The sequence below is a fragment of the Mycobacterium marseillense genome, assembly GCF_010731675.1.
GTDB lineage: Bacteria > Actinomycetota > Actinomycetes > Mycobacteriales > Mycobacteriaceae > Mycobacterium > Mycobacterium marseillense.
The window spans coordinates 286658-401132 of the sequence record NZ_AP022584.1; the positions used below are offsets into that span (position 1 = coordinate 286658).

General features: G+C 67.3%; 106 protein-coding genes and 1 tRNA gene (2 of these 107 cut by a window edge). 55 read left to right on the top strand and 52 right to left on the bottom strand.

Annotated elements, in window-relative coordinates; all coding sequences use genetic code 11:
* The 3 genes from G6N26_RS01215 to G6N26_RS01225 all read right to left on the bottom strand — a co-directional run.
* Window positions 1-1894, bottom strand: partial view of an acyl-CoA dehydrogenase family protein gene (locus G6N26_RS01215; protein WP_067170233.1) — the 5' portion only. It extends 59 nt beyond the left edge of the window; the window shows 1894 of its 1953 coding nt (coding positions 1-1894); its start codon is at window positions 1892-1894; its stop codon lies beyond the left edge, outside the window.
* A gap of 49 nt (window positions 1895-1943) precedes the next feature.
* Window positions 1944-4304 carry an ATP-binding cassette domain-containing protein gene (locus G6N26_RS01220; RefSeq protein ID WP_163648697.1) on the bottom strand — a complete coding sequence of 787 codons (2361 nt, stop codon included), beginning with the start codon at window positions 4302-4304 and terminating at the stop codon, window positions 1944-1946.
* A 114-nt stretch (window positions 4305-4418) separates the two neighbouring features.
* A complete protein-coding gene (locus tag G6N26_RS01225) occupies window positions 4419-4907 on the bottom strand; it encodes a MarR family winged helix-turn-helix transcriptional regulator (RefSeq protein ID WP_067168691.1) in 489 nt (162 codons plus the stop codon).
* A gap of 109 nt (window positions 4908-5016) precedes the next feature.
* Between G6N26_RS01225 and G6N26_RS01230 the strand changes: the two genes are divergently transcribed.
* Genes G6N26_RS01230 through G6N26_RS01250 form a run of 5 tightly spaced genes read left to right on the top strand, consistent with a single transcriptional unit; the run spans window position 5017 to window position 11658 of the window.
* Window positions 5017-7062, top strand: coding sequence for an ABC transporter ATP-binding protein (locus tag G6N26_RS01230; RefSeq protein WP_232067521.1), 2046 nt, complete (start codon window positions 5017-5019; stop codon window positions 7060-7062).
* A complete protein-coding gene (locus tag G6N26_RS01235) occupies window positions 7059-7913 on the top strand; it encodes a CbiQ family ECF transporter T component (protein ID WP_067168695.1) in 855 nt (284 codons plus the stop codon). Before G6N26_RS01230 ends, G6N26_RS01235 begins: the two co-directional genes overlap by 4 nt.
* 36 nt (window positions 7914-7949) lie before the next feature.
* Window positions 7950-8402, top strand: coding sequence for an SRPBCC family protein (locus G6N26_RS01240; protein WP_083017768.1), 453 nt, complete (start codon window positions 7950-7952; stop codon window positions 8400-8402).
* Window positions 8395-10203: a sulfatase-like hydrolase/transferase gene (locus G6N26_RS01245; protein WP_083017766.1), complete on the top strand. Its 1809-nt coding sequence runs from the start codon at window positions 8395-8397 to the stop codon at window positions 10201-10203. The genes G6N26_RS01240 and G6N26_RS01245 overlap by 8 nt, the downstream gene beginning before the upstream one ends.
* Window positions 10204-10263: 60 nt before the next feature.
* Complete coding sequence (locus G6N26_RS01250) at window positions 10264-11658, top strand: amino acid permease (protein ID WP_372509317.1); 1395 nt, start codon at window positions 10264-10266, stop codon at window positions 11656-11658.
* Window positions 11659-11667: 9 nt separating this feature from the next.
* Here the strand turns inward: G6N26_RS01250 and G6N26_RS01255 are convergent, their stop codons facing one another.
* Genes G6N26_RS01255 through G6N26_RS01265 form a run of 3 tightly spaced genes read right to left on the bottom strand, consistent with a single transcriptional unit; the run spans window position 11668 to window position 14700 of the window.
* Entirely contained in the window at window positions 11668-13008 is a 1341-nt protein-coding gene (locus G6N26_RS01255; protein ID WP_067168701.1) for an extracellular solute-binding protein, read from the bottom strand.
* Window positions 13005-13829: a carbohydrate ABC transporter permease gene (locus tag G6N26_RS01260; RefSeq protein ID WP_067168703.1), complete on the bottom strand. Its 825-nt coding sequence runs from the start codon at window positions 13827-13829 to the stop codon at window positions 13005-13007. The genes G6N26_RS01255 and G6N26_RS01260 overlap by 4 nt, the downstream gene beginning before the upstream one ends.
* Window positions 13816-14700, bottom strand: a complete 885-nt coding sequence (locus G6N26_RS01265; RefSeq protein ID WP_083017763.1) for a carbohydrate ABC transporter permease — start codon at window positions 14698-14700, stop codon at window positions 13816-13818. The genes G6N26_RS01260 and G6N26_RS01265 overlap by 14 nt, the downstream gene beginning before the upstream one ends.
* Window positions 14701-14758: 58 nt before the next feature.
* Here G6N26_RS01265 and G6N26_RS01270 point away from each other — a divergent pair, with 58 nt between their 5' ends.
* The 6 genes from G6N26_RS01270 to G6N26_RS01295 all read left to right on the top strand — a co-directional run bounded on the left by G6N26_RS01270 (window position 14759) and on the right by G6N26_RS01295 (window position 20382).
* Window positions 14759-16276, top strand: a complete 1518-nt coding sequence (locus tag G6N26_RS01270) for a TldD/PmbA family protein (protein ID WP_083017801.1) — start codon at window positions 14759-14761, stop codon at window positions 16274-16276.
* Window positions 16277-16328: 52 nt separating this feature from the next.
* Window positions 16329-17702: a TldD/PmbA family protein gene (locus tag G6N26_RS01275; protein WP_083017761.1), complete on the top strand. Its 1374-nt coding sequence runs from the start codon at window positions 16329-16331 to the stop codon at window positions 17700-17702.
* Between the two features lie 41 nt (window positions 17703-17743).
* Complete coding sequence (locus G6N26_RS01280; RefSeq protein ID WP_083017759.1) at window positions 17744-18610, top strand: carboxymuconolactone decarboxylase family protein; 867 nt, start codon at window positions 17744-17746, stop codon at window positions 18608-18610.
* Window positions 18611-19049: 439 nt separating this feature from the next.
* Window positions 19050-19448 carry a hypothetical protein gene (locus G6N26_RS01285; RefSeq protein ID WP_083017757.1) on the top strand — a complete coding sequence of 133 codons (399 nt, stop codon included), beginning with the start codon at window positions 19050-19052 and terminating at the stop codon, window positions 19446-19448.
* 326 nt (window positions 19449-19774) lie between these two features.
* Window positions 19775-20194 (top strand): hypothetical protein, encoded by a 420-nt coding sequence (locus tag G6N26_RS01290; protein WP_083017755.1) that lies wholly within the window; start codon window positions 19775-19777, stop codon window positions 20192-20194.
* 111 nt (window positions 20195-20305) lie between these two features.
* A tRNA-Ile gene (locus G6N26_RS01295) sits at window positions 20306-20382 on the top strand.
* An 18-nt stretch (window positions 20383-20400) separates the two neighbouring features.
* On the opposite strand, the gene G6N26_RS01300 is transcribed toward G6N26_RS01295, so the two are convergent.
* Complete coding sequence (locus G6N26_RS01300) at window positions 20401-21552, bottom strand: alpha/beta fold hydrolase (protein WP_169925520.1); 1152 nt, start codon at window positions 21550-21552, stop codon at window positions 20401-20403.
* A 120-nt stretch (window positions 21553-21672) separates the two neighbouring features.
* On the opposite strand from G6N26_RS01300, the gene G6N26_RS01305 reads away from it, so the two are divergent.
* A complete protein-coding gene (locus tag G6N26_RS01305) occupies window positions 21673-24219 on the top strand; it encodes an excinuclease ABC subunit UvrA (protein WP_083017752.1) in 2547 nt (848 codons plus the stop codon).
* Window positions 24220-24381: 162 nt separating this feature from the next.
* On the opposite strand, the gene G6N26_RS01310 is transcribed toward G6N26_RS01305, so the two are convergent.
* Window positions 24382-24558, bottom strand: a complete 177-nt coding sequence (locus tag G6N26_RS01310; RefSeq protein WP_042911429.1) for a hypothetical protein — start codon at window positions 24556-24558, stop codon at window positions 24382-24384.
* Window positions 24559-24710: 152 nt separating this feature from the next.
* Between G6N26_RS01310 and G6N26_RS01315 the strand changes: the two genes are divergently transcribed.
* The 3 genes from G6N26_RS01315 (at window position 24711) to G6N26_RS01325 (ending at window position 27099) form a co-directional block, all read left to right on the top strand.
* Window positions 24711-26183, top strand: coding sequence for a putative alpha/beta hydrolase (locus tag G6N26_RS01315; RefSeq protein ID WP_067168784.1), 1473 nt, complete (start codon window positions 24711-24713; stop codon window positions 26181-26183).
* A 15-nt stretch (window positions 26184-26198) separates the two neighbouring features.
* Window positions 26199-26738, top strand: coding sequence for a hypothetical protein (locus G6N26_RS01320; protein WP_083017750.1), 540 nt, complete (start codon window positions 26199-26201; stop codon window positions 26736-26738).
* Between the two features lie 73 nt (window positions 26739-26811).
* Window positions 26812-27099, top strand: coding sequence for a hypothetical protein (locus G6N26_RS01325; RefSeq protein ID WP_083017799.1), 288 nt, complete (start codon window positions 26812-26814; stop codon window positions 27097-27099).
* 178 nt (window positions 27100-27277) lie between these two features.
* Here G6N26_RS01325 and G6N26_RS01330 read toward each other — a convergent pair whose 3' ends face one another.
* Window positions 27278-28684: an aldehyde dehydrogenase family protein gene (locus G6N26_RS01330; protein WP_067168718.1), complete on the bottom strand. Its 1407-nt coding sequence runs from the start codon at window positions 28682-28684 to the stop codon at window positions 27278-27280.
* Between the two features lie 215 nt (window positions 28685-28899).
* On the opposite strand from G6N26_RS01330, the gene G6N26_RS01335 reads away from it, so the two are divergent.
* The gene (locus G6N26_RS01335) at window positions 28900-29802 is read left to right on the top strand and encodes a TPM domain-containing protein (protein ID WP_083017748.1); all 903 of its coding nucleotides are present in this window, start codon (window positions 28900-28902) and stop codon (window positions 29800-29802) included.
* On the opposite strand, the gene G6N26_RS01340 is transcribed toward G6N26_RS01335, so the two are convergent.
* Entirely contained in the window at window positions 29793-31394 is a 1602-nt protein-coding gene (locus G6N26_RS01340) for a bifunctional aminoglycoside phosphotransferase/ATP-binding protein (RefSeq protein WP_083017746.1), read from the bottom strand. The genes G6N26_RS01335 and G6N26_RS01340 overlap by 10 nt on opposite strands.
* 37 nt (window positions 31395-31431) lie before the next feature.
* A complete protein-coding gene (locus G6N26_RS01345; protein ID WP_083017744.1) occupies window positions 31432-32169 on the bottom strand; it encodes a Type 1 glutamine amidotransferase-like domain-containing protein in 738 nt (245 codons plus the stop codon).
* A 261-nt stretch (window positions 32170-32430) separates the two neighbouring features.
* On the opposite strand from G6N26_RS01345, the gene G6N26_RS01350 reads away from it, so the two are divergent.
* The 6 genes from G6N26_RS01350 (at window position 32431) to G6N26_RS01375 (ending at window position 37973) form a co-directional block, all read left to right on the top strand.
* Window positions 32431-35001 carry a SpoIIE family protein phosphatase gene (locus tag G6N26_RS01350; RefSeq protein ID WP_083017742.1) on the top strand — a complete coding sequence of 857 codons (2571 nt, stop codon included), beginning with the start codon at window positions 32431-32433 and terminating at the stop codon, window positions 34999-35001.
* On the top strand, window positions 35001-35318 hold the full coding sequence (locus G6N26_RS01355; protein ID WP_067168729.1) for an STAS domain-containing protein: 318 nt from the start codon (window positions 35001-35003) through the stop codon (window positions 35316-35318). The genes G6N26_RS01350 and G6N26_RS01355 overlap by 1 nt, the downstream gene beginning before the upstream one ends.
* Window positions 35319-35408: 90 nt before the next feature.
* Window positions 35409-35840, top strand: a complete 432-nt coding sequence (locus G6N26_RS01360) for a nitroreductase family deazaflavin-dependent oxidoreductase (protein ID WP_083017740.1) — start codon at window positions 35409-35411, stop codon at window positions 35838-35840.
* A gap of 142 nt (window positions 35841-35982) precedes the next feature.
* The gene (locus G6N26_RS26020) at window positions 35983-36273 is read left to right on the top strand and encodes a hypothetical protein (RefSeq protein ID WP_083017738.1); all 291 of its coding nucleotides are present in this window, start codon (window positions 35983-35985) and stop codon (window positions 36271-36273) included.
* A 135-nt stretch (window positions 36274-36408) separates the two neighbouring features.
* Window positions 36409-37341 (top strand): class I SAM-dependent methyltransferase, encoded by a 933-nt coding sequence (locus G6N26_RS01370; RefSeq protein WP_083017736.1) that lies wholly within the window; start codon window positions 36409-36411, stop codon window positions 37339-37341.
* Entirely contained in the window at window positions 37338-37973 is a 636-nt protein-coding gene (locus tag G6N26_RS01375) for a class I SAM-dependent methyltransferase (protein ID WP_067168734.1), read from the top strand. Before G6N26_RS01370 ends, G6N26_RS01375 begins: the two co-directional genes overlap by 4 nt.
* Before the next feature lie 95 nt (window positions 37974-38068).
* On the opposite strand, the gene G6N26_RS01380 is transcribed toward G6N26_RS01375, so the two are convergent.
* A complete protein-coding gene (locus tag G6N26_RS01380) occupies window positions 38069-38719 on the bottom strand; it encodes a chitin-binding protein (RefSeq protein WP_082991372.1) in 651 nt (216 codons plus the stop codon).
* Window positions 38720-38920: 201 nt separating this feature from the next.
* On the opposite strand from G6N26_RS01380, the gene G6N26_RS01385 reads away from it, so the two are divergent.
* From G6N26_RS01385 to G6N26_RS01395, 3 genes are all read left to right on the top strand, one after another.
* Window positions 38921-39634, top strand: coding sequence for a VIT1/CCC1 transporter family protein (locus tag G6N26_RS01385; protein WP_067168736.1), 714 nt, complete (start codon window positions 38921-38923; stop codon window positions 39632-39634).
* A gap of 100 nt (window positions 39635-39734) precedes the next feature.
* Window positions 39735-40577: a thioesterase family protein gene (locus G6N26_RS01390; RefSeq protein WP_083017733.1), complete on the top strand. Its 843-nt coding sequence runs from the start codon at window positions 39735-39737 to the stop codon at window positions 40575-40577.
* Between the two features lie 2 nt (window positions 40578-40579).
* Window positions 40580-42121, top strand: coding sequence for a class I adenylate-forming enzyme family protein (locus tag G6N26_RS01395; RefSeq protein WP_083017798.1), 1542 nt, complete (start codon window positions 40580-40582; stop codon window positions 42119-42121).
* A gap of 90 nt (window positions 42122-42211) precedes the next feature.
* Here the strand turns inward: G6N26_RS01395 and G6N26_RS01400 are convergent, their stop codons facing one another.
* The gene (locus G6N26_RS01400) at window positions 42212-42832 is read right to left on the bottom strand and encodes a TIGR03085 family metal-binding protein (protein ID WP_067168788.1); all 621 of its coding nucleotides are present in this window, start codon (window positions 42830-42832) and stop codon (window positions 42212-42214) included.
* Window positions 42833-42936: 104 nt separating this feature from the next.
* On the opposite strand from G6N26_RS01400, the gene htpG reads away from it, so the two are divergent.
* The 3 genes from htpG (at window position 42937) to G6N26_RS01415 (ending at window position 46217) form a co-directional block, all read left to right on the top strand.
* Complete coding sequence (gene htpG / locus G6N26_RS01405; RefSeq protein ID WP_083017731.1) at window positions 42937-44871, top strand: molecular chaperone HtpG; 1935 nt, start codon at window positions 42937-42939, stop codon at window positions 44869-44871.
* Between the two features lie 68 nt (window positions 44872-44939).
* Window positions 44940-45155, top strand: a complete 216-nt coding sequence (locus G6N26_RS01410; protein ID WP_067168742.1) for a hypothetical protein — start codon at window positions 44940-44942, stop codon at window positions 45153-45155.
* Window positions 45156-45197: 42 nt separating this feature from the next.
* Window positions 45198-46217, top strand: coding sequence for a TIGR03617 family F420-dependent LLM class oxidoreductase (locus G6N26_RS01415; protein WP_067168744.1), 1020 nt, complete (start codon window positions 45198-45200; stop codon window positions 46215-46217).
* A gap of 28 nt (window positions 46218-46245) precedes the next feature.
* On the opposite strand, the gene G6N26_RS01420 is transcribed toward G6N26_RS01415, so the two are convergent.
* Window positions 46246-46995: a sensor domain-containing protein gene (locus G6N26_RS01420; protein WP_083017729.1), complete on the bottom strand. Its 750-nt coding sequence runs from the start codon at window positions 46993-46995 to the stop codon at window positions 46246-46248.
* Window positions 46996-47114: 119 nt separating this feature from the next.
* Between G6N26_RS01420 and G6N26_RS01425 the strand changes: the two genes are divergently transcribed.
* Window positions 47115-47492, top strand: coding sequence for a bleomycin resistance protein (locus G6N26_RS01425; RefSeq protein WP_179960332.1), 378 nt, complete (start codon window positions 47115-47117; stop codon window positions 47490-47492).
* Here the strand turns inward: G6N26_RS01425 and G6N26_RS01430 are convergent.
* The 3 genes from G6N26_RS01430 to G6N26_RS01440 form a co-directional block, all read right to left on the bottom strand.
* Window positions 47475-48371 (bottom strand): DMT family transporter, encoded by an 897-nt coding sequence (locus G6N26_RS01430; RefSeq protein WP_083017726.1) that lies wholly within the window; start codon window positions 48369-48371, stop codon window positions 47475-47477. The two genes, G6N26_RS01425 and G6N26_RS01430, sit on opposite strands and share 18 nt — an antisense overlap.
* A gap of 111 nt (window positions 48372-48482) precedes the next feature.
* Window positions 48483-48875 carry a DoxX family protein gene (locus tag G6N26_RS01435; protein ID WP_067168749.1) on the bottom strand — a complete coding sequence of 131 codons (393 nt, stop codon included), beginning with the start codon at window positions 48873-48875 and terminating at the stop codon, window positions 48483-48485.
* A 29-nt stretch (window positions 48876-48904) separates the two neighbouring features.
* Window positions 48905-50035: an NDMA-dependent alcohol dehydrogenase gene (locus G6N26_RS01440; RefSeq protein WP_067168750.1), complete on the bottom strand. Its 1131-nt coding sequence runs from the start codon at window positions 50033-50035 to the stop codon at window positions 48905-48907.
* 152 nt (window positions 50036-50187) lie between these two features.
* Here G6N26_RS01440 and G6N26_RS01445 point away from each other — a divergent pair, with 152 nt between their 5' ends.
* The gene (locus G6N26_RS01445) at window positions 50188-51363 is read left to right on the top strand and encodes a thiolase family protein (RefSeq protein ID WP_067168792.1); all 1176 of its coding nucleotides are present in this window, start codon (window positions 50188-50190) and stop codon (window positions 51361-51363) included.
* A 173-nt stretch (window positions 51364-51536) separates the two neighbouring features.
* Here G6N26_RS01445 and G6N26_RS01450 read toward each other — a convergent pair whose 3' ends face one another.
* The gene (locus tag G6N26_RS01450; protein ID WP_083017796.1) at window positions 51537-52121 is read right to left on the bottom strand and encodes a hypothetical protein; all 585 of its coding nucleotides are present in this window, start codon (window positions 52119-52121) and stop codon (window positions 51537-51539) included.
* Between the two features lie 149 nt (window positions 52122-52270).
* Here G6N26_RS01450 and G6N26_RS01455 point away from each other — a divergent pair, with 149 nt between their 5' ends.
* Window positions 52271-52999, top strand: a complete 729-nt coding sequence (locus tag G6N26_RS01455) for a 3'(2'),5'-bisphosphate nucleotidase CysQ (protein ID WP_083017794.1) — start codon at window positions 52271-52273, stop codon at window positions 52997-52999.
* Window positions 53000-53107: 108 nt separating this feature from the next.
* The gene (locus G6N26_RS01460) at window positions 53108-54022 is read left to right on the top strand and encodes a metal-dependent hydrolase (RefSeq protein ID WP_083017724.1); all 915 of its coding nucleotides are present in this window, start codon (window positions 53108-53110) and stop codon (window positions 54020-54022) included.
* Between the two features lies 1 nt (window position 54023).
* Here the strand turns inward: G6N26_RS01460 and G6N26_RS01465 are convergent, their stop codons facing one another.
* A complete protein-coding gene (locus tag G6N26_RS01465) occupies window positions 54024-55274 on the bottom strand; it encodes a sulfotransferase family protein (protein ID WP_083017722.1) in 1251 nt (416 codons plus the stop codon).
* A gap of 62 nt (window positions 55275-55336) precedes the next feature.
* Here G6N26_RS01465 and G6N26_RS01470 point away from each other — a divergent pair, with 62 nt between their 5' ends.
* Window positions 55337-56485, top strand: a complete 1149-nt coding sequence (locus G6N26_RS01470; RefSeq protein WP_067168758.1) for a DUF1214 domain-containing protein — start codon at window positions 55337-55339, stop codon at window positions 56483-56485.
* A gap of 25 nt (window positions 56486-56510) precedes the next feature.
* Here G6N26_RS01470 and G6N26_RS01475 read toward each other — a convergent pair whose 3' ends face one another.
* Complete coding sequence (locus tag G6N26_RS01475; RefSeq protein ID WP_083017720.1) at window positions 56511-57158, bottom strand: TetR/AcrR family transcriptional regulator; 648 nt, start codon at window positions 57156-57158, stop codon at window positions 56511-56513.
* A 133-nt stretch (window positions 57159-57291) separates the two neighbouring features.
* Window positions 57292-58197 (bottom strand): haloalkane dehalogenase, encoded by a 906-nt coding sequence (locus G6N26_RS01480; RefSeq protein ID WP_067168773.1) that lies wholly within the window; start codon window positions 58195-58197, stop codon window positions 57292-57294.
* A gap of 111 nt (window positions 58198-58308) precedes the next feature.
* Between G6N26_RS01480 and G6N26_RS01485 the strand changes: the two genes are divergently transcribed.
* A complete protein-coding gene (locus G6N26_RS01485) occupies window positions 58309-59037 on the top strand; it encodes a DUF2652 domain-containing protein (RefSeq protein WP_083017718.1) in 729 nt (242 codons plus the stop codon).
* Between the two features lie 10 nt (window positions 59038-59047).
* Here the strand turns inward: G6N26_RS01485 and G6N26_RS01490 are convergent, their stop codons facing one another.
* Together G6N26_RS01490 and G6N26_RS01495 are read right to left on the bottom strand one after the other, a co-directional pair.
* The gene (locus G6N26_RS01490) at window positions 59048-60196 is read right to left on the bottom strand and encodes a MalY/PatB family protein (protein ID WP_276058404.1); all 1149 of its coding nucleotides are present in this window, start codon (window positions 60194-60196) and stop codon (window positions 59048-59050) included.
* 66 nt (window positions 60197-60262) lie between these two features.
* Window positions 60263-61357 carry an NAD(P)H-dependent amine dehydrogenase family protein gene (locus G6N26_RS01495; protein WP_083017714.1) on the bottom strand — a complete coding sequence of 365 codons (1095 nt, stop codon included), beginning with the start codon at window positions 61355-61357 and terminating at the stop codon, window positions 60263-60265.
* 261 nt (window positions 61358-61618) lie between these two features.
* Between G6N26_RS01495 and G6N26_RS01500 the strand changes: the two genes are divergently transcribed.
* Genes G6N26_RS01500 through G6N26_RS01510 form a run of 3 tightly spaced genes read left to right on the top strand, consistent with a single transcriptional unit; the run spans window position 61619 to window position 64697 of the window.
* Window positions 61619-62584 carry an LLM class flavin-dependent oxidoreductase gene (locus tag G6N26_RS01500; protein ID WP_067168778.1) on the top strand — a complete coding sequence of 322 codons (966 nt, stop codon included), beginning with the start codon at window positions 61619-61621 and terminating at the stop codon, window positions 62582-62584.
* A 13-nt stretch (window positions 62585-62597) separates the two neighbouring features.
* Window positions 62598-63677, top strand: coding sequence for an NAD(P)H-dependent amine dehydrogenase family protein (locus G6N26_RS01505; RefSeq protein ID WP_083017712.1), 1080 nt, complete (start codon window positions 62598-62600; stop codon window positions 63675-63677).
* A gap of 45 nt (window positions 63678-63722) precedes the next feature.
* Entirely contained in the window at window positions 63723-64697 is a 975-nt protein-coding gene (locus G6N26_RS01510) for an LLM class flavin-dependent oxidoreductase (RefSeq protein ID WP_083017711.1), read from the top strand.
* Window positions 64698-64714: 17 nt separating this feature from the next.
* On the opposite strand, the gene G6N26_RS01515 is transcribed toward G6N26_RS01510, so the two are convergent.
* Together G6N26_RS01515 and G6N26_RS01520 are read right to left on the bottom strand one after the other, a co-directional pair.
* Window positions 64715-65827 (bottom strand): ABC transporter substrate-binding protein, encoded by a 1113-nt coding sequence (locus tag G6N26_RS01515; RefSeq protein WP_083017708.1) that lies wholly within the window; start codon window positions 65825-65827, stop codon window positions 64715-64717.
* Between the two features lie 65 nt (window positions 65828-65892).
* Window positions 65893-66681 (bottom strand): spirocyclase AveC family protein, encoded by a 789-nt coding sequence (locus G6N26_RS01520; protein WP_083017706.1) that lies wholly within the window; start codon window positions 66679-66681, stop codon window positions 65893-65895.
* A 196-nt stretch (window positions 66682-66877) separates the two neighbouring features.
* Here G6N26_RS01520 and G6N26_RS01525 point away from each other — a divergent pair, with 196 nt between their 5' ends.
* Together G6N26_RS01525 and G6N26_RS01530 are read left to right on the top strand one after the other, a co-directional pair.
* Window positions 66878-67549: a TetR/AcrR family transcriptional regulator gene (locus G6N26_RS01525; RefSeq protein ID WP_083017704.1), complete on the top strand. Its 672-nt coding sequence runs from the start codon at window positions 66878-66880 to the stop codon at window positions 67547-67549.
* A 37-nt stretch (window positions 67550-67586) separates the two neighbouring features.
* Window positions 67587-68792, top strand: coding sequence for a cytochrome P450 (locus tag G6N26_RS01530; protein ID WP_083017702.1), 1206 nt, complete (start codon window positions 67587-67589; stop codon window positions 68790-68792).
* An 83-nt stretch (window positions 68793-68875) separates the two neighbouring features.
* On the opposite strand, the gene G6N26_RS01535 is transcribed toward G6N26_RS01530, so the two are convergent.
* Both G6N26_RS01535 and G6N26_RS01540 read right to left on the bottom strand, forming a co-directional pair.
* Window positions 68876-69874 (bottom strand): alpha/beta fold hydrolase, encoded by a 999-nt coding sequence (locus tag G6N26_RS01535; protein ID WP_083017700.1) that lies wholly within the window; start codon window positions 69872-69874, stop codon window positions 68876-68878.
* Between the two features lie 44 nt (window positions 69875-69918).
* Window positions 69919-70425 carry a lipoprotein LpqH gene (locus G6N26_RS01540; protein WP_083017698.1) on the bottom strand — a complete coding sequence of 169 codons (507 nt, stop codon included), beginning with the start codon at window positions 70423-70425 and terminating at the stop codon, window positions 69919-69921.
* A 74-nt stretch (window positions 70426-70499) separates the two neighbouring features.
* On the opposite strand from G6N26_RS01540, the gene G6N26_RS01545 reads away from it, so the two are divergent.
* The 3 genes from G6N26_RS01545 to G6N26_RS01555 are packed head-to-tail and all read left to right on the top strand — an operon-like array spanning window position 70500 to window position 72767.
* A complete protein-coding gene (locus tag G6N26_RS01545) occupies window positions 70500-70853 on the top strand; it encodes an ArsR/SmtB family transcription factor (RefSeq protein WP_083017696.1) in 354 nt (117 codons plus the stop codon).
* Window positions 70841-72349 carry an ACR3 family arsenite efflux transporter gene (gene arsB / locus G6N26_RS01550; protein ID WP_372509316.1) on the top strand — a complete coding sequence of 503 codons (1509 nt, stop codon included), beginning with the start codon at window positions 70841-70843 and terminating at the stop codon, window positions 72347-72349. The genes G6N26_RS01545 and arsB overlap by 13 nt, the downstream gene beginning before the upstream one ends.
* A gap of 4 nt (window positions 72350-72353) precedes the next feature.
* Window positions 72354-72767, top strand: a complete 414-nt coding sequence (locus tag G6N26_RS01555; RefSeq protein WP_067176366.1) for an ArsI/CadI family heavy metal resistance metalloenzyme — start codon at window positions 72354-72356, stop codon at window positions 72765-72767.
* A 5-nt stretch (window positions 72768-72772) separates the two neighbouring features.
* Here the strand turns inward: G6N26_RS01555 and G6N26_RS01560 are convergent, their stop codons facing one another.
* From G6N26_RS01560 to G6N26_RS01570, 3 genes are read right to left on the bottom strand one after another with little or no spacing between them, the layout of a single operon-like run.
* Window positions 72773-73501: a hypothetical protein gene (locus G6N26_RS01560; RefSeq protein ID WP_083017694.1), complete on the bottom strand. Its 729-nt coding sequence runs from the start codon at window positions 73499-73501 to the stop codon at window positions 72773-72775.
* Window positions 73501-74376 (bottom strand): LLM class F420-dependent oxidoreductase, encoded by an 876-nt coding sequence (locus G6N26_RS01565; RefSeq protein WP_083017692.1) that lies wholly within the window; start codon window positions 74374-74376, stop codon window positions 73501-73503. The genes G6N26_RS01560 and G6N26_RS01565 overlap by 1 nt, the downstream gene beginning before the upstream one ends.
* A complete protein-coding gene (locus tag G6N26_RS01570; protein ID WP_083017690.1) occupies window positions 74373-75155 on the bottom strand; it encodes an SDR family NAD(P)-dependent oxidoreductase in 783 nt (260 codons plus the stop codon). The genes G6N26_RS01565 and G6N26_RS01570 overlap by 4 nt, the downstream gene beginning before the upstream one ends.
* A gap of 86 nt (window positions 75156-75241) precedes the next feature.
* Here G6N26_RS01570 and G6N26_RS01575 point away from each other — a divergent pair, with 86 nt between their 5' ends.
* Window positions 75242-75814 (top strand): TetR family transcriptional regulator, encoded by a 573-nt coding sequence (locus G6N26_RS01575; RefSeq protein WP_083017688.1) that lies wholly within the window; start codon window positions 75242-75244, stop codon window positions 75812-75814.
* On the top strand, window positions 75811-77067 hold the full coding sequence (locus G6N26_RS01580) for a cytochrome P450 (RefSeq protein WP_083017686.1): 1257 nt from the start codon (window positions 75811-75813) through the stop codon (window positions 77065-77067). The genes G6N26_RS01575 and G6N26_RS01580 overlap by 4 nt, the downstream gene beginning before the upstream one ends.
* Window position 77068: 1 nt before the next feature.
* Here G6N26_RS01580 and G6N26_RS01585 read toward each other — a convergent pair whose 3' ends face one another.
* From G6N26_RS01585 to G6N26_RS01610, 6 genes are all read right to left on the bottom strand, one after another.
* On the bottom strand, window positions 77069-77917 hold the full coding sequence (locus G6N26_RS01585; RefSeq protein ID WP_083017684.1) for a sulfurtransferase: 849 nt from the start codon (window positions 77915-77917) through the stop codon (window positions 77069-77071).
* A gap of 59 nt (window positions 77918-77976) precedes the next feature.
* A complete protein-coding gene (locus G6N26_RS01590) occupies window positions 77977-79116 on the bottom strand; it encodes a glycosyltransferase (protein ID WP_083017682.1) in 1140 nt (379 codons plus the stop codon).
* 89 nt (window positions 79117-79205) lie between these two features.
* Window positions 79206-80735, bottom strand: a complete 1530-nt coding sequence (locus G6N26_RS01595; protein WP_083017680.1) for an FAD-dependent monooxygenase — start codon at window positions 80733-80735, stop codon at window positions 79206-79208.
* Window positions 80728-81360, bottom strand: coding sequence for a TetR/AcrR family transcriptional regulator (locus G6N26_RS01600; RefSeq protein ID WP_067176331.1), 633 nt, complete (start codon window positions 81358-81360; stop codon window positions 80728-80730). The genes G6N26_RS01595 and G6N26_RS01600 overlap by 8 nt, the downstream gene beginning before the upstream one ends.
* A 187-nt stretch (window positions 81361-81547) precedes the next feature.
* The gene (locus G6N26_RS01605) at window positions 81548-82726 is read right to left on the bottom strand and encodes an AAA family ATPase (RefSeq protein ID WP_083017678.1); all 1179 of its coding nucleotides are present in this window, start codon (window positions 82724-82726) and stop codon (window positions 81548-81550) included.
* A gap of 33 nt (window positions 82727-82759) precedes the next feature.
* Entirely contained in the window at window positions 82760-84367 is a 1608-nt protein-coding gene (locus tag G6N26_RS01610; protein ID WP_083017675.1) for a Na+/H+ antiporter, read from the bottom strand.
* 109 nt (window positions 84368-84476) lie between these two features.
* Here G6N26_RS01610 and G6N26_RS01615 point away from each other — a divergent pair, with 109 nt between their 5' ends.
* Window positions 84477-84911, top strand: coding sequence for a protease inhibitor I42 family protein (locus G6N26_RS01615; RefSeq protein WP_083017790.1), 435 nt, complete (start codon window positions 84477-84479; stop codon window positions 84909-84911).
* Between the two features lie 19 nt (window positions 84912-84930).
* Here G6N26_RS01615 and G6N26_RS01620 read toward each other — a convergent pair whose 3' ends face one another.
* On the bottom strand, window positions 84931-86205 hold the full coding sequence (locus G6N26_RS01620; protein ID WP_083017673.1) for an alpha/beta hydrolase: 1275 nt from the start codon (window positions 86203-86205) through the stop codon (window positions 84931-84933).
* Window positions 86206-86416: 211 nt separating this feature from the next.
* On the opposite strand from G6N26_RS01620, the gene G6N26_RS01625 reads away from it, so the two are divergent.
* The gene (locus G6N26_RS01625) at window positions 86417-86773 is read left to right on the top strand and encodes a type II toxin-antitoxin system HicB family antitoxin (protein ID WP_083017671.1); all 357 of its coding nucleotides are present in this window, start codon (window positions 86417-86419) and stop codon (window positions 86771-86773) included.
* 7 nt (window positions 86774-86780) lie between these two features.
* On the opposite strand, the gene fdxA is transcribed toward G6N26_RS01625, so the two are convergent.
* Window positions 86781-87107, bottom strand: coding sequence for a ferredoxin (fdxA, locus tag G6N26_RS01630; protein ID WP_067176317.1), 327 nt, complete (start codon window positions 87105-87107; stop codon window positions 86781-86783).
* 224 nt (window positions 87108-87331) lie between these two features.
* On the opposite strand from fdxA, the gene G6N26_RS01635 reads away from it, so the two are divergent.
* Window positions 87332-88279, top strand: a complete 948-nt coding sequence (locus G6N26_RS01635) for a LysR family transcriptional regulator (protein ID WP_083017670.1) — start codon at window positions 87332-87334, stop codon at window positions 88277-88279.
* Window positions 88280-88351: 72 nt separating this feature from the next.
* Here the strand turns inward: G6N26_RS01635 and G6N26_RS01640 are convergent, their stop codons facing one another.
* Together G6N26_RS01640 and G6N26_RS01645 are read right to left on the bottom strand one after the other, a co-directional pair.
* Complete coding sequence (locus tag G6N26_RS01640; RefSeq protein ID WP_083017668.1) at window positions 88352-89068, bottom strand: sirohydrochlorin chelatase; 717 nt, start codon at window positions 89066-89068, stop codon at window positions 88352-88354.
* On the bottom strand, window positions 89065-90732 hold the full coding sequence (locus G6N26_RS01645) for a nitrite/sulfite reductase (protein ID WP_083017666.1): 1668 nt from the start codon (window positions 90730-90732) through the stop codon (window positions 89065-89067). The genes G6N26_RS01640 and G6N26_RS01645 overlap by 4 nt, the downstream gene beginning before the upstream one ends.
* A gap of 296 nt (window positions 90733-91028) precedes the next feature.
* Between G6N26_RS01645 and trxB the strand changes: the two genes are divergently transcribed.
* Window positions 91029-92021 (top strand): thioredoxin-disulfide reductase, encoded by a 993-nt coding sequence (gene trxB, locus G6N26_RS01650; protein WP_083017664.1) that lies wholly within the window; start codon window positions 91029-91031, stop codon window positions 92019-92021.
* A gap of 5 nt (window positions 92022-92026) precedes the next feature.
* Here trxB and G6N26_RS01655 read toward each other — a convergent pair whose 3' ends face one another.
* Complete coding sequence (locus G6N26_RS01655; RefSeq protein ID WP_169925519.1) at window positions 92027-93340, bottom strand: cytochrome P450; 1314 nt, start codon at window positions 93338-93340, stop codon at window positions 92027-92029.
* 120 nt (window positions 93341-93460) lie between these two features.
* On the opposite strand from G6N26_RS01655, the gene G6N26_RS01660 reads away from it, so the two are divergent.
* Entirely contained in the window at window positions 93461-94126 is a 666-nt protein-coding gene (locus G6N26_RS01660) for a TetR/AcrR family transcriptional regulator (RefSeq protein ID WP_083017660.1), read from the top strand.
* A gap of 43 nt (window positions 94127-94169) precedes the next feature.
* Here G6N26_RS01660 and G6N26_RS01665 read toward each other — a convergent pair whose 3' ends face one another.
* Window positions 94170-94754 carry a TetR/AcrR family transcriptional regulator gene (locus tag G6N26_RS01665; protein ID WP_083017658.1) on the bottom strand — a complete coding sequence of 195 codons (585 nt, stop codon included), beginning with the start codon at window positions 94752-94754 and terminating at the stop codon, window positions 94170-94172.
* Window positions 94755-94839: 85 nt separating this feature from the next.
* On the opposite strand from G6N26_RS01665, the gene G6N26_RS01670 reads away from it, so the two are divergent.
* Window positions 94840-95241: a nitroreductase family deazaflavin-dependent oxidoreductase gene (locus G6N26_RS01670; RefSeq protein WP_083017657.1), complete on the top strand. Its 402-nt coding sequence runs from the start codon at window positions 94840-94842 to the stop codon at window positions 95239-95241.
* Here the strand turns inward: G6N26_RS01670 and G6N26_RS01675 are convergent, their stop codons facing one another.
* Window positions 95242-96627 (bottom strand): FAD-binding oxidoreductase, encoded by a 1386-nt coding sequence (locus G6N26_RS01675; RefSeq protein ID WP_083017655.1) that lies wholly within the window; start codon window positions 96625-96627, stop codon window positions 95242-95244.
* A 183-nt stretch (window positions 96628-96810) separates the two neighbouring features.
* Here G6N26_RS01675 and G6N26_RS01680 point away from each other — a divergent pair, with 183 nt between their 5' ends.
* On the top strand, window positions 96811-98286 hold the full coding sequence (locus G6N26_RS01680; protein ID WP_083017652.1) for a serine/threonine-protein kinase: 1476 nt from the start codon (window positions 96811-96813) through the stop codon (window positions 98284-98286).
* Between the two features lie 135 nt (window positions 98287-98421).
* Here G6N26_RS01680 and G6N26_RS01685 read toward each other — a convergent pair whose 3' ends face one another.
* The gene (locus G6N26_RS01685; protein ID WP_083017650.1) at window positions 98422-98913 is read right to left on the bottom strand and encodes a DUF1707 domain-containing protein; all 492 of its coding nucleotides are present in this window, start codon (window positions 98911-98913) and stop codon (window positions 98422-98424) included.
* A 69-nt stretch (window positions 98914-98982) separates the two neighbouring features.
* On the opposite strand from G6N26_RS01685, the gene G6N26_RS01690 reads away from it, so the two are divergent.
* Window positions 98983-99585: a TetR/AcrR family transcriptional regulator gene (locus tag G6N26_RS01690; RefSeq protein WP_083017788.1), complete on the top strand. Its 603-nt coding sequence runs from the start codon at window positions 98983-98985 to the stop codon at window positions 99583-99585.
* A gap of 4 nt (window positions 99586-99589) precedes the next feature.
* Here G6N26_RS01690 and G6N26_RS01695 read toward each other — a convergent pair whose 3' ends face one another.
* Window positions 99590-100858, bottom strand: coding sequence for a cytochrome P450 (locus G6N26_RS01695; protein ID WP_083017648.1), 1269 nt, complete (start codon window positions 100856-100858; stop codon window positions 99590-99592).
* A gap of 159 nt (window positions 100859-101017) precedes the next feature.
* Between G6N26_RS01695 and G6N26_RS01700 the strand changes: the two genes are divergently transcribed.
* Window positions 101018-101470, top strand: coding sequence for a VOC family protein (locus tag G6N26_RS01700; RefSeq protein WP_083017646.1), 453 nt, complete (start codon window positions 101018-101020; stop codon window positions 101468-101470).
* Between the two features lie 156 nt (window positions 101471-101626).
* Here the strand turns inward: G6N26_RS01700 and G6N26_RS01705 are convergent, their stop codons facing one another.
* Both G6N26_RS01705 and G6N26_RS01710 read right to left on the bottom strand, forming a co-directional pair.
* On the bottom strand, window positions 101627-104341 hold the full coding sequence (locus G6N26_RS01705) for a site-specific DNA-methyltransferase (RefSeq protein ID WP_083017644.1): 2715 nt from the start codon (window positions 104339-104341) through the stop codon (window positions 101627-101629).
* Window positions 104331-107366, bottom strand: coding sequence for a BPTD_3080 family restriction endonuclease (locus tag G6N26_RS01710; RefSeq protein ID WP_083017642.1), 3036 nt, complete (start codon window positions 107364-107366; stop codon window positions 104331-104333). The genes G6N26_RS01705 and G6N26_RS01710 overlap by 11 nt, the downstream gene beginning before the upstream one ends.
* A gap of 180 nt (window positions 107367-107546) precedes the next feature.
* Here G6N26_RS01710 and G6N26_RS01715 point away from each other — a divergent pair, with 180 nt between their 5' ends.
* Both G6N26_RS01715 and G6N26_RS01720 read left to right on the top strand, forming a co-directional pair.
* Window positions 107547-108071: a hypothetical protein gene (locus tag G6N26_RS01715; RefSeq protein WP_139799134.1), complete on the top strand. Its 525-nt coding sequence runs from the start codon at window positions 107547-107549 to the stop codon at window positions 108069-108071.
* Entirely contained in the window at window positions 108068-109015 is a 948-nt protein-coding gene (locus G6N26_RS01720; protein ID WP_139799133.1) for a hypothetical protein, read from the top strand. The genes G6N26_RS01715 and G6N26_RS01720 overlap by 4 nt, the downstream gene beginning before the upstream one ends.
* Window positions 109016-109193: 178 nt before the next feature.
* On the opposite strand, the gene G6N26_RS01725 is transcribed toward G6N26_RS01720, so the two are convergent.
* The 5 genes in view from G6N26_RS01725 to G6N26_RS01745 are tightly spaced (at most 2 nt apart) and all read right to left on the bottom strand, a layout consistent with a single transcriptional unit that may run on beyond the window.
* Window positions 109194-110774, bottom strand: coding sequence for an MCE family protein (locus G6N26_RS01725; RefSeq protein WP_083017786.1), 1581 nt, complete (start codon window positions 110772-110774; stop codon window positions 109194-109196).
* A 2-nt stretch (window positions 110775-110776) separates the two neighbouring features.
* Entirely contained in the window at window positions 110777-111976 is a 1200-nt protein-coding gene (locus tag G6N26_RS01730) for an MCE family protein (RefSeq protein ID WP_083017636.1), read from the bottom strand.
* Window positions 111973-113304, bottom strand: coding sequence for an MCE family protein (locus G6N26_RS01735; protein WP_083017784.1), 1332 nt, complete (start codon window positions 113302-113304; stop codon window positions 111973-111975). The genes G6N26_RS01730 and G6N26_RS01735 overlap by 4 nt, the downstream gene beginning before the upstream one ends.
* Window positions 113301-114365 carry an MCE family protein gene (locus tag G6N26_RS01740; RefSeq protein ID WP_083017781.1) on the bottom strand — a complete coding sequence of 355 codons (1065 nt, stop codon included), beginning with the start codon at window positions 114363-114365 and terminating at the stop codon, window positions 113301-113303. Before G6N26_RS01740 ends, G6N26_RS01735 begins: the two co-directional genes overlap by 4 nt.
* Window positions 114365-114475 carry the 3' portion of an MCE family protein gene (locus G6N26_RS01745; protein WP_083017634.1) on the bottom strand. 915 nt of this gene lie beyond the right edge of the window, so only the last 111 of its 1026 coding nucleotides appear in the window; its start codon lies beyond the right edge, outside the window; its stop codon occupies window positions 114365-114367. Before G6N26_RS01745 ends, G6N26_RS01740 begins: the two co-directional genes overlap by 1 nt.

Genomic DNA, 114475 nt, shown 5'->3' on the forward strand with positions numbered 1-114475 from the left:
GCTCGGGAACCCCGAAACCGTCGACGATCGTCTCGGCATGCGGGCGCAGGGCCCGGCAGCGGTCGTTGATTCCCCGCGTGACGGCCTTGGCGCGCTCCGTGGACAGGTACCGGTGCTCGATGTACCACGCCTTGTCGTCCTCGATCACCGACAACGCGTACAGGTCGCACAGGATCCCCAGCAGTTCACGGGCCTCCTCGTCTTCGCAGGCGTCGATCCCGGCGACGAACGCTTCGAGTACCACTCGGTCGATGTGGGCGCTCGCCGCGTGTAGCACGTGGTCCTGCACCGAGTTGAACGCGTCGAATTCGGACATCTCTTTGGATTTCGCCTGCAGGCGGCGCGCCACCGACGCCAGCAGGTATTCCTCGCGGTCTTCGAACATCTTGATCTGCGTGCCGCGGTTGAACAGGCTGCCCTCTTCCTCGCTGTCCTGGCGGGTGTCCACGATCGTCTGGATAATCGTCTCTGCCGCAGTGCGTTTGATGACGCGTTCACCGACGGTGTTGGCGGCGAAGCGCACCCATTCGACCGGGCTCATGCTCTTGATGTCGTCGGCGTACGCCGTCAGCAGCTCCTTGGCCACCAGCTGTGTCAGCACATGGTTGTCGCCCTCGAACGTGGTGAAGACGTCGGTGTCGCCGCGCAGTCCGATCAACCTGTTCTCGGCCATGTAGCCCGCACCGCCGCACGCCTCGCGGGACTCCTGGATCGCGCGGCTGGCATGCCAGGTGTTGGCGGCCTTCAGGCCGGCCGCACGGGCTTCGAGCTCGCGCTGCTCGTCGGCGTCGGGTGCGTCGGCGCTTTGCACGTCATGGCATTTGCTGACCAGCTCGTTCTGCGCGAACTGCAGGGCGTAGGACTTCGCGATCAACGGGAACAGCCGCCGCTGGTGCACCAGGTAGTCCATGATCAACACCTCGGAGCTGTCGTCGGGTGCGTTGAATTGCCTGCGCTGCAACGCATATCGGGTCGCGATGTCCAGCGCCACCCGGCCGGCGGCGCCGGCGCTGCCGCCCACGGTGATCCGGCCGCGCACCAAAGTGCCCAGCATGGTGAAGAACCGGCGGTTCGGGTTCTCGATCGGCGAGCTGTAGGTGCCGTCGGGGGCGACGTCACCGTACTTGTTCAGCAGGTTGACCCGCGGGACGCGAACATGGTCGAACACGATGCGGCCGTTGTCCACCCCGGGCAACCCGCCCTTGTATTCGCAATCCGACGTGGTGATTCCGGGCAGGTCGTTGCCGTCCTCGTCGCGGATCGGGACCAGCACGCAGTGCACACCGTGATTGACCGGCTTGCCGTCCTCGGTGGTGATCAGTTGCGCGAAAACCGCCGCCATGGTTGCGGTTTCGGCCGCACCCCCGATGTAGTCCTTGCGCGCCGACGGGGTGGGGGAGTTGATGACGAACTCCTGCGTGTCGGCGTCGTAGGTCGCGGTGGTCTCCAGCGACTGCACGTCGCTGCCGTGCCCGGTCTCGGTCATGGCGAAACAGCCGCGCAACTCCAGGCTGATGATCTTGGGCACGTAGGTCTCGTGGTGGCGCTCCGTGCCCAGGTTCTCCACGGCACCGCCGAACAGCCCCCACTGCACCCCGGCCTTCACCATCAGCGACAGGTCCGACATCGCCAGCATCTCGATCATCGTGATCGCCGCGCCGACGTCGCCGGTGCCGCCGTGTTCTTTGCGGAAGCTGTCGGCGGCCGCGCCGAACGCCGCCATGATCCTCATCTGCTCCGCCACCTTGGTGCGGGCGATCACCGTGTTGGGGGTGTAGTGCGGGCGGAACAGGTCCTCGGTCAGCGTCGTCCGCATCCGGTTTCTGACATCACGCCACCGCCCGTCCAGCGCGTTGCGGAGATGTTCTGCGGTGCTTGTCTTTTCTGGCGCCATAAGCCGACAGTAATGCGCGGCTCGGGCCGCGGGGAACAAGAACGACGGTTCAGGTGGTCCGGGCCGGAGGGTTCTGCGCGCCGGGGAGCGGCGAGCGCAGCCGGTAGAGCGTGAACCCGGCCGCGACGGCACCGAACAGGCCGAGCATCACCATGTCGAAGACCCACCACCCGCTGTAGTGGGTCCACGTCAAGACGTTGACGGCCAGGTCGTCGATCCTGCGCAGGTTCACCGTGGACGCCGAGGCCGCGAAACCCCACTGGGCCGGGACGAACCAGCTGATCTGCTGCAACCCCCACAGGTTGACCAGCTGCACCAGGCTCCCGTTGAAGAGCGCGGATGCCAGAATCACCGGGACCACCAGCGGCAGGACTTCCCGGAGGGCCGTGCCCAGCGCCGAGAGGGTGAGGCCGATCACCGCGGACACGATCGCGGTGGCCGCCGCGGTGACGTAGAGCTCGATCGTGGCGTTGTGCAGCAACACGGCGCCGCCCGCCGGTCCGCCTTTGACGGCGACGACGATCGCGAACATGACGGCCGTCCATAGGGCCGCGGCCAGCCCGTACACCGTGAGCTTGGCGGTCAGGTAGGCCGGCGCGGACAGTCCCACCTGCTGTTCGCGGCGGAAGATGCCGTGCTCGAGCACCAGGGCGCGGATGGTCAGGGCCGTGCCCAGGATCACCGCGCCGATGTTGAGGGCGGCGAGGATCTCGATGGCTTCGTGCCCGTTGGCGCTGCCGGGCTCCGGCCGCGCCAGGCCCGTGTCGCCCGGTATTAGCAGCGTCAGCCCTGCCAGCGCGAACGGCAGGATCGCCAGGAACGCGAAGTAGAGGCGATGGGCCAGGAGCAGCCGGACCTCGCGTCGGGCCAGCACCCGGATCTGGCGGTGCCGGGGCAGCCCGGCCGGTGGCGCCCACGGCGCCGCGACCTCGGGCGGGGCGGTCAACGGTTGGGGCCGGCCGCGGAAGGCGCGGTGGGTTCCGTCGGGATCGGCGCTCACCCGGGCGAGGACCTGCGACCAGTCGGCGGTCCCCAAAGTGGATTCGGCCTGCTGGGGTGAGCCGAGGTAGGCGGCCTTGCCGGTCCCGGTGAGCACCAGCACCTGGTCGCACGTGTTGACGTCGGTGAGCGACGCGCGCGCCGAGATCGCGGCCACGACGACGCAGCCGATATTGGCCTGGCGGCGCAGGACCGCCATGACGTGGCGTTGCTGCGCCGGATCCAGCCCGGCGGTGGGCTCGTCGACCACGAGCAGGCTCGGCCGGGTGATCAGTTCGATCGCCAAGGCGACGCACCGGCGCAGCTCGGGTGCGAGCTTGCGGATCCGGGTGGCGCGGTGCGGGGTCAGGTCGAGCTCGTCGAGCACTTGGTCGACGATCCGCTCGCGCTGCTCGGGCGTGGCCTCCGGCGGCAGCCGCAGTTCGGCGGCGTACCGCACGGCCTGTTCGACGGTGAGCTGCCGGTGCAGCTGGTCGTCACGCGCGACGACCCCGATCCGGCTGCGCATCGCTTGTGGTTCGGCGTGCACGTCGTGTCCGTCGACGGTGGTGCGCCCGGAGCTCGGTGTCCGGGCGCCGGCAAATACGGCCAGCAGCGCGGAATTGCGCGCGGCGGACGGTCCGATGACGGCGGTCATGGTGCCGGGACGCGCCGTGAACGAGATGTCCGACAGGATCTGCTGCCCGTCGACGGCGAGGCCCAGCCGGTAGGCCGTCACCCCGGTGGTGCGCGCCGCCGTGCGCAGCGGCAGGCGGAACGTGGAGTTGGTCTCGTCGGTGCGCGCGGCGGGGCGCTGGGCGCGCAGCTTCGAGGTGATCATCCGCTCGATCAGGCCCGGGCCGTTTGGTGGCTCGGTCGCTGCGACGGGCGGGTGTATCGGGGCGACCGGCGGCGGAATGGGTGGGGGCGCCGCACCCGGGGGCGGCGATGGCGGGGGCGGTGGTCCCGGCGGGGGCGGTGGTCCCGGTGGTCTCGGTGGGGGCGCCACCACGGGCATGCGCTGGGTGGCGCTCTGGGTGGGGATTCGCGGGTCGGGGCCGCCCGGCGGCGGGTGCCCCGGCGGCGCGGCGGTGGGGGCGAGCTGGAAAACCAGGCGCGGACCGTGCTGGGGATCGCCGATGGTGATCGCCAGGCCGTCGCGGATCTCGACCGTCGGCACGCGGAATCCGTCGACGAAGACGCCGCGGTGGCTCAGATCGATGGCCACCCACAGGGCTCCGGTGAACCGCAGCACCACATCCGGGTGGGGCGCGGGTGGCGGCGGCGCGGGGCTCCCGAGGCGCTCCAGCGGGATGTCGCAGCCCGGGCCGTAGCCGACCAGCACGTCACGGCCCGGGGTGAAGACATACCTGCTGGGTCCGGCCCACACGGTCAGTGGGGCGGCCGGAACGGCCGAAGCCTCGGTCGGCATCACCGCCACCTTTCGTCACCGGTCAGCTCGATGTGGTCTCGCCGTCAGGCGCCGGTCGCCCGTTCGGTTACGTGTCTACCGCGCTCGCGGTCCGCTCACCAGTGATCGCGACGTTCACAGGGGGTTACGGCGCCCCGCGAGCGACGTGGCCAGGGAGGCATCGTCGAGCAGTCGGCGCAACACGTCGACCGCTTGCATCAACACCTGACGGTCACCCGCGTCGAGCAGCGCCAACTGGGGTTCGATCGCGTTGGCACGGTCGGCCCGCACCGCGTTGAGCGTGCGCCTGCCGGCGGCCGTGATTCGGATCCGGACGGCGCGCGCGTCTCCCGGGTCGACCGTGCGGGTCACCAGCCCCGCTTCCTCGAGGCGGCGCACCTGCGTGGTCATCGTCGGTTGCGAACAGTGATCGACGGCGGCGAGGTCACCGATGCGGGCTTCGCCGTGAACTTCGATGGTGGCCAGCAGCCGTGCCTGCGCCGCCGGCAGCGGCATCTGGATGCGCTGGGTGGCCAGGCGGTTGAGCCGCGCGACCACGGCGAGCAGATCGGCCCCCAGTCCCTGCGCTCCCTCGAGCTTTGCGGTGTCGACGACGTTGTCCATGTATCCATGGTTGCATAGCTTTGCTAAGCGAGGCCCGAACGCCGACGCGTGCCGCGCGAAAACCCTTCTTCAGCGGACACCCCCTGCCGGGACTGGCAGAATCGCCAAAGTGACCTTGCTGCGTCTTCGGCAACCTGGGGAAGGGTCGCTGCGTCCGAATGAGTTGGCACAGGCCGCTGTCATGGGGGCCCTCTGCGCGGCGATCGAGATCCTCGCCGCGGTAATCCCATTCGCTCAGGGGCTGGGCGTGCTGGGCACCGTGCCCATGGGATTGCTGGCCTACCGCTATCGCCCGCGGGCCTTGATGGCCGCGACGGTAGCTGGCGGCGTGATCGCCTTTTTGATCGCCGGGCTGGGCAGCCTGTTCATGCTCGTCGACTGCGCCTGGGTCGGCGGATTGTGCGGCATCGTCAAACGCAAGGGTCGGGGCATACCGACGGTCGCATTCTTGTCGCTGATCGCTGGGGTGCTGTGGGGCGCCGGATGGGTCGCGGTGCTGGCGGTGCTGACGCGCCTGCGGCAGCTGTTCTTCGACGTGATCACCGCCAATGCCAACGGGGTCGCGGCATTCCTGAATTGGGTACACCTTCAGGGCGTCGGCGACGCCCTGAAGCGATACGTCGCCAACGGGATACACCACTGGCCGCTGTTGATTTTCCCGTACATGGTTTTGTTGGTCGTCGTCGTTTCGTTCATCAGCTGGTCGGCCCTGTCTCGCCTCTTGGAGCGAATGCGCAAGATCCCCGACGTGCACAAGTTGGACGTGTCCGAGGACACGCAGGCCGGCGGCGCTCCGGTCGGGCCGGTCCCGGTGCGGCTGGACAAGGTGTCGTTCCGCTACCCCGGCGCCGACCGGGACGCGCTGCGCGAGGTCAGCCTCGACGTCCAGGCCGGCGAACACATCGCCGTGACGGGGGCCAACGGCTCGGGCAAGACCACGTTGATGCTGATGCTGGCCGGGCGGGAGCCGACGTCGGGAACCGTCGACCGCCCCGGCGCGGTGGGGCTGGGCGAGATGGGGGGCACCGCAATCGTCTTGCAGCACCCCAAGAGTCAAGTCCTGGGCACGCGCGTCGCCGACGACGTGGTGTGGGGCCTGCCCGCGGGCGCGCAGATCGACGTCAGCGAATTGCTGCGTGAAGTCGGGCTCGACGGACTCGCCGAACGCGACACCGGGAGCCTGTCGGGGGGAGAGCTGCAGCGCCTCGCGCTCGCCGCCGCGCTGGCGCGGGATCCGGCCCTGCTCATCGCCGACGAGGTCACCACCATGGTCGACCAGCAGGGGCGAGATGCGTTGCTGGGCGTGCTCTCTGGCCTTTCGAAGCGCCACCAGAGCGCGCTGGTGCACATCACCCACTACGACAACGAGGCCGCGTCCGCCGACCGCATCATCAGGCTCAGCGACTCAGCGGATAACGCCGTCAAGGCCGAAACCCCGACCATCACCCCCGCCCAGACCGCTGCGGTCACGCCCCGCTCGCACACGCCGGTGCTCGAGCTTGTCGACGTCAGCCACGAATACGCCAGCGGCACACCGTGGGCCAAGGTCGCCCTGCGCAATATCAGCTTCGTGGTCGAGCAGGGCGACGGGGTGTTGATCCACGGCGGCAACGGGTCGGGTAAATCGACCTTGGCGTGGATCATGGCCGGGTTGACGACTCCGACCGCGGGCACTTGCCTGATCGACGGCGAGCCCACCCACGAGCACGTCGGGGAGGTCGCGCTGTCGTTCCAGTCGGCCCGGTTGCAGCTGATGCGCGACCATGTCGACGCCGAAGTCGCTTCCGCAGCGGGCTTTTCGCATCTCGACGAAGACCGGGTGGCCGAGGCGCTGATCTCAGTCGGTTTGGACCCGGCGATGGGCAAGCGGCGCATCGACCAACTCAGCGGCGGCCAGATGCGCCGCGTGGTGCTGGCCGGACTGCTGGCCCGCTCCCCGCGGGCGCTGGTCCTCGACGAACCCCTGGCAGGATTGGACGTCGGCAGTCAGCGCGGCCTCCTGCGCCTGCTGGAAAACCTGCGCAGGGAACGAGGTCTGACGGTGGTGGTCATCTCCCACGACATCGTCGGGCTCGAGGAGCTGTGCCCGCGATCCCTGTATCTGCGCAACGGGGCGCTGGAAACGGCGACGACCGCGGCGGAGGGAATGCCATGACCGCGCCCGCGGACGCCAAGGCGGCGACCGGAAAAACTCGCCGTACGCCCCGTCCGGTTGTCCTGCTGGTCCCGGTGCCCGGAACCTCAAAGATCCACGAATTGTGGGCCGGCACCAAACTGCTGGTGGTGCTGGGCGTTTCGATACTGCTGACCTTCTACCCGGGGTGGGCCAGCGTCGGGCTGATGTTGGTGTTGCTGATAACGGCGGCCCGCCTGGCGCACATCCCCCGCGGCGCGCTGCCCTCGCCGCGGCGCTGGATATGGATCATCCTCGCGGTGGGCGGCATCACCGCCGCGCTCGGCGCCGGCGCTCCGGTGGTCTCGATCGCCGGGGTGCACATCGGGCTGGGCGGGACGCTGCATTTCGTGCGGGTCACCGCGCTGTCGATCGTGTTGATCGGGCTGGGGGCGATGCTGTCCTGGACCACCAACGTCGCCGAAATGGGGCCGGCGCTCGCCGCTTTGGGGCGCCCGTTGCGCTGGTTGCGGATCCCGAGCGACGAATGGGCGGTGGCCCTAGCGCTCGCGCTGCGCGCCTTCCCGATGTTGATCGAAGAATTCCAAGTGCTCTACGCCGCCCGCCGGCTGCGTCCCAACCAGACTCCCCGTAACCGCCGGGCCCGCCGACGCCAGCAGGCGCGCGACATGATCGACTTGCTCACGGCAGCAATCGTTGTGACGTTGCGGCGCGCCGACGAGATGGGCGATGCGATCACCGCCCGGGGCGGGATCGGTCAGCTATCGGCCGCTCCCGGGCGCCCGAAGCTCGCGGACTGGGTGACGCTGGCCATCACCGTCACCGCCGGGGCCACCGGCGTGGTCATCGACTCGATCGTCCAGCTTCATTAAGCGATCCGGTGTGGGCCCGTCGCGCGGCGTGAGCAGATGACCGATATCCGGCGCACGCGCACCATCGCGGCCTCCGTCGGGGACGTCTGGGATGTCCTGGCGGACTTCGGTTCCCTCAGTTCGTGGTCCGCCAATGTCGATCACTCCTGTGTGTTGTATGCCGGTCCCGACGGGGGCGGGCTCGGCACCGCCCGACGCGTCCAGGTCAAGCGTGACGCGCTGGTCGAGCGCATCACCGAATTCGCCCCGGGCCGCGCCCTGGCCTACGACATCGACGGCTTGCCCCGCCGCCTGCGCCGCGTGGCCAACCGCTGGACGTTGGCGCCGGCGGGCGACCGATCCGCCCTGGTGGCCCTGACCAGTACAGTCGAAATCGGGCCTCGCGCACGCCACAAGCTGGCCGAACGCGTCGTGTGTCGCGTGCTCGCACGACAGTCCGACGCGCTGCTCGCCGGGCTGGCGAATCGATTGGAGAACGGCCGTGTCTGATCGCCCCGATGTCATCGTCATCATGACGGACGAAGAACGCGCGGTTCCGCCCTACGAGGCGCCCGACGTGGTGGCGTGGCGCGACCGAACGCTGGCCGGGCGCAAGTGGTTCGAGGACCACGGCGTCAGCTTCACCCGCCACTACACCGGCTCGCTGGCGTGCGTGCCCAGTCGCCCAACGATTTTCACCGGGCACTACCCCGACCTGCACGGGGTCACCCAGACCGACGGCATCGGAAAATCCGCCGACGACTCCCGCATGCGCTGGCTGCGACCCGGCGAAGTGCCGACGCTGGGCAACTGGTTCCGCGCGGCCGGATACGACACCCATTACGACGGCAAATGGCACATTTCCCATGCCGACCTCACCGACCCGGCGACCGGGCATCCGTTGGCCACCAACGACGATGACGGGACCGTCGACCCTGCCGCGGTGCGGCGCTATCTGCAAGCCGACCCGCTCGATCCGTTCGGTTTCTCCGGCTGGGTCGGCCCGGAGCCGCACGGGGCGGCGCTGGCCAACGCCGGCGTTCGCCGCGACCCGCTGATCGCCGATCGCGTGGTGGGCTGGCTCACCGACCGCTACGCCCGCCGTCGCGCCGGTGACCCCGCCGCGCAGCGTCCGTTCCTTCTGGTGGCCAGTTTCGTGAATCCCCATGACATCGTGCTCTTTCCGGCATGGTCCCGGCGAGGGCCCGTGCAGCCGTCGCCGCTGGACCCGCCGCCGGTGCCTGCGGCCCCGACCGCGGACGAAGACCTGTCCACCAAGCCGGCCGCCCAAATCGCCTTCCGCGAGGCGTATTACTCCGGGTACGGCCCCGCCCCGGCGATCAACCGGACCTACGACCGCAACGCGCAGCGCTACCGCGACCTGTACTACCGGCTGCACGCCGAGTCGGACGGCCCGATCGACCGGGTGCGGCGCGCCGTCACCGAATCCGGTTCGCAGAACGCGGTGTTGGTGCGCACGGCCGACCACGGCGATCTCCTGGGAGCTCACGGCGGGCTGCATCAAAAATGGTTCAACCTCTATGACGAGGCCACGCGCGTCCCCTTTGTCATCGCGCGCATCGGCGAGTGCGCGACGCGGCGCCGCGCCGTCACGGCGCCGACCTCGCACGTGGACCTGGTGCCCACGCTCCTGGCGGCCGCCGGCGTCGACGTGGCCGCGGCCGCCGCCACGCTGGCGGAGTCGTTCTCCGAAGTGCACGAGCTGCCCGGCCGCGATCTCATGCCGATCGTCGACGGTGGCAACGCCGACGACGACAGGGCCGTCTACCTGATGACCCGCGACAACGTGCTCGAGGGGGACAGCGGCGCCTCGGGCCTGGGACGGCAACTGAAGCAGACGGTCAATCCTCCGGCACCGCTGCGCATTCGGATCCCGGCGCACACCGCATCCAATTTCGAGGGGCTGGTCGTCAGCGTCGACGACGCGGCGGCCGCCGGTGGCTGCGGTCACCTGTGGAAGCTGGTGCGCACCTTCGACGACCCCGGCACCTGGACCGAGCCCGGGGTGCGCCACCTGGCGGCCAACGGGCTCGGGGGAGAGGCCTATCGCACCTCACCCCTCGACGACCAATGGGAGCTCTACGACCTGACCGAGGACCCGATCGAAGCGGTCAACCGTTGGACGGACCCGCACCTGCACGAGCTGCGCCGACACCTGCGCGCCCAACTGAAACACGTCCGGGCCCAGTCGATTCCCGAGCGAAACCACCCGTGGCCGTACGCCCCCCGCCGCTCAGCGCGGACCCGCCCGCGGCCCTCCCGGCTGGCGCGGCTGCTTCGCCGGCGCTGACCGCCGAACCGGTAACAGGAGGCGCAATTGGCAGCGACGTCGGTCGGCCTGAAGAAGCAGATGCTGCGGCGGCGCCCGGTGGTGGGCGCGCATGTCGCAATCGGCGCCGCGGATCACCTCAAGCGCGGCATCGGCACCTTTCAGCTGACCATGTTCGGGGTCGGCTCGACGATCGGCACCGGCATCTTCTTCGTCATGTCCGTGGCCGTGCCCGAAGCCGGGCCCGGAGTCATTGTCTCCTTCCTTCTCGCGGGCCTCGCCGCCGGTCTCGCGGCCATGTGTTACGCCGAATTGGCCTCGGCCGTGCCGGTTTCGGGATCGTCGTACTCCTACGCCTACACCACGCTCGGGGAGGTTGCGGCGGTCGGTGTGGCCGCGTGCCTGCTGCTCGAATACGGGGTGGCCACCGCCGCGGTTGCGGTCAACTGGAGCGGCTATCTCAACAGGTTGCTGAGCAATGTGATGGGATTTCAACTGCCACACGCCTTGTCGGCCGCGCCCTGGGACGCGCAGCCCGGCTATTTGAACGTCCCGGCGATTACGCTGATCGGGATGTGCGCGCTGCTGCTCATCCGCGGCGCCAGCGAATCGGCGAAGGTCAACGCGATCATGGTGATGGTCAAGTTGGGCGTGCTCGTCGTGTTCGTGGTTGTCGCCTTCACTGCGTTCGACGCGCACCATCTGCGGGACTTCGCGCCGTTCGGCGTCGCGGGCATCGGGTCGGCCGCCGGGACCATCTTCTTCTCCTACATCGGTCTCGACGCCGTGTCCACCGCGGGCGACGAGGTGAACAACCCGCAAAAAACCATGCCGCGGGCGTTGATCGCCGCGTTGCTGACCGTCACCGGCGTCTACGTCTTCGTGGCGGTGGCCGCGCTGGGTGCGCAGCCCTGGCAGGCCTTCGCCGGTCAGCAGGAAGCCGGGCTGGCAACGATCCTCGAGAACGTCACGCACGGCAGCTGGGCCAGCTCGATCCTTGCTGCGGGCGCGGTCATTTCGATCTTCAGCGTCACGCTGGTCACCATGTACGGCCTGACGCGCATCCTGTTCGCGATGGGGCGTGACGGGCTGCTGCCCGCGAGGTTCGCCACGGTGAATCCGCGCACCATGACCCCGGTGAACAACACGGTGATCGTCGCACTGGCGGCCTCGACGTTGGCCGCCTTCATCCCGTTGCAAAAGCTCGCGGATATGGTGTCGATCGGCACGCTGACCGCGTTCGTCGTGGTTTCCGTCGGAGTGATCGTCTTACGGGTGCGCGAGCCCGACCTGCCACGGGGTTTCATGGTGCCGGGTTATCCTGTCACGCCGATCCTTTCGGTGGCGGCCTGCGGGTACATCCTCGCCGGCTTGCACTGGTACACCTGGGTCGCGTTCGGCGGCTGGGTCTCGCTGGCGCTGATGTTCTATTTCGTTTGGGGCCGCCATCACAGCGCGCTCAACGACGCGCAGTGATCAGCGCGCTCACTGGCGCGCGGCCGCGGCGTTGGCCGCCGCCTGAGCCCGCCGTAGCGTCGACGCGACATCGCCACGGCCCAAGAACATTTCGTCGAAATAGGACTGCAGGGCATCATTGCCGGCGGCGAACCCCGCGCCCCCGGGGGCCGCGATGCGCGGACCGTTCAGCACGGTGAAGAACGGCGTGACGTCGACGCCCCGGGTGGCCCAGTAGTGGAAGTAGACCGGCTGGGCCGACGACACCGCGGGGATGGCCGCGCCGTAGCGGCCCAGGTATTCGTTGCCCCGCCTGCTGCCCATCCAGGCCAGCACCTGACGCACCGCGTCGGGATGCCGCGAGGCCGCATTGCCCGCCGCGGCAATGCCGTTGGTGACGCTGACCCGGCCTACCGGGCCCGCCGGCATCGGCGCCACACCCCAGCGGAAGCGGGCGTCGCGGGCCACCGGGGCCAGGCTGTAGGTACCCGACTGGAACAGCGCCATCCGCCCGGCCAGGAATTGGTTGCGGGAAAAGTCGCCATTGTCGTTGGTGTCGGCCGCGGGCGGCGCGACGTGGTCGCGGTTGATCAGGTCGACCAGATATTGAAAGGCGGTGACGGCCCCGGGATTGTCGAACGCAAACTCATCGCCGCGCTGAAACACGCCGCCGGCAGACCCGATGTAGTTCAGGTAGATCCCCTGGGGGTCGTTGGCCGCGTTGTATGCCCACTGCCGCACCCGCCCCGCGTCGAATCCCTCGGTATCGCCGCGGTTCCCCTGCGCATCGACGGTCAGCCGGGCGAGCAGGGGCCGTAGCGTGTCACCGCCATCGGGACTCCATCGCAAGGTGCTTAGCCGGGCGGGGTCGATGCCGGCCGCGCCCAGCAGATCGGCGTTGTAGTACAAGGCGATTCCGGCGTCGGTGAGCTGCGGCACGCCCCAGAGCGTGCCGTTGCGGGTGAACTGCTCGACGACCGGTTGCTCCCAGTCCGACGCGGCCGTGGGGCCCAGCGTCGCACCGATGTCCAGCAGCCGGCCGCTGTCGGCGTAGGCCGCGAGGTAGGCGTTGGACAGCCAGAAGATGTCGTCGGCGCTGCCGCCGGCCACATCGGTGCGCAGGGTGTTGAAGTAGGACGAGTACGCCACCAAATTGACGTGCACTTCGATGTCGGGGTGGGCGCGGCTGAATTCCTGGAACGATTGCCGGTAGGCCGCGCCGATCTGATCGCCCCAGATGCGCACGGTCACAATGGTCTTGCCGCCGTGCGGCTGGCCCGAGTAGTCCAGCAGGACCGCCGTCGCCGCCAACAACACCGCGACCAGTCCGACCGCCGCGGCGACCAGTGTGGAGAACCGGGGCCGGGTCACTTCAATCCCGAGACGACGATCGAGGCGACGATGTGGCGCTGGAAGGCCACGAACAGCGCGATGAGCGGGGCGATGGCGATGGTGGTGGCCGCCATCACCAACGTCCATTGGGAGTTGAACCGCGACTGCAGGTCGGCCGTCGCCACGGTGAGCACCCGCCACCTGCGGCCGCTGGTGATCACCAACGGCCACATGAAGTTGTTCCACTGCGAGACCACCGTGATCAGCGCCAGGGCGGCCAGGACCGGCCGGCTGGACGGGATCACCACATGCACGATCTCGTCCAGCGTATTGGCGCCGTCCAGGCGGGCGGCGTTGACCAAGTCGTTCGGGATCATGCGAAAGTGCTCGCGCAGCAAGAAGATCGCGTAGGGCGAGCCGAACATGAACGGCAGCACCAGCGCCCAGAACGTGTTGCGCAGACCGAGCTGCGCCATCATGAGATACATCGGCACGATCGTGACCGTCGCCGGCACCATCAGCGTCGCGATGTACACCCAGAACAACGCGTCGCGCCCGGGAAAGTGCAAGCGCGCGAAGGCGTAGGCGGCCAGCACGGAAAAGGTCAGCTGGCCCACCAGAATCACCGCCGTCATCAACGCGGTGACCGCCGCCGCGCGGCCGAACCCGGCCCCGGCCAGGTTGGTGAAGTTGGCGAGCGTGGGTGGGTCTGGGAGCTGCAGCGGCGTACCCGTGACGAATTGGTGCGCCGAGGTGAATGCGGTCATCAGCCCAAGGATGAACGGCGCCAACGTGATCAACGCGCCCAGGGCAAGTCCGGAATAGATCAGCGCCTTGCTGGCGCGACTAAGTGAGGTCATAGCTGATCCGCCGCCGGAAATAGAGATGCTGAAGCAACGTGACCCCGATCAGGATCACGAACAGCACCACCGCCATGACCGACGCCCGGCCGATGGCTGCCGACCCGAACGCCTCGGCGTAGATGCGGTGGGCCACCAAATCGGTACTGCCCGCCGGGCCGCCGCCGGTCAGGGCATAGACCATGTCGAAAACCTGTGCGGTGCTGACGATCCCGGTCACCAGTACAAAAAAGGTCGTCGGCCGGAGCATGGGAATGGTGATGCGCCAAAACTGCTGCCACGCGTTGGCGCCGTCGGTGCGTGCGGCGGCGTGCACCTCGTCGGGAATGGCCAGCAGCCCCGCCAGGAACGACAGCGAGACGTATCCGACGTTGGTCCACACCACGACGGCCGACACGAGCGGCAGCGCGAAGCTGGGATCGGAAAGCCATTCGATGCTATGTCCCAATACGGTGCTCACGGCGCCGTCCGTGGGAGCCAGGATCCACCGCCACAACACCGCGATCGCCAGCGGCGCGCAAATCCAGGGCAGCACAAACACGGTGCGAAACAGGCCGGTGCCTCGAAGCTGGCGGGCCAGCATCGACGCGGCCAGCAACCCCAATGCCGTCTGCGCCGGCACCACGATCGCCACGAAGATCGTCGTCACGATGAGCGAATTGCCGAAGGCGCCGTCGGTCAGCACCGACCGCCAATTGGACAGGCCCACAAAGCGCAGCGGCCCCAGCAGATCCCACCGACACAGGCTCAGCCAGATCACCACCAGGATGGGCAACAGCAGAAAGGCGAGGACGCCGAACAGGCTCGGCGCCAGCAGCGCATAGCCCAATGCGGTCGATCGAGGACGAGTCCTGCGTTCGGCGCCGGCCATGGGGTAATTAAAGCGGGCGCTGCCCCGGTTTGACATGAGCGGCCGTTACGGTGGAGCCGTGACACCGAACCGGGGGATCGATGCCGACTTCCTCGACCTGCCGCGCCACGAACTGGCCGACGCCGCGCTGTCGGCGGCCACCGCAGCCGGGGCCACGCATGCCGACCTGCGCGTTCACCGCATCACCACCGAGATCGTCCAGCTGCGCGACGGCGCGCTCGAGACCTCGGTGATCAACCGCGAGGTCGGGCTGGCGGTGCGAGTGATCGTCGACGGCACCTGGGGATTCGCCTCGCACGCGGAGTTGGTGCCCTCGGTCGCCGCCGAGACCGCGCGCCACGCGGTGCAGGTCGCCACCACGCTGGCGATGCTGAGCACCGAGCGCGTCGAATTGGCGCCCGAACCCGTCTACACCGACGCGACGTGGGTGTCGAACTACCGCATCGACCCGTTCGACGTCTCCGCCACCGACAAGATCGCTGTGCTCGAGGAGTACTCGGGGCGGCTGCTCAGCGCCGACGGCATCGATCACGTCTCAGCGGTGCTGACCGCCGTCAAGGAGCAGACGTTCTATGCCGACACCTACGGGTCCTCGATCACCCAGCAGCGCGTCCGCATCCAGCCCACCCTGGAGGCGGTGACCGTCGACCCCGCGGCGGGCAGCTTCGACTCCATGCGCACGCTGATCCCGCCGATGGGCCGGGGCTGGGAGGTCCTGGCCGGCGACGACATCTGGAACTGGACCGACGAGCTGGCGCAGCTGCCGGCACTGCTGGCCGAGAAGGTCAAGGCGCCCACCGTCGTTCCAGGACCCACTGACCTGGTGATCGACCCGACCAACCTGTGGCTGACGATCCACGAATCCATCGGGCACGCAACCGAATACGACCGCGCGATCGGCTACGAGGCCGCCTACGCCGGAACGTCGTTCGCCACACCGGACAAGCTGGGCACCATGCGGTACGGGTCGCCCGTGATGAACGTGACCGCGGACCGGACCGACGAATTCGGTTTGGCCACCATCGGTTACGACGACGAGGGAGTGGCCGCGCAGAGTTGGGATCTGGTGCGCGACGGGATCTTCACCGGCTATCAGCTCGACCGGGTGTTCGCCCGCCGCCTGGGCAAGCCCCGCTCCAACGGCTGCTCGTACGCCGACTCGCCGCACCACGTGCCGATCCAGCGCATGGCCAACGTGTCCCTGCAGCCCGCCCCCGAGGACATCACCACCGACGAGTTGATCAGCCGGGTCGAGGAGGGCATCTACATCGTCGGCGACAAATCCTGGTCAATCGACATGCAGCGCTATAACTTTCAGTTCACCGGGCAGCGGTTCTTCCGGATTCGCGACGGCCGCCTCGACGGCCAGTTGCGCGACGTCGCCTATCAGGCCACCACGACCGACTTCTGGAATTCGATGGAGGCCGTGGGCGGCCGGTCCACCTGGCGCCTGGGTGGGGCGTTCAACTGCGGCAAGGCCCAGCCCGGGCAGATCGCGGCGGTCAGCCACGGCTGTCCCTCGGCGCTGTTCCGCGGTGTGAACGTGCTGAACACCCGCACCGAGGGCGGGCGCTGATGATTCGCGCCGGCGGCGATGCAGAGCGCAGCGATGAGGAGGAGCGGCGCCGATGATTACCGCGCAGCACGTCGTCAACATCGTGCTCGACGAGGCGGCAAAGCTCGGCGGCGCCGACGAGACCATGGTGCTGGTCACCGACAAGGTCGAGGCGACCCTGCGCTGGGCGGGCAATTCGATGACCACCAACGGGGTTTCGGTGAGCCGCAGCGTGTCGGTGATCTCCGTGGTGCGTCGGGGCGCCAGCGCGCGCATCGGCACGGTCGTGTCCGCCGAGGCGGATCCGCGGGTGCTCCCCGGTCTGGTGGCGGCCTCGCAGGAGGCCGCCGGTTCGGCGCCGGAGGCCGGCGACGCCGCGCCGCTTCTCGTCGATACCGGCGTGCCCGCCGATTGGGACGCGCCGGTGCCGGGCACCGGACCGCTGGTCTTCGCCGACGTGGCCGACTCCTTGAGCCGCGGCTTCCGCGCTGCGGACCGGCTCTACGGCTTTGCGCACCATAGCGTTTCGACGACGTTCTTGGCCTCGTCGACCGGACTGCGGCGGCGTTTCAGCCAGCCCACCGGGGCGGTGGAGATCAACGCGAAGCGTGGTGACGCCAGCGCGTGGGCGGGCGTCGGGACCCCCGACTTCGTCGATGTGCCAATCGATTCGCTGCTCGAGCAGCTGTCCACCAGGCTGGGCTGGGCGCAGCGCAGCGTCGAGTTGCCGGCGGGGCGCTACCAGACGATCATGCCGCCGTCGACGGTGGCCGACATGATGATCTACATGGCGTGGTCGATGGCCGGCCGCGGTGCGCAGGAGGGCCGGACCGCGTTCTCGGCGCCCGGCGGGGGAACCCGGGTGGGGGAGCGGCTCACCGAGCTGCCGATCACACTGTTCTCCGACCCGATGGCACCCGGCCTTGCCTGCACGCCGTTCGTTGCGGCGAGCAGCTCTTCAGAGACGCTGTCGGTGTTCGACAACGGCATGGAGATCGGCCAGGTGGACTGGATTCGCGACGGGGTGATCAACGCGTTGGCCTATCCGCGCGCCACCGCCGACAAATACGACGCTCCGGTCGCAGTCGCCGCCGACAACCTGGTGATGACCGGGGGGTCGGCCACTCAGGACGACATGATCGCGGCCACCGAGCGTGGCCTGCTTTTGACCACGCTCTGGTACATCCGGGTCGTCGACCCCACCACCCTGTTGTTCACCGGACTCACCCGCGACGGCGTCTACCTCATCGAAGACGGACGCGTGACCGCGGCCGTCAACAATTTCCGGTTCAACGAAAGCCCGCTGGACCTGCTGCGACGCGCCACCGAGGCCGGCGTGAGCGAGAAAACGCTGCCGCGCGAAATGGGGGATTGGGCCACCCGCGCCGCGATGCCCTCGCTGCGGATTCCGGACTTCCACATGTCCTCGGTGAGCCAGGCCCAATAGATTGATTGCCGCCGGGCGGCGCGCGCTCTAGCGTGTGACGAATGGCGGCTCCGGTTTCGGTTCGAGAAGACCAGCTCACGCGCCTGGTGGCGCTGTTTCCCGCGGCGCCCGCCGACGCCCGGATCGCGGCGTTGGTCCGGCGGGTGTGCGCGCAGACGATGTCGCTGCCGCCGCTGCCCGCGGCCGACGAGGTCGGCGAGCCGGAATCGGACGTCGAGGCCGCCGTCGTCGAATTCGCCGAACAATTCAGCGCCGACGTCTCGTCGATCACCGCCGAGCAACGGTCCCGGTTGTTAAAGCACCTCGGGGACCGCACCTTTGGGGTCGTCGTGCAGATGTACATCGCCGACTTCGTCCCCCGCGTGCGGGCCGGGCTCGAAGCGCTCGGCGTCGGCGCGCAGTACCTGGGCTGGGAGGCCGGACCGATCAGCTGGGATCACGCCACCGACCCGTCGGAGCTTGTGTTCAACGACTTTTTAATCGCCGTGGCGCGAATGCGTGCGCTGGACCCGGTCACCTCCGAACTGGTGCGACTGCGCGGCGCGGCACAACACAATTGCCGGCTGTGCAACTCCCTACGCGAGGGCGGCGCGCTCGACGCCGGCGGTTCGGAAACGCTGTACGAGGAGATCGAGCGCTTCGAATCGTCGGGTTTGCTCGACGATCGCGCAAAAGCAGCGCTGCGCTATGCGGATGCGTTGATTTGGGCGCCTGCGCACCTCGCCGCCGACGATGCCGCCGAGGTGCGCTCCCGCTTCTCCGAGGCCGAATCCGTCGAGCTCACCTTCGACATCATGCGCAACGCCAGCAACAAAGTCGCCGTGTCCCTGGGCGCCGACGCGCCGCGCGTCGAGAGCGGCACCGAGCGGTATCTGATCAACGCCGAGGGTCAGACGGTATTTAGCTGACGGTGGCCGGTGCCCATGCGGTAGCGGGTTCGCGTCCGCCACTTAATCCGCTGGTCCCGCAACGTTCGGGGAAGTGGTCCGCACCCTGCTGCACGGCGGCGTGACTGGCGGGTGAGCCGTGAGCCCCTCCGGGGGCGAGGGCACGAAATGTTAACCATTCGTACATCGACGCGCAAGCGTGCGTTTTCGCTGTGTGTGGGGGTCGTTGGATAACTTAAGCCCCGTCGCCGACACTGAAATGACCACTAAGACGTGACGGTAGCGAAATGGCAGTGTGGCCCCCGCCGGGTAGCCATGGGACGTACGTCATTAGCCGCCATGCCCATAGATTTCCCGGTTCGTTGTTCGCAGCATTCGTAGCTTGGGTTTGCGTCGGAGCCGATTGTGTTCCTGCGCAGAGGGAGGTTCGAACATGACAAGCACCCGTACACGCTCGCGCATGCGGGTGTCGTCGGCATGGGCCGCCAGTGTCGCGCTGGGGGCCTCGTTGTTCGGCGGCGCGGTGCTTTCTGCCCCGCTGGCGTCGGCGACATGCCAATTGAGCCCCGCAGATGATCAATACATCAACCTGCTGGCGCAGAACAGCATGGTGCACACCGCCGAGTTCAGCGATTGCCATGAGGCCGCCGAGGGCCGTTGGTTCGCCAATCAGGTGAAGAGCTCACCCAACCCGTTCGGCCGGGCCAAAGAACTCGTCAACATGGTGACCAACACGACGCCGCTGAAGGCCGACAAGGCCGAATGGGAGGTCGAGTCGGCCATCTATGTCTACGCGCCGGAACTGATCCCGACGATCAAGGACCAGGCCGCCAAGCAAAACTGGCCGACCGAGTCCTGAGCCAGGCGTGCGCGGCTCTGCGCGCCGAATATTCAACGGCCGCAACGGCTTTAGCTCTAACCTCGCTGTGTGCGGACGTTGTCAGCTAACTAAACAGCGAGACAATTGAACCGCTGACGACGATGACGGAAGCCGTCGTGCTGGTTGAGGAGCTCGTCGATCCCTGAGCGGGGTGTTCGCTCAAATAGCTTCTCGCGCTGCTGTTTTCAATCGTTTTTGTTCACCCCTTGTTTGCATTGCCGCCTTTTGTCGTGCGCTCTGTCCGTGTACCCATTGGTGTGCGACAGGTGGATCAGCAAATTTTCTACGCGAAGGAGTCTCGAAGGATGACCATCAGACGTACACGCTCGCGCGGGCAGATGCTGGCGTTGGGGGCTGCCGGCGCCGTGGTGGCGACGTCGATGCTGGGCGAAGCGCTGCTGTCAGCGCCGCAGGCAGCGGCCGCCTGCAGCATGACCCCGAAGGACGACCAGTACATCAACCTGCTGGCGCAGAACAAGATGATCCACTCCGCCGAGTTCAACGACTGCAACATGACGGCCGAGGGCCGCTGGTTCGCCGACCAGGTCCGCAGCGCCGACAATCCGTTGGCCGCCGGGAAGCGACTCGTGAACATGGTGACCAACACGACGCCGCTGAAGCCCGATCAGGCTGAGTGGGAGGTCGAGTCCGCGATCTTCGTCTACGCACCGGAAATGATCCCCGCGATCAAGGGACAAGCGGTGCAAGGGCCGTCCGCGGCCTGACGGCAAAGGGTTTGGCGATGGGCGCTGCCAAGAGGCGGCGCCCATCGCGCGTCCCGCCCGACGGACACTGACTTCGGTCTTCGGCTACGGTTTCCTACGGACGACCCCGTCGGGGCGGTAGCTCAGTTGGTTAGAGCCGCGGACTCATAATCCGTTGGTCGCGGGTTCGAGCCCCGCCCGCCCCACCACCCGCTATTCACCCGAAGCTATTCGTAGTGCTCCGGCTCGATCCGGGTACTCTGCCGGATCAGCGATCGCGCCTGATGCAGGTGCTTGGCCGCCCATCGGCGATACGTCCGTCGAGCCCAGGACATCCGTTCCTGCGAACGCTCCGGACGGCGCACCAGCTCGAGGTCGACATGGTCGAGCTCCTCGGGCCCGATTTCTATTCGGTCGCGACCGTGGATGAAATCCAACACCAGCGCATCGGGGTCCAGCAGTTCGCGCTCCCACGCCTCGTGGTCATCGAGGTCGGCGATGCCCATCGTGTCGGCGGCGTCGCGAAGTACCTCGCCCAATTCGCCATCGAGCAGTTGGCGAAACGCATCGGCGCCCTGGCGCGGATTGGCGATCATCCACGAGTGATACGCGTCCGGCACCCTGTACAGCGTCGCGTCGGCCTCGTTGGCGATTTCGCGCGCGTGCGGGAACGGCACGATCATGTCTTTTTCGGCGTGCACCACCATCGTGGGCATCCCCTCGTCGCGCATGGTGTGCAGCATCGGCGTGTAATCACCGGACTCGACGATGGCCCTGATCGTCCGGACGGCTGCGAGTGGATAACGCAGGTTGGGCACCGCCACCGCGGCCAGCACGCGGAAGTATCCGAGTTGCTCGCCGGGGGAGAGCTGCGTGGGGTCGCCCAGTGTGTCGCGAACAGCGGTGTAGGCCGCGCCCAGCGCCTTGGTTGGGGACCTCACCAGTTTGGGGATGGTCGTGTCGAACCGCGCTCCGGCCGCCGGGTCGAACAGCACGGCGGCGAGCACCCGCTCAGGCGCGCGTGCGGCCAGCTGGATGGTCATTCGCCCGCCCATCGAATGGCCGACGAACAACGCCTGCCCGATGCCGAGGGCGTCCAGCGTGCGCAACACCGAATCGGCGCGATCGGTGAAGCCGCACGCGTCGCTGGGCAGTCGCCCGGTATCTCCGTGACCGGCGGCATCGACGGCGACGACCAGAAATCCCATTCCGGCGATCCGGCTGAGCATCCGCAGGTAGGCCCTCCGACTCAGCAGGAGCCCGTGCATGAACAACAACGGCACTCCGCGGCCGCCGACTGAAAGCCCGATCCGCCGCCCGTCATCGAGTTCCACGACGTGATGGCTCAGGCGGATCCGGCTTGGTGATGTTTCCGTCATGGCCACGGCGGAATTCCCGGCCGGCGGGGCGTCAAAACGGATTGCCGACAGGCCCTCGTTGGTCGCTGCCGGGCAGCGCAGGCTTGTGCGGCCGCAACCGGGGGTACTCGGCTGAGCAAGATGACGCAAATCCCGTATCGACGCACCGACGAAATCGATCCTTATGTGCGCGTTTACGGGACGCGGGTGCACAATCTGCGGGGTGTCGACGTCATCGCGCCGCGTGACGCGCTGGTCGCGTTCACCGGAATCTCCGGATCCGGCAAATCGTCGTTGGCCTTCGGGACCATCTATGCCGAGGCCCAGCGCCGCTACTTCGAATCGGTCGCTCCGTACGCCCGTCGCCTGTTATTGCCTACCGGCGCGCCGAAGGTGGATGACATCACCGGGCTACCGCCCGCCGTTGCACTGCAGCAGCGCCGGGGCTCGGCGACGTCGCGGTCGACGGTCGGCACCGTCACCACCCTGTCGAACTTGTTGAGGATGCTGTTTTCCCGCGCTGGGACCTACCCGCGGGGGGTGACGGAACGACTGGACTCCGATGCGTTCTCGCCGAACACCGCGGTGGGGGCGTGCCCCGAATGTCACGGGCTGGGACGAATCCATCGGGTGACCGAAGAGACACTGGTGCCAGACCCCACGTTGTCCATCCGCGAAGGCGCCGTCGCCGCCTGGCCGGGCGCGTGGCAGGGCCAAAACCTCCGCGACATCCTCGTCACGCTGGGCTACGACATCGACAAGCCATGGCGCAAACTTCCTAAGCGGCAACGCAATTGGATTCTGTTCACTGAGGAGCAACCAACCGTCGAAATCGATCCGGGTCAGCACCCCGTGCAGGCCGATTATTACTACAACGGCACGTTTTCCAGCGCCGAACGCCATGTCCGCCACACGTTGGCCAACTCCCATAGCGCGATGATGCGCCGCCGCGTACTGCAATTCGTCGACACCGTCGAATGCCCGGTATGCGACGGCTCTGGGTTGCGGCCGGAGGCGTTGCGGGTGACCTTCGCGGGGCGCACCATCGCCGACTACACGGCCATGCCATTGGGCGACCTCGCGGAAACGTTGCGCCCGACGGCTTCTCGGACCGACGCCGCCGCCGCGTACGAGTCCACGACATCCGGCGAGCTGACGGAAGTGGCGACCATGATCGCCGCCGACCTGGTCGCGCGCCTGCAGGTACTCATTGATCTCGGCCTCGGCTATCTCACGCTCAGTCGGCGGACCCCGACCGTGTCACCCGGCGAACTGCAGCGGTTGCGGCTGGCCACCCAACTGCGCGCCGGCTTGTTCGGCGTGCTCTACGTGTTAGACGAACCGTCGGCCGGCCTGCACCCGGCCGACGCCGAGCCGCTACTCGAGGTGCTCGATCGCCTGCGGCGCGCGGGCAATTCGCTATTCGTGGTCGAGCACGACATGGACGTCGTGCGCCGTGCCGACTGGATCGTCGACGTTGGGCCCGGGGCCGGAGAACTCGGTGGGGGCGTGCTCTACAGCGGGCCGGTGTCCGGCCTCGCCGACATCGAGGGGTCGGTCACTCGTCACTACCTATTCGACGGTGCTCGGCCGCCGCGTCGACAACCACGCACGCCGTCCGGGCAGCTGCGGCTGCGCGGGATCTGCTTCCACAATTTGAAAGACCTCGACGTGGACCTGCCCCTCGGCGTGTACACGGCGGTCACCGGGGTGTCCGGTTCCGGCAAGTCGACACTCGTCGTCAAGGTCCTCGGCGATGTCGTGCACAGCCAGCTCGGCATCGGACGAGCGGCCGAGCCGGCCGAACCCGACGACGACGAAACCGACAGCGGGATGGTCGATCTCGATCATGACGCGAGTGTCGGTGTGACGGCAGAGGGGGCCGAAATGATCAACCGGCTGGTGTCGGTCGACCAGCGTGCGATCGGACGCACGCCGCGTTCGACGCTGGCGACCTATACCGGCTTGTTTGACGCCGTGCGCCGTGAATTCGCTGCGACCCCGGAGGCGCGTCGCCGCGGTTGGACGGCGGGCAGGTTCTCGTTCAACGTGGCCGACGGTCGCTGCCCCACCTGTCAGGGCGAAGGTTTCGTGTCGGTCGAATTGTTGTTCCTGCCAGGCACATACGCCACCTGCCCGGCGTGTCAAGGAGCGCGGTACTCCGACGAGACACTCGAGGTTCGATATCGCGACCGTACGATCGCCGATGTCCTCGCGATGACCGTCGATGAGGCCTCGGAGTTTCTTGCCGACGTCGCCAGCGCGGCGCGCAGCCTGACCACGCTGCAAGAGGTCGGGCTCGGGTATCTCCGTCTCGGACAGCCCGCGACCGAGCTGTCGGGCGGTGAAGCACAGCGGATCAAGCTCGCGGCCGAACTGCAGCGACCCCGGCGCGGGCACACCCTCTACGTCCTCGACGAGCCGACCACCGGGCTGCACCCCGCCGATGTGGATCTGCTCGATCGTCAACTGCACCGCCTGGTCGACGCGGGCAACACCGTGGTGGTGGCCGAGCACTACATGCGGATGGTCGCGGGTGCAGACTGGGTGATCGACTTGGGACCGGGAGCCGGCAGCGACGGCGGCCGCGTCGTCGCGGCGGGGCCACCTGAGCAGGTGGCACGGGCCAAACAGAGCCGCACGGCGCCGTACCTGGCGAAGCGGTTGGCGTCGTCTGGCACTCGGTGACGACGTTTGTCTCACCCCCAGCTCGGGCGCGGCGGCTGATCCGTGACGCCCGCAGCGGGTTGAGCGTGGTATCGGCGGCGTCGCCAACGTCGAATGCCGTCACGAAGGGGATCGCCACTCCGGCAAGGAGTCCGACACGAAGCAGCGGGGCAACATCATCGGCTACCCCCAGTGGGGCGGCACCTCGCTGCCCGGACAGTCCGCGTAGCGGCAGTTGACGTCCCGCACCCGCCTGCCGGTGACTTTGCCGTCGCTGTCGTAGCTGTATTCGACCGTGGCCTCCGCCGAGCGTCGGCAGTGCGGGCAGACTTCCATTTCGGTTTTGAAGCGCGCCATCATGTCCTCCTGGTCGCAATGCTATTGAAGCGCCTCGCTGGGTTGCGTGCCGATCGCAGTGAAGTGAATTGCGGCGCGATCTCGGGTGGAATAGGGGCGGAGGGGAACCAGCGAGGTAGCGTCAGAGCTGGTCGAAAGCATAAATGGGCGGTGCGATGCAGCTGAACTGGTTGAGCGTTGCCGATCTGATCGCCCAGGCCGGCGGCGATCCGTGGGCGGTCAATCGCAGTTTGCAGGCCGGTAACCCCTTTCAGATCTCCCAATTGGCGGAGGCCTTCCATGCCGCGGGCCGGTGCTCCACCGCGGCCCAAGAGGAGTTCGAGCAGGCCCGCAAGCGTTTCGACACGGCCTGGAATCACCAGAACGGTGACCACCCGATCAACGGCTCCGAAGAAGTGCAGCGGCTGACCAAATCGCTTCGCCTGCAGACCGAACAGTTGCCCAAGATCGCCGCTGATCTGGAAAACATCGCCGCCATGCTGGCGGCCGCGCAAAAAGAGGGCTCCGCCGAGATCGCCACGCTGGAACGGCAGCTGCAAGTGCTCGACAAACTGATCGGCGCGGCCACCAAGGATCTGCAAGACCCCACCCTCGACGCGAAGAGCCGCCAGGCGCTCGAGATCTTGATCAAAGACGCCAAAGCCGACGCCGCCGATGACACGCGGGACGCTCTCAAACAGATGAACTCAATCCGCGACACCTACACGAAATCGCTGCGTCAAGCGCAAGCGAACGGCCACCTCACCCCGCAGGATGCTGCCGCGGTCGCCGAGTTCAAGCCCGCGGGCTTCGGGGATGGGCAAGACGCTCCGCCCAGTGACCCCAGGATCACCGGACCGGCCGGTCCGCCCCAGCACGAGCAGAACACCTACGACCTCCAAGACCAGTTCCAAGACGGCCAGGGCCCCACCTTTGGCGGCGACCCGCGAGATGGCTTTCCCCGCAGCCCAGCGTCGGAACTCGCGCAAGGACCGCCGGGCACCCGCCCGCTGCCGACGGGGACCGCGCTGGGGCCCGACGGCCATCGCTACGCGTTTTTCAGCCACCCGGATGGGAGCGTGACCCCCGGGTTCAACGAATTCGCGACGAACGGATCTGTCTGGGACTACACCGATCCCACGCACCCCGTGAAAGTCGGTGAGCTGCCGGGGATTTACCAAGCCAGCGGCGTCTACGATCCCGCCACCAACCAGATGGTGATCGTCGGCAACACCAGCAACCGGGTAGGCGACACCACCCGAGGCATGTGGGTGTCGGGACCCATCGACCCGGCCAAACCCAACAGCTGGATCAACAACTTGCAGCGCGTCGGCACCGTCAGCCTGCCCGGTGATCGTGAAAGCCAACTGGTCTCGCTCAAAGGCGGTGGATTCATGCTCGTCGGCGCGACCAACGGCGGCCCCGTGCAGGGCATCACCGCCGCCACACCGCAAGGCCTGATGGGGGCGACACCCCAAACGCTGGTGGCCCCCAACCAGCTCCCGACCGTCTACGGACCCACCATCACGGGCACGACACTCGATCCGGTGACCGGCCTTGAGACGATTCAGCTTCGAGTGAGCACCTGGCCACCCGGGCCGACCTATGATCCCAACACGTGGACGACAACCTTTGGCGTCCAACACTAGGAAGGGGGACACCACATGCTGAGCAGGGTGGCCCTGGCGGTGATCACCGCGACCGTTGTGGTTCTGGGCCTGGGCTGTTCCCGCAACGCCCCGGGCGTCGCGACGGCCACGCCGCCGCCGAAGTTCCCCGATCTGAACGCATTTCAAGCGGTCGATGCCGCGCCCTACACCGCTGCGTCCCGCGCCGGCGGTGCAGCATATTTTGCGACGCCCGACGGGCTGCAGTGCATCCTGCCCAATCCACCCAAGCCGGGCGATCACGTCAGCGCCAGCTGCGATGGGCCGCTGCCTGGCTTGCCGGACAACGCCCCGGTCGGCAGCGACGGCTGCTCGGTGGTGGCCTCGCCGTCATCGCTTCCGACAGACCTCAACCCGTACAGCTTTCAGAAGGGCACCGGCTGCCCGATCATCACCTCGCCGCTGCTCAACGTCGGCCAAAAGCTCACCAAAATCGACATCACGTGCGTCGTGGGCGCCGACCGCCTGACCGCCTGCATCGATCCAATCCTGAACCGTGGCTTCGTCCTTCAGTCCACCGGCTCGTGGACCTTCTAGCCCGCCGCCGTCCCCCGCATCGACGCGGATGTGCTGGCAGCAAAATCCACGTAAGATTGTCGGCGTGAGTCAGATGCGCGGGTTGACGTTGGCGGCGGTGCTCAGTGCCGCCGCCGTTGTCTTCGCGCCCGCCGCGGGCGCCGACCCCGGGTCGCCCTCATACAACCAAGGCAAACAAGCCATCGATGAGCAGATTCAGCACTATCACGTGCAGTTGAATGCCGACACCGATTGGAACCAGTACTGCCAGAGGGTCCTTCAGAGCGATCTGAAAAGCGGGAAGATCGCCCGAGTGGACTCGGGCCCTGACTTCATCGCCGGGTGCACCGACGAGGGCCGTGCTCTCGTAGCGTCGCACTGAAAGCCCTTGCAGCCCAGGGGCTCCTGGACCCGCCTCTCCTTGACCAAAAGCACCGGGCGTAACGCCACGGCGGAAAATCAGCGCAAATTTCGCCGTGGCGTTACAAGCGCGGCGCTGCAGGGGCATTACAAGCGCGGCGCCGCGTGGCGTTACGAGCGCGGCGCTCACAGGCCGCGCCTCACAGGCCGATGTAGACCGCCTTGGTGTTGAAGTAGGCCTCGATGCCCTTGCGGCCGCGCTCGCCGCCCCAGCCGGACTGCTTGTGGCCGCTGATCGGCATCGACGGGTCGGCCGCGAGTGAGGAGTTCACCCAAACCTGGCCCGCGCGAAGCTCGTTCGCCATCCGGTGGGCGCGGGAGAGGTTTTCGGTCCAGATGGAGCCGGCCAGCCCGTAGTGCGTGTCGTTTGCGGCGGCGATCACCTCGTCCTCGTCGTCGAAGGGGATTACGCAACCCACCGGCCCGAAGATCTCCTCCTTGATGAGCCGCATGTCGGGCGTGGTGTTCGTGACGATCGTCGCCTCGTAGAAGTAGCCCTTGCGATCCATCGGCTTGCCGCCGGTGATGATCTCCGCGCCGCCGGCCACCCCGTCGTTCACGATGCCTTCGACCCGCTTGCGCTGCTTGTCACTGATCAGCGGCCCCAGCACCGAGTCAGGATCCTCGCTGCCGCCCATCGGCAGCATCTGGGCGAACTCGGCCAGCCGCTGCACGACGTCGTCGTAGATGCCGCGCTGGACATAGATGCGCGACGTGCACGAACAGTTCTGCCCCGAACCGGCGAGCAGGCCCATGCCCGCCCCCAAGATCGCCTTGTCGAGGTTGGCGTCGTCGAACATGATCAGCGGCGACTTGCCGCCGAGCTCGAGCGTCAGCCGCTTGAGGTTGCCGGCGGCCGCCTTGACGATCAGCCGTCCGACCTCGGTCGACCCGGTGAACGAGATCTTGTCGACGTCCGGGTGCGCGGTGAGCGCGGCGCCGGTGGTCTCGCCGTAGCCGGTGATGACGTTCAGGACGCCGTCGGGCAGGCCGGCCTCGCGGAAGATCTCCTCGAGCTTGAGCGCGGTCAGCGGCGTCTCCTCGGCGGGCTTGAGGACGGCGCTGCAACCCGCCGCGAGAGCCGGCGCGACCTTGAGCATCGCGACAAAGAACGGCCCGTTCCAGGGGATGATGAGGCCGACGACGCCGACCGGCTCGAGCTGGGTGAAGGTGTGGTAGGTCTCCCAGGTGCCCAGCAGGCCGTCGGACACCAGATTGGCCGACTCGCCGTGGATCTTGCCGACCCAGCCGGCGTAGTACTTCAGCATGTCGACCGACACCGGGATGATGTGCCGCGCGGCCGTCAGGTTCATGCCGTTGTCCTGGCCCTCGAGCGCGGCGAGCTCGTCGGCGCGTTCCTCGATGATGCGTGCCGCGCGGAAGAGCACGTTCGCCCGGTGCGACGCGGGCGCCTTGCGCCACACGCCCGACTCGAAGGTCTCGCGCGCGCGGGCCACCGCGGCGTCGACGGCCGCCTGGTCGGAGTCGGGGACCTCGGTGATCAGCTCCTCGGTGGACGGGTTGAAGACCTCAATGGCGTTACTCACGGTGTTCAGTGGCCTTTCGCTCGCGAGAATGCTGTCGTTGCGCGACAGAGGTTACGCGCGTAACCAGTGGGTGTCCAGTGCGTGGGGGAGTCGCGCCGGGCAGGCGTTCGGGCGGATTCTGCTGGTCGCCGACGTGCGGAAACCTGATCGGCGATCCGTGGATCGCGGTGCGGCGCTCGCCTGCCTCAACGCCGACGGGCGGCTAAGTTACCTGTATGCGGGTTGTTCGCCTTTTCGGTGCCGTCCTGACGATCCTCACCGCGGGGTTGCTGCTGGCAAGCCCCGCCGGCGCGCAGCCGCCCTCGCAGCTCAGGGATCACATCACGGATACCACCGGGGCGCTGACCGATCCCGGCCGGGAGGCGGTCAGTTCGGCGATCGACCGCCTCTACCGCGATCGCCACATCCAACTGTGGGTCGTCTACGTCGACAACTTCTCCCGGTACAAGCCCGACAATTGGGCCGCCGGCACCCGCAGCGCCAGCGGGCTGGGCGGCCAGGATGCGCTGCTGGCCATCGCCACGAACACCAAGGCGTACTCGTTCACCGTGCCACCGCAAGTGCAGGGCCCGACCGCGGCCAGCCTGAACAGTCTGCGGCGCAACCAAATTGAGCCCGTGTTGGGCGCCAAAGACTGGAGCGGTGCCGCGGTCGCCGCGGCCGACGGCTTGGACAAACTGGCGAGCTCGGCCAAGCCGGCGAGCCCGTCGAAGCCGATCTGGCCGCTGGTCGCGATCGGCGTCATCGTCGTCGTGCTGGTGGTACTGCTGTTCGTGCTCTATCGCGCGCGTCGGCGCCGACGCGCTCTTGCCGGTGGACACGTTGAGGGGCACGAGGATTCTTTGGCGCAGGCGCTGTCCACCGCCGATGCCAGGGTGCGCCAAATCTCCGATTACGTCGCCCGGCATCGCGACAGCGTCGGCTCCGAAGCCCAGGCTCGGCTCGACGAGGCCAAGCGGCATGTGGCGGCCGCGCACGGCAAGGAATCCACCAACGACGCCGAAGCGATCGCGCACGCCAACCGCGCATCGACACTGGCCGCTCAGGCGCAGACATTGGCCAATGACAACGTCCTCGGACGGCAGGGCGCGCGACGCGGTCGAAGTCGTCAGCGGTAGGACGCACGCAGCAGCGACAGCGCCTGCTCGACGGTCTCCTCGCTGGTGCGCGTCGCGTCGACCCGCAAAACGGACGGTTGCTCATCGGGCGGCGTGAATGCGGCACGCAACTCGGGCCACAGCTCGATCCGCGCATCCGAGACCACTCCCTTCTCCGTCGCGCGCCGCTCGAGTCGCGCGATCAGGGTGGCGTCGTCGGCGTCGCACAGCACGACGCGGAGGTCGGCCCCGAGGCGGTGCGCCAGCTGCCGCATCTGGGCGCGCTCGCGCGGATTGCCGAACGTCGCGTCGACGGCCACCCCGCGGCCGCGACGTAACCAGCGTGCGGCGTCGCGGCGCAGCGCGGCATAGGTGCTGCGCGTCATCGCCGGATCGTAAAGCCCCGAACCGAATTCGTCGCCGCCGCGCTGGGTGGGCTCGATGCCCGCCATCCGCTTGCGCGCCAGATCCGACGAGAGGTGCACCAGCCCGAGCCGGCCGGCGAGCGCGCGTGCCAGCGTGGTCTTGCCGCTGGCCGGCAGGCCCATGGTGACCACCATCGGCGGCCGGGGCAGCCCACCTGCGTGCGCCCACGCCAGGTCGAAGTACGCCCTCGACTCGGCGATGAGCTGACGCCCTTCCTCACCGGACGACTGGCCGGTCTGTTCCAGGCGCAGGCTGCGGACCTTGCCGCGAACGTAGGCGCGGTAGCAGATATAGAAGTCGAGCAGCTCGAGCAGCCCGTCGTCGCCGCTAGCGCGCACGTAGGAGTCGACGAACCCCCACGCCAGGTCTGCGCGACCGTGATACTCCAAATCCATTGCCAGAAAGGCGACTTCGGACGCCAGGTCGGCGCACCGATAGCGCGGCGCGAACTGCAGGCTGTCGAACAACAGAATTTGGCCGTCCTCGATGCAGATGCTGGCGGCGTGCAGGTCGCCATGACCATCCCGCACGTGCCCGTCGGCCACGCGTCGCTCGAGTAACGGCGCCTGTGTGCGCACGAATTCGTCGACGTAGCTTCGGATCTCGTCGTTGACGTCGCTCGCGATCGTGCGCCCGACGAACGGGCGCATCTGGTCGAAGTTCTCCCGCCAGTTCGCGATCACGCTGGACGGTCCGCCATACGCGTCGATGTCGGGGCCGGTTTCGGCGCTGCCGTGAAGCTTGGCCAGGGTGCGGCCGATTCGTCGCGCGAGACGCAGGTCGACCTCGCCGCGGGCGAGCTTGGCCGGCAGCATGCCGTCCTCCGGCAGGCGCCGCATCCACACGGCCGGTTCGCCCGCGCCGGACGCGCCGCCGATGCGGTAGTGGCCGTCTCGCTCGGTGACTTCGACGACGCCCAGGTACATTTGCGGACTGAACCGCCGATTGAGGCGCAGTTCCTCGTCGCAGTCGGCGCGGCGCTGCTCGATGCTGGTGAAGTCGAGGAAGCCGAGGTTCACCGGCTTCTTGAGCTTGTAGGCGTACGGTCCGGCGAGCAGAACCCACGAGCTGTGCGTCTCGTGAAGACGCACGTCGCGGGCCGGGGGGTCATACGCGTCGGGCCGCAGCAGATCGGCGACGATGCGCGGGCGGCCCTCGGGCCCGATCGGATCGAAAGCGTTTGTCATGGTCTCGCCGAACGATTACAGGTGGCTCGCGTGCCCGTCAAGGCGCGTGCCGATTGCCCCCATCGGCGGGCAACAGTGCGTGCGTGACGACAGTGCCGTCGAAGACGAATGTATGGGCCGGACGGCGCAGTGCCTCGATGGTGGTATTCGGATGCACGACGACTCCGCCGCCAGACGGGATGCCGAGGCCGGTCACCTCTCCGTTCAGCGACTGCATGGTGCGCTGTAGCCGCGACCACTCGGCCCGTTCGTCGTGCACGTCGATCACCATCGGGACGAGATTGAACACGTCGAACACGTCGGCGCCGAGCGATGCCGGCGTCTCGACGATCCCATAGCGTCCAAGCTGAACCGCACCGGCCGAAACACCCATCAGGACGGCACCTTTGGCGTAGCGGTCCAGGATCGCGTCCTTCATGCCGGTTTGCTCAAAGGTGTTCCAGCCCAGACGCACATCGCCGCCGGCGAGGACGATCAACTGGGCGCTGTCCAGATAGGCGCGGTCGGGCCCGTCGAACGACGAGACGATCATGCGACGGTCGGTGATCCCGACGGCATCCATGGCCGCCTCGAAGATTTCGTAGAACTCCGGCTGGTCCCCGTTGGAGGCGCCGATGTAGGCCGCGCTCAACGGTTTGTCTCGATCCAGTCCATCGAGGGCTGCCTCGAGAAGCAGGCGGTCGCGGCGCTGCCAGAACAGCAGTTGACTGTCCGCCAGCAGGTAGAGCGGTTGAAGTTGTTGTGCCACGACGCGTTTCCGATCGGCATCCGGCATGACGTCAGCCTACGGGTTATCGAGCTCGTCGAATCTTGGCGAGCGCGGCGCCGAGGCCGTCGCCGTCGCACAGCTCGCTACGCCGGGCGAGCGTCACTACCATCGCGACGGCTTCCGGCTCTATGCAGGCCGTTGGCGTCGATGTCGGTGAAGAAACGTCACCCTCGCCGATGCTCGGCGGGGCAATTCAATACCCGGTCAAGATTTAGTAAAGCCGCAGCGCACACACGTCGGCAAACTTCACCCGTTACCTTGGTGCCTATGGACAGCGACCGGAGTGACTCCGCCTTCACCTGGCAGGGCCGGCGCGAACTCGTGAGCCGGATGCACGACCAGCTCGACGATCTTGTCGCCGCGCGCGACCAGATGGAACAACTGGTGCGGGTCATCGTCGAGCTTGGCTCCGATCTCGACCTGGACGTGACCCTGCAGCGGGTCCTCAAGGCGGCGATGGAACTGACCGGTGCCCGCTACGCCGCCCTGGGTATCCGGTCATCCGACGGCAGCCTCGTTTCGTTCGTGCATGCCGGGATCGACGCGGACACGGCTCAGTGGCTCGGTGACCTTCCGATCGGCGAAGGTCTTCGCATCGACGACCTGAGCACCCATCCGCCAACCGCAGGGCTGTCCGCCCACGATCCGCCGATGCGCGCACTCCTCGGAATACCGATTACCGTGCGGGCGGCCAACTTCGGCAGCCTTTACCTGGCCGACGACCGGCCCGGCCTGGTCTTCACCGACACGCAGGAGGGCGCCGTCCGCGCGATGGCCACTGCGGCGGCCGCCGCCATCGACAACGCGCGCCTCTTCGAGCGCGAGCGCGAATCGGCCAAATGGACGAAGGCCAGCCGCGAGATCACGACCGCGCTGCTGTCCGGCGACCCCCAGACGGGACCACTACAGCTCATCGTCAACCGGGCGCTGGAGCTGGCCGGCGCCGAACAGGCGATCCTGCTGGTGCCCCGGGAGCCCGAATCGCCCGTCGACGAGGCCGACACCCTGGTGGTGGCCGCCACGGCGGGCCGCTATTCCTCGGAGGTGATCGGCCAGCAGGTCCCGATGGACGGCTCGACCACCGGCGGTGTCGCGCGCCGCGGTCTCCCGCTGATCACCGATTCCTTCCAGTACCCCATCGAGGGGTTCACCGATGTCGGTGAACGCCCGGCGATCGTCATCCCGCTGATCGCGGACGGCGCGGTGCTCGGCGTCATCGCCGTCGCGCGCGACCCGCACCAGCCCCCGTTCGGCAACGACTACCTCGACCTCGTCAGCGACTTCGCCCGCCACGCGGCGATCGCGCTGGCCCTGGCGGCGGGCCGCGAACACGCGCTCAACCAGGAGCTCGCCCAATCCGACACCGTCGAGGACGCGGTCCACGCCGCCGCCGAAGAGTTGCGCCGGCTGTGGCGGGCGCGCCGCGTCCTGGCCGTCACCTTCCCCACCTACAGCTCCGCCGCGGAGACAGCCTTCGGTGCACCGCAGGTGGTGTCGGTCGGCGAGCCCACGCAGTGGGCCGACCTGCCGTCCCACACACAACAGGCGCTCAGCTCGTTGCGCGACGGCGACTTCCTCAGCCCGACCACGACCCAGCCGGGGACGGCGGGCATCGCGCTGCAGCACCCCGAGGGCGTGCTCGTCGTCTGGATCGACCTGACCGAGCAACGCCCGTTCACGCTGGAGGACCAGACCTTGCTCACCGTGCTGGCCGGCCGCCTCGGCCAGGGACTGCAGCGGGTGCACCAAGTCGACCAGCAGCGCGAGACCGCCCTGGCCCTGCAGCACGCGATCCTCGGCCCGGCGGATCTGCCCAACGGGTTCGCGGTGCGCTATCAGGCCGCCACCCGGCCGCTGCAGGTGGGCGGTGACTGGTACGACATCGTCGACCTCGAGGACGGGCGCATCGCGTTAGTTGTCGGCGACTGTGTCGGTCACGGCCTCGCCGCGGCCGCCGTGATGGGACAGGTGCGCAGCGCCTGTCGTGCGCTATTGTTCGAAAACCCAAGCCCCGCTGCGGCCCTCGCGGGAATGGATCGCTTCGCGGCGCGGCTTCCCGGCGCGCAGTGCACCACCGCCGTGTGCGCGGTGCTCACCCCCGACACCGGCGAACTCGTTTACTCCAGCGCCGGGCATCCGCCGCCCATCCTGGTGCACGGCGACGGCAGCATCCAGATACTCGATGACGGTCACACCATCGCATTGGGAATACGGGGCGAGTGGTCACGCCCGGAGGCCCGCGTGACCGTGCCGGCGCGCGCGACCCTGATCCTCTACACCGACGGACTGGTCGAGCGTCGCCGCAGCCCGCTGGATCGGGGTATCTCTCGCGTCGCCGGCGTCGCACAGGACGGCCGAGCGCTGGGACTGGAGGATCTGGCCAACCGGGTCATGACCCGTGTCGCGCCGCGGGGTGGATACCAGGACGACGTCGTGCTGCTGCTTTACCGCCATCCGGCCCCGCTGGAGTTGAACTTCCCCGCCGACGTCAGCCAGCTCGCACCCACCCGCAACGCCCTGCGCAACTGGTTGGCCCGGGTGCGGGTGGGCCCCGAGGAGACCCTGAACGTGCTGGTGGCGGCCGGGGAAGCCGTGGCCAACGCGATCGAGCACGGTCACCGCCACCGACCGGAGGGCCTGATTCGCCTGGGCGCGATCGCGATCGGCGACGAGGTGAAGTTGACGATCACCGACACCGGCACGTGGAAGGCTCCGCAGCCGGCCGCCCATCATCGTCGCGGCCGGGGGATCCCGCTGATGCGAAGCCTGATGCACGACGTCGACATCCGACCGGCCGACGACGGAACCACCGTTCACCTCTCCGCGAGGATCACCTGATGACCAGCCCGCTCACGCTCGACACCGCGCGCGGCAGCGACGGGAAACTCGTGCTGGTCGCGGTGGGGGAGATCGACCTGAGCAACATCGATGCGTTCACCCTCGCGCTGTCCACCGCCGCCACCGGCAGCGACGGGGCCCTGCTTGTCGACCTCAGCGCCGTGGAGTACCTCGACAGCGCCGCCATCAACGCCTTGGCCGTCCACGCCGACCGCATCGAGCTGGTCGCGCACCCGATCCTGATGCCCGTCCTCAAGGTCAGCGGTCTGACCGAGCTGACCGCCATCGTGCCCGCACCGTCTCCCAGGAAGCGGTGACACACCCCTCCCGATACCGAAAGTTCGTGCGGCGCAACGTAAGATCTGTTCTTAGTGGCCCATGGGAGCTGCGCGTGCGACGATGGCGTAATGGCTGACGACGCGCAGAACTCGGAACGGGAATTCAACGAACACAACATCGACGAGTTCCGCCGCAACGGCGGCAAGGTCGGGGGACAGTTCGAGGGCTTCCCGCTGCTGTTGCTGACGTCAGAGGGTGCCCGCAGCGGCGCCCAACGGGTCAACCCGGTCGCCTACTTCGACATCGACGGCAAAATCTATATCGTCGGCTCGGCGGCGGGCCGCGACAAACATCCCGCGTGGGTGCACAACATCCGCGCCATTCCCGACGTGTCCGTCGAGATCGGCTCCGATGCTCCCAGGTCGATGACCGCGCGCGAATTGCCGCGCGAGGAAAGGGATTCGATCTATTCCGTCATCGTCGAGCGCGCGCCCGGCTTCGGCGAATACCAGCAACGCACCGATCGCGTCATCCCGGTCTTCGAATTGATGACCGACTGAAGACCCGCGCTGCCAACAACATTCAAGCCCTCCAATTCGGCACGCTAAGGCGTCGATTCCCGCACAATGATGTGCGCGGGTGCGGCCCGATGCGACGAGACATCACCGCCCGCCGTGCCCGAAGGACAAAGTGAGGTCGGCGATGAGACGGTATCTGCGGCGCCCCATGATCGGCGTGTTCGCCCTCGCGTTGGCCGGGCTGCCGGTGACGGTGCTCGGGACGCCCGCGACCGCCCGCGCCGACGGCGAATGCGCACCGGGCTGGGGCTGGAGCGTCGAGCTGAACGAGTGCGTGTTCTTGCTCCCGGCCGCAAATGGACCGGGGGGACCGGGCGGCCCCGGTGGACCGGGCGGGCCAGGCGGACCGGGCGGGCCGGGTGGACCGGGTGGCCCCGGCGGACCGGGAGCGCCCGGCCACCCCGGAGCGCACTAAAAGTCGCACCTAGCTGCGGTAACCCAACGCCCAGAGCGGCGACATCGCCGGGCGGGCGGCGCGTGGGAACTCCACCCGCCCCTCGGTCGTTACACCGGCTAAGTAACCGGTGATTCCGAGGGGGACAACAGCCGCATGCCACGCACAGACAACGACACCTGGGACCTTGCGACCAGCGTGGGCGCGACCGCCACGATGGTGGCAGCCGCCCGGGCGATCGCGACCAACGCCGACAACCCGCTGATCGAGGACCGATTCGCCGAGCCCCTGGTTCGCGCCGTGGGCGTGGACTTCTTCACGCGCTGGGTCTCCGGCGACCTGGTCGACGCCGATGTCGACGACCACGAATCCGGCTGGAAGCTCGAACACATGCCCGCCGCGATGGCCGCCCGCACCCGTTTCTTCGACTCCTTCTTCCACGCCGCGACGCAGGCCGGGATCCGGCAGGCCGTGATTCTGGCGTCCGGTCTCGACGCGCGCGCCTACCGGTTGGCCTGGCCGGCCGACATGACGGTGTTCGAGATCGACCAGCCGCAGGTGATCGCGTTCAAAGCCGCCACCCTGGCGGAGCTGGGTGCCGCCCCGCAGGCCGAGCTGCGCACGGTCTCCGTCGATCTGCGCAACGACTGGCCAAAAGCCTTGGCGGGCGCGGGCTTCGACAAGAACCGCCCCACCGCATGGATCGCGGAGGGGCTCTTCGGGTATCTGCCGCCCGAAGCGCAAGACCGCCTGCTGGACAACATCACCGCACTCAGCGCCGACGGCAGCCGGCTGGCGTGCGAAGCTATTCCGGACATGTCCGAGGTAGACACCGAGAAGGCTCAGGAAATGATGCGCAGGGCCACCGCGAAATGGCGTGAGCACGGCTTCGACCTGGAATTCGGCGATCTCGGCTACCAGGGCGAGCGCAGCGACGTCGCCGGATACCTCGACAACCTGGGCTGGCGCTCGGACGGCGTCAAGATGAGTCGGCTGCTGGCCGACTTCGGCCTGGACTCGATCCCGCAGACCAACGACTCCGTCTCGGTGGCCGACACCATCTACTACAGCTCGGTGCTGGCCAAGTGACCGCACCGCAGCGCCGCGGGCTCAACGAAGCCGTCACCCGGATGTGGACCTTCCTGGCGCCGGCCTACGACCTGCCGTTCCTGCAACAGTGGGTGTACCGGCCGCCGCACAACGAGGTGATAGCACAGCTGCGCAATCACGGGGCACGAAAGATCGCCGATATCGCTTGCGGCACAGGGATTCTCAGCGACCGGATTCAGCGTGAACTGAATCCCGACGAGATCTACGGCGTCGACATGTCCGACGGCATGCTCAACCAGGCGCGGGCCAGATCGGATTGGGTGCAGTGGTTGCGTGGTCCCGCCGAACAGCTTCCCTTCGACGACGGTGCGCTCGACGCCGTCGTGACGACCTCGGCGTTCCACTTCTTCGACCAGCCCGCGGCGTTGCGCGAATTCCATCGCGTGCTCGCGCCCGGCGGCCTGGTGGCGGTGTCGGCGTTGAGCACGCGGCAACCGCGCCTGCAGTCATCCGCGCAGAGCCGGTGGAAGCCGCAACACAACACGTCGGCGCCCGAGATGCGGAAGTTGTTCGAAGACGCGGGGTTCGTGATCAGCGATCAACACCGCATCCCGCGGCCGGTCTGGACCCGCCTCGTTTCCGACCTGTTAACGGTGGGCACCAAGAGCTGAAACTCGCGTCGCACGCGAAAACCGTTCGACGTCAACGCATGAACGATGATGCCCGCCTCGCCAACCGGCGAGGCGGGCATCGCGTTCAGCGATCTTTACAGCGGAATCCAGACCCCGAAGAAGTCAAATCCCCACTGGTTGAAACGGGGGTTCCAGTACGGCGTTTCCTGGTAGCCCCAGTAGTTGATCGGGCCATAACCCCACTGACCGCCGGGCGGGGGGAGCGGTCGATCCCACGCCGGCCTCGGCGGCGCGCCCGGGCCCCACGGGCCAGGCCCCTCGCCCCACGGGGCGCCGTGGAAGTAGCCGCGCTGGTCGTCGCCGTGCCACGGCCCACCCGGGCCACCGGGCCCTCCCGGTCCACCGGGACCGCCGGGACCACCCGGGTGATCGGGACCCGGGCCGCCGGGCCCACCCGGTCCGCCTGGACCGCCGGGGTGATCGGGACCGGGACCGCCGGGCCCACCCGGGCCGCCGGGCCCGCCGGGATGACCGGGTCCACCCGGGCCGCCGGGCGGACCACCGGGGCCGCCGGGACCGCCAGGACCACCGGGACCGCCTGGGCCCCCGGGATCATTCGGGCCGGTGGGGGCGTGGAAGCCCCCGGGTTGCGGTGCGCCATGACCACCCGGACCAGGCGGCGGACCGCCCGGTGCCGCGTTGGCAAACCCGGCGCCCATTCCCAAGGCCGCGGCGCTCAGTGCGCCGGCGATGGTCACCCCTCCGACAAGTTGCTTCAACTTCACGATGCTTCCCCTATCCACGAGGGACTTCTTCGACTAGGGATGTGTTCAGAACCTCCCCCTGACACAACCCAGACGCTAGATAGCTTTCCTATGGACTAGCTGTGTGTGGCCCATGCAATGCGTGGGCCGGCCCCTCGACCGCCGGTTTGGCAAGGCTAGGTTGGCTAGTCGCCCAGGGTTTTCCTCTATATCGTTGCCGCCGTGTCGAGTACGTCACATCCGGCCGAACCGCACATCGGGTCGGTGTCGTCGAAGTTGAATTGGCTACGCGCGGGCGTGCTGGGCGCTAACGACGGAATCGTCTCCACCGCGGGCATCGTCGTGGGGGTTGCGGCGGCCACGACCCTGCGAGCGCCGATCTTGACCGCCGGCAGCGCCGGACTGGTCGCCGGGGCGGTGTCGATGGCGCTGGGCGAATACGTATCCGTCAGCACCCAGCGCGATACCGAGAAGGCGCTGCTGCGCCAGGAGCGTCGCGAATTGCGCGACGATCCGGCCGCCGAACTGGACGAGCTCGCCACACTTTACGAAGCGAAAGGCCTGACACCGGCCACCGCGCGCACCGTCGCCGAGGAACTCACGGATCAGAATCCGCTGCTGGCCCATGCCGAGGTCGAACTCGGCATCAATCCCGAGGAGCTGACGAATCCGTGGCAGGCGGCATCGTCGTCGGCCCTGTCATTTGCGAGCGGCGCGCTGCTGCCATTGATCGCCATCCTGGCCCCGCCGACCACGTGGCGAATCCCCGTCACCATGGCGACGGTGCTCATGGCATTGGTGGTCACCGGCGCGGTCTCGGCCGGCCTGGGCGGGGCGCCGAAGCTTCGCGCGGTGCTCCGCAACGTCATCGGCGGCAGCCTCGCGCTGACGGTCACCTACGTGATCGGCCACCTGGTGGGCGCCGCCATCGACTGACGGGCGCGGTGCGCATCCAGCGACTGGAAGCGCAACTGTAACATTCACGGTTGCGGGTCTCAGCAGGGTTCCGCGCTCCCCTCACGCGAAGGGTCATGCAGTGGCCGAGCCCGATATCATTCCGGATGAAGCTCCATGGGCGGAACCGGCGCCGTACTTCGAGCGCGACGAAAAGCGATTCGTACCAACACAAATCGCACGCGGCGGCTGGGGCCCATCGCTCAGTGGCCACGTCGTCGGCGGACTCTTGGCGTGGGCGGTCGAACGGGCCGCACCGGACACGGAGCTGCAACCGGCGCGGCTCACCGTCGACCTGCCCCGGCCGACGGCGCTCAAGCCGCTCGAAGTGCACACCGAGGTCCTCCAGGACCGACGGCGATTGCGGCTCGTCGAGGCCGTCATCATCCAGGACGGAGCCCCCGTGGCGCAGGCCAGCGCGCTGTTCGTGCGGCGCGGCCCCCAGCCCGACGGGCACGTCTGGTCACCGCCGGTGCAGATGCCGCCGCTGCCGCTGGGCGAGACGTCCCCGACGCTATTCATGCGCACCTACGGCTGGGGCTCAGACGTGCAGAACCCCGATCCGGAGTGGCCCCAGACCGACGGGCCGAAATACACCTGGCTGCACGAGAATCGCCCGCTGATCGACGACGAACCCCTTAGCGCCTTCACCCGCGCGGCGATGGCCGGCGACATCACGGCCTCGATCGCCAACTGGGGCACCAACTCCCTGGAGTTCATCAATGTCGATTACACGCTCACGTTGACCCGGCTGCCCGAGGGCGCGCGAATCGGCCTGGCCTCCCTCACTCATCACAGCCACGACGGGATCGCCAGCGGTTCGGCCGTCCTGGTCGACGAGAAGGGCCCGATCGGCACCGGTGTGTCGGTCGCCGTCGCGCACTCGGGATTTCGTCCGCGCTCCGCCGATCCGTCGGTGCGGTGACGTTGGCCGGCTCCGGCACGTTCTGGGCGTTGATCGCCGACGCGGCGCAACGCGGCTCAAACAGGCCGCTGCTGGCCGACGAGCACGGCCGCAGCCTGACCGCGCGCCAGCTGCACGACGCCGCGTGTGGCACCGCCGCCGCCCTCGCCGAACGGGGAGTCCGCGGGGGAACCGTGGTGTCCTGGCAGCTGCCCACCACGCTGGAAACCATGGTGGTGATGGCGGCGCTGGTCCGGCTCGGTGCGGTGCAAAACCCGATCATCCCGTTGCTGCGGGAAAGCGAAGTCGGCTTCATCACCGGCCAGTTGAACACCGAATTCTTGGTGGTACCGGAGGTTTGGCGCGGCTTCGATCACGGCGGTCTGGCTCGGGAGTTGGCACGGGACAAGGGTTTTGAGGTCATCACCGTCGACCTGGCCACGCCCCCGGCCGGCAAGCTGCGGCTAGCCCGCGCCGACCCCGGCTCCCTGCCCGCGCCCCCGCAATCGGCGGACGACGCCCGCTGGGTCTACTACTCCTCGGGGACCACCGCGGCCCCCAAAGGGATCCGCCACACCGACACCTCGGTCATCGCCGGCTCGGCCGGAGTGGTGGGCATGGTGGGGGCCACCAGCAGCGACGTGGACCCCGTCGCCTTCCCGATCGCCCATATCGGCGGGGCGGCGATGCTGGCCACCGCCCTGCTGACCGGCATGCGGCTGGCGCTGTTCGAGTCGTTCGACCCCGCGACGACACCGCTGGCCATCGCCGCCCACAATCCGACGTTCCTGGGCACCGCGACCCCGTTCTTCGTGGCGTTCCTCGAAGCCCAACGCGCTCACGGTGATCGGCCGTTGTTCTCATCCGTGCGCGGTTGTCTGGCGGGAGGCGCGCCCATCACCGCCGAATTGGGCCGCCAAGTCCGCGAAACCTTCGGCATCGCCGGGATCGCCAACGCGTGGGGGATGACCGAGTTTCCGTGCGCGACGTCGCCGCCACTGACCGCCCCGCCGGAGGTGCTCGACCATACCGTCGGCCCGCCGGTGCCCGGGGTCACGGTCCGCGTGGTCGACCGCCACGAGGTCGAACTGGGCGTCGGGCAGGAAGGGGAGCTGCGCCTCAAGGGGCCCCAATGTTTCCTCGGCTATGCCGATCCTTCACTTGACGCCGAGGCGTTCGACAACGAGGGCTGGCTGCGCACAGGCGATCTCGGCCTGATCGACGCGGACGGCAACGTCAGCGTCACGGGTCGCACCAAAGATGCGATCATCCGCAACGCGGAGAACATCTCCGCCCTCGAAATCGAGAATGCGCTCGCTACCCATCCCGACGTCGCCGACGTGGCCGTCATCGGGATCCCCGACCCACGCACCGGCGAACGCGTCTGCGCCGTCGTGGTACCTGCGTCCGCCGGCGGTGTGTCGCTGGAATCCCTTGTCCAGCACTGTCAATCGCGGGGGCTGAGCCGTTACAAGCACCCCGAGCACGTTGTGGTCGTCGACACGCTGCCGCGCAATCAATTCGGCAAGGTGATCAAGAAGGACCTGCGCGACGCATTCAGGTGATTGATGCGATCCCGCGGACGTAACGCCACGGCGAGATTTCGCCTGAATTTTCGCCGTGGCGTTACGTGCGTGGCGTTACGTGCGCGGCCGCTACAGCCCCTTGGGCGCGTCGCGCACCGCCTGCACCGCCGCGGCGTCGCCGTCGAACTCGACCTGGGCCGCGCGCCCGACGGAGAACAGCAACAGCTCCGCGGGCGCACCGGTCACCGTGACCGCCGGACCCTGACCGGCGGTGAGCAGCGTCTTGCCCTCCGGGGTCCGCAACGCCACCCGGCCGGGCGCCTTGGCGAGGGTCAGCCGGGCCATCAGCGGCAGGGTGCGGCGCAGCATCGTGCTCAGCGCGGGCTCCAGCGCGCGCGGCTGCCAGCCCGGCTGCGCGCGGCGCACGTCCTCGTGATGGATGAACATCTCGGCGACGTTGGCCACCGGGTCGAGCAGTTTGAGCGGCGAGTACACCGGCGGTCCGGCGGCGACCTTGCCCACCAGCTCGTCCCACTCGTTTCGCTCACTCACCTGGTTCTGCACCTTGGCGGTGTGAGAGGCGAAGAACGGGATCAGGATGCCCGGGGCGGCGTCGGGGCGGTACTCCCGGATCATCAGGTGGGCGGCCAGGTCCCGGGTCGTCCAGCCCTCGCAGAGCGTGGGTGCGTCCGGACCGACGCCGCGCAGGGTTTCCACGAGGGCGGCGCGTTCACGTTGAGCAACAGACATGCGTTCAGCGTAGAGCCGGTCGCCCCCGAAGAGGACGGGTCCACCGAACACCAACGCCCGGCGGCTCGGTAAATTTGAAACGTCATGTTGTCGAAGGGAATGTCATGAACGCGCACGTCGAGCAGTTGGAGTTTCAGGCAGAGGCTCGCCAACTGCTGGATCTGATGGTCCACTCGGTCTACTCCAACAAGGACTCGTTCCTGCGGGAGCTGATCTCCAACGCCTCCGACGCGTTGGACAAGCTTCGGCTCGAAGCGTTCCGCAACAAGGATCTCGACGCCGACACCTCCGACCTGCACATCGAGATCGACGTCGACCACCAGGCGCGCACCCTGACCATCCGCGACAACGGCATCGGCATGACCCGCGCCGAAGTGGTCGACCTGATCGGGACGCTGGCCAAGTCGGGCACCGCCGAGCTGCGCCAGCAACTCCGCGAGGCCAAGAACGCCAAGAACGAGGCCGCCTCCGAGGAACTCATCGGCCAGTTCGGCATCGGCTTCTATTCGAGCTTCATGGTGGCCGACAAGGTCGAACTACTCACCCGCAAGGCCGGCGAGAGCGACGCCACCAAATGGGAATCCAGCGGCGAGGGCACCTACACGATCGAATCGATCGACGGTGCGCCGCAGGGGACGTCGGTCATCCTGCACCTCAAGCCCGAAGACGCCGAGGACGAGCTGCACGACTACACCTCGGAGTTCAAGCTCCGGGGTCTGGTCAAGAAGTACTCCGACTTCATCGCCTGGCCCATTCGTATGCAGGTCGAGCGCCGGGAACCGGCTGCCGAGGAAGGCGGCGAGGAGACCGTCACCATCGAGACCGAGACCCTCAACTCGATGAAGGCGCTGTGGGCCAGGCCCAAAGACGAGGTCTCCGAGGAGGAGTACAAGGAGTTCTACAAGCACATCGCGCACGCGTGGGACGACCCGCTCGAAGTCATCGCGATGAAGGCCGAGGGCACCTTCGAATACCAGGCGCTGCTGTTCATTCCGTCGCACGCGCCGTTCGATCTGTTCAACCGCGACGCCCAGATCGGCATCCAGCTCTACGTCAAGCGCGTGTTCATCATGGGCGACTGCGACCAGCTCATGCCCGAATACCTGCGTTTCGTCAAGGGTGTGGTTGACGCGCAGGACATGTCGCTCAATGTCTCGCGCGAGATCCTGCAACAGGACCGCCAGATCAACGCCATCCGCCGGCGCTTGACCAAGAAGGTCCTGTCCACCATCAAGGATCTGCAGTCCGAGCGCCCCGACGACTATCGGACCTTCTGGACCCAATTCGGCCGGGTCGTCAAGGAAGGCCTGCTGTCGGACTTCGACAACCAGGAGACGTTGCTGCAGATCTCCTCGTTCGCCTCGACGCACAGCGAGGAGGAAGCCACCACGCTCGCCCAGTACGTGGAGCGCATGAAGGACGGCCAGACGCAGATCTTCTACGCCACGGGGGAGACGCGTCAGCAGATCCTCAAGTCGCCGCATCTCGAGGCGTTCAAGGCCAAGGGCTACGAGGTGCTGCTGCTCACCGACCCCGTCGACGAGGTCTGGGTGGGCACGGTGACCGAATTCGACGGCAAGCCGCTGCAGTCGATCGCCAAGGGCGAGGTGGACCTCAGCGCCGAGGGCGACGAGAGCGAGGCCGAGCGCGAAGAGCAGCAGAAGGAATTCGCCGACCTGCTCACCTGGCTGAAGGACACCCTGGCCGATCACGTCAAGGAAGTTCGGCTCTCCACCCGGCTGACCGACTCGCCGGCCTGCCTGATCACCGACGCCTTCGGGATCACGCCCGCGCTTGCGCGCCTCTACCGCGCCTCGGGGCAGGACATTCCGGTGGGCAAGCGGATCCTCGAGCTCAATCCGAACCACCCGCTGGTCACCGGCTTGCGTCAGGCACACCGGGACCGCAGTGACGACCCGTCCATCGCCGAGACCGCCGAATTGCTCTACGGCACAGCGCTTCTCGCCGAAGGCGGCGCACTCGACGACCCGGCACGGTTTGCCGAGATGCTGGCCGATCGGTTGGCCCGGACGGTGTAGGCGGGTCCTCGCCGGCAATTGAGCAGTTTTAGGGATTGAAAAGCCCCCGGCGGGGATACTTAGGTCGCATGGCTGAGTTTCGCGTGATCGACCCGCACGGGCGGGTCGTCGCGACGAAGAATTTCGTTAACGCGGAGGGCGCCCACGCATGGTTCGTCCACTCTGTCGGCGGCAACACCGAGCTGGGCTGGCGCATGGAGGTCAACGACGACGGGCAGTGGGCCTTCTTCGATGACACCGAAGGCTTTACCGCCCCGGTGAGCCGCCGGCCGACGAAGCGCTGAATCGACGATCGACGCGCGTGGTCGTCCACGTAGGCTCCCACCATGCAGGTCGACGCGATGACGACTCCCCAGCCGCTCGGTCAAATCGGCGAGCTTGCCCGACGAACCCAGTCCGCCGGCTTCTCCGGTCTGTTGTTCACCGAGACGGGCCGCACCGCCTACCTGAACGCCGCCGTCGCCTCGCAGTCCGCGCCCGACCTCGAACTGTCCACGGGCGTCGCGGTGGCCTTCCCGCGCAGCCCCTTCGTCACCGCCGCCGCCGCGTGGGAATTGCAGGAGGCGACCGAGGGAAAGTTTCGGCTGGGGTTGGGAACCCAGGTGCGCACCCACGTGGTGCGCCGCTACGGCACGGCCTTCGAGCGGCCCGGCCCGCGCCTGCGCGACTACCTGCTCGCCGTGAAGGCGTGTTTCGCGGCGTTTCGCTCCGGGACGCTCGATCACCACGGCGACTTCTACGATCTCGACTTCATCACCCCGCAGTGGAGCCCCGGGGCCATCGGTGCCCCCGACCCGAAAGTCGATATCGCGGCGGTGAATCCGTGGATGCTGCGGATGGCCGGCGAGGTGGCCGACGGGGTGCACGTCCACCCGATCGGCGAACCGGGATACCTGGCCCGTCACGTGCTGCCGACGGTCGCCGAAGGGGCGGCCAAGGCCGGGCGATCGGTGTCGGACCTCGCGATCATTGTGCCCGTCATGACGATCGTCGGTGACAGCGACGAAGAGCGCGACAAGCAACGCGAAGTGGTGCGCGCCAGCATGGCGTTCTACGGAAGCACGCCCAACTACGCATTCATTTGGGACGAGGCCGGTTTCGAGGGCACGACCGCCCGGATCCGGGAGAAGCAGAAGGCCGGCGACTTCGCCGGCATGGCGGCCCAGGTCACCGATGAGCACATCGCCGTCTTCGCCACCGAGTCGAGCTGGGACGGGCTGGCCGACGCGCTGACGGGCAAATACGCCGGGATGGCAACGCGTTTGGTGATGTACAACTCCGTCGCCGACCAGGACCGCTTCGAGCGCTACGGCGAGGTGGCCCGCCGGATACGGGAACGCCAATAGGTTTACGGCAGAAGGCTATTGGGATCCGTTACTGTTTGTCGACCTTCGCGCCGATCTGGTTGGTGATGTTGACGCCGAGGTCCCCGACATCCTTGCGGCACGCGTCGACGTCGATGACGACGTTGCGGCGGGCGGTCAGGACCCGCTGGCAGGGCACCGTGACGTTCGTGCCGTCCGCGTTGATCGTCACGGTCACCGAAGTGCTCAGCACCCCGTTGGCGTTGGACACCGATCCCACCTTCCACTGCAGTTCGGGGTGGGTGCCGTCGGCCGGGACGGTGTCCTGGCGATTGGCGCAGGCGGGCCAGCGCTGCGACGCGGTGGTGAAGAACGCGCTCGCCTGCTCGGGGGAGGGGAACGACACGACAAATTGGTAGACGTCAGGGCTTTCCAATTGGTTGGCGCCGGGGGGCGTCGGCGCAATGTCGTGGTAGCCGTACACGCCGGTGCTTCCGCTGTCGACGTATTCGGACGCCAGTCCCGCATGGATCGTGTACCTGCATTCGGGCGGGAATGTGTAGTCGGTGCGGTGCACCGGGTCTTCACCGAGGTTGGTGAACGGCGGATCGCTCGTCGTTCCCCGGGTGCCCAGCATGCTGTCGATCTCGTCGGGGCTGAGCATCAGGTTGGGCAGCGCGGCCTTCTCGAGGGGCGTCTGCGGCGAGGCCGCGGTGGTGGTGCTCGACGACGCGGCGGTATCGCCCGCGTTGCTGTCGCCGCACCCGGCCACGAGCATCCCGGCAGCAGCGACGGCGACGGCGGCAGTTAGCTGGCGCATGGTGGGTGCCCTTCCTGCTTGAGCCGACTCCTGAGAGGTCGTTTGCGGTGGAGCATACGACAGCACCGTGCGCCGCGAGCCGGTTCGGCACGAAGCGCTATGTTCGCGGGGTGTCACCAGTGAACTTCGCGTCCGTCGCGCCGATCATTCCCGTTCGCAATCTCGATGCCGCCCTGGACCGCTACCGCCGGCTCGGGTTCGACGCCCGCGCCTACGACGGCCCGGACCGCTACGGCTTCGCCGACCGCGGGTCGGTGTCGCTGCACCTCACCGAGTGGGACGAACACGACCCGCTGCGCACCGCCGCGAGTGTGTACTTCTACGTCAGCGACGCCGACGCGCTCTACGCCGAGTGGTCCGCGGTGGACGATCTCGAGGGGCGCTTGATCGCGCCGCAGGACACCGCCTACGGATTGCGGGAGTTCGCCTACGTCGATCCCGACGGCACCGCGCACCGTGTCGGATCACCGCTAGCCTGGTCAGGCGGGTTCCCTTGAGAGACTGGGCTTTTCGTCATCCGAGGGGGCGGAAGAGGCCTGGCTGTGCGCCAGCGCTATCGTCGCCGCCACCATCACGGCGACCGAAACGCCCAAAGCCACCAGGCCGACGCCGTTGGTGTGCAGCGTCTCGCCCAACACGGTGACACCGAGCGTCGATCCGACGACCGGCTCGGCGACGGTCACCGCTGGAAGCGACGCGGTGAGTGGGCCGGCCCGAAACGCCGATTGCTCCCAGGCGGTGGCCGCGATCGCCAGCACGATCCACACGTACAACTCGGGTGTGCGTAACAACGCCGGGATGCCGCGGTCGAGTTGGTCGACGACGCCCTTGGTCACGACCGAAAACAGCCCCCACAGCGAACCGGACAACAGGCCCAGCAACAGCGCGGCGACCCGTCCCGGGAACATTCGCGCGCCGATCACACACAGGATCAGGACCGGGCCCATGACCAGCGCCACGATGGTCCAGGTCTGCACCGACCCGCGTGGCATGCCGGCCTGAGGGTCGCCGACCGTGAGGATCACCGCGACCGCCGCCACCAGCAGCATGGCCCAAAACCCTTGCCGCCGTGTGACTCTGCGGTGATTCGCCCTCGCGCTGATGACCAACGCGAACAGCAGCGAGGTCACCAACAGCGCTTGGACCAGCACCACCGAACCCACGCCCAGCGCCGCGGCCTGAAACCCGAAGCCGGCCGCGGCCACGAGGCTGCCCGCCCACCATCGGCGATCGCGCAGGAGCCGGCGAAACAGCGCGACGGTGCCGACCGGTTGGTCGGTGACCCGCTGAGCGGATCGCTGCTGGACGGCATCCCCGACGCCGACCATCAAGGCGGCCGCCACCGCGAGCGCCACTGCTATGCCTGTCGTGCCCACTGGTCCTTCCCTCGACCGTCAACCGCTTGCGCCGCAACGGCTTTGCGGCAGTGGCTTCGTGGCGCACCGGTCACAGGCGCACCACGCGTCCCTCTGCCGGGCGACAGGCGGTCAGCTCGCGCGCCGGATCTTGAGCGCGGTGGTGATCATGGGAATCTGCAGCGGCAGCCGGGCCAGGGCGAAGACCCGCATCGCCCACGGCTTGTCCCACCACAGCCGGACCATGTTGACGTTGCCCGGGAAGACCCCGACGAACAGGGCGACGGCGGCCAGCGCCGCGGCTCGCCGGGTGCGCCGCGGCACCAGCAGCGCCCCGATCGTCAGCTCGGCCACTCCCGATCCGTAGGTGTAGAACCGCGGGCTGCCGGGCAGCTCGACGGGAATGATCGAGTCGAACGGCTTGGGCGCCACGAAGTGCAGGGTGCCGATGCCGAGCAGCATCGCCGCGACACGGTAGGCGAGTTGCTGGGTGGCGTCACGGCCGGCGACGGGTCTGATTGTCATGAAGACATTGTGCCCATTGCCGCCATCGGTTACGCGCGGTCGGCGTCGGTGAAACGGATGACGCCGCGAATGTTGCGCCCCTCGAGCATGTCGCGGTAGCCGTCGTTGATCTGCTCGAGGGTGTACTCGCGCGTGACCATGTCGTCGAGGTTGAGCTGTCCCAGCGTGTACATCTCGAGGATCGCCGGAATGTCGTACTGGGGATTGCCGCCACCAAAAATGCTGCCCTGCAAGCTCTTCTGCAGCAGCGAGAGTCCCGCAAGGTTGAGGGTGACCTCGTTGGCCTGCACGCTGGCCATGCCGGTGAGGCAGCACACCCCGCCCTTGGCCGTCAGCCCCATCCACGACTCGACGTCTTTGCCTTCCACGTGGCCCACGGTGACGATCACCTTGTGGCACATCATGCCTCGGGTCGCCTCGGCGATGCCGGCCGCGGCGCTGCCCACGTCGGCGAAAGAAGCTGTGGCGCCGAACTTGAGCGCCTGCTCGCGCTTCCATTCGTAGGGGTCGACGGCGAAGATGCGTCGGGCCCCGGCGATGCGGGCGCCCTGCAGCGCGGCGACGCCGACGCCGCCGATGCCGATGACGGCGACATCCTCGCCCGGCGCGACCGCCGCGCTGCGTACCGCCGAGCCGTAGCCGGTGGTCACCCCGCAGCCCACCAGGCAGGCCACGTCGAACGGGATCGCGGGGTCGATCTTGACCACCGAGGTCTGGTGCACCACCACATAGGGCGCGAACGTGCCCAGCAGTGACATCGGGATGACGTCGCGGCCCCGCGCGGTGACGCGAAACGATCCGTCGGAGACCGATTGGCCCGACAGCAGGCCCATGCCCAGGTCGCACAGGTTGCGCAGCCCTGTCTGGCACGGCGTGCACTTGCCGCAGGACGGGATGAACGACATGACCACGTGATCGCCGACGGCCAGGTGCTCGACACCATCGCCGACCTCGGTGATGATGCCGGCGCCCTCGTGGCCGCCCAGCACCGGGAAGCTGGGGATGGGAAAGTCACCGGTCAGCAGGTGGTGGTCGGAGTGGCACAGGCCAGCCGTCTCCAACTGCACCGTCACCTCGCCGTGGCGGGGTTCGCCGATCTCGATCTCGTCGATCACCCAGGGTTCGTTGAGGTCCCAGACCAGGGCGCCTTTGGTTTTCAACGGGGAGGCCTCCTGAAACGTGTACTAACCGCTTAATTGTTAGCGCGGTCACAGACCGGCCCCCACCGAACTTAGACCAATACTATTGTCTATACAGTATTTGAAACGATTCGCCGCGACTGAACGCCGCCAGACCGCTCGAGGTGCAGAACATGGGTACACCCGTAATCGTCGGAGCCGTTCGAACGGCGATCGGCCGTTCCTTCAAGGGAACGCTCGTCAACACGCCGCCCGAGACGCTGATCACCGCGGTGCTTCCCGAGGTGGTGCGCCGCTCCGGTGTCGACCCGGCCGCCATCGACGACATCATCTTCGCCGAATCTCATTACGGCGGTGGCGATCTGGCGCGCTATGCGGCCACGGCGACGGGCCTCGAGCACGTCCCCGGCCAATCGGTCAACCGGCACTGCGCGGGCAGCCTCACCGCGATCGGCAACGCGGCGGCGCAGATCGGCTCCGGCATGGAGCGGGTGCTGATCGCCGGCGGCGTGCAGTCGCTGTCGATGACGCCGCTGACCAACTGGCGGATCCCCGGGCCCGAGCTGAAGTTCGAGGAGCGCTGGATGCCACCCACGCACGTCGAGACGCCCGACGCGCCGGCGAAGGACATGTCGATCACCGTCGGCTGGAACACCGCACAGACGGTGGGCATCACGCGCGAGGAAATGGACGCCTGGGCTGCCCGCTCGCACCAGCGCGCCGTCGCGGCCCAGGATGCGGGCAAGTTCGTCGACGAGATCCTGCCGCTGAAGATCTCCCAGGCGGACGGCTCGGTCATCGAGTTCGCCGTCGACGAGCACCCCCGCCGCGACACCACCGTCGAAAAGCTCGCCGGGCTCAAGGTGTTGCACCCCGAGATCGAGGGCTTCTCGATCACGGCGGGCAACAGCAGCGGCACCAACGACGCCGCGGCCGCGGTCGCGCTGGTGGACCGCGAGTACGCCGACGCCGAAAAGCTCAACGTGATGGGCACGGTCAGGGCGTGGGCCGCCGCGGGCGTGCCGCCGCGGGACTGCGGTCTGGGTGCGGTCAAGGTCATCGGCAAGGCGCTGCAGCGCGCCGGGTTGTCCCCCGGCGACGTGGCGCTGTGGGAGATCAACGAGGCGTTCGCGTCCGTGCCGATCGCGGCGTGCCGCGAATACGGCCTCGACGAGGAGAAGGTGAACTTCTCCGGCAGCGGCTGCAGCCTCGGCCACCCCATCGCGGCCTCCGGGGCGCGCATGGTGACCACGCTGGCCTACGAGCTGGCCCGTCGCGGCGGCGGCATCGGCGTCGCGGCGATGTGTGCCGGCGGCGGCCAGGGCGGCGCTGTGGTCATCGAGGTCTAGCGGCGATCGCGAGGGCAGCGAAGCTGGGCGAAGCGGGTCGCCGCCATCAGGTCTAGCGGCGATCGCGAGGGCAGCGAAGCTGGGCGAAGCGGGTCGCCGCCATCAGGTCTAGCGGCGATCGCGAGGGCAGCGAAGCTGGGCGAAGCGGGTCGCCGCCATCAGGTCTAGCGGCGTCAGTTACAGAACGTGTAGCCGATGAACTGGGTGCCGCGCGTGTCGCCGCTGGCGTAGTTGGCGAAGTGCACCGCCGGTTTTCCGTCGTACTGGGTGTTCATCGGCTGAACGGTCGGTGGTGGAACGTCTTTGGGGAACGCCAGGATCATGTCGGCGAAGATCTCCAGCCCGACCTGGCAGATGGCTTCGCGCCGCGGCGGCTGCGGATTCCATGCGTGCACGACGACCGGCTCGGTCAGCTGAGTTCCGGTCGCGCAGTTCGGGTCGCAGAGCTTGAACACGGCGGTGCCGGTCCCGTCGGCGCCCTGCGGCCCCCAGGAGTTCCACGACATGTCCTGCAGCGCAACGGCTACGCTGGCGCACCCGAGAACGTTGAGTTTCTTGGGACGCGCGACCGGCGGGACGGATGGGTTGTAGCAGCCCGGGATGGCGAAGCTCTCCGGCGCCGCCGGCGGTGGGCTCGTCGGACCCGTCGCGCTGTGATTGTCTCCGGTTAGCCGCACCCCCACGAAGGCCACTGCCCCGACCAGGACGACCGCCACGATGCCGATCGCGATCCAGCGCCCCCGCGAGCTGTGCCGCAACCGCCTCGATGATCCGACGTTGGCCTTGCCGCTCACGTCCACCAGATTACGGACGAATTTCTCGTCGGGGGGGGTGGTGCCCCGCCGCAGCTTCTCAGGGTAAAGTTGGTCATCACTGCCAACTTATTAAGGATTCCGTGGAGACGCCGATGAATGACCATGATCTGGCCGCGCGGCTGGCCACCGACGCCGGTCAGCTGTTGCTCGGGGTCCGGCAAGACTTCGCCGACGCGGAAGCGAGCGAACGGAAAGCGGCGGGGGACAAGCGATCCCACGACTTTCTGATGGCGGCGCTCACCGCGGAGCGCCCCGGTGACGCGGTGCTGTCCGAGGAGGGCGCCGACAACCCGGTGCGGTTGAGCTCCGAGCGGGTCTGGATCGTCGACCCGCTGGACGGGACGCGGGAATTCTCCGAGCTCGGACGTGACGACTGGGCGGTGCACGTCGCCCTGTGGGAGGCCGGCGAGCTGGTCGCCGGCGCCGTCGCCCTGCCGGCGCAGGGCATCACGTTTGCCACTCCCGACATCGCCTCGCCGCCCGCGGCGCCGGGCAAGCCGCGCATCGTGGTCTCGCGCACCCGCCCGCCCGCCATCGCGCTGAACGTCCGGGACGCCTTAGACGGTGTGCTGGTGGAAATGGGTTCGGCCGGCGCCAAGGTGGCCTCGATCGTCCAGGGCTTGTCCGATGTGTACGTGCACGCCGGCGGGCAATACGAATGGGACTCCGCGGCCCCGGTGGCGGTGGCCCGCGCCGCCGGGCTGCACACCTCCCGCATCGACGGATCCGCCCTGGCCTACAACCAGCCCGACCCGAAGCTGCCGGATCTCGTGGTGTGCCGTCCCGAACTCGCGGAAGCCGTACTCGCGGTTACTCGCTGACAGCTGTGTGTGCCGCCGCATGAGGCCTTGACTCATCCTCATGAGGCGGCGACAATCAGATCTTACATCATTTGTAACGCTGTATAATTCCTTTCGGGAAATGGATCAGTGACTGATCTCCAAGTGCGCCGGCCCAAGTTCGATTTCACGGATGATGTTCCGTGGGTGTGGCACCCGCAGAATCCCGCGTTCTCCTTCTTCATGAACGCGACGTCGATCATCGCGATCGGTTTCGAGCAGATGCTCGTGGCGGCCGTGCAGGAGGCCAAGCCGGGCATGACCGGCACCGAGGTGGCGGCCGAGGCCACGGCCTTCCTGCGGCAGGAGGCCCAGCACTCCAGCTCGCACCGCAAGCATGTGAACGCCCTCATCAAGCACTACCCGGGGCTGCAGGAGACGTTCGACGACGCGATGGCGTGCTTCGAAGGTCTCACCGACACCGAACCACTCGAATTCCGCCTGGCATACATCGCCGACCTGGAAGCGACGTTCACGCCGTCGTTCAAGCTGATGCTCGACAACGAGGCGACGCTGTTCCGTCCGGGCGATGATCGCGTCGCGTCGCTGTTCTTGTGGCACTTCGTCGAAGAGGTCGAGCACCGCAGCTCGGCGCTGCGGATCTACGACGCGGTGGTGGGCGACAGCTGGTACCGCATCCGGGCCCTGCCCGCGGTCGTGCGGCACCTGCTGCGCGTCATGTCGGTGATCGCCGACGGCGTGAACGCCCATGTGCCCCTGGCGGATCGGAGAGTCGACGCGCGAACGTTGCTGCCCGCCTACGGTGCCGCGCACAACATCAAACGCAAACTTGCCCCGGGCAGCCACCGCCACGACGTGCCGTCGGCCTTCGCCGCCGTGCCCCGCAAGCAGATACTCGTGGCCGCCGGACGGGTGCTCCTGAGCCAAACCCCGTTCCACAAGCCGGAACACGAGCCCTTGCCACGCTTCGCCGATCGCTGGTTCCGGCGCTGGGACGACGGCGGCGACGTCACCCGCTGGTACACCTCCGCCGCGACCGGCTAGGTCAGGGCGACGTCGCCGGCGTGACGAATCGCTCCACGTAGGGGGCGAACCGCTGGCGCAGGTCGTCCTTGTCCAGGCCCAAGTCTTCGGCGTGGTACTCGACGCTACCCAGTCGTCCGCGCTGGTGGCCGGCCAGATACGCCGCCACGGCCTCCCGCGACTCCGCCGACGGGCGGTAGCCCGCCACAGCCCAGACCCGCTGCACCATCGCGAGGTCGTCGGCCATGAACTCGTCGAAGCGCACGTCGATGGTGCGGTCGGCGGGCAGCCGGTCGTGATCGCGCAGGCACGCGCTGAGCAGCTCGTCGATCCGCGTAATCCAATACTCCGCCACCGTTTTCACGTCGACCTCATCGACGCTCATTCGCATCGTGTAGGTCATCATCGTGGCCATCGAGACCGCCACATCGACGGGATCGCGGTGCGTGACGATGAACGTCGCGTCGGGAAAGACATTGAGAATCGGGACGAACTGCTCGAGGTGCTGGGGCGACTTGAGCACCCAGCGCCGGTCGTAGCCGTCTTGGTGCTGCAGCACCTGCAGCATCATGCGCAGGAATTGGTAGCCGGGAGTCTGGTCGTGGTCGCGCAGGTAATCCGACCAGCGGGGCAGGTGGGTGAGCGTGGTGAAAAAGCCGCTGGAGAAATCCTGGACCATCAGCCCGATGTCCTCGTGGATGTGGTCGATCGTCATCTCGTGCATCAGCGTGAAGTACGGCATCAGCGTGTTGGAGATGTTGAGGGCGTCACCGGTGCGCTGGCGGCGGGGCTCGATGGTGCCCTCTTCTCCCGGCGCGGGCAGCGGTTCCTGGGCCTCCCAGTAGGGCAGGGACCGTAGCGCCGGGTCGGCCGCGAGCAGGCTGTGTAGGTGAGTGGTGCCGGTGCGCGGCAGGCCCGCGATGACCATCGGCGCCGCGATGTCGATGTCGAAGATCTCGGGGTGGCGCTTGAGGTGGTCGATGACGCGCAGCCGGCCCTTGAGGAACGTCAGCATCAGCGAGAACGCGTACGTGCGGCCGAACGCCGTCATGTGTGGCAGTTCGCCGAAGGCCTCCAGCAGCACGGCCATCCGCTCGCGGTAGTCCTGGTCGCCGAAATCGGTCAAACCCGTTTGGGCAGAGGCCTGTTCGTGCAGGGCTTCGGTGGTCAGCGGGCAGTAGTCGGCCATCGCGGCCATGCCGTCGATGATCAGCTGGGCCTCGGGCGTGAACGTCGGCCTGGCCAGGTCGGTGATGTGAATGGCGTCGGTCACGTTCGGACCCTACCGTCGGCGTTACACATTTTACAAGAGACGATACGCTGTATCATATTGCGATGACCACCTCCCCGGCCTCCGCCGCATGGCGCGAACTGCTCACCGCCTTCGCCGATTTCGAGAACCTGTTCCTCGATGGGCCCAAGGCGGTCCGCGGCGAGTTGGCCGTCGCCGAGGGCTATCAGTTCCTCGCCACCATGCTGGGACTGTCGTTGGACGTGACGCTGTTCAGCGACCCGGTGGCGCCGCGATTCCTCGATCTGCTGACGCCGTTTCGCCACGACCGACGTTGGGGTGGGGACAACTCGGACGCGTACTACAGCTACGCCGTGGTCGACCCGCACCGCACCTACCGCGTCAGCGGCACCCCGAACGGCAGCGCCATGTACTCGGTGGCCGTCTACAACGAACCCGAGCCGGGAGCGTGGCCCAACCGCACCCTCGGCGTGCTGTACGACGAGGACATGCCGCTCGACGACGACGGCCGCTTCTCCTGCGTGCTGGGCGCGTCTCGGCCCGTCGGCTACGACGGCCCGTTCATCGACCTCGGCGATGACGGGCACGGGGTGCTCACCCGTGACTACCACGAGGATCCCGCGCGCAGCCGGCGGGTGGACTGGGCGATCGAGGTCATCGATCACGGTGGCCGGCCCGTTGCTCCGGCGAAAACCGAAGAGTCCGTGGCGCACTCGCTGCGGTCGGCGCTGCGCTACGCCCAGGACATGTTCGCCCTCGTGCCGCTCGTGCTGCAGGAGCGCAAGCCGGCGGAACTGGCCGACGGGCAGAATCTGTTCCACAACACGTTCGCGCCCCCCTATCGCGCCGGCGGCGCGACGCATGGCTACTCGATGCAGAACGCGGTCTACAGCCTGGGCGCCTACTCGCTGGAGCCTGGCGAGGCGCTGGTGATCACGACGCGTCATCCGCGGTGCCGGTTCTGGAACCTGACGGTGTGGAACCAGTACATGGCCGCGACCGACCTCGAATATGGCCGTGCCGGAATCAATTCCGGCTTGGCGGCCGCCAACAGCGACGGCACCGTCACCATCGTGATCAGCCGCGAGGCACTCGGGCATCCCAATGCCATCTCCACCAAGGACCACCCGGAGGGGTTGCTGTCGTTCCGCTGGTTTCACGCCGACGAGCTGCCCGAGCAGCCGGAGACGGCCGTCGTCGCCGCGGCCGACGCGCCGCGGCAGCTGACCTAGCCTGCCGAGCAGACGCAGAATCGCACTAAGTTCGGCGACTTCGTGCGATTCTGCGTCTGCTCGCCGCGGACCGCGGCGGCGTCATCACCACAGGCCCGATCCAGTGCCGGAGCACGGCGCGCAGCTCGGTCGCGGTGCGCGGTGGCTGTGAGGGAACCAGCACCATGGACTGGATGAGGCGAAGCAGGTACTCGACCAGGACGTCGAAGTCCTTGCCGCGGTAACCCAGGGCCGCCCAGTCGATCCCGGTGTGCTCCAACAACACTCGCGATCGCGCGGTCGATTCGCCCATCACCATCTGCTGGCTCGTCAGGCGCGTCCGGTCCGTTTCCAGCAGGGTCATCAACAGCGGTTCCTGAGGGAGGCGCTCGACGAGGTAGGCCACCGCCTCGACGAGCAGGTCCACCGGGTCGTCGATGCCCGACGTCAGGTCGGCGATCCGGGCGGTCCATCCGCCCAGGGCGACGTCGCTGGCCGCGGTCACCAGCTCGTCGATGGTGGCGAAGTAGCGATAGACCGTGGGACGGGTGACGCCGAGGTCACCGGCGATGGTGGACAGGCTGGTGCCATGCGGACCGCGGCGCTCCATGCTCCGGATGGCCGCGTCGACGATGCGCTTGCGCGCGTCCTCGTCGTCGGCCGGAGGCGCGCCGCCCCACCCTTTCCTGCCCATGATGTGAAGACCTCACCCCGTTCACCGCTGAATCACCCAATCATACAACGGTTCCGGAATTGTCAAATCATGTCGGCGCGGGGGCGAAGGGATCTATCGAAATACTGTGCTACACAGTATCTTTGGAGAGAACTCAGAGCAGGGCCTGTTGCCACGACAGGACACGTCGGGCCAGTTCGGGGCCGCGGTCCTCCTGAATGAAATGACTGGCGTTGATGCGGGCGTGCGGCTGGCCCGCGGCGCCCGGGATGTGCTTGATCAGCGGGGTGTCCGCCTGCCCGAGGATGGGGTCGCGGGCGCCGAAGATCGCCAGGAAGGGTTTTTCCCAGCGGCCGAGCGCCTCCCACGCCTTCCTGTTGGCCGGGATCGCCGGGTCGGCGGGCGAGGTGGGGACCAACTGGGGGAACGCCCGGGCCCCGGCTTGATACGTCTTGTCGGGGAAGGGGGCGTCGTACCCGGCCCGCACCTTCGACGACACCCGGCGGACCGTCCCGGCCCCCACGATGCGCCCCGCGGGCAGCACGGGGGAGTAGCGCGCAAAGGCACGCCAGGCGTGGAAGGCGGGCGGGGTGCGCCGTTGCGCGGTCGGCAGGAAACCGTTGGCCACCACCAGCCTCCCGACACGGTCGGGCTGCTCGGCGGCGATGCGCAGCCCGATCAGCGATCCCCAGTCCTGCACGAGCAGCGTGACATCCCAGAGGTTGAGGTGCTCGAACCACGAGATCACCCATTCCACGTGCCGCTGGTAGGTGTAATCCTCGATCCGGCTGGGCTTGTCCGACCGGCCGAAACCGATCAGGTCGGGCGCCAGCACCCGGTTACCGGCGTCGGTCAGGGGCGTGATCATGGAGCGGTATAGATAGCTCCACGTGGGCTCGCCGTGCAGCAGCACGATCGGCGGCCCTTCGATCGGCCCCTCGTCGAGATAGTGCATGCGCAGCGGCCGGGTGTCGCTTGCCGTGACGTCGAGATAATGCGCTACGAACGGGTAGCCCTCCAGGTTTTCGAAACGGGAGTCCGGGGTTCGCAGCACATGCATATCAGCTCCTCCGGTGAACCGGCACCTCTGCTAGCCTCTCTCGCCGACGCGCATTCGTCTAGTGGGAGATTCATTGAGCTGGGCCGCGCAGGCCACTAAACTGGCTTGTTCATGGCAATTCGGCGCGCGGTTCTGCTCATAGCCGACATCGGCGGTTACACGCATTACATGCAGTGGAACCGGACGCACCTTGCCCACGCCCAGCTGACGGTCGCGGGCCTTTTGGAGTCGGTCATCAACGCTGCCAAGGGGCTGAAACTGGCCAAGCTCGAGGGCGACGCCGCGTTCTTCTGGGCACCGGACACCAACGCCAAAGTGGTGGTGTGCGAGCGGCTGTCACGGATGCGCACGTCGTTCCTGGAGCGACGGGAGCGGATGAAAAACGACATCGCCTGCCAGTGCGCGAGTTGCGAACAGCTCGAGAAGCTGTCGCTGAAATTCGTCGTGCACGTGGGCGAGGTGGCGGATCAGAGGGTGAAACGCCATGTCGAACTGGCCGGCTTCGATGTGATCCTGGTGCACCGAATGCTGAAAAACATGGTGCCGGTAGCCGAATACGTACTCATGACCGATCCCGTCGCGGAATGCCTCGACGAGTCGATGCGTGGGCTGTGCACACCGATGCTGCACGTGTTCGACGGCATCGGCGAAACGTCGACGCACTACATCGACCTCGCGACGTTGCAGGTCCCCGCCGTGGAACCCGGGCGCAGTCTCTTGCGCCGGCTCGGCGCGACGATGAAGTTCGAGTTCAACACCCTGCCGTTCACCCTGGGCCTGCGGGAGCCCGCCGAAGGGTTCCGCAACTTGGGGCGAGGGACCGAAGAAATCTCCGCGTAGCCCTGCGCCGCTATCGGGCCCCGGCGAGAGCGCGGCCCATGCGGGATACCGCCTCGGTGAGAATGGCGCGCGAGGTGGCGAAGTTCAGCCTGACGTGCCCGGCCCCGCCGGTGCCGAACACGTGGCCGGAGCTGAGCGCCACCCGGGCGTGATCGAGGAACCAGCGGGCCGGTCCGGACAGGTCGGCCACGACCGCGAGGCCGTCGCTTTCCTCTTCGTCGATGCCGAGAGCCCGGCAGTCCAGCCACGCGAGGTAAGTCCCTTGTGGCCATAGGTATTTCACGCTGGGCAGCTGCTCGGCGACCAACTCGCCCAGCAGCTTCCGGTTCGCGTCGAGGCCATCCAGCGTCGCGTCGAGCCAGTCGGCGCCGCTGCGGAACGCCTCGGCGTGCGCGATCACGCCGAGATGGCTGGCGCCATGACTGACCTCCTCCGGCATCCGGCTCAGGTCGGCGGATGCCTCCGGCCCGGCGATCGCCACCGCCGCCTTCAGTCCGGACAGATTCCAGGCCTTGGACGCCGACGTCAGGGCGAAGGCGTTCTCGGCTCCGGGGACGGTCAGGAAGGGGGTGAACCGCGATCCCGGCAGAATGACGGGCGCGTGGATCTCGTCGGACACCACCCGGACGCCGTATCCGCGCGCGAGCTCGGCGACCGTGCGCAGCTCCTCGGGGGTGTGCACCGTGCCGGTCGGGTTGTGCGGATTGCACAACAGGTAGGCGACTTTCGCGTCCTTGCCGGCGCCGGCGCGGGCTCGGGAAAAGGCCTCCGCCAACGCGCCCAGATCGATGCGCCCCTCGGCGAGCGGCGCTTCGATCACCCGGCGGCCGTCGTGCGCCACGAACGCGTAAAACGGTGCGTACACAGGGGGATTGACGACGACGGCGTCACCGCGATCGGTGACCAAACGCAAGACCTCGACGATGCCGAGCATGACGTCGGGAACGAGCGTGGTGCGGCCCACGTCCAGGTCATCCCAGTTCCAGTGGCGCGCCGCGAAGCCGCTGACCGCCTCCGCCAGCGCCGTGCCGCAGGGGTATCCGGTGTCGCCGTTGGCCACGGCCCTGTGCAGCGCCTCGGCCACCGTCGGCGGCAGGTTGACGTCCATCTCGGCGACCCACAGCGGCAGGACGTCGGCGGGATGCGCCCGCCATTTCATGCTGGTGCGAAGCCGCAATTGATCGAGCGTGAGCTCCTCGAAGGGATTAAATGTCACTCGGGCAGATTATGTGGCGAACGCGTGCTGCGGAATCGTCAACGGCAGGTCGACCGAGCTGAGCAATCCCGGTTCCGCGGCAACCACATACGGCACGGCGTTGACGACGCGCATCGCGGTGGCGACCATGGCGCCCGCCCCCGAGGTCATGCTGGCGATCCCGGCCCGGCCGGGATCCCGCAGCGTGGCCGCCAGGGTGCAGTCGAGGTCGGGGTCGCCGGTGATCACGACGCGATAGGACAGATCGCCGATCCCGGTGGGCCAGTCGGGGGCGACGTCGTGGGCGAGGCGGGTGACGTGCTCGATGACGATGGCCTCGCGGCCGTCGACCACCCCGATCGCCTGCATCCGCAGAGCGCCACAGGTTCCGGCCTCGACGGTGCCCATCGCGACTTCCAGCGTCCGGTTGGTGACGGCGCGATCGAAACTCTCGCGGACCTCCTGGACTTCGACCCCCAGGGCGTCGGCGATCAAGCGGATCTGGCCCTGCCATTCGCCGGCGATCGCGCCGGGATAGCTGATCCAGGGTTGGTAGTCGAGCGGGCGGCCGAAACCCAGCGCGTCGCTCATGATGTCGGGAACGCCGTAGTCGTCGTAGAGGCCGATCTCGAACGAGTGGATCTTTTCGATGACTGACGACTGGGTGGACAGCACCAGGGGCAGGTAGTCGGCGGCGAAGCCCGGCTCAATCCCCGACGCGTACAGCGACGCCTGGCCCCGTTTGGCGGCGGCGTCCAGTTGGTCGCGCCACTCCGCGGGTTCGTAGGCGTGCGGGTTGACCAGCCGCGTGGTGCTGGTCGTGACGACGTTGATCCCGGCTTCGAGCAGCTTGACGTAGTCCGGGATGGCCAGCGCGTCGCGCTCCGGGCCGCTGGCCGCGTAGATGACGCAGTCGGGCTTCAGTGCGATCAGCCCGTCGGCGTCGTTGGTGGCCGCTAGGCCGATCGGCTCGCCGCCGGCCAGTTCGCCCGCGTCCTTGCCGACCTTGTCGTCCGAGTGCACCCAGACGCCGGCCAGTTCCAGATTGGGGCGCCGCGACAGGGCGCGGATGGCGATCGAGCCGATGCCGCCGGTCGCCCACACCACCACGCGATGAGTTGTCATCTGGTTTCTCCTTACGTGCATATCAGCCGTCCGGCGGCGGTGTAAGTCCAAGGGACGCCGCGGTTTTCGTGTGTTCGCACTGCGCGCGGCCGGTCCGCGCGTTCAGGCTTAAGAAAGCAAGCACTATCTTAACGAACAAATTTTAGGTTAGTCTGCAGCGGTGAGGGCCGAATCCGAGTTTTTCCCACCTCCGGGCGATGATTCGGGACCACGTTGGCGCCGCGAGGCGGACACTTTCCGGCGGGGCGCGGGTGGGCGCTGATGTTCACCCTCAGGTTCGACATGCGCGCCCCCGGTTTCGGCGCGCCGCCCACCGATCTGTATGCGGCGGCCATCGACATGTGCGCGTGGGCCGAGACGCGCGGCGCCGCGTTGGTGGTGCTGTCCGAGCACCACGGCGCCGAGGATGGCCACCTGCCGGCGCCGTTGACCTTGGCGTCGGCGATCGCGGCACGGACGCGCACGCTGGCAGTCCTGCTGGCGGCGGTGCCGGTTCCGCTGTGGGACCCGGTCCGGCTCGCCGAGGAGATGGCCGTGCTGGACCTGATCAGCCGGGGGCGGGTGTCCTACGTGTTCGGCGTCGGGCACCGCGGCGAGGAGTATGACCACTTCGGCGCCGACATGGCCACCCGCGGGCGGCGGGCGGACGAAATCCTTGACGTGCTGGGACCGCTGGTCCGCGGCGAGGCCGTTGAATACCGGGGTCGCACGGTGCGTGTCACCCCGGCGTGCGGCTCGCCCCAGGGCCCAATGGTGCTCATCGCCGGGGGCAGCGAGGCCGCCGCGCGCCGCGCCGGCAGGTTCGGCCTGGGCTTCGTGTCCCAGACGGATTCGCCGGCCCTGAAGGAGTGCTACGAGGCGCAGTGCCGGGCCCACGGGCATGAACCCGGGATCGTCCAGTTCCCCGTCCCCGGCCTTCCCACAGCGGTTTTCGTGGCCGACGACGTGGACCGGGCGTGGGATGCCCTGGGCCCGCACCTGGTGCACGACGCGGTGATGGCCGCCTCCTACCGCCCGCATGACGACTCGGTGGCCAGCATCACCCGCGCCGACAGCGTGGACGCCCTGCGCGAGGAGGGCGGCCCCTATCGCGTCTTCACCGCCGACGAGGCGACCGAGTACGTCCGCGGGGGCCGCCCGCTGCCGCTGCACCCGCTGTGCGGCGGCATCGCCCCCGACGTTGCCTGGCCCTATCTCGAACGCGCCGCGCGCGCCGCCGCCCGATAAAAGGAGAGCACCGGTGTCGACCCAAGAACCCCTGCGTGTCGTCGTCTGGTCCACCGGCGGCGTCGGCAAGGTCGCGATCGACGGCGTCCGCCGGCGCCCGGATCTGGAACTCGTTGGGGTATGGGTACATTCGGTGGACAAGGTCGGTCGAGACGCCGGCGAGCTAGCCGGCGGCGACCCGCTCGGCGTGACGGCCACCAACGATGCCGGGGCCCTGATCGCCCTGGCACCGGACTGCGTGGTGTACGCGGCGAGCGGTCCCGAGCGCGACGGAGCGGCGGTGCCCGACTATGTGCGGCTGCTGGCGGCCGGCATCAACGTCGTGTCGACGTCGTCGACCAGCCTGGTGCACCCGCCGTCATATTTCGCCCCGGACTGGCGCGTCCAGCTCGAGGCGGCGGCCACGGCTGGCGGCGCCTCGTTCTACGTGTCGGGCATCTTTCCCGGCTTCGCCTCCGATCAGCTCGCGCTGCTGATGACAACGCAGTCGAAGCGGATCCGGACCATCACGGCCAGCGAGGTCGCGCTCAACGACCACTACCCGGTGGCTGACGTGATGATGAACGGGATGGGGTTCGGCCATCCGCTGGATTTCCAGCCGATGCTCGCCACTCCCGGCTTCATCGAAATGGCTTGGAAAGCACCGATATACCTGATCGCAAGCGGTCTCGGGGTCGAGGTGCAAGAGGTGCGCGGCTCGCTGGACCGACAGCTGACCGACCGTGACATCGAGGTGGCATTCGGCACCATCAAGGCGGGCACCTGCGGCGCCGTGCGGACCCGGGCCGCGGGCGTGGTGAACGACCGCGAGGCCATCGTCATCGAACACGTCATCCGGATGGCTCGCGGCGTCGCGCCCGACTGGCCGACCTCGGCGTCCGACGCCACCTACCGGGTCGACATTGACGGCGATCCCGACGTGCACTGCGAGATGACGATGGGGGAGGCCGCAGGCCACGGCGCGGGGCACGCCGCCATGGCGTCGACGGCGATGCGGGTCGTCAACGCGATCCCGTACGTGGTCACCGCACCCGCGGGCCTGCTGAGCTCGCTGGACATTCCCATGACGCTGCCGCTTTACGCCTTCGACTGAAGGTGTAACGTGCATCACCAAGATTAGGCCACCTAGGAGTCTGCCGTGTACACACTGCGCTTCGACATGCGCGATCCCGAATGGGCCGCGGCCCCAACCGATCTGTACGCCGCGGCGCCCGAAATGGCCGCCTGGGCCGAGGAGCACGGCGGTCTCGCGGCCGTGCTGTGTGAGCACCACGGCTCCGAGGACGGGTATCTGCCGTCGCCGTTTTTGCTGGCCTCGGCGGTGGCGGCGCGCACGCAGCGCCTGGCGCTGAGCCTGATCCTGATCCTGCCGTTCTACGAAACCGTGCGCCTCGCCGAGGACATGGCGGTCCTCGACATCATCAGCAACGGCCGGGCGTCCTACATCTTGGCCCTGGGGTACCGGCCCGAGGAGTTCGAGCACTTCGGCGTTCCCATCAAGAAGCGCGGCCGCGTCTGCGACGAGAAACTCGCGCTGCTGCAGCGACTGCTCGCCGGCGAAACCGTGGTCGAAGACGGGCGGCGGATCACCGTCACGCCGCGCCCGCTGACCCCCGGCGGTCCGGGACTGATGTGGGGTGGGGGAACGCTGGCGGCGGCCCGCCGGGCCGGCAGGTACGGCCTGGGCATGCTGGGCAACGCCAACGCGCCGGGCATCCAGGAGGCCTACGAGGAGGCATGCCGCGAGCACGGCCATACGCCGGGCCCGACGATGTTTCCCGACCGCAACACCCCCTCGGTCGTGTTCGTCGCCGACGACGTCGATCAGGCGTGGAAAGAGATCGGCGATCACCTGCTGCACGACGTGAAGACGTATGCCGCGTGGAACCCCGGCGACGAGACAACGGCCGGCTTCTCACACGTGAACACCGTCGACGAGCTGCGCGAGACGGGCACGTCGCACGTGATCATCTCTGTCCCCGAGGCGATTTCGCGGGTGAAGGCCGGTCAGGTGCTCAACCTGTCGCCGCTGTGCGGCGGGCTGCCCCCGGACATCGCGTGGACCTATCTCAAGCGGGTGGGCGAGGTTGTGCTGCCCGAGGCGCTGGGCTGACGTTGGCCGCCAGGCGGCTACTCCTCGCCGAACCGATCGACCAGGTGTGAATTGACGCCGTCGGCGTCGAGTCGCCGCGCCACCAGATAACCCGCACCCACCCAGGCGCGCCGCGACCAGTTTCCGAACGACACCCGGGTTCCCGGAGCGCCGGACGCTGCCGGCATCATCTTGACGCGTTCGAGCGCCTCCTTGACGCCCCGCGGACTCAGCGGGTGCGCGTCCGCGAGCGCCCGCAACAGCGTGAAAGCGACGTCTCGATTCACCACCGGCACACACCATTCCGGGCGCCGGCCGTAGGCCTGCTGGTACTCGTCCAGGAATTTCTGTCCGACGATGTTGCCCTCGTCGTACTGGTCGACGCCGGTCCAGCCCATGAACGCGTTCCACATGATGGGGTTGAGCCACGCGTTCTGGAAGGCGGTGCCGCAGAATCGGGGCGGATCCCAGCCCAGCGCGTCGAGCGCCGGGTTGACGAACACGATCCCGAAGCCGAACCCGCAGTGCACGATCGCCTGCGCCTTCGCGTCGTGCAGCGCCTGTACGGCGGCCGTCACGTCCCCGGCGGTCTGGGCGATGGACGCCTCGGCCACGATGCGAATGTCCTTGCGGCGGCAGGCATCCCGGAGGTTCTGCAGATAGGCCTCGCCGACCAGGGATTGCTCGACGAGCACACCGATCTCGGTGTGACCGCCCTTGGCCAGCAGATCGGACCAGAAGATCGGCTCGTCGGTGTGCGAGCCCATCGGGAACGCGAAGAACCATTCGCCGAGCGCGACGTCGGAACCGGTGACACTGATGCAGGGAACCTTGAAGCGCTCCTCGATGGCCTCGCGCGTCGGGATCGCGTTGTCGCCGATGTTGGGGCCGAAGATCGCCAGGCAGCCCTCGTCGCACAATTCGCCGTAGGCGTCGATGACCGCCTTGACCGATCCCTTCGGCAGGCCCTCCACCTCGCGGTAGACGATCTCGATCGGCCGATCGATCAGCCCCTGCTCGACGCCGCTCTTGAACACGAGGTCGAACGGCTGCGTCAGGTCCTCGAAATACGTCGTGGGAAAACCCTCGGGCAACCGAAAGTCCATCAGGTAGCCGATTTTGACCGGCTCGGCGTTGCTTTCGTAACTCATCGGAACTCCTTGGCGCCGAACGTCGGGTTGTGGTGGGACATGGGCACGAACTCGACGCTCGGTGGCTAGCGCGGTTGGTTCGGGACGCCTGGGAACAGCTCGCCCGCCGGCGGCTCGGTGGTCACCCAGCCGCCCAGCTTGGTCGCCAGGTGGGGCGCGAAAACGGCGCCGTAGAGCACGTTTCCGATGACGATCACCGCGACGACGGACAGGAGCGAGGAGGTGACCCGGCTCTTTGACCTGTTCTGAGCCCACATTTCGATGACGTTGCGCCCTTGGGTGTCGGTGCGGCCCAGCAGGTAGGTGAAGAGCATCATCTGGATGCCCATCGCGAGCGAGTCGTAGAGCGGGTACTGGTGCAGGGTCCCCTCGCGGATCGCGAGCCCGGGAATCACGCGGCCGTAATAGAACACCCCGAGCTTGGCGCCCAGGAACCCGTTGAAGAACAGCGCCCAGCAGAAGCCGACGATGAGGCCGACCACCAACAGCGTCTGGGGCTTGCGCCAGCCGAATCTGGCGGCCAGCCATCGGCCCAGCGCGGCTCCGGTCACGGCCGGCAGCACGAAATAGGAGATGTAGCCGACGGGGACGAACAGCGGCAGCCCGCCCCAGGTCATGTTCAGTGGCCACCACGACGGCATCCGCGGGATAGCCGGCGGGAACTGCGCGTACATCGCCCAGTCGTACGGGGCTTCGATCCACGAGAACGACATCGCCGAGATGCACAGCAGCAGCAGCGGGTGCACGCGTCGCTGGCGCACGCTCAGATAGATCCCCAGGGCGGTGAACGTGATGCCCCCGACGAGCGCGAAGTCGCTGGCCGCCTGCATCACCGGCGTCATTTGCGAACTCACTGGTCGGCCCCGTGACTCCCGCGTGCCTGCGGGTCGAAGCGCAACACCAGCCCGAAGATCAGAACGATCAGGCCGAACAGCGTGCCCAGCATGATGACAGCGCCCACAGTCGCAACTCCTTCCGATTCGAGCTCGACTCATTAGATAGTGCACACTATCCTAAAGGCAGTCAACCATCGGGTGAGGAGGCAGCCACGTGGCCCAGCGGCCGTCCAGCGCGAAACGCGGCGCGGCGGAGGCGTCGACCCCATCGGCCTCGGTCCGCCGTCCCCGCGGCGCACCGCGCAAGCTGCTGCTCGACACCGCCCGGGCGCGCTTCGCCCGCCAGGACTACCGCAGCACGACGACGCGTGAAATCGCCCAGGCCGCAGGCGTTACCGAGCACCTGTTGTTTCGCCATTTCGGCTCCAAGGCGGCGTTGTTTCGTGAGGCGCTCGTCCTGCCCTTCACCGATTTCGTCGAGGATTTCCGCCGGACCTGGCAGTCGGTCGTCCCGGAGGAGACCGACGAGGAGGAGCTGGCGCGCCGGTTCGTCGGGCAGCTCTACGACGTGTTCGTCGAACACCAGGGCCTGCTGTTGACCCTGATGGCATCCGAGGCGCTCAGCGAGGAGGAAAAGGCCGACGCCGGCATCGCCGAGATCCGGCAGGCCATCACGGCGCTCGGCCAGATCAGCGCCGAGGGCATGCACCTGCGGGGCCTGCGCTCGGACCATCCCGACCTGCCCGCCCACTCGACGGTCGCGATGATCGCCGGCATGGCGGCGTTGCGGTCGACCTACTTCGGGACCGAGCCGCCGTCGAGGGAGACCATCGTCGACGAACTCATCCAGGCCATCTTGCACGGCTTCCTGCACAGGAACGGCTGACCAGCCCAATCCGCCACTGCACCAGAGGAATTGGTTCATGACAGACACCAGTGCGATCGACTTGTACTACGACCCCTTCGACTCCACCATCGACGACGACCCCTACCCGGTGTGGAAGCGCATGCGCGAAGAAGCACCGCTGTACTACAACGAGAAATACAACTTCTACGCGCTGAGCCGCTACGAGGACGTGGCCCGCGAATTGCCGAACTGGCAGACCTACCGCTCCGGGCGGGGCACCACCGCCGACATCCTGTTCGCCAATATCGAAGTGCCGCCGGGCATTCTGCTGTTCGAAGACCCGCCCCTGCACGACCTGCACCGCAAGCTGCTGTCGCGCGTCTTCACGCCGCGGCGCATGCTCGCCGTGGAGGATCTGGTGCGCGGGTTCTGTGTCCGCGAGCTGGACCCGCTGGTCGGCGGGGATGGCTTCGACTTCATCGCCGATCTCGGGGCGATGATGCCGATGCGGACCATCGGCTACCTGTTGGGCATCCCCGAGGCCGACCAGGAGAAGATCCGCGACCGCAGCGTCGCCAACATCGAATTGTCCAAGGACAGCGACCCGGCCGCGGTCGACGCGAACATCTTCGCGAATTCCATTGCCCTGTTCGCCGAGTACATCGAGTGGCGGGCCAGCCATCCGTCCGACGACCTGATGACCGAGCTGCTGCGGGCCGAGATCGACGAACCCGACGGCACCCGGCGCCCGCTGTCGCGCACCGAGGTGCTGGCCTACACCGCCATGATCGCCGGCGCCGGCAACGAGACGACCGCGCGGCTTATCGGCTTCATGGGTCAGCTGCTGTCGGATCACCCCGACCAGCGCCGCGAACTCGCCACCGACCCGTCCCTGATCCCCGGGGCGATCGAGGAGACACTGCGCTTCGAACCCCCGTCGCCGGTCCAGGCGCGCTACGTGGCCCAGGACGCCGAGCAGTATGGCCGCTTGGTGCCTGAGGGTTCATTCATGTTGCTGCTCAACGGTTCCGCCAATCGCGACCCGCGGCGGTTCGCTGATCCGGACCGCTACGACATCCACCGGCAGCCGGGCGGGCACCTCAGCTTCGGGCAGGGCCTGCACTTCTGCCTGGGCTCGGCGCTGGCCCGGATGGAAGGGCGGGTGGCCTTCGAAGAGGTCCTCAAGCGCTGGCCGGACTGGGAGGTCGACTACGCCAATGCCGAGCGCGCGCACACCGCCAGCGTGCGCGGCTGGGCGCGCCTGCCGGTTGTCACCGGGTAAGGTGCGGGCCTGTTGGCCGCCGAGCGTGACGGCACAGTCACGCTCGGCGCCGAATGTGACTGTGCCGTCACGCTCGGCGAAGGCTAGGGATCGCTCTGATCGCTCTGATCGACCAGTACCGCACCGTCGGGCTGGCTTCCCAGCGTCTGCAGCGGGATGTCCCCGCCCTGGGCGGTAAGGCGCACGATCTGCGCCAGCTGTCCCGGGGCGTCGCACTGCAGATAATGATCGGCGCCGGGTACCACCCAGTAGCGGTTGCGGCCCGGCTTGTTCTTCAGATACGCCTGCCAGACATGGTTGGGAACCCGCAACGGTGCCACGCTGTCGTGAACCCCCCACACCACGGTGGTGTTGACGTCGCTCGTGGAAAGCGCTTCAAGCCAACTGGTTTCGTCGGCGGCGCGCTCGTGGAGGTATTGAATGGTGTCGGGCAGCACCCGAATTCCGTCATTGTGGGCGAAACATTTGGCCAGCGCGGCGATCTCCGGATCGTCCAATGTCCGCCGCGGCATGAACGTGCTGGCGCCCAGGCCGGCCGCCAGCATCTCCGGCGTCGTCGCCGCCGCGGTGGCGCGCCCAGTCCCGGGATCGAGCAGTGCGGTCTGAAACGCGGTGAGATTCGAAAGCGGAAGGTAGATATTGGCATTCGTCACGATCAGGTCGGCGGGCAGCACCGTCGGCTCCTGAGCGGCCAGCATGCCCAGGGCGATCATGCCGACGCTGCTGCCGCGGTCGTGCGTGAGCATGCGGTAATCCATGAGCTGCCACACTTCGGTGATGGCATAGACCAGCAGCCGCGCATCGTCGTAGAGCGAATACACGTATGGCTCGGGCGGTTTGTCGGAGAGTCCGTAGCCGGGGAAGTCGAGCAGGTAGATGTCGAACTCCGCGGCCAGCTCGGCCGCCAGGGCGAAGTAGTCGATGCTCGACGTCGGAAAGCCGTGCACCAGCACCAGCGCGGGGGCGCCGGGGGTACCGCAACGGCGACTGAAGATCGCGACTTCTCGGGCGTCGTTGGCCGCGGTGGTCGACCGCCAACGAAGTTCGGTGCCGCCGCGTTGCCACTGCGCGAAGATGTCCAAGCTGCCAGCCTCTCAGAGGAGGCCGCGGCAGACAACCGCGTCGGTTAGGGGCATGTCACGTGGATGCCGAATCTCACGTCGCGCACCCCGCTTTGGCCGGGTGTGGTCGCCTGGCCGGTGCCGGTGATCGTGTAGCCCTTACCGTCCTTGGTCGCCTGAACCTGATTGGGTGAATTGGTTCCCTGATACGGCAGCTGATACTGGCCGTTGTCGAGCTTGAGCGAAATCGCGAAGCCGTCGACGGTGGGCGGCCGTTCGTCCGAGACGGCCAGAGACACCGACGCCGCGTCGTCGTGCACGCTGATGCGGGTCGTGAGGTCTCCCGACTCCGGCGGCGACCCATTCGGCTGGGCCGCCGAGCTGGTGCAGTCGACCGCGGCGATGAGTGTGTGCTTGTTCCCGTCGATCATGACGGTCGTGCTGGTCAGGGCGGGAGTCGAGGTGGTGGGAGCCGCCGGGTGACTGTCCTTGCCCGAACAGGACGTTGCCCCCAGCGCCAGCACGCCGAGCGCGGTAGCCGCACGAACGATCCACGGCCGAACGTTTGTCATATCGGTCCTCCGCTAGACGGTCATGAGGACTATAAAACCTGGCGTCCTGATTCGATATGTGTTTATATAGATGGATGTCGAATCAATCGAGGTGTTGCCCGGCGTTGGGGGCGGCCGCCCTGGCCGAGCCGCAAGCCGCGGAACTGGCGGCGATGTTCAAGGCACTCAGCGATCCGGTGCGCTTGCGGCTCCTGAGCCTGATCGCCAGCCACCCGGGAGGTCAGGCCTGCGTTTGTGAGATCTCCCGGACATTCGACCTGTCGCAGCCGACGATTTCCCATCACCTGAAGACGCTGCGTTCCGCAGGCCTTTTGGACTGCGAACGACGTGGCACGTGGGTGTACTACTGGGTGGTTCCCGCGGCGTTGCAACAGCTTTCGTCGGTGCTGCACGTTGATGCTCTATCGGCCACGGGATGCAGCTCATGAGTCAGACGGTAAGCGCGCGGCTTTCGACGTTGGATCGGTTCCTCCCGGGATGGATCGCGATGGCCATGGTCGCCGGCTTGTTGGTGGGCCGCCTCGTCCCGGGCCTGGGACGGGCGGTGAGCGCCGTTCAGGTCGACGGGATCTCCTTGCCCATCGCGATCGGCCTGCTGGTGATGATGTATCCGGTGCTGGCCAAAGTCCGCTACGACCAGCTGGATACCGTGACCGCGGACCGCAAATTGATGGTGACATCGCTGGCGCTGAACTGGCTGGTCGGGCCCGCCGTCATGTTCGCGCTAGCCTGGCTCCTGCTGCCGGACCTGCCCGAGTACCGCACCGGGCTGATCATCGTGGGGCTGGCGCGCTGCATCGCCATGGTGATCATCTGGAACGACCTTGCCTGCGGCGACCGCGAAGCCGCCGCGGTCCTGGTCGCCTTGAACTCGATCTTCCAGGTCGTCATGTTCGCCGCGTTGGGCTGGTTCTACCTGGCCGTGCTGCCGGGGTGGCTGGGGCTGAGCACGACCGGGATCGACGTATCCGCTTGGCAGATCGCGAAGTCCGTCCTCATTTTCCTGGGGCTCCCGCTGCTTGCCGGATACCTGTCGCGGCGTCTGGGCGAAGGCGCCAAGGGCCGCGGTTGGTACGAGAGTCGTTTCCTGCCCCGGATCGGGCCATGGGCGTTGTACGGGTTGCTGTTCACCATCGTCATCCTCTTCGCGCTGCAGGGTCACCAGATAACCTCGCGGCCTTGGGATGTCGCCCGGATCGCGGTACCGCTGCTGGCGTACTTCGCGATCATGTGGGCGGGCGGATATGTGCTGGGGGTGCTGCTGCGGCTCGGATATGCGCGCACCACCACACTGGCTTTCACCGCCGCCGGCAACAACTTTGAGCTTGCGATCGCCGTGGCAATCGCCACCTACGGCGCCGCTTCGGGTCAGGCCCTGGCCGGTGTGGTCGGGCCCCTGATCGAGGTTCCGGTCTTGGTCGCCTTGGTTTACGTCTCCCTGGCTTTGCGGCCCCGTTTGTTCGGTACGGTTTCGAATCCCTCGTCGAGCGTTGAGCGGCCCAGCGTCCTGTTCGTCTGCGTGCACAACGCCGGTCGTTCCCAGATGGCCGCTGCGCTGCTGCACCATCTTGCGGGTGATCGTGTCGACGTCCGTTCCGCCGGAACGGAACCCGCCGATCAGATCAATCCCGCGGCGATGGCCGTGATGGCCGAATGGGGCATCGATCTCACCGGCGTCCCGAAACTCCTTACCACCGAAGCCGTGCAGACGAGTGATGTGGTGATCACCATGGGATGTGGTGATACCTGCCCGGTTTTCCCGGGCGTCTCATACCGCGACTGGAGCCTGCCCGATCCCGCCGGTCAGCCGGTCGACACGGTGCGGAACATCCGCGAGGACATCGCCGAGCGTGTTCGTGCCCTCATCGGGGAACTGCTCGGAACCACGATGACGATCCAGATACCCACCGCGAAAGGAAGGTAACACCATGTCGCGAGTTCAACTGGCACTCAACGTCGACGACCTCGACGAGGCGATCGCGTTCTACACCAGGCTTTTTGGCGTCGACCCGGCCAAGGTCAAACCCGGATACGCCAACTTCGTCGTTGCCGACCCGCCGCTCAAACTGGTCTTGATGGAAAGCCGCGGCCACGGAGGCACCCTCAACCACCTCGGCGTCGAGGTCGACTCCAGCGAGGCCGTGCTTACCGAAAGCCACCGACTGACCGAGGCCGGTGTGCTCACCGACGAAGAGATCGACTCGACGTGTTGCTATGCCACCCAAGACAAGGTGTGGGTCAGCGGTCCCAGCGGTGAACGTTGGGAGATCTACAAGGTGAAGGCCGATTCCGAGACGTTCGGTCCCGCCGACGACTCGGAGCCCACCTGCTGCGCCTCGTAGCGGCGCTACGGCCAGGCCTCCCAGGCGATCATGCTGCGCAGCGGCCCGGCGAACACCGGCCGCACAGCCGTTGAGCGCCAACGCTCTTCGATGTGAGGAGCCAGCGCGTCGGTGGTGGCCAGCGGATCCTCGTCGAGGTAGATGACGCTGATGTACTGGTGGTCGGTTCGCCAGCCCCGGGGCAGGTGGCTCCATCCGGCACTGGACCCGAAGGTCCACGCCCCGGCCGTGCCCGGCGTCGCCAGCAGCGCCGGATAGTGCTCGGCGTGCAGCCATTGCAACCATTCGTCCGGTCGGCCGTCGGTGGGCTCCTCGACGATCAGCACGATGCCGCGGTGCGGCCGAAACGGCACCACCTCGGGCGAGATCAGTGCGTGCGGCGAGGACCGCCACTGCAGCAGACGCAAGCCGGCCACTTGCAGCGACGGCCGCACGACGGAGAAGCGGCCGTTGTCGCGCAACGCGCGGCCGAGGGTGACGAAGTCGTCGAAGGTCTCTTCGACGGGATCGGTGACCAAATAGTGCACCGCGTTGCCGATTTCGCCCAGGGGGCCGTGGGCGGCGAGGCGGTGCCCGGCGTAATCGCCGTCGGCGATCCACCGCAACCCGTGCACGATGCCGGGCAGCTGGTATTGCTCGGGCATGTGATCCAGCAGGTGCCAGTGCAGATAGCTGCCGTCGTCATCGGGCGGCGCCGCGGCCGTGAGACTGAAAATGCCTGCCTTGACGCGCATTAGGCGCCGCCCGTCGGGGGATGGAGTTCGGCGAGCGCCTGCAGGTTCTCCAGGTAATGCGGCAGCGAGGTGTGGCGGAACGCGGCGCTGACGATGGTCGCACCGTGCGCGGCCGTCTCACCCAGCAGGTCGCGGGTTTGTTCCGGTTGACCGATGGGGTCCAGCAGTGCGGGCGGGGGCAGGACGACGTCGAAGCCGGGTCCGAAGTCGAAGCGGCCCAGCCAGTCTCGCGCCTGGCGCAGGCCCACGTTGAAGGGTGCCCAACCGTCGGCCAGTGTGGCGGCTCGGCGCAGCGATCGCAGCGTTTGCCCCCCGATCCACAGGGGGACGCGGTCTTGGACCGCGCAGGGATCGACGACCATGCCGCCAAAGGAATAGAACTCCCCGTGGTATTCGGGTTCGGGCGCCGACAGGGCGGCGCGCAGGGCCCGCAGCGCGTCGTCGGCGCGGCGGCCGCGGTCGTCGAAGGGCGCGCCGAGGAGGTCGAACTCTTCCTTGAGGCTGCCGACGCCGACGCCCAGGATCAGCCTGCCGCCGCTGACCCGGTCCAGGGTGCCGTAGCGTTTGGCGATCTCGAGCGGGTGGTGGTAGCCGAGCACCAGCACGTTGGTGGCCAACCGAATTCGCCGGGTGCGCGCCGCCAGGTAGCCGAAGGTCGCCAGCGGATCCCAATAGCGGGTGCCGCGCCGGCCCGTTTCGGCGGCGGGGAGCGCGACGTGCTCGCTACAGGTCAGGTGGTGGTAGCCGAGCCGATCGGCGGCCTCGGCGATCTGCGCCAGGTCCTCGATGGTGGCGTCCTTCTCCCAGTCGCCGGCGCTCCGGGGAAACATCGTCACGACCGGGGTGGCCACCGACAGTTTGGCGTGACCGCTCATCCCTGCATGTACCCTCCGGCGTCGACCGGGATCGATTGGCCGGTGATGGTGCGGCTCTCGTCGCTGGCCAGAAACAACGCCAGGTTCGCGATGTCCTCCGGCGAAGAGATATCTCGCAGGGCAACGCCTTTGAGCTGCCTCGCGCGGACCGTTTCGGCGTCGACGCCCTGCTCGTCGGCGGTGCGTTGCACCCACTTGCGCCACAGGTCGGTGTCGATGGCCCCGGGCACGATGCAGTTGCACCGGATGCCGTGCGGGCCCACCTCGAGGGCGACGGCCTTGGTGAACGCCCGCAGCGACGCCTTGGCGGTGACGTAGTGCGTTTTGCGGACCATGCCGGAGTAACTCACGGTGGAGGAGAAGTTCAGGATGACGCCGCGGCGGCGCTGCAGCATCGACTGGTTGAGCACCTCGCGGGTGCACAGCATCGCTGCGGTGACGTCGATGGCGATGGTGTCGTTCCAGTTGTCCAGCGTCTGTTCCCAGATCCAGCGGTCCTGGCCGGGAGCGGCGGCGTTGTTGCACAGGATGTCGACCTGACCGAACTCGTCGACGGCTCGACTCACCATGGCGGCGACGTCGTTCTCGTCGGTCACGTCGGCGCGCATGTCGATGGCGCCGGGGCCGGCCGCCTGCGCGGCCTCGCGGACCAGCTCTTCGCGTCGCGCCGCCAGTAGCACCTTGGCGCCCTCGCGCACGAACAACGCGCCCAGCACGGGGCCCAGGCCGGTGCTGGCCCCGGTGATGATCGCGACCTTGCCGTCCAGCCGGCCGGTCATAACGTGGTCTTCCCAGGATGATTCATGCCGGGGTAGATTCTAACAGTGCTCGAATCTGGGCCCGTTGCGAGTCGGGGAGTGTCGCGATGACGGCCGCGGTGCGCCGCCGCTACGGCGAACTGGACCGCGCCCGCGTGGTGGCCTCGCTGCGTGACCTCGCCCGCCGCGTCGGCGTGCAGGGCGTGACGATGCGTGCGCTGGCGGCCGAGCTCGGCGCCGCGGTGCCCTCGGTGTACTACCACGTGCCGGGCAAACAGGCCGCCCTGGACCTGCTCGCCGAATCCGTGCTGGCCGATATCACGGTCGTCGAGACGGGGCCCTGGGACACCCGGCTGGCCGAGCTCTACTGCGCCGCCCGCGAAGTCATTTTGTCGGTGCCGGGCATTGCGGCCGTCCTGCAAACCGGTGGCGGCGGGGACTCAGCCCGCCGACTCGACAAGCTCAGCCGCTCGCTGCTCGCCGAGGCCGGCGTCACCAAACCGGTTGCGGCGGCGGCCCACTCGGTGCTGTACACCTACCTGCTGGGTTCGGTGAGCCTGCAGGAGACGCGGCCCGTCAGACGCGGCAAGCGTCAGGCCGCCAACCACTTTCGCGCGGGCCTCGAGGTGATCATCGCCGGGATCAAGGCCTCGCTTCAGGAAGGATCGGTGCCGTCGTGAGCGTCGCCAAACCCACACTGGTGAAATCCCTGGTCCCGCAGAACCTGGACACCGCGGCCGACCGCGACGCGGCCGCCGTACTGGACCCCGACACCTTCGTCGCCGGCGCCCCGTACGACGCGATGGCGAGGCTGCGCACCACCTCGCCGGTGCACCCGGTGCAGCTGCCCGGGCTGCCCAGGGCATGGCTGTTGACCAAACACGCCGACGTGCGCCTGGTCAGCCGCGACACCGACACCTTCAGCAGCAGCAAGGGCAACACACTGGTGGAGGCCGAGGCCGGGCCCGACTCGGCCATGCTGCCCGGCATCGATCCACCCCGCCACATCCACTTCCGCAAGCTGATCAACCAGGGCTTCACCGTCCGCAACGTCCAGCGGCTGGAACCGAAAATGCGGCAGGTGGCCCGCGACATCGTCGCCGCCATCACCGACAAGGGCGAATTCGACGCCGTGACAGACATTTCCGCCGAGATGTCCTTGCAGGTCATCGCCGATGTCCTCGGGGTTCCCGCCGAGGACCGCATGGACGTGTTCCGCTGGAGCAACGCCATCGGCAGCCTGGGCATCGAAGATCCCGATTACGCCCCCACACCCGAAGCCCTCGGCCAGGCCGCCGCCGAAATGTTCGCCTACTGCAACGAATTGGTCGAACATCGGCGCAAGCATGGCCTCACCGACGACATCTTGTCGGCACTGCTCGCCGCGGAGGTCGACGGCGAAAAGCTCAACGGCGACCAGCTCAACGAGTTCTTCCTGCTGCTGGCGATCGCCGGCAACGAAACGACCCGCAACACGCTGAGTCACGGCATCGTGGCGCTCGCCGCGCACCCCGAGCAACAGGCGCTGCTCGCCCGCGATCCCGCGGCCATCAAGCCCGCGGTCGAAGAGCTGTTGCGCTGGGCGACTCCGGTGATGCACTTCCGGCGCACCGTGACCCGCGACGTCGAGATCCGCGGGCAGCGGATCCCTTCCGGCGACTGGGTGCTGATGCACTACCTGTCCGCCAACCGCGACGAGGACGTCTTCGACCGCGCGGACCAGTTCGACGTCACCCGCCCCGACGCCGGTCATGCCGCGTTCGGCGGCGGGGGAGTGCACTTCTGCCTCGGCGCGCAACTGGCCCGGCTCGAGCTGCGCGTCATGCTCGAAGAGCTCTATTCGAGCGTGCCGGGCGTGGCCGTCACCGGGCCGCCCGACCGGCTGCGCTCGTCGTTCTTCCACGGCATCAAAAGGCTGCCCTGCACAACGTGATTCAGGCGCGTTCCACCGGGCGGGACGGATCCGAACTCCACTCCGACCACGACCCGGGATACAAGGCCGCGTCCCGGCCCATCGCGGCGAGGGCCGCGATCGTGACCGTCGCGGTGACACCCGAGCCGCAGTAGGCGGCCACCGTGTCGTGACGCGCGATCCCGCGATCGGACAGCAGTCGAGCAACGGCGTCGTCGTCGAGGAAGGTGCCATCGGCCGCCAGGACGGCGACGCTGGGTAGGTTCTTGGCGCCGGGGATGTGTCCCGCGGCGGCATCGAGGGGTTCCACGTCGCCGCGGTAGCGCTCCGGCGCTCGCGCATCGAGCAGCGGCACGGTGCCCTCGCCCGCCCGCTCGGCCGTCAGCGTCGGAAGGCGTCCGGCATACAAATCAGCATGCGGCACAACCACATTGCCGGTTGCCGGCTCGACGGGACCGGTCTCGAGGCCGTAGCCGGCCGAGCGCCACGCGGCCAAACCACCGTCGAGGATGCGGACGTTGTCCAGTCCGGCCGCGCTCAGCACCCACCAGGCGCGCGCGGAGCCGGCCCGATTCCAGTCGTCGTAGGCCACCACCAGCGCGTCCCGCCGGATTCCCCAGCGTCGCGCCGCGGCCTCCACGTCGCGTCCCGAGGGCAGGGGATGACGACCCCGGCCGGATACGGAGTGGTCGCTGAGTTCGTCCTCGAGCGAGACGTACACCGCGCCCGGAATATGCCCCTCCAGGTAAGTCGCGCGCCCGTCGGGTTCGTCGATCCGCCACCGCACGTCCAGGACGCTCACCGGATCGCCGGCCTCGATGACGCCGGCTAACTCGGCGGCGGTGATCAACACCTGATCGCGTGCTTGCAACTGGCCCCTCCTCGTTATCTGCATCGAGACTAGCCAGCCGGATGACGCGGTGTGAGGGGCTATGCGGTCCGTTCGGAAGCGCCGCCGGTAACGGCCGGCGCGCCCATCGACGCGAGCATGCCGGTTGCGGCGCGATGCCAGGTGAAGTCCTCGGCGCGGCGCCGCGCGGAAACGCGGCGCTGGCGTTCGGGCCGGCCGGCGATGGCGCTGACCGCTTTCGCGATGGCGGCCGGGTCGTTGTCGGCCGACGCGCCGCTGTCCGGCGTGACGATCTCGGTCAGCGCCGAGGTGCGCGAGACCACGGCCGGTGTGCCGCACGCCAGCGATTCCAGGGCGGCGAGCCCGAAGGTCTCGTGCGGCCCCGGGGCCAGCGTCACGTCGGCCGAGGCCAGCAGTTGCGCCACCACGTCGCGATCGGAGATGAAACCGGTGAAGTCGACCGGTAGCCGCGCGGCCTGGCGCTGCAGCCGGGCCCGCAGCGGGCCCTCGCCCACGACCACGAGCCGGGCGTCGACGCCGGCGTGGCACAACGCGCCGAGCGCGTCGATGCTGCGGTCGACGCGCTTTTCCACCGACAGCCGGCCGCAGTGGACGAGCAGCATCTGCGATGGCGCCGCCCAGCGGCCGCGCACCAAAGGCGAGTGGCGGCGCGGATGGAATGTCTGCAAATCCACGCCCAGCGGGACGGTGACGGTGTTGCCGGCACCGATCCGGTCGAACTCCTCGCGGGCGAAACCGGTGGTGCACACCACGGTGTCGTAGTTCGCGGCGGTGCGTGCGTTGGCCAGGTCGGCGAACTTGCGCGCGGCCCGGCGCGGAAGAACCTGACCCACAAGGCGATCCAGGCGCTCGTGGGAGATCATCAGCGTCGTAGCGCCGTGCTCGCGTCCCCACCGCCCGAGCGATCGCAGCGTGAGCCGGTCTGACACCTCGAGCGCGTCGGGCCGCAACGCCGCCAGGAGGGCCTTGACGGGTCCCGGCATGACCGCACGGTAGCCGCCGGTGCGGGGAATCAGTCTGGCGGGCAGCGTGATTCGCACCACTCCGGTGTACAGCTGGACGCGCTCGGTGCGCTGTCCGGGGACGATCAGGAAGACCTCGTGACCGCTGGCGCAGTATTCGGCGCCCAGCCGGTCGATCGCGGTGCGAAGGCCGCCGGAGCGAGGGCCGTAGAAATTGGCGACCTGTACAACGCGCATAACGCGAGGACACGCGGTGCGCGTGTGCACTCATCAATGCCGAGCCGACGCGGGCCTGAACAGTCTGTGAATTTCGCTTGCGGGCGGGGCTATCCGTGCGCCGGCGGCCCGAACCAGCGGTTCAACGCCGCGTGCAGGGCCTCTTCGTGCGTGGGCCCGAATTCGTCGGTCGCCCATGCTACGTAGCCGTCCGGCCGGATCAGCAGAGCCGCGGCGGGTCGCTCGGTGGCGGTAGCGGCGACGACGTCGACCCGATCGACCCAACCTTGTGCCGCGTTCGCGACGACGCCGCCGCCGAGGTCGAGCAGGACCGGGCGGCCGGCATGGAGGACTTCGGCCACTCGTCGGCCGTCATCGAGGGTCAGGTCGGGCACGAGGTGGCCCGACAGCGGGTGGTCGTCGCCCACGTCGTATCGCACGTCGGAGCCGGCGAGAAGCGCCGCCATGTGGCGTTGTGCGTCCGAGAAGGTGAAGAGCTCGCCCAACAGCGTTCGCAGCGCGGCGACTTCGGGTCCCGGTGCCATGAGCGCGATCTGGGCCAGCGAGTGCATCATGACGCGCTGGCCGACCGGATGGCGCTCGGACTGGTACGTGTCGAGCAGTCCGGCCGGTGCCGTGCCGTGGATCTCGGCGGCCAGTTTCCAGCCCAGGTTCATGGTGTCCTGCAGCCCCAGGTTCAGGCCCGGCCCGCCCATCGCGCTGTGCACGTGCGCGGCGTCGCCGAGCAGCAGGACCCGGCCGTCGCGGTAGCGTTCGGCGTGCCGGGTGTTCTGCCCGTTGATGCGCCGAAGGGCGTGCGGCCCCTGGCCTTTCGGTTCTTCGAACGGAACGTCGGCGCCGAGTACGCGGCGCGCGCTCTCGCGCAACTCGGACAGACTCATCGGCACCTCGGCCGCCGGCGGGCCGAATTCGATGGTTCCGAGCATCGCGCGGCCCGGCTCGAACTCGGCATAGATCATCCCGCCGCGGTCAAAGCGGCTGTGCCCGAAGCGAAGCGGACCGAATCCGGGGACTTCGACGCTGGCGATGTCCGGGCGCCGGTACTGGTCAGGAATGTGCACGTGGGCCAGGCGAGCGACCATCGGTGAGGTGGCGCCGGGAAAGTCGATGCCCAGGGTCTTGCGCACCAGGCTGCGCCCACCGTCCGCGCCGACGGCGTAGCCGGCGGCGATGGCGTAGTCGCGTTCGGGTGACGACACCTGCAGCGCAACGGATTCCGCTCCCGGTGCGATCGCGACGAGCTCGTGGCCCCAGCGCACATCGACGCCGAGGTCGCGGGCCCGCTTCTCGAGCAGCCGCACGAGCCGGGGCTGGGGCATGAGCATCGCATACATCGGGTTGTCGTGGCCCTCGGCGAAGATCAGCGGCATGGCCGCGAACATCCATCCCGGGCTGGGCTGTGGCGGCCCCTCGTCGCCGGTGAAGTCCCGATACAGGCCGCGCATGTCGAGCATCCGAACGACTTGCCCGACAAGGCCGTTGGCCTTCGGCTCGGAGCTGGGACCGGGCAGGGTGTCCAGCACGACGGGCCTGACGCCGGCCAGCGCCAGCTCGCAGGCCAGCATCAGCCCGTTGGGGCCCGCACCGGCGATGACGACCTGTGCGTGTTCGTCAGCCATGAGCTGCCTTCTTTCTGGTGGGTTCCGGTAGCCCCGCCTCGACGGCGGCAAAGCCCGAGCGGATCAGCGTGGTGATCGCGACCGGGGGATCGGCCCACGCATAGGCGTCCGCCGCGGCGTCGCCGACGGCCCGCACGACGGCCATGACCAAGCGTGGGTACAGGTCATGCTCCGGGTCGGTGCCGGTGCGCTCGGCGATCACCTGGAGGAACTCGTCGAAAAGGTTCTGGGGCACCGAGTTCCGAACCTGTGGCTGCATGAGCAGCTTGCGCACCTCGACGAGTTCCTGGCGGCTGGGCGCCCGGTTCTCCTCGCCGTAGACGTCGCCGAAATCGTCTTCCAGGGGCTCCAGCACGGCGTTTGTGATCGCCGTCCACAGTGGCTCGTCGGCGGGACGCCCCCGCAGCAATGCGATGCTGCGGCGCAGGCGTTCGGCTTGCCGGTAGGCCAGCGCCTCGTATTTGCCGCCGAAGTAGTTGGTGAACGTGCGCAGTGACACGCCCGCCATGGTGGCGACGTCTTCACGCGTCACGTTGTCCAGCCCGCGCTCGAAAGCCAGACGCAGCGCGGCGTCGCTGAGGGCGCGCCGGGTGTCCGCCTTTTTGCGCTCGCGCAGTCCGCTCATGAGTGACACCGTACGCAAAACGTGCCCGATAGGCAATATTGCCTATCGGGCAATTTATGTTGGGTGTGCGCTGAGGGCTTTCAGAGTGAAGCCACGGCGGCGACGCGCCGAGAAAGCCCGCCCAGGTTTCACTCGCAGCGCCCAGGATTCACACTCGACGCGAGAAGGCCCGCAGAAGCCGAGAGCCCTAGCGCGCGCCCCAATCCCACCGCGGCGTCGTGATCAGGGTCTGGCCCGCGATGCGCGTCTCGCCCCAGTCCTTATACAGCTCGATCTCGAGGGCGCCGTCGGAGTCGTCGCTCATCGGCGCCGCGTCCAGGAAGTCCAGCAGCGCGCGCGAATGCGTGACGACCACCACCTGGGTCTTGGCGGCGGTGGTGCGGATCAGCGACGCCAGCGGCGCCACCAGGTCCAGGTGCAGCGAGGTCTCGGGCTCGTTGAGCACCATCAGCGAGGGCGGTTGCGGGCTCAACAGAGCCGCGGCCCACAGCAGGAAACGCAGTGTGCCATCGGATAACTCGGCCGCGCGCAACGCCCGCAGCATGCCGCGCTGCCGCAGCTGAAGGTCGAACAGCCCGTCGTGGATGGCCACCGAGAGGGTGGCGCCGTCGAACGCCTCGGCGACGGCGCGACTCAGGTCATCGAACCCCGCTTCCAGGATCGTCTGGATCGCGGCGGCGAGGTCGCTGCCGTCATCGGCGAGCACCGGGGTGCGGGTGCCGACCTGCGGGTGCCGGGCGGGCGCCCCGTCGTCGACGCGGAAGCCGTCGTAGAACCGCCACCCGCGCAGGCGGTCTCGCACGGCGGCGAGCTCGGGAAGCGCGTGCGGGTGGGCGTATTCGGCCAGCACGCTGTGATACGAGGGCAGCGCTCGGGACAGCTCGTCGAAACCGTTGCCGTCCTCCGCGCTGGCCTCGGCGAACACCCGCGAGCGGCGCACCAGCGTCGTGCTGGGCCGCAGCACCGGGCCGGCGAACAACAGCTCCCGCTTGATCTCCGGATCGCGGGCGAACACCGACTTCCCGGCGGACTGTGGGATGCCCAGGTCCACCAGATAGCCGAAATCGTCTGCAGCGAAGCCCATTTCGAGGGATACCGGCCGGGTGCGCACGGTGCCTTCCGTCTTGCCGGTGCGTCGCGCCCCGGCCACCTGCTCGGGGCCGGCCCACAGCACCGATTGCAGCCCGCCCTCGCGGGCGAGCGACCCGATCACCTCGCCGCGCCCACAGTCGGCCAGCAGCCGCAGCGCGCGGTACAGCGACGACTTGCCGGATCCGTTGGCGCCGGTGATCACCGACAGCCGGCCCAGCGGCAGGATCACCTCGCGCAGCGAGCGATACCCGCGGATCGCGACGGTCTGCAGCATGGGGCCGACTGTACGGTCGGCCACCGACGGGCCCTATTCCTCCTCGTCGCCGTCGTCGATTGCGGCGGCGATCAGTTGCACTTCCTCGAGATCCATCTCGTTCTGCAACTCGCGCAACACGATGTCGTCGATGAGATTCTGGTTGCGCAGCGCGGTGATTTCCCGGCGCTTGTGCTCGAGCACGCCCAGGCGCACCTGGCGGACCTTCTCGCGGCCCTTGAGGATGCGGTGGTCCGTCGAGCCGTCCTCGGTGGCCAACACCAGCGCGGCCTTTTCCTCGTATTCGGTTTGCAGCCGGCGGCGCAGGTCGTCGCTGATGCCGACTTCGTCGGCGACCGCGGGCAGGGCGGCGAGGGCGGCCTGGGACCCCCGGCAGCGGGCCAATCGCAGCTCCTCGGCGTGGGTGGCGTCCTCGGGCATTTTCGCCCACCGGACCACGGCCGGCAGGGTGCTGCCCTGGATCAGGACGGTCACCAAAATGACGACCGTCACGATGAAGATCAGCAGGCTGCGGTCCGGGAACGGCGCGCCGCTGAGCGTGGTCATCGGCACGGCGACGGCGGCGGCCAGCGAGACGGCCCCACGGAATCCCGCCCAGACGGTGACGAAGCGCTGGCGCCAGTTGACCCGACGCTCGCGTTGGACCTGGCGTCGGTCGATCAGCCGGATCAGCAGCGTCGTGATCTCACCCCAGAAGATGCGCGACACGATCACCACCGCGGTGACCACCAGCGCGACGAACAGCGCGTGGCGAATGCCGCCGTCGACGCCGGCGATGCCGCGCAGCGCGCCCGGGATCTGGACCCCGACGAACACCCATAGCGAGCCGTTGAGCAGGAACGTCGCGATGTCCCAGAAGGCCGAGGACTGCAGCCGCGAGCGGGCCCGGATCACCACGGGTCCGGCATAGGCCAGCACGAGCGCCGACACCATCACCGCGACCACCCCGCTGCACTCCATCGATTGCGCGAGCAAGAAGGCGGCGAACGGCGTCACCAGGCTCAGCGCCCCCTCCTCCTGGGGTGCGTCGATTCGCTTGCGCAGCAGCGTCACCGCGCCGCCGACGAGCAGCCCCGCGGCGATGCCGCCGAGGTAGGAGCCGATGAACCGCGCGGTCACCTCGGGTGGGCTGATCGCGGCCCCGCCGATCGCGACGTGGACGCTGACGGCGAACAACACCAGGGCGGTGCCGTCGTTGATGAGACTCTCAGCCTTCAGCACGGTCAGCGCCCGGCGCGGGAGCTTCTTCGCGAGACCGGCCACCGCCGCCGCGTCGGTGGGCGACAGCACCGCACCGAGCACGCCCGCCGCGTGCGGATTCATGCCCAGCGCCCGCGCCGTCCACGACACCGCCACCGCGGTCGCGATCACCAGCGCGACGCTGAGGAACACGATGATGCGGGCGTTGGCCCGGATCTCGCGGAAGCTGGTGTTCAGGCCCTCCCAGTACAGGATCGCGGGGAGGAACAGCAGCAACACGACCTCGCCGTTGACCCGCACATGACCGAAGTGGGGGACCAGACCCAGCAGCACGCCCATCAAGATGAGCAGGACCGGGGGACCCACGCGATAGCGCCGGCCGATGACCGTGCCCACGATGACGGTGGAGACCAGAGCGACGATCAGTTCGAGGCCAAACACCAGCCCATCCTGCCCGACCCGCCCGGTTTGCGCGCCGTGGTCCCTCGGCGCCTATCTTCGGTCTGGATCAGACCTATTAGGCTCCGGAGCGGACTTGAAGGGGGATCTGGTGAAGGTGAGGCTGCTGGCAACAGTCGCCGTGCTCATGCTGTCGTCGGTGGTGGGCTGCCACTTTGCGTCCCGGAATCCGCCGTCGACCAAGACCCTCCAGGTCCCCATGACCGAAGTGCTGACGCAGAGCGAGATCACCCAGAGCATCACGTTGGACGTCGGCAACACGTTGGTCGTGGAGTTGGGTTCGAACTACACCACGCCGTACCGGTGGACGCCGGACACCAAGATCCGCGACTCGGCGATCGTCAGGCAGCTCAGTCACGAGTTCGTGCCGCCGTCCTCCGACGCGCTGGGGGCGCCGGGCACCGAGACGTGGACGTTCGCGGCCATGCGCCCGGGGATCACCACCATCGAGGCCACCTACAACAGCTTTGTGGAAAAAGACGCCAAGCCGGGGTGCGTCTACACCCTGACCGTGACCGTGCGGTAAGTCGTTGCGGCGATAGCGGTTACGCGACGGCGACCTGGCGTTGGCGTGTGTAGATTTCGGCGAGGAATTGCTCGACGGCCACCGCGGTGTGCGCGGCGCGGACCGAGCCGAAGATATCGAAAGCGTGTTGGGTGAAGGGCAATTCGGCGTAGAGCACCGGCTGCGTGCTCTTCTGGCGCAGCTTTTCGACGAACGTGCGCGCCTGCTCGACGTAGGCCAGCGAGTCGTTGCGCCCGTGCAGGACGAAGAACGGCGGCGCGTCGGCGGAGACGTGGTTGACCGGTGACGCGGCCTCGAACGTCTGCCGGTGGGTCGCAGGCTTTTGTTTGATGATCGACTTGATCAGCAGCCCCGGCATCATCGGATGCAGCGTCTTGTCGAAGCGGGTGAAGTCGTAGATGCCGTAGAACGGCACGGCCGCCTGCACGCGGGTGTCGACGTCCTCGAACCCCGGCTGGAATTGCGGGTCGTTGGCGGTGAGCGCGGCCAGCGACGACAGGTGGCCGCCGGCCGAACCGCCGGTGATGGCGATGAAGTCGGGGTCGCCACCGTACTCGGCGATGTGTTGTTTGACCCAGGCCAGGGCGCGCTTGACGTCGACGATGTGGTCGGGCCAGGTGTTGCGCGGGCTGTGCCGGTAGTTGATCGCCACGCAGATCCAGCCGAGTTCGGCGAGGTGGCTCATCAACGGATGCGCTTGTCCACGTTTGTTTCCCGTCGTCCACGCGCCGCCGGGGATCTGGAACAACACGGGCGCCTTGCCCGCCGGATCGAGGTCGGGGCGCCGCCAGATGTCCAGGTGGTTGGCGCCGCCGAATTCGCCGTAGCTGATGTCGGCGTCGTGGGCGTAGTCGCGGTAGATCCGCAGCATCCGGAGCAGTCCCGGCGTCTTGGCGGTGCCGCTGCCGGCCGGGCGACGCCACAGGCTGGCCGACTCCGTGAGCCGATCGGCTCCCAGCCCGTCGTCCAACGCCTCGGTCAGCGGCACGTTGGCGCGATGGCCGGCGCGGGACAGGTTCAGCAGGCCGAGCGCCGAGAGGCCGGCGACGAGCCACGCCGCGATGCGCACGGGCCGCGCCAGGCGGCGTGCCGTCAGGGCCAGGCCGCCGAGCTGGCTGAGCAACGTCTGCAGCGGCAACTCGGTGACGGCGAGCCCGACCATCCACGAGTACAGCGACGGGTAGCCGCCGCGCGCGAGCGGGCGGTAGGCGTTGAGCGTGGACGCCGCGCTCACCGCGGTGACCGCCAGGGACCCGATTTGGCGGGTGAGGTGGATGATTCGAGCTGTCCGCATTGCCTCACCTTACGAAACGGGTGAGGGGCTCTGGTTTTTGATAGCGCCGGTGCTAGCGGATTTGGGACGGTCACATTGGTCCGGAGAGGGGCGCTCCCGCGGATGGCCCGGCGCTCCAGACGCGGTTCGGCCCGGCGCCCCCGCGAGCGCCTCGCTCCAGGTGGGGATGAGTGGCTCGCGAAAACGCTAGCGCCCGTGCTACCAACCCGGCGTGAACCACTACACCTACCGCGTCGCCTGGTCGCATCACTACGACCGATACGACGCCTCGTGTCTCGAATTGCCGTTCATGCGGCGTGACGGGCGCACGGCACCGGAGGCGATGGTTGAGATCGAGGAGGCCGTCGACCGGCACATCCAGGCCATGGTGGCGTGCGGTGAAACGCCACCGATCCCGATGGCGGATCGCCACTACAGCGGCACGATCGTCGTCCGAACATCTCCCGAGCTGCACAGCCGTCTGGCCGTGGAAGCTGCCGAACAGGGAGTGTCGATGAACCAGTGGGTCGTGCAGCAACTGGCCGGCCGGCGACCCAGCGACACCTTCGGCCTGTCCGGATGGGATTAGCGGGGCGCTAGGACGCCTCGGCCCTGCTCTCGAGGCTCTTCACCGGGGCGGGGTCGTTCTCGGTCAGCCCGACCTTCGCCGCCCCACCGGGCGAGCCCAGCTCGGTGAAGAAGTCGGCATTGATCTGCAGGTATCCGCTGTGCTCGTCGGGCAGGTCGTCCTCGTAGAAGATGGACTCGACCGGGCACACCGGCTCGCAGGCGCCGCAGTCCACGCACTCGTCGGGGTGGATGTAGAGCATCCGGGCACCCTCGTAGATGCAGTCGACGGGGCATTCCTCGATGCATGCCTTGTCTTTGATGTCGACGCACGGTTCGGCGATCACGTAGGCCACGAATGTTGTCCTTCCGTCTGGCTAGCGGGGTCAGCCGGCTGCGGGGCCGCAGCAACTCGGTCAGGCTGGCTAATTTAGCGCGGCGCCATCCGCGCGGCTCACCGGCCCTTTCGGGCGGCAATATCCCCATGCTTCCGGTCCGGGTGGAGCGTGAGTAGAGGTTTGGCGTTGTGGTGTCACAAGCTATAGTTGTGGTCACACGATTTGATTGTGAGCTGTCGACCATGCCACTCAGCCCTCGGCTGCCCGAACTGGCCTCGTTCGAGGCGTTTTTGGCGATCGCCGAGACCGGCAGCCTCGGCCGCGCCGCGCGCGAACTGGGGCTGACCCAACAGGCGATCTCGCGGCGCCTGGCCACCATGGAGGCCCAGATCGGCGTCACCCTGGCCGTCCGCACCACGCGCGGCTCGCAACTGACGCCCGCGGGCCTGATCGTCGCGGACTGGGCGACCCGCCTGCTCGACGTCGCCCAGGAGATCGACGCCGGGCTCGGCTCGCTGCGCAAGGAAGGCCGCGAGCGCATCCGGGTGTCGGCCAGCCAGACGGTCTCCGAACAACTCATGCCCCACTGGCTGCTGTCGCTGCAGGCTGACGCCGCGCGGCGCGGCGAGACCGCGCCGCAAGTCATACTGACCGCCACCAACAGCGACCACGCGATCGCCTCGGTGCGCGACGGCTCCGCCGACCTCGGTTTCGTCGAAAACCCCGGCACGCCAAAGGGTTTGGGTAGCTGCGTGGTGGGGGAGGACGAGTTGGTGATCGTCGTCCCGCCCGACCACAAGTGGGCGCGACCGTCGCGGATCGTGACCGCGCGTGAACTCGCGCAGACGCCGTTGGTGTCCCGCGAACTCCATTCCGGCATCCGCGATTCGCTGGCGGCGGCGCTGCGCCAGGTGCTCGGCGAGGACATGCAACAGGCGCCGCCTGTGCTGGAGTTGACGTCGGCGGCGGCGATGCGCGCCGCCGTCCTGGCGGGCGCGGGACCGGCGACCATGAGCCGGCTGGCGGTCGCCGATGACCTGGCGGTCGGACGCCTGCACGCGGTCCACATCCCAAAGCTGGACCTGCGCCGCAAGTTTCGGGCGATCTGGGTCGGCGGGCGCACCCCGCCGGCCGGGGCGATCCGCGACCTGCTGAGTCACATCATCAGCCGCAAGACAGCGCAGGGCTAGCGTCGAGCGTCGAGTTGTGGTGGCGTTTTCGGGCGTTTGCCGCAACAAGTCGACGTTCGGCGGCCCGGGGCCCTACGCCGCGGCGTCGGCCGCCAGCGCCTCGTCGTAGCGGTCGAGCACGGTCTCGGCCACCAGCCGATGCGCGCCCAGCGGCTCGGCCATCTGAATGTCGTTGTCGCGGGCGAACGTTGACACGCCGTCGGTGATGAATCCCGGCGCCAAGAACCACGGCGCGATCACCAGCCGGCGCGCGCCGCGGCCGCGCAACTTCTCGGCGGCCCGGGCGACCGACGCCTCGGGCCGGGTCGCGAATGCCGTTGTGGCGCCGACCCATCGGGTGCCGGCGGCCAGCCGCGCCGCCACCTTCGCGGTGCGCGCGTTGGCGGCCAGGTTCGACGAGCCGATCGCGACCACCATCACCCCGAGATCGTCGTCGAGCGCGGACACCCCGACCTCGGTGAGACGCTCGCGCAGGACGGTGACCAGCCGGTCGTCCTCACCGAGCACGTCGGCCTGCCGGACGCCGTGGGCCCCGGCACGGGCGATCTGCTCGGGGATGTCGAGGCGCGCGTGATACGCGCTGGCCAGCAACAACGGCGCGACGACCGCGCGGCGGCAGTCGGGCAGCCCGGCCAGCACGTCGACGAAGTTCGGCGCGTTGAGCTCGAGGAACGCCAGCCGCACGTCGAGGTCCGGCCGCATCCGTGTCAGCCGGTCGGCCACGGCTTCGGCGTTGGCGCCCGACCGGGGGTCGCGGCTGCCGTGGGCGGTGAGGACGAGCGTGCTCACCGCAGGTCGTCCTCCTCGGCGCGCAGCGCCCAGGACGCGAAAGCCTCACCACTGTCGCGCTTTTCGAGGTATTTGCGGGTCACCCGGTCGATGTAGTCGCCCAGCTCGGCGCTGGTGACCTTGTGCTGGCGCAGCTTTCGGCCGAAGCCGCTCTGCTCGCCCAGGCCGCCGCCCAGGTGCACCTGGAAGCCCTCGACCGAAGTGCCGTCGCCGTTGTCGATCCACTGGCCCTTGAACCCGATGTCGGCGACCTGGATGCGGGCGCACGAGTTCGGGCAGCCGTTGAGGTGCACGCTGATCGGCGCGTCCAGCCGCGACTCGACATCGGACAGGCGCTGCTCGAGCTCGGGCACCAACGTCTGGGTGCGAACCCGGGTTTCGGCGAACGAGAGCTTGCAGTACTCGATTCCGGTGCACGCCATGGTGTTCTTGCGCCACGACGACGGCCGCGACGGCAGGCCCAGCGCGTCCAGGCCCGCGACCAGCTCGTCGACCTTGTCGTCGGCCACGTCGAGGATGACCAGCTTCTGGAACGGGGTCCACCGCGCCCGGTCCGAGCCGGCCTTCTCCATCAGGTCGGCCACGGCCGACAACATGCTGCCCGACACGCGCCCGGCGATCGGCGCGACGCCAACGGCGTTGAGGCCGTTCTTGATTCGCTGCACGCCGACGTGGTCGATGGTGTGCTTGACCGGCGTGGGCGCGGGGCCGTCGACCAGTCGTCGGTTGAGGTATTCCTCTTCGAGGACCTCACGGAACTTCTCGACGCCCCAGTCCTTGACCAGGAACTTCAGCCGGGCCTTGGCGCGCAGCCGCCGATAGCCGTAGTCGCGGAACAGCTGGGTGACGGCCTCCCAGACGTCGGGCACCTCGCTCAGCGGCACCCACACGCCGAGGCGCTGGGCCAGCATCGGGTTGGTCGACAGGCCGCCGCCCACCCACAGGTCCAGGCCGGGGCCGTGCTCGGGGTGCTCGACACCGACGAACGCGATGTCATGCGTCTCGTGCGAGACGTCCTGCAGGCCGGAGACCGCGGTCTTGTACTTGCGCGGCAGGTTGGCGTACTCGGGGTTGCCCAGCGAGCGGCGGACGATCTCGTCGATCGCGGCCGAGGGGTCGAGCACCTCGTCGAGCGAGTCGCCGGCGAGCGGCGATCCGTGGATGCCGCGCGGGCAGTCGCCGCAGGCCTCGGTGGTCTGCAGCCCGACGGAGTCGAGCCGGCGCCAGATCTCGGGGACGTCCTCGATCCGGATCCAGTGCAGTTGCAGGTTTTCGCGGTCGCTGATGTCGGCGGTGTCGCGGGCGAATTCGGTCGAAATCTGGCCCAGCGTGCGCATCGTGTGCGCGGTCATCGCCTTGCCGTCCGAGCGGACCCGCATCATGAAGTACTTGGCTTCGATCTTGTCGGTGTTCTCGTCACCGGTCCAGCTGCCGTCGTAGCCCTGCTCGCGCTGGGTGTACAGGCCCATCCAGCGGAACCGTCCACGCAGATCGGACTTGTCGATGCTGTCGAAACCCTGCTTGGAGTAGACGTTGATGATGCGGTCGCGGACGTTCAGCGGGCCGTCGTCGTTCTTAATCTTCTCGGTGTCGTTGAGGGGTTCGCGGTCTCCCAACGCCCACTGACCCTCATTGCGGGTCTTGACGGGACGTGCGGTGGTCATATGCATTCTCATTCCTGGCAGCGACGCGGATCGGGGCCGGTATGCGGCCGCCGGGCTGGCTGTCGGGCCTTGTTGGCTACCGGGCGTCGCGCTGATGTTGGTCTGTTGGCGCCCGTAGCTTCGTCATTGGACCCACGGGTCGCGATTTCCATGGTGCACCACTGACGGCGGCGTCAGTAGAGGTCATACGTTGTGAAGCCACAACCGCGCGTTGTGTGCGCTGCTTCACGACTTTGCCTTGGCGGCCAGAGGGATTGGCGGCGGCACCGCTCGGAGTCACAGTAGTGTGGCCGCTTATGAGCACCTCCGACGTCCACGACGTGATCATTATCGGTTCGGGTCCTGCTGGGTATACCGCGGCGTTGTATACGGCGCGGGCGCAGTTGGCGCCGGTGGTGTTTGAGGGGACGTCGTTTGGTGGGGCGTTGATGACGACGACTGAGGTGGAGAATTATCCGGGTTTTCGTGACGCGATCATGGGTCCGGAGTTGATGGATCAGATGCGTGAGCAGGCGCTGCGGTTTGGGGCTGATCTGCGGATGGAAGACGTCGAATCGGTGGCGTTGGACGGCCCAATCAAGTCGGTGACCACGGCTGAGGGTGAGACGCTGCGCGCGCGGGCGGTGATCTTGGCCATGGGGGCGGCGGCCCGGTATTTGGGGGTGCCGGGTGAGCAGGAGTTGTTGGGGCGTGGGGTGTCGTCGTGTGCGACCTGTGATGGGTTCTTTTTCAAGGATCAAGACATCGCGGTGATCGGGGGCGGGGATTCGGCGATGGAGGAGGCCACGTTTTTGACCCGGTTTGCCCGCAGCGTGACGTTGGTGCACCGTCGGGAGGAGTTTCGGGCCTCGCGGATCATGCTGGAACGGGCGAAGGCCAACGACAAGATCACCTTCCTGACCAATAAGGCGGTCGAGGCCGTGGAGGGTGTCGACACGGTGACGGGGTTGCGGTTGCGCGACACGGTGACCGGTAAAGAGTCGACGTTGGCGGTGAGCGGGGTGTTCGTGGCCATCGGGCATGACCCGCGTTCGGAGCTGGTGCGCGACGTGCTCGAGACCGACCCCGATGGCTATGTGCTGGTCCAGGGCCGCACCACCAGTACCTCGATCGAGGGGGTGTTCGCCGCCGGGGATCTAGTCGATCGCACCTACCGCCAAGCCGTCACCGCGGCCGGCAGCGGCTGTTCGGCCGCCATCGACGCCGAACGCTGGCTCGCCGACCACGAAGAAACCGACGTGGACGCCACCGTCACACCGGCTATAGGTCGACAGTCGTTGCGTAACTGAGGGTTTCAGACGGGAAGTTTGGCGGAAGTCGTTCTGCGGCCGCCGAGTTGGGCCGGCAGCCGGGCGTATCCATGCAAGTTGATCAGGCCCCGTCGCTGCGGGGGAGCGGTGAGGCGTAGATCGGGGAAACTCTCGAAAAGTGCGCGCAGCGCGGTCGCTCCCTCGATGCGGGCCAGCGCGGCACCGAGGCAGGCGTGGATGCCGGACGCGAACGCCAGGTGTTCGCGCGCATTGTGTCGGGTGATATCGAAAGTCGTTGGGTCGCTGAATACCTTGGGGTCGCGGTTGGCGCCGCCGAGGAACAGCCCGACCATGTCGCCGGCCCCGATGTGAGCGCCGGCGATCTCGACGTCACAACTCGGTGTGCGCGCGGTCATCTGCACCGGGCTGGCGAGCCGCAGGATCTCCTCGACGGCGGCCGGCCACAGGTCCGGATTGTCGTGCAGCAGCGCCAACTGCTCCGGGTGCTGCAGCAGCAGGACGATGCCGTTGCCGATCAGGTTCACCGTCGTTTCGAAGCCGGCGCCGACGATCAGGGCGGCGTTGGCGGTGAGTTCGCGGTCGGTCAGCGAGCCGTCGGCGGCCATGCGACCAAACGGATTGTCACTCTGCCGGTTCGCGCGCAGTCGGTGGAAGTGGTCCAACAGGTAGTCATCGGCGCCGCGCAGGCCGTCGATGGCGTCGCGGTAGGTCTTCCAGTCGATCCCGATATCCAACAGCGGGGAACCGCTGCGGCCCCACCCCAGCATGCGCGGATACGAATCCGGCGGCAGGCCAAGGATTTCGGCGATGATGGCGACCGGCAACTGGGTGGCGAAGTCGGCGATCAAATCCGGCTGCGGTGCGGCGGCGATGCGCTCGATCAACTCCATCGTCACCTCGGCGACCCGGGTGTCCAGCGAGTCGATGGCGCGCGGGGTGAAGCTTTGTGCCACCAATTGGCGATAGCGGGTGTGATCGGGCGGATTCACGATCACCATGGCCGGCGGCTCCACCGGGTTGGCCACGCCGGGATCGGTTCTGGCGATGAGCGCCTTCAGCGGGCGCGGCAACTCCATTTCGCTGGGCGCCGTGACGCCAAAGCGCTTGTCCCGCAGAATCTGTCGGCACACCCCATGGTCGACGCTGGCCCAGACGAACGGCGAGCGCACCACACGTCCGCGCGCCCGGATCGCCTCCATCAGCGCATAGCGGTCATCACCCGGCGTTCCGCTGCGGAGCAGTCGGCCCAGCGGGTCGCCGCGGCGGGCCTGAACGGCGAAGTACGCCCGCGGCACGCCGTGCATGGCCGCCCACCGGGCCCGGAGTCCGACACGCATAACGATCCCTCCCGAGGGGCCAATCTGAAATGCAACATGCGATACAATGAGACTCTCAATGTCTCACACGCTTCGATCGCTACGATACGACGGCCGCGACCCACGGGCAAGGAGGGATGGATGACCTCGACGCGAACGGCGGAGTTCGTGCGACGACTCACCGAGCCCGATCCCGCGGTCCTGGCCCAGGTCGACAACCCCGACGAGATCACCGCCCGCATCCTGGCCGCGACCATCGAGCAGGCCGAGCTCGTCGGAATGCGCCGCATCACCATGGAAGACGTCGCACGGCGCAGCGGCGTCGGGCGCGCCACCCTCTATCGCCGGTTCCCGACGAAGGCGGCGCTCATCGATGCCATCGTGCTGGCCGAGGCGCGCAGTTTCTTGGAGGGCGACGCGCAGGCCTGGGCGCAGGGCGCGACGCTCGAGGAGCGCATGGTCTCCAGCACGGTGTTTTCGGTGACGTTCATGCGCGAACACGCGCTGCTGAAAAAGCTGCTGCGCACCGAGCCCGAGACGATCCTGCCCAGCCTGACCATCGACGCGGGCGCCATCCTCGACTACGCGGCCGCGCACACCGTGGGGCTGCTGCGCGCCGAGCTCTACGGCACGTCGAAAACCACAGCGGCCCAAGAGCGTCACCTACGCACCGTCGCCGAACTGCACACCCGGCTGACGCTGTCGTTCATCGTCACCCCGCACACGAGCATCAACCTGGCCACCATCGAGGACACGCGCACCTACGTGCGCAACTACCTGATGCCGATGGTCACGGGGCCTCGTTAGTCGGGCGCGGTGGTCGACCACCGGCCCGCGACGGCACTCTTGTCTAATCCCGCGGCGTGAGGTGGGCGGTGACGATCGGCGTGACCCGCGCGATGAGTTCGTCCACCGAAGCGGACGCGATCGGCTCGACCTGCAGGACATGGCGCAAGTAGGCGATGCCCAGGAGTTGGCCCATGGCCAGATCGACGCGCAGTTCGGTGTCCGAGCCCGTCAGCAGCTTGGCCATCTGCGGGTACAGCTGGCCCTGAATGAACTGACGCACCAGGGCGGCCGACTCCGCGTGGGTGGCGGCACCCCGCAGGATCGCCAGTAGGGAAGCGCGCGAATCGGGCTGCTCCCATGCGGTGAAGAACACCCGCGTCAGGCGCGTACCGATTTCCTCGCGATCGCCGCCAGCGATGCGCGCGCTGATGTCGGCCGGATCGAACGGCCATCCCATGGTGGACCGGAATAGCTCGGCCTTGCTGCCGAAGTAGTGCCGGATCAGCGCCGGGTCGACGCCGGCGCCGGCGGCGATGTCGCGGACCGAGGTCTTGTCGTATCCCGAATTGGCGAACAGCCGTCGGGCGGTCGCCACGATGTCGTTCCGGGTGTCGGGGTTACCCGGGCGTCGTCCAATGGGGGGCACAATCCGGAAATTCTACAGTCGTTGACTTCCGGATGACGCAGCGTTAGCGTGGATTCATAAATTCCCCATGTGAGGAGTTAATGAGATGCCAGCACCGCGATGGGTTGCCCGGGCCAACAAGATCGGCCTCAACCGATTCACCAAGTACATCGCCCCGTGGGCCCCGGGATGGGCAGTCGTCGTCCATCGCGGGCGCAAATCGGGGCGCACCTTCCGCACCCCGCTGTGGGCCTTCCGCCGCCCCAACGGATTCGTGATCGCGCTGACGTACGGTCCCGACACCGATTGGGTGCGCAACGTCCTCGCCGCGGGCGGCTGCGAATTGCAGACCAGGCGGCGGCGCTACCAGCTCGGCGCCCCGGTCCTGTTCCGCGACGAGAACGCGACCGACATGCCCGCATTCATCCGGTTCATGCTGCGCCGGGTGATCAAGGCCCCGGAGTTCCTCCGGCTCGACATCGTGAGCCAATTGGCAACGGCGCGTTGATTACCCGTCGCCCGAAGCGAACACCACATCGGGGTTGAGGATGCCGGCCGGGTCGAAGCCGGCCTTGATGCGGCGCATCAGGTCCACCTTGACCGGGTCCTCGAGCTGCACAAAGTACGGGGTCTTGGCGCGGCCGAGGCCGTGCTCGCCGGAGATCGCGCCACCCAATTCCATTGCCAGCGCGAAGATGTCGGTCATCAACTTCTTTCGTGCCGCGGGGTCCGCGCAGAAGATGGCCAGGTGCACGTTGCCGTCGCCGGCGTGCCCGCAGCCCGCCGCGGCACCACCGGCCGCCGTCGCCAAATCGCGCGCGGCGGACAGGAACTTCGGCATCGCGCCGCGCGGCACGACGGCATCGATGAGGTCGTCGGCGTTGAGCGCCTTGAGCGTCCAGAACGCGTTCTCGCGCGCCTCGATCAGCTTGCGCGCCGCGCCGCCGTCGAGCACATAGGCGTCCTTCGCCCCTAGCTCGGCGAGCAGCTCACCCGTCGTCTCGACGTCCTCGTCCAGCCGGGTGGCGGTCCGGTTCTCCAGCGCCACAACGAGATAGGCCTGGCAGCTGTCGCGGACGGCGTCGGGAACGCCCAGCTCCAGGTTCTGGGTATGGACCAGCGCGGCCATCGTCACGCTGTCGATGTACTCCAGGATGTAGGGCGCCACGCCGCTGGCGAGGACCTTGGGCACCGCCTGCATGACCTGGTCGAAGTCGGCGAATGGGGCGAGCACGGTCGCGCTGTGGTCCAGGCGTGGGTGCAGCTTGACGATCACCTCGGTGGCCAGGGCCAGGGTGCCCTCGGAGCCGACGATGAGCTGGGTCAGGTCGTAGCCGGTGGAGACCTTGGCGATCTTGCCGCCGGTGCGGATGATCTCGCCGGTGGGCAGTGCGGCCTGCAGTCCGAGCACGTTGTGGCGGGCGACGCCGTACTTGACCGCGCGCATGCCGCCGGCGTTGGTGCCGACGTTGCCGCCGACGCTGGAGGACAGCTCACCGGGATGGACCATGTAGCGCAGCCCGGTGCCGGCCGTCGCGACGTCCAGTTCGGTGAGCGTCACGCCGGGTTGGACGACGGCGACCTGGTTGGTGACGTCGACCTCGAGCACGGCGTTCATGCGCTCGAAGGAGATCAGCAGCCCGTCGGGGCGGGGGATCGCCGCGCCCGACAGGCCGGTGCCCGAGCCGCGGGCCGTCACCGGCACGCGGTTTTCCGAGGCGAGTTTGAGCAGCTGCGCGACCTCGTCGGCGGTCGCGGGCTTGGCCAGGTACGCGGGTCGTTGCGCGGGTTTGGTCAGCACCTCGTCGTGCGCATAGTCTTCGGGTATGGCGTTGCCGGTGAGCACGTTGTGCTCGCCGACGATCGTCGAGAACTGCGTCGTCATGTCGGTCATCGAAGGCCCACCTTCTCCCGCATCGGACGGCACTCACTGTATCGGGGGACCGGCCGACGCACGGTAGCCGCGGGCGGCGGTGCCGTGCGGTTGCGACACGCGTGAGCCTGCACACGTTATCTCGACGGCCGATTTGGGAACACGCGGGCTGGACTGTCTTCGACCGTGCGAAAGGATTATGTAGTGGCCTCCTCGTCCCGCGGTTCGCGGCTCGGTACCCGGTTCGGGCCGTACGAGCTGCGATCACTGATCGGCGCCGGGGGACTGGGCGAGGTCTTTCGGGCCTACGACACGGTTAAGGACCGGATGGTCGCGCTCAAGCTACTACGTGGCGAGACGGCCGCGGACCCTGGCTTCCAGCAACGCCTTTGGCGCGAGTGCCGCAAGGTGACGCGGCTGCAGGAGCCCCACGTCCTCCCGCTGCATGACTTCGGCGAGATTGACGGCGTGCCGTTCATCGACATGCACCTGGTCGACGACGGCGGCAGTCTCAAGGACCTGCTGCGCGAGCAGGGCGCGCTGGAACCCTCCCGTGCGGCGTCCATCACGGCGCAGGTGGCGCGGGCCCTGGACGCCGCGCACGCCGCGGGGCTGGTGCACCTGGACGTCAAGCCCGAAAACATCCTGCTCACCCACGACCACTTCACCTACCTGGCCGACTTCGGCATCGCCGAAGCTTTCGGGGACGAGCAGGTCTCGCGGACCTACATGGCACCCGAGCGGTTCACCACCGGACGCGTCGGCTCCCAGACCGACGTCTACTCGCTGGCGTGTGTGCTCTACGAGTGCCTCACCGGGCAGCCGCCGTTTGAGGCCGAGGATGCAGGTGAGCTGAAGAGCGCGCACATTTTGTCGCCGGCGCCGAGGCCCAGCATCATGCGCCGCGGCGTCGGGCGGGACTACGACGACATCATGACCCGGGGCATGGCCAAAGCGCGCACGGCGCGCTTTGAGTCGGCCGGCGCACTGGCCCGGGCCGCCAGCGAAGCGGTGTTCGCGGCCTACGAGCCGGTTTCCGTTGGGGGAGGCCAGATTCCGCTTCCGCGCACCCGGCCCTTCCCCGCGGTCGCGCTTCCGGATGCCTCGGGGGGTGACGACGGCCCCGAGCCGCCTGCTGCTTCTCCGGGGACGCCGCGCCGGCTGATGGTGGGCCGTGCACCGCTCGTGGTGAGTGCGGTCGCGGCGGTGCTGTTGATCGCGGGGCTGGTGTTGTCGGTGAAATCCGTTGTCGCCACTCATCACAACAGTTCCCGGGGGCCGTCGTCAGCGCGAGCGGCCGCGCCTCCCGCGTCGCCGAGCGCGCCGCCGCCGCTGACGCCGACGCTGTCGCGTCCGGTGAAGGGCGCCGACGGACTGGGGTTCGTCGGCGAGACGGCCCGCTGCGACCCGGGCAATCCGCCGGCCGCCGTCGTGCGCACCGCCAAGTCGCTGGCGGTGGTGTGCGAGAACCTCAGCGGGACTTACTATTACCGCGGCGAGCGCATTCGCGATGGCGCGAACATCGAGCTTTCCCATGCCAAGAGGGTCGGCGACGGATTCGACGTCACCAATCCGGTCGACGGTGTCGTCTACGAGGTGCGTCCGCACCGGCTGCGGATCATCAGCTACGGGCACGTCGATTCGTCGGAACCTGTCTTGCAGTACGCGACGGCGTCGTAATCATCTCGGTCGCGGCGTTTTTCGGCTCGTCCGGACGGTGGCCTGAGGGGCGCAGGGCGGGCGGTCCTGGTTCACATACGTCTCATGGGTCACAGAAGTAACGGGATTCCGACCATAAGGTGACTTACAAACGTGCTAGCGGATGTGATAGCGCCGTGCGCACAACCCCGGCGCCAGCACGGCCGAAAGCATTGGTTGCCAACGGCTTTGCTTGAGGCGGGGCGTCGCCACGGCGTGGCTTGCGAGTCCGATTCCCGCGCCGAGGATGGGCCAGATCGGCCAGAAGTAGGTTGCGTCGGTCGTCAGGGCGACGGCCGTCCAGACGGTGAGCACGATGACGACCATGGCGAGGTACGCGGCGAGGTGGGCGCGCAGTCCGCGACGGGCCGCGGCGACGCGGGCGGCGCGCCGGCGGGGATCGTGGCGCCGGATGCGATCGAGCGGCAGGCCGGCGAGCAGTTCGTCGAGTTCGTGGGCGGTCTGCGTCTGGAACACGGTCTGTAGCCGTCGGTCGTACTCGTCGATCTGCAGGTAGCCCTGGGCGAGGGCCTGGCCGAGGAGGTCGGCGGTGCGCTCCCGGTCGTGGGTGCCGGCGAGCGTCGATGTGGTGTCAAGCAGATTCGTCATGTCGCCTCCTTGGTCGTCGATGTGGATGCCATTAACATAGTCCCTAATGTTAATGTCGTCAACATGGCTGTGAAGCGGTCGACCGCACGCCGGCGGGAGAGCTATCACCACGGCGATCTCAAGCGGGCGCTGACCAGCGCCGCGCTGTCGCTGGTGGCAGAGAAGGGCCCGAAAGGGTTCACCCTCACGGAGGCGGCGCGCCGCGCCGGGGTCAGCGCCGCGGCGCCGTACCGGCACTTCGCCGACAAGGCCGAGCTGCTGGCCTCCGTCGCCGAACAGGGATTCCGCGAGCTGCACGACGCGTTGGCCGCGGCCGCCGAGCGCGTGGCGGATCCGAAGGAACGGGTGACCGAGCTCGGCCGCGTTTACGTGCGGTGGGCCATTGCCCATCCCGATCACTATCAGGTGATGTTCGGGGCGGAGCCGGTGAAGGCCGAGCAGCCGGGCGTGGCGGTGGCCGGCGCGCAGGCGTTCGGGGACCTGCTCGAGGCGATCACGCGATGTCAGGAGGCCGGGATCGTCGCGGCTGAGGATCCCCGCGAGGTCGCCGCGCCGCTCTGGTCGCTGGTGCACGGCATCGCGTCGCTCGCCATCGGCGGCCACCTGCGCGCGGTGGGCATCGCTCAGGCTCCCGACGAACTGGTGGCGGGCGTTGTGGCGCAAGTGCTTTGAACCCTTACCAGGGCCGTTCTGTTTCCCGGCTGGGTTCCGGGGTGAACGTGACCGGGAGCGTGCCCAGCCCGGTCATGCTCGGGTTGCCCAGGTACTGGTGGACATTTTCGACGTCGACTTGGTAGTCGGGGATGCGGTCGAGGACGGCCTTGACCATCACCGCCGACATCAGCCGGGCGAGATGCGATCCGATGCAGCGGTGCGGGCCCAGGCCGAACGCGACGTGGCGGTTGGGAGCGCGGTCGAGGATGATCTCGTCGGGCCGGTCGAATTCGGTTTCGTCGTGGTTGGCCGAGAGCCAGCTGAGGACGACGCGGTCGTTTTTTCTCAGGCATTGGCCGCCGAGGACGACATCGTGAGTGACTGTGCGGCTAAGGGTTTGGTTGACCGAGAAGTAGCGCAGGAATTCGTCGGTGGCGGTGCGGTAGAGCTCGGGGTGGTCGATGAGTTGCTGTCTGAGGTTGGGGTGGGTGCCCAGGTGCAAAAGCGTGAGCGCGGTCTGTGAGGTGGTGGTGTCGACGCCGCCGCCGATGAGGTTCCACAAGATGTTGAGCAGCTGTTCGTCGGTGAGGCGATGGCCGTCGAATTCGAATTGCAGCAGGAAGCTGGTCAGGTCGTCTTTGGGGTTGCTGCGTCGGGCCGTGGCGAATTCGACGACTTCTTGCATCATGGCGGGCACTTTGGCGATCGCGCCGGCATACTCGTCGCTGTCTTGGGGGACGGCCATGACGGAGTGAAAGAGGTTGGCGTACAGGCGCCAGTTGTCGTAGGGCAGGCCCATCAGCTTCATGGTCAGGATGGCCGGGACTGGGCTGGCGTAGTCGAGCACGAGATCCATCTGTCCCGTTGCTATTTGTTGGTCGAGGAACCAGTGGGCGGATTGCTCCATGAACGGCTTGAGTTTGTCGACCGCCCCGGGGGAGAAGAACGGGGCCAGCGCGTGCCGCAGGGCTTGGTGGTAGGGGCCGTCGACCTCGCCGATGCCCAGGGCGGGTTGGCCGTCGGGGCGCGGGACACCCATTTCGCCCTGGTAGTTCACGCCGTCTTCGGAGTCTGGTTCGTACTTGTGGGCGAAGGTGTCGCCGTCGCGGGCGGTGTGGCTGACCGTGTCATAGCTGCTGAGGTACCAGAAGCCGTCGTAGTTCTCGTTCCACGCGACCGGACATCGTTGCCGCAGTTCGGCGTTGACGGCCAGCTCGTTGAGGTTGAACGCATCGGAATGATGGTCGAAGTCGACGGTGGCGTCGGGCCGGACCTTCGGGCGTGTGACCATCGAAAAGCTCTCCCACGGAAGCGGTCTGCTTAGTTGGCGGTGACGGGCGCTTATTGGTTTATCTTTGCATTATTGCGCGCTCGAGCCGCGTGGTGAAGCGTCGTCGAAGGTCGGTAGGGATCGTGGTCGTCAGCGGTCTGACTTGCTGCGGAGGTTGGGTTGAGTAGTCATCGAACGGTTTTCAATCACGTTGGGTTGTGCGTCACCGATCGCGAGCGGTCGCGCCGGTTCTACGAGGGCCTGCTGGGGTTTCAGTTCTGGTGGGAGCTCGACCCGCCCGACGGTGCGACGTCCCAGCTGGTGGGGCTGCCCGAGCCGCTCGGCGTGCACGCGACCTACTTGGTGCGGGATGGGTTCGTGCTCGAGCTCATGGATTACTCGAAGCGTCAGGTGCATGCCGGCGCGGAGCGGGTCATGGATCAGATCGGGCTGACGCACATCTCGTTGTCGGTGTCGGATCTACCGGGCGTGTTGGCTCAGGTGGCCGAGTTCGGGGGAGCGGTCGTCGATGCGTCGGTGTCCGCCGGGGCGGCGATGATTCGGGATCCGGATGGGCAGTTGCTTGAGTTGCTTTCGGGCGGGTGGTTGAAGGCGTTGCCGCCGCGGCCGTAATTGCGCGTGCGTTAGGTGCGCTGTACGCGACGCACTCATCAGGTGCTTGCCGAATCTTGTTTTGACCGGATCGCCTCACAGAGTCATCGGCCCGGCGCTCAAAGAGCAGCAACCTCCAAGCTGAAGCAGCCCTGCGCCACTTGGCAACATTGTCAGTCAGATCTCGAAGACTTTCATGACTTCGTCGCCGTAGTCGTTAATCACCTTCACGGCGACACGGCCGGTTTCTGGCTCGGGGAAGGGCCGGGATGTGGTCTGGTAGAGGCTTGTCCAGGCTTCGGCGTCGATATCGGACTTGAGCGCGAGCTTGAGTCGCTTATAGGGGTCGTTGCCACCGGTGAAGTAGCAGTGCCGGACGAAGAACGACTCACCGTTGTAATTGGTGTCTATCATCCACAGTGCGATCTGCCCGGTGTCATTGCTGCGGATTTCACCTGTAGTCGGGTCGTAGACGTCTACACCGCGCAGATCGACGATGACCTCGCCGGAGTCCGTACGCGTGATATGAATGTCGGGTTCGCCGAAAACCGTAAATAGGTTGCCGGCACCCGTCTTTTGCAGGTCCTCGCCCATAAGCAGATCAGCGTTCATGCGAACGAGCAGGACCGGAATACGCCCGAGTTTGCGTTCGGCAGCAACATTGGCAAAGCCCTCGTCGGAGGCGTCGACGGTCAGACCGTCGCTCTCGGTGACGCCGACGGCTAACGGGTCGAAGGAGAACGCCAGGACGCAAAGCAGCCCGACGCGACTGGCGTGAATTGCCTCTTTTGCGGCGGCCTTTATGAACGACGGACTTACCGTGCCGTATTGCGGACCGATCGATATACCGACCATCGTGTCGCTGTCGGCCTGACTGGCCAGTGCCTGGATGTACTCGCCGGCGTAGGGATCGACGGCGGCGAATGTCATACGTTCTTTGCGTCTCCCATTCTGGATGCCAGCCTTGGCGAGATTGTCCAGGATGGACTGTTCGAAGGTCGGTGCATTGGCGTCAGTAGTCGCTGCGGCTTCGCTGATGGTCTCACGGTTGACATTTTCGACCGTGCCGGCAAACGCAAGCGAGCGGTGGGGCGAGAGGCTCTCCACAGTGAACGGACCGGCCACCCGGACTTTAGACCGATCTTCATAAGGCTTGTCGTAGAGTTGCTCGTAGCCGGCATGCCGCTTGATCGCCGCATCAATTTCCGTACGCGACATGCCTTCTTTGACATCCGGGTTGTTGGCGATCGACTTAAGCGTGATGTGTTGCACGCGTGCGTAGACGAAGCCGTGTCGGACGTCGTTACCCACCTTGCCGCGCAGGCGGTGCTCGCCCGTTAGCTCGGATTCCTTCGCCCTGCCTGCGTCGGAGTCGGCGAGCAGGTAGTAGGGGAACTTCGCGCCTGCCAGCCGTTGCCGCGCAAGGGCCAGTGCGACACGTGAGGTATCGATGGTAATCCAGCGACGGCCCCACTGTTCGGCGACGAAAGCAGTTGTGCCGCTGCCGCAGGTTGGGTCGAGAACAAGATCCCCGGGGTCGGTGCACATAAGCACACAACGCTCGATGACTTTGGTGTTCGTTTGGACGACGTAGAGCTTGGGATCACCAAATCCCGCAACGCTTGTGTCATCCCAGAAATTATTGATCGGAAAGGCGGGGAAGTCCTCGATGTAGCGGACGTATGAAAGCGTATTCCCCGCTACTCCCAAACGCTTAGCGGCGAGCAGACGCGACATACCCATTTCGTTCGTTTTCCAGCGACTCTGCGCATTAGGTCTGAATGTCCGCCCTTCAAACTCCACTGGGAACCACGACGCCGCACCCTCGCCTTTGGTGCGACCGGCGCTTTGGCTCGTCAGATTGTCCAGCCGATATATTCGGTCTTCGGCCTGGAGCATCGATGGGTCTCGACGCTCCTCGGGTGTTAGCGTTCGGCGAACTCCCTCGAGTTCAACGTACCTGTACGCGCCCGCACCGCTGCCGCCCGCAGCCTTACCTTTGTACAGCTGACGGTATTTCACCAACTCGCGTTCCTTGCTATACCAAAGTACGTAATCGACTGTTCCAGGTAGTAGTTCACCGGTCGCACCAGTTGTCGTCCGGAATGAGATCTGGGAAACAAAGGAGTCGGAGCCGAATACTTCGTCAAGTAGGTTCCGTACAAGGTGCAGATTCGCATCACCGATCTGAACAAAACAGGAACCAGTTTGAGTCAGCAGATCCCGTGCCACCACCAGCCGGTCGCGCAGATACGCCAAATAGGAATGAATCCCTAGCGCCCACGTGTCTCGAAAGGCCTTGATCTGTTCGGCTTCTCGTGCGGCATCTTCGAGCTTGCCGTCTTTGACGTCGCGCTTGCGCGCTGACACCTGCCAATTTGATCCAAACTTGATGCCGTAAGGCGGATCAACGTAAACCATCTGGACCTTGCCGCGCAACAACTCTCGCTCCGCTAGCGACCCCATAACCTGCAGCGAATCACCAAGAATCATGCGGTTAGACCAGTTGGCCTGGTGTTGGTAGAACTCGATTTGTGCAAGCTCATCAAGGCCGTCGAACGTGTCGAACAGACTCAGCTCGGGCTCGTCCTCGGGCCGTTTGGCAGTATGGCGCAGATTCTCGATTAGTACCCGTGGGTCGATCTTCTCCTGTATGTACACGGGAGGAGCATCGACAGCGAGGTCCGTGGAATCCTGTTCGTCTTTGCCGCGCCAGACGAGCTGCGGATCTAGGCTTGGGTCGCGGGGGTAACGCAGCTGTGACGGCATCTCAGTTGCGGGATCTACGAAGTCATGCGCGTCGGCGGTCGGGATATTTGCACGTTTGTCGTCGTGGCGGATCGACTCGACCTTAGTGGGGACACTCGGCCGGGGTCTCTTCCTACGCGCCATGTTGCACCTCGTTAAAGTCCATGAGTTCGGGATCGCCAATAATCGCGGTGTCGTCGTATAAATACTGAATCGCTTCCGCGAGAACGTGTTTGGTCGTGACTGGGTCCGTGATCTCGATGTAGCCCCACCGGCCGAACCCGCGGTGGTTGTTCACTGCGGGACACCAACTTTGCCGCGCAGTGCGTGCTTTTTGCTTGGTCGGCCCTGGACTCTTTCGACTGCCTGAGACTTCGACGATCAGCGTCCTGTCGAAGTCTTCACCTGGTGCTCGGACCAGGCGCACAAGAAAGTCCGGTACATACGAGTGGGACCTGCCCTTATGGACATACGGGATCGAGAACCCCAGATGGTCGTTCTTTGCGAACGCCGCAATCTTGGGATGCAGCTCGCATTCACCCGCGAGAATCTGCTCCCAGGTGTTTCCGCGCTGGCCATCGAGTGTGACGTGGCTGATCTCGGACTTCGTTGTGCTGACGACCGCCTTGCGGGTGAGGAACGAGACGTCTGCTGTCGACCCGACTGGGTCGAAGTGGCGCAGCATTGGCCGCAGGCGGGAGCGCCGGTTGGCGTGCTGCTCGGCGATAGCATCGTTAATGTGTTCACTTGCCTCCGCAAGCTTTTCGGCGCTCGTGAGCAGATAGCCGATGGTTAGCCCATCACTGACCTTTACGCATTCATCGATCCACTGCGCGGCGATCCTTACCAGTTGCGGGAAAAGCCAGGGCCGACGGTTCTCGCCCGACACTTCAAATCGTTCTTGGAGCAGTTTGCGCGCCAGGACGAACGCCACTTCGCGGGTGCGATACGTGCGTGGATCACGAGCCTCGACGAGTTCGGGCATGCCAACAATTCCCGCGGACTCGCTCCATGTCGGCACCGTGCCCTTTGCAATGACAAAATCCGGCGCACCGGTCGTATCGAAAGGAATGGCGGCATCCGGAATTTCGATGCGATAACCGTCGAGCTTCGGAAAAACGATCCGTAGGTGTTCGCGGCCCTTCACCGAGCGGACCTCGACGGCAGGCGAGAGCGGTTTGATGTCTTTCATCGGTTTGTCCGATGGGATGAAAGCAAATGGAATGCCGTAAATGTTGGCGTATTCCGGCTCGAAGTGTCCATCGGGCCCCACGAGGTAGTTGCGCCGGCGCAGCCCCCGCCCGACTACCTGCTCGCATAGCAGTTGGCTACTGAAAGCGCGGATACCGAGGATATGCGTGACGGTGTTCGCGTCCCAGCCTTCGCTCAGCATCGCAACGCTAACGACGCAGCGTACTCCCGCACCGAGCATGCCGGGCTTGCCAACGGTGTTCAACACTTCCCGCAGTAATTCTTCGTCTGTGAGCTTTCCCGTATCGGCACTTGGATTGACCAGACGATATTGTGATTTGAAGGCCTCGATCTCGGCGGCGGCTGCGGTCTTGAAGTCTCCCTTTAGTGCGTCGCCAGATTCCAGTTGCGCCGAGTCGACCAGGATTGTGCGTGGCCGATCGAGCTGCCGGCCGTCGACGACATTGCTAAACAGATCGAGTTTGCCTGGCCGTAGCTTCGTCTGCTCGCCAGCGGGGACATCTGTACCCGCAATCCACTCATAGACCAGCTTCGATACCAACGTGTTTGGGCACACGACTATGTAGACAGGCGGTGTCTCGCCGTGCGGCTCCAGTTGCCGTTGCCAATGATGGAACGAGCGCTGGTAGCTACGGTACAGGCTGTTCAACGCACCTTCTAAAACCTCCGGAATCACCCAGCCATCGGAGCCCACCGCGTCTGGTGCCTTGCGCTTCGGGAGCTTATCCCCGACGGATTCCCACAGCCTCAGATAGACGACGAGATCGCCAGCAGCGTCGTCGTCAACTGGCGTGCGCGGCACCTTTACGATTCCCGACTCGATCGCGTCCATTAATGAGAAGTCGCTAACGGTCCAAGGGAATATGTAACCCTCGTTGTAGCCCGAACCAGAGAGATAGAAAGGCGTCGCCGAGAGGTCATAGACCTGCTTGAGGCCGACCCGCCTGGCGATTGCCTGGATGCCTCGAAACCAGACCCCTGCCTCCTCGTTCGCATCATCCTGATCTCTGGTCGTCGTCGCGGGTTTGGACTGGTAGCAGTGGTGGGCCTCGTCGTTGAGCACGACGATCTCTTGCTTGCCCGTAGCTGTTCCGAAATCGCGCAGCACTCGGGCCACCATCGCTTCCGGCGTCTCGCGGAAAGGGTCTTCTTTGCCGTTAAGGAGGATCTTGCGGGTTGTCGCAGAGACACCGCGAATCTCCTTGGCATCCCGCTGTAGGAAGGCGTGGTAGTTGGTGATGACGATCTGCGCCTGGTGCAACGCGCTCTCCAGCTCGGGCGGGATCAAGCCGCGTAATTTGTAATAGTTCTGTGCGTGGCCAGGGTCGAGGACCCGAAGCCGGTCGCGGATTGTGATTCCGGGTGTGACGACGAGGAATCGCTTGGCGAATCGGGCGTCGCGCGGGTTGTAGACCTTGTTGATCGTGTGCCAGGCAATGACCATCGCCATGACTACGGTCTTGCCCGCACCCGTGGCCATTTTTAGTGCGACTCTGGGCAAACCAGAGTTGTGTTCCGCGTTTGCATCGTCGAGGGTTACGCGCCAGTCCCTGTAGCCGTACCGACCCGCGACTTCTGCGAGGAAAATGACTGTCTCGGCAGCTTCGCGTTGGCAGAACAGGACCCGGTTCTCCCGGTCTGCATCGGCCCAGTGCTGCAGCAGCTTCCGGCTGATTGGGGTCACTCGTTCGTAACCGCGCTGCCGCCATAGGTCAACGTCGCGCCGCAGGTCGTTGATCAGCGAGTTGCGTTGCCGGCGTTCGCCGGTGAGATCGAAGTCGATCTCCTGTTGTGCCGGCTTACCGCCCTTCTTTGCTTTGGCGATTGGAATGAACGACTCGCTCGGCCGTCGGCCGTCTTTTATCTCGCCCGTTGGGCCGTGCGGGCCGATAACGAAGTGTCGGGCCGGCGGGTCGTAGGGCGCATTGATAACGGGGTTGTCTATTTGTCCGGTCACCGAGCCCCCTCGAGTATGAGCGTGCGAAACGGGCCAAATCCTATCCCGCCTGGCCAGTGGTTGGACTGCAATCAAAATGGATTTGCCCGACTTGTCGATAGGAGACCAGGCTGGGTGCCAAGCCCATAGGGAGCTGAGGTTCGGACAAAACTGACGGTGGTCGGCCTTAGGGTCGAGCGTATGACACGAGTGGTGGGCGTTGGACTGCTGGCATCGGCGTTCGCGCCATTGGTGGCGCTGCTCGCTGTCCTGAAGCTCCACGACTTCAGATGGGTTAGCTGGTTGGTCTTGGCCGCCTGTTTAGCAGCTGTTCTGCTCCTTGCCATGGTGCTTCATAGTCTGTCAGGACTCCAAACGCGGAGCGTGGAAACCACATCTGTAAAGCGAGCCGATGAGCGGATGCTCGCGTTCACTTCGAGTTACGTCGTACCGGTCGTTGTTGCACTGTTCGGAGGACCGAAGGGGCCAGTTGTGGCGGCGACATGGGCGCTCGTAGCGCTCCTAGCCGTGATCTACGTCCGTGCCGGTCTCTATCACTTGAATCCGACGCTCGCCATAATGGGTTTCCGTCTATACGAGGTGACGGCAACCAACGGTGCCGTCACGATGCTTCTGGCGAAGCGCAAGCACATTCCGCAGCACGGGACCGTCGAATGTAGCTATCTTGGGGACGACGTCGCAATTCAACTGAAGGGGCAGCGGTGACTGCTGAACCAGCAAGGAAGGCGCTCACGGACGCCCTCGGCGCACATGTTCCGACGCTGGACAACTTTGTTGTGCGCGGCAATGCCTTGGCGGGCGCTCAGGTATTGCGATTCGATGTCGTCACGGAAATGGCGACCGGTGTCATCCAAGATGTCGCCCGCGCCGCCACCGGTCTGTCGCAAAAGCAGTTCATTGACTATGACCCGTCCTACCAGACCAGCTCGTCTCAAGTGCTTGTGGAAAACGTAAGCGAGATTCCCGAGCTTGAGGCAGTAGACTCCCAGGTTCGAGGGGGCGACGTCCCCAATGATGTTGGGGGACACCAGGTCGTCGCGATGGCGCATGCGGTCGGTATCGCCGCAAACCAGATCGTCGGCTATCGCTTGAAGGGCGCCGGAATCGTCACGCGTCGAGCGAAGGGAATCACACTGATACCGCGTGACGGTATCTACAGACCGATTGACGGTGAGGTGCTTTACTACGAACCGCGCTTCGACGTATTCACGTGCGCGGGCTTCGCGTACTTCACGACAGTGACGCTGGTCCAGACCAAATTGCATGCCGTTGAAAAGGCACGCCAATTGGCTCGGAAAACGCTAACAACGGTGACGGCCAAAGTGAAAATCGACGGGTTCGAGGGCTTGCAGAACGCGGTGATGGACGATCCCAGTATGCGAGCGAAGATGGCGCATGTCGCGCGACTCCTGCAGTCCGATCCCGCGTATGCCAAAAACTTGACGACCAACAAGCTGCTCAAATTTGTCGAGTCCAACCCCGACTACAACATCCCCGTGTCGACGGCAGGCGGTGCGAAGGCCCTCCTCTTCGATCCATCCCCCCAACGCCGCCACCAAATCCCACGTCTACTCGCCGACGACTACCTTCACAGCTACCTCACCAACCGCAACTACGAGGCAGGGTCAAAGCAGCGTGTCAAGGCATAGCGCCGGTCCTAAGCCGGAACACGGCGAACGGACCAATCGTCGCTGATGCACAAGCCTCGAACATGTTGTGCAGAGCCAGGTCCGGTTTGCTCGAGATTGCGGCTTGCCTGAGGTACCGCTTTGGCCGAATGAACGGAGCTACTCGCGGGGCAAAGTCAGTAACAGCGGCCAAAAGTCTTTAACTCGAACTGATGAGCATGTCCTTCCACGTCTTCGGCGTCTTTGCCCGCACCAAATCCGACTGCCGATAAAGCTGCCCATCCGGCGCAACGTACCGCCCCGTCCCCGGATCGTAATGCAGCACCGCAACCGACGGTGACACACCAGAACCGTTGGTGCCAAACGCACTTGGCGCCGCCGGCACGGCATCCGCATCAGGCGCCGTCGGCGGCCGGTTGAGCGAACCCGGCGCCGACGGCCCCGGCGGTGTTCCGGCGGGCGCCGCCCCCGGCGGCAATGGCGTCCCCTCCACCGGCCCGAAAAGCCTGTCCTGGACCGCTACCCGGTCATCCGGCGGCAGACCCTGCGACAGCAGATTCGGATCCAGCGGATACGGCCCCAGCGCGTGCTGCCGCTCCGCAAGAGGCACATACTCCTTATCGCTGTTACAGATTTCGACTGTGGGAGCGCGCTTTCCGGGCTTGGTCATGCAGGGATAGTTCCGCGCCCCGCGCACGGAGATCGGCGAGTCTTGCGGCAGCTTGCAATACAGATTGTCGGGGGTGTCGGCCTCGCTCACGTCGGCGGGGGAACGCCACTGCGACGGCGGCAGGAACCCGACCGTGCACGCCGGCGGGTCGGCGATGGTCAGCGTGAACCCGCCGACCGCCAGGCCGGTCGGATTGTTGGTCACGCCGTAGGAGCCATACGCCGCGACCGACGGGGGCAGCAGCACCAGCAGCTGCTCCAGCGCCGGGTGATAGGTCACGCCGATCTGCCCGATGGTCGACAGGTTCGCCAAGAACACCGGCAGGGTCGGCTTCACCTGATCGAGCAGGCGCGAAACCTCCTGCGCGAAACCGGGTCCGGTGTGCAGCAGCTTCCGGAACTGCGAGTCGTCCTTCACCATCTGGTCAGTGAACCCGGCCAGGTTGTGTGCCCACCGCCGGGTCTGGTCGGAGGTCTGAGCCTGCGCGTCTAGGAAGGGCCTGCCGTCGTCGACCAGGGCGCGGGTGTGGTCGACGACGGCCGAGGCGTCGTGCGAGAGCTTGCTCGACGAATCCAGCATGGACTCCAGGTCGTAGCCCGACCCGTTGAACGCCGTGAACGTCTCGTCGAGCAACTGCCCGACCTTGTCTTTGGGGATGCTCTTGACCAGCGCGCTGAGCTTGTCCAGCATCGGCCCCACCGGGCGCGGAATGCTGGTGTCGCGCGCGGCAATCACCGACCCGTCGCGCAGGTAGGGCGCGCTCTCCGAGCGCGGCACCAGATCCACGTACTGTTCACCTACCGCCGACATGCTGCGCACCGCCGCGTGCACGTCGGCGGGGATCTTCGGCGAAGTATCAATCGCCAGTGTGGCTTTCGCGCCGGTCGCGGTCGGGCCGACCGCGGTCACCTTGCCGACCTGCACGCCACGGTAGGTGACATTGCTGAACCGGTAGAGCCCACCGGTATCCGGCAGCTCCAGGGTGACGGTGAGCTTGCCGACCCCGAGCAAAGTCGGCACCTGCATGTACTGAAAGAACATAAACCCCATCGCGACCACCGAGGCGAGCGCGAAGATCGTCAGCTGCATCCGGACGAAACGCGTCAGCAGCATCAGCCACCGCCCCGCATCGGTTGATCCACGGGCGCAATGGCACTCAGATCAGGAGCCGCAACAGGTGGCGGGGGCGCGCCAGCAGGCGGGGCACCAGGCGGCGGCGGGGGAGCGACGGCGAACCCCAGCGGGTCATACGTGTAGTTCCCATACCAGGGGTCGCCCGGGGCGGGCACCAGCGGCGCATCCGGATCACCCCACCGCGTGCCGGCCAGCAGCGTCCGCTTCAGCCGCGGAATGGTCATGTCGATGACCGCGAAAACGTTGAAGTAGTCGCCCCGCACAGCGCGGTCGATGAAGTTCTGCGTGAACGGGAACGTCGGCACATAGCCCAACACGGTGCTCAGATCCGGTCCCACCTCCGCGAGCGCCTGGATCGTCGGCTCCAGGTTCTGCAGATTCTTCACCAGGTCGGCCTGGGTGTCGTTGACCAGCCGGGTGGCGGTGTTGCTGAAGACGCGCAGCTTGTCCAGCGCCGCGACGATGCGCGGGCGTTCGCGGATCAGCACGTCGAGCGCGGGCGGAATCTTGCGCAGCGCCTGGGTGATCACCTCCCGCTGGGAGGCGAACGTGCCGGCCAGCCGGTTCAGCGAATCGATCGACGCCGTGATCCTGTCGCGCTGCTGATCCAGCACGCCGACGAACTCGTCGAGCCGGGTCAACAGTTGGCGGATGTCGTTCTCGTGCCCGGACAACCCCGCGCTGAAGTTGTGCACGATGTCGCCGATCTGGCCCAGCCCACCGGAATTGAGCACCACCGACAACGCCGACAACGTCTGCTCGGTCGAGGGATACGACGACGAGCGGTCCAACGGAATCGTCGCCCCCGACTGCAGCCGCCCCCGCGCGGGCTGGCCCAGCGGGGGATTGAGCTCCACGTGCATCGACCCCAGCAGGCTGGTCTGCCCGACGGCGGCCACCGCGTTGCCCGGCACCACCACGTCGGGCTTGACCGAGACCTCGACGTCGGCGTGATCGCCCTTGACCCGCATCTTGCCGACGCTGCCCACGATGACGTCGGCCATCATCACCGGCGAATTCGATTCCAGCGTCCCGATATTGGCGATCTCGACGTGATAGACGCTCGCGTGCGGCCCGCGCCCGACCGCGCCGGGCAGCGGCAGCGAGTTCACACCCTGAAATGCGCAACCGCCGACGGCGAAGCACGCCACGAGACAAAGCCCGAGAAGCCTGGTCATGGTGGCGGCGCCCCCAGGCCGGCCGCCGCCGGTTGATCGCTCGGAGCCGGCCGCCCGTGGTCGGGCAGCAGCAGGTCCTCCACGCTGTGCGGCGTCGAATCGCCGTTGAGGCCCGTGTAGGCCGAAAACCCCGGCGGGGCCTCGGGGGGCGTCGCCGACGGCCCCTCGCCGTCGGGGGCCAAACGCGGTTCGGCGTAAATGATTTTCCCGGGCGTGGCGATCTGCTGCAGGATGATGTTCGTCGGGATGGGCAGGTAGTTGAAGTTCGCGGTTCGCATCCCCGGGCCGCCGTACTCCGCGCACAGCTTCCCCGATTCGGTCGCGGTGACGTTCGCGACGGCCCCGATGGCGTCGCACAGGAAATGCACCGGGTTGGAGAAGTTGTTGATGATGAAGCTGCCCATGGCCCCGGGGGTGTTGGGGTTATAGATGTTGTAGCCGTTGGAAAACGCGGTCGGCGCGGCGTGCAGGATGTTCTCCACATCCATCCGGTGATCGACCAGCACCTGGGTGACGTTGGTGAGCCGCTGGATCTGCTCGGCGGTCTTGTCCCGCGTTCCGGCGACGAAGCGCTGCACCTCACCCACGGCCACCGACAGATTCGACAGCGCCGCATCCAGATCCGACCGGCTGTCGTCGAGCACGGTGCTCAGCGTCGTCAGCCGGTTCTGGAATTGCACGATCTGCTGATTGCTGTCGCGCAGGGTGGTGACGAAGTGCTGCAGGTTCTTGATGATGTCGACGATGTTGCCGCTGCCGTTGGCCAGGATCCGGCTGATCCCGGACAGCTGCGCGAGGGTCTGGCGCAGCTTTTCGCCGTTGCCGTCCAGGGCGTTGGCGGCGGTGGTGATGAACCGGCTGGCCGACGTCGACGAGACGTCGCTGGCCGGTCCGAGATCGGTTGCCAGCCGGGTCAATTGCTCAGTGACCTGATCCCACTCGACGGGAATCGCGGTGCGGTCGGTGTCGATCACGGCGCCGTCGCTCATCGTGGGCCCGGCGCCGCGGTGATAGGCGGGGGTCAGCTGGACGTAGCGGGCGGCCACCAGGTTTTGCGCGACGATGATCGCCTTGGCGTTGGCCGGCACTCGCACGTGGCGGTCGACGTGCAAGACCAGCTTGGCCCGGCTGGGCTGCGGCTGCACCGAGGCCACGGTGCCGACCTTGACACCGGACACGCGAATCTGGTCGCCGGCATAGATTCCGGTCGCCGACGGGAAGTAGGCGGTGATGGTCAGCGGACGAAAGAACGTCTCGCGCACCAGGAATGCGCTGGCGACCAAGAACACTCCGGCCAACAACGCGGCGACGAGGCGGCGCGCGGTCATCGCGAACCCCCCGGAATCGCGTTGTGCGGCCACGGGAACAACGCCCGCGGCATGTTCGGGTCGTTGCGGCGGAACCCCCAGTAGTAATCGAAGAACGGCTGAATCAGCTCGGGGATCGCCAGGTTGGGCACAAAGGCGTTGTAGTAGAAGCCGTTGGACACCGACTCGCCCGAGGTGATCTCGAACTTCTTCAGGCCGGGCAGCGCCTTGGAGAGGTTGTCGCGGTTCTTTTCCAGCATGGCCGCAACGGAATTCAACCGGTCCAGGGTGGGTTCGAGCTTGGACTCGTTGTCGGCGACCAGCCCGGTCATCTCCTTAGCGACCGCGGAGACGTTGGCCAGCAGCTGGCTGATCGCGTCGCGGCGGCGGACCAGCGTTTCGAGCAGCACGTTGCCGTCGAGGATCAGCGCGTTGACCCCCTGGCTGTGCTCGGAGAGGATGCCGGTGACGTCGTTGGCGCTTTTGAGTAGCGCGTCGAGGGTTTCGCCGCGGCTGTTGATGGCTCGCGACAGTCGGGTCAGCCCGTCGAACGTCGGGCCCAGCTGCGGGGCGATCTGGTCGATGGTCGCCGAAAGCGCGTCCAGCGACTGGTTGAGCGTCTCGGTGCTGGTGGCCGCCAGGTTCGTGGTCGCCTCCGAGACGGCCTCGGTCAGCGAATACGGCGACGACGTGCGCGCCAGCGGGATGACGTCCGACGGGCGCAGCAGGCCGGTGCCGGCGGACTCCAAGGTCAGCACGCGCGCGCCCAGCAGGGAACCGGTGCGGATGTGCGCGGTGGTCAGCGGCCCGAGCCGCACCGTGCCGTTGACCCGGAAATTGACCATGGCCGCGCCGTCGTCGTCCAGCGACACCGCCGAGACCGTGCCGACGTTGACCCCGGAGACCAGGACCTTGTTGCCGGGTTCGAGCCCGCCGGCCTCGGAGAACAGCGCCTGATAGCGGACCGTCGTCGCCCAGGACACCAGCCGGTCGGGGGCCAGCCCGACGGAGACCACCAGCAGGATCAGCACCGTGCCGATGAAGCCGGATCGAATGAGGTTTGCGCCACGGTATTTCAGCATCAGGGCTCCGCGCACCTTCCCTCGGTTTGCTTGAGCCAGGGGTAGACGGCCGTGCGGCCCTGCAGATCGGTGACGCGGAACGTCAGCCCACAGATGTAGTAGTTGACGAA

Bases quoted from the DNA above. Each gene is read 5' to 3' on its own strand.
- G6N26_RS01675 (WP_083017655.1), bottom strand. From the start codon at position 96,627: ATGACCGACATGACGACGCAGTTCTCGACGATCGTCGGCGAGCACAAC.
- G6N26_RS01715 (WP_139799134.1), top strand. From the start codon at position 107,547: ATGACACGAGTGGTGGGCGTTGGACTGCTGGCATCGGCGTTCGCGCCA.
- G6N26_RS01735 (WP_083017784.1), bottom strand. From the start codon at position 113,304: ATGACCGCGCGCCGCCTCGTCGCCGCGTTGTTGGCCGGAGTGTTCTTG.
- G6N26_RS01495 (WP_083017714.1), bottom strand. From the start codon at position 61,357: ATGACAACTCATCGCGTGGTGGTGTGGGCGACCGGCGGCATCGGCTCG.
- arsB (WP_372509316.1), top strand. From the start codon at position 70,841: ATGCAGCTCATGAGTCAGACGGTAAGCGCGCGGCTTTCGACGTTGGAT.
- G6N26_RS01470 (WP_067168758.1), top strand. From the start codon at position 55,337: ATGACCACCTCCCCGGCCTCCGCCGCATGGCGCGAACTGCTCACCGCC.
- G6N26_RS01370 (WP_083017736.1), top strand. From the start codon at position 36,409: ATGCCACGCACAGACAACGACACCTGGGACCTTGCGACCAGCGTGGGC.
- G6N26_RS01565 (WP_083017692.1), bottom strand. From the start codon at position 74,376: ATGAGCGGTCACGCCAAACTGTCGGTGGCCACCCCGGTCGTGACGATG.
- G6N26_RS01455 (WP_083017794.1), top strand. From the start codon at position 52,271: ATGAATGACCATGATCTGGCCGCGCGGCTGGCCACCGACGCCGGTCAG.
- G6N26_RS01560 (WP_083017694.1), bottom strand. From the start codon at position 73,501: ATGCGCGTCAAGGCAGGCATTTTCAGTCTCACGGCCGCGGCGCCGCCC.
- G6N26_RS01480 (WP_067168773.1), bottom strand. From the start codon at position 58,197: ATGCATGTGCTGCGAACCCCGGACTCCCGTTTCGAAAACCTGGAGGGC.
- G6N26_RS01300 (WP_169925520.1), bottom strand. From the start codon at position 21,552: ATGACGGAAACATCACCAAGCCGGATCCGCCTGAGCCATCACGTCGTG.
- trxB (WP_083017664.1), top strand. From the start codon at position 91,029: ATGAGCACCTCCGACGTCCACGACGTGATCATTATCGGTTCGGGTCCT.
- G6N26_RS01320 (WP_083017750.1), top strand. From the start codon at position 26,199: ATGCTGAGCAGGGTGGCCCTGGCGGTGATCACCGCGACCGTTGTGGTT.
- G6N26_RS01315 (WP_067168784.1), top strand. From the start codon at position 24,711: ATGCAGCTGAACTGGTTGAGCGTTGCCGATCTGATCGCCCAGGCCGGC.
- G6N26_RS01695 (WP_083017648.1), bottom strand. From the start codon at position 100,858: ATGGTCACACGCCCGAAGGTCCGGCCCGACGCCACCGTCGACTTCGAC.
- G6N26_RS01635 (WP_083017670.1), top strand. From the start codon at position 87,332: ATGCCACTCAGCCCTCGGCTGCCCGAACTGGCCTCGTTCGAGGCGTTT.
- G6N26_RS01355 (WP_067168729.1), top strand. From the start codon at position 35,001: ATGACCAGCCCGCTCACGCTCGACACCGCGCGCGGCAGCGACGGGAAA.
- G6N26_RS01600 (WP_067176331.1), bottom strand. From the start codon at position 81,360: ATGAGCGGACTGCGCGAGCGCAAAAAGGCGGACACCCGGCGCGCCCTC.
- G6N26_RS01285 (WP_083017757.1), top strand. From the start codon at position 19,050: ATGCGGGTGTCGTCGGCATGGGCCGCCAGTGTCGCGCTGGGGGCCTCG.
- G6N26_RS01540 (WP_083017698.1), bottom strand. From the start codon at position 70,425: ATGACAAACGTTCGGCCGTGGATCGTTCGTGCGGCTACCGCGCTCGGC.
- G6N26_RS01645 (WP_083017666.1), bottom strand. From the start codon at position 90,732: ATGACCACCGCACGTCCCGTCAAGACCCGCAATGAGGGTCAGTGGGCG.
- G6N26_RS01730 (WP_083017636.1), bottom strand. From the start codon at position 111,976: ATGACCAGGCTTCTCGGGCTTTGTCTCGTGGCGTGCTTCGCCGTCGGC.
- G6N26_RS01410 (WP_067168742.1), top strand. From the start codon at position 44,940: ATGGCTGAGTTTCGCGTGATCGACCCGCACGGGCGGGTCGTCGCGACG.
- G6N26_RS01420 (WP_083017729.1), bottom strand. From the start codon at position 46,995: ATGCGCCAGCTAACTGCCGCCGTCGCCGTCGCTGCTGCCGGGATGCTC.
- G6N26_RS01280 (WP_083017759.1), top strand. From the start codon at position 17,744: ATGGCGGCTCCGGTTTCGGTTCGAGAAGACCAGCTCACGCGCCTGGTG.
- G6N26_RS01530 (WP_083017702.1), top strand. From the start codon at position 67,587: ATGACAGACACCAGTGCGATCGACTTGTACTACGACCCCTTCGACTCC.
- G6N26_RS01220 (WP_163648697.1), bottom strand. From the start codon at position 4,304: ATGCCGACCGAGGCTTCGGCCGTTCCGGCCGCCCCACTGACCGTGTGG.
- htpG (WP_083017731.1), top strand. From the start codon at position 42,937: ATGAACGCGCACGTCGAGCAGTTGGAGTTTCAGGCAGAGGCTCGCCAA.
- G6N26_RS01515 (WP_083017708.1), bottom strand. From the start codon at position 65,827: ATGAGTTACGAAAGCAACGCCGAGCCGGTCAAAATCGGCTACCTGATG.
- G6N26_RS01335 (WP_083017748.1), top strand. From the start codon at position 28,900: ATGCGGGTTGTTCGCCTTTTCGGTGCCGTCCTGACGATCCTCACCGCG.
- G6N26_RS01445 (WP_067168792.1), top strand. From the start codon at position 50,188: ATGGGTACACCCGTAATCGTCGGAGCCGTTCGAACGGCGATCGGCCGT.
- G6N26_RS01290 (WP_083017755.1), top strand. From the start codon at position 19,775: ATGACCATCAGACGTACACGCTCGCGCGGGCAGATGCTGGCGTTGGGG.
- G6N26_RS01655 (WP_169925519.1), bottom strand. From the start codon at position 93,340: ATGCGTGTCGGACTCCGGGCCCGGTGGGCGGCCATGCACGGCGTGCCG.
- G6N26_RS01660 (WP_083017660.1), top strand. From the start codon at position 93,461: ATGACCTCGACGCGAACGGCGGAGTTCGTGCGACGACTCACCGAGCCC.
- G6N26_RS01240 (WP_083017768.1), top strand. From the start codon at position 7,950: ATGACCGATATCCGGCGCACGCGCACCATCGCGGCCTCCGTCGGGGAC.
- G6N26_RS01305 (WP_083017752.1), top strand. From the start codon at position 21,673: ATGACGCAAATCCCGTATCGACGCACCGACGAAATCGATCCTTATGTG.
- G6N26_RS26020 (WP_083017738.1), top strand. From the start codon at position 35,983: ATGAGACGGTATCTGCGGCGCCCCATGATCGGCGTGTTCGCCCTCGCG.
- G6N26_RS01475 (WP_083017720.1), bottom strand. From the start codon at position 57,158: ATGGGCAGGAAAGGGTGGGGCGGCGCGCCTCCGGCCGACGACGAGGAC.
- G6N26_RS01485 (WP_083017718.1), top strand. From the start codon at position 58,309: ATGGCAATTCGGCGCGCGGTTCTGCTCATAGCCGACATCGGCGGTTAC.
- G6N26_RS01740 (WP_083017781.1), bottom strand. From the start codon at position 114,365: ATGCTGAAATACCGTGGCGCAAACCTCATTCGATCCGGCTTCATCGGC.
- G6N26_RS01265 (WP_083017763.1), bottom strand. From the start codon at position 14,700: ATGGCCGGCGCCGAACGCAGGACTCGTCCTCGATCGACCGCATTGGGC.
- G6N26_RS01325 (WP_083017799.1), top strand. From the start codon at position 26,812: ATGCGCGGGTTGACGTTGGCGGCGGTGCTCAGTGCCGCCGCCGTTGTC.
- G6N26_RS01250 (WP_372509317.1), top strand. From the start codon at position 10,264: ATGCTGCGGCGGCGCCCGGTGGTGGGCGCGCATGTCGCAATCGGCGCC.
- G6N26_RS01350 (WP_083017742.1), top strand. From the start codon at position 32,431: ATGGACAGCGACCGGAGTGACTCCGCCTTCACCTGGCAGGGCCGGCGC.
- G6N26_RS01670 (WP_083017657.1), top strand. From the start codon at position 94,840: ATGCCAGCACCGCGATGGGTTGCCCGGGCCAACAAGATCGGCCTCAAC.
- G6N26_RS01620 (WP_083017673.1), bottom strand. From the start codon at position 86,205: ATGCGGACAGCTCGAATCATCCACCTCACCCGCCAAATCGGGTCCCTG.
- G6N26_RS01590 (WP_083017682.1), bottom strand. From the start codon at position 79,116: ATGCGCGTTGTACAGGTCGCCAATTTCTACGGCCCTCGCTCCGGCGGC.
- G6N26_RS01685 (WP_083017650.1), bottom strand. From the start codon at position 98,913: ATGACGAATCTGCTTGACACCACATCGACGCTCGCCGGCACCCACGAC.
- G6N26_RS01360 (WP_083017740.1), top strand. From the start codon at position 35,409: ATGGCTGACGACGCGCAGAACTCGGAACGGGAATTCAACGAACACAAC.
- G6N26_RS01435 (WP_067168749.1), bottom strand. From the start codon at position 48,875: ATGACAATCAGACCCGTCGCCGGCCGTGACGCCACCCAGCAACTCGCC.
- G6N26_RS01570 (WP_083017690.1), bottom strand. From the start codon at position 75,155: ATGACCGGCCGGCTGGACGGCAAGGTCGCGATCATCACCGGGGCCAGC.
- G6N26_RS01555 (WP_067176366.1), top strand. From the start codon at position 72,354: ATGTCGCGAGTTCAACTGGCACTCAACGTCGACGACCTCGACGAGGCG.
- G6N26_RS01500 (WP_067168778.1), top strand. From the start codon at position 61,619: ATGTTCACCCTCAGGTTCGACATGCGCGCCCCCGGTTTCGGCGCGCCG.
- G6N26_RS01605 (WP_083017678.1), bottom strand. From the start codon at position 82,726: ATGCTGCAGACCGTCGCGATCCGCGGGTATCGCTCGCTGCGCGAGGTG.
- G6N26_RS01415 (WP_067168744.1), top strand. From the start codon at position 45,198: ATGCAGGTCGACGCGATGACGACTCCCCAGCCGCTCGGTCAAATCGGC.
- G6N26_RS01400 (WP_067168788.1), bottom strand. From the start codon at position 42,832: ATGTCTGTTGCTCAACGTGAACGCGCCGCCCTCGTGGAAACCCTGCGC.
- G6N26_RS01235 (WP_067168695.1), top strand. From the start codon at position 7,059: ATGACCGCGCCCGCGGACGCCAAGGCGGCGACCGGAAAAACTCGCCGT.
- G6N26_RS01340 (WP_083017746.1), bottom strand. From the start codon at position 31,394: ATGACAAACGCTTTCGATCCGATCGGGCCCGAGGGCCGCCCGCGCATC.
- G6N26_RS01310 (WP_042911429.1), bottom strand. From the start codon at position 24,558: ATGATGGCGCGCTTCAAAACCGAAATGGAAGTCTGCCCGCACTGCCGA.
- G6N26_RS01545 (WP_083017696.1), top strand. From the start codon at position 70,500: ATGTCGAATCAATCGAGGTGTTGCCCGGCGTTGGGGGCGGCCGCCCTG.
- G6N26_RS01595 (WP_083017680.1), bottom strand. From the start codon at position 80,735: ATGGCTGACGAACACGCACAGGTCGTCATCGCCGGTGCGGGCCCCAAC.
- G6N26_RS01345 (WP_083017744.1), bottom strand. From the start codon at position 32,169: ATGCCGGATGCCGATCGGAAACGCGTCGTGGCACAACAACTTCAACCG.
- G6N26_RS01490 (WP_276058404.1), bottom strand. From the start codon at position 60,196: ATGAAATGGCGGGCGCATCCCGCCGACGTCCTGCCGCTGTGGGTCGCC.
- G6N26_RS01225 (WP_067168691.1), bottom strand. From the start codon at position 4,907: ATGGACAACGTCGTCGACACCGCAAAGCTCGAGGGAGCGCAGGGACTG.
- G6N26_RS01260 (WP_067168703.1), bottom strand. From the start codon at position 13,829: ATGACCTCACTTAGTCGCGCCAGCAAGGCGCTGATCTATTCCGGACTT.
- G6N26_RS01575 (WP_083017688.1), top strand. From the start codon at position 75,242: ATGACGGCCGCGGTGCGCCGCCGCTACGGCGAACTGGACCGCGCCCGC.
- G6N26_RS01705 (WP_083017644.1), bottom strand. From the start codon at position 104,341: ATGGCGCGTAGGAAGAGACCCCGGCCGAGTGTCCCCACTAAGGTCGAG.
- G6N26_RS01275 (WP_083017761.1), top strand. From the start codon at position 16,329: ATGATTACCGCGCAGCACGTCGTCAACATCGTGCTCGACGAGGCGGCA.